This is a genomic window from Kitasatospora sp. A2-31 (genome assembly GCF_022288725.1).
Classification (GTDB): domain Bacteria; phylum Actinomycetota; class Actinomycetes; order Streptomycetales; family Streptomycetaceae; genus Kitasatospora.
In genome coordinates, this window is record NZ_JAKNTA010000002.1 from 630,922 (window position 1) to 741,748 (window position 110,827).

At 74.6% G+C, this 110,827-nt stretch carries 109 protein-coding genes (2 of these 109 running past the window's edge); 47 read left to right on the forward strand and 62 right to left on the reverse strand.

Annotated elements, in window-relative coordinates; genetic code table 11:
* From MCM47_RS07705 to MCM47_RS07720, 4 genes are all read left to right on the forward strand, one after another.
* Positions 1-154, forward strand: the 3' portion of a protein-coding gene (locus tag MCM47_RS07705) for a hypothetical protein (RefSeq protein ID WP_238859732.1). The gene continues 65 nt to the left of window position 1, outside the view; only the last 154 of its 219 coding nucleotides appear in the window; the start codon falls outside the window, past its left edge; its stop codon occupies positions 152-154.
* A gap of 85 nt (positions 155-239) precedes the next feature.
* Positions 240-563 carry an STAS domain-containing protein gene (locus MCM47_RS07710; RefSeq protein WP_238859734.1) on the forward strand — a complete coding sequence of 108 codons (324 nt, stop codon included), beginning with the start codon at positions 240-242 and terminating at the stop codon, positions 561-563.
* Entirely contained in the window at positions 556-2,997 is a 2,442-nt protein-coding gene (locus MCM47_RS07715) for a SpoIIE family protein phosphatase (protein WP_238859736.1), read from the forward strand. The genes MCM47_RS07710 and MCM47_RS07715 overlap by 8 nt, the downstream gene beginning before the upstream one ends.
* Before the next feature lie 172 nt (positions 2,998-3,169).
* Positions 3,170-4,165 (forward strand): iron-containing redox enzyme family protein, encoded by a 996-nt coding sequence (locus MCM47_RS07720; RefSeq protein ID WP_238859739.1) that lies wholly within the window; start codon positions 3,170-3,172, stop codon positions 4,163-4,165.
* Positions 4,166-4,210: 45 nt separating this feature from the next.
* On the opposite strand, the gene MCM47_RS07725 is transcribed toward MCM47_RS07720, so the two are convergent.
* Both MCM47_RS07725 and MCM47_RS07730 read right to left on the reverse strand, forming a co-directional pair.
* Entirely contained in the window at positions 4,211-4,444 is a 234-nt protein-coding gene (locus MCM47_RS07725) for a CDGSH iron-sulfur domain-containing protein (RefSeq protein WP_238859741.1), read from the reverse strand.
* Complete coding sequence (locus MCM47_RS07730) at positions 4,428-5,084, reverse strand: HemK2/MTQ2 family protein methyltransferase (RefSeq protein ID WP_238859743.1); 657 nt, start codon at positions 5,082-5,084, stop codon at positions 4,428-4,430. Before MCM47_RS07730 ends, MCM47_RS07725 begins: the two co-directional genes overlap by 17 nt.
* 347 nt (positions 5,085-5,431) lie before the next feature.
* On the opposite strand from MCM47_RS07730, the gene MCM47_RS07735 reads away from it, so the two are divergent.
* The 7 genes from MCM47_RS07735 (at position 5,432) to MCM47_RS07765 (ending at position 9,127) form a co-directional block, all read left to right on the forward strand.
* The gene (locus MCM47_RS07735; RefSeq protein ID WP_238859745.1) at positions 5,432-6,160 is read left to right on the forward strand and encodes a GAF and ANTAR domain-containing protein; all 729 of its coding nucleotides are present in this window, start codon (positions 5,432-5,434) and stop codon (positions 6,158-6,160) included.
* A gap of 59 nt (positions 6,161-6,219) precedes the next feature.
* Positions 6,220-6,945, forward strand: a complete 726-nt coding sequence (locus tag MCM47_RS07740) for a GAF and ANTAR domain-containing protein (RefSeq protein ID WP_238859747.1) — start codon at positions 6,220-6,222, stop codon at positions 6,943-6,945.
* Positions 6,946-7,072: 127 nt separating this feature from the next.
* Positions 7,073-7,297, forward strand: coding sequence for a DUF6480 family protein (locus MCM47_RS07745; protein WP_238859749.1), 225 nt, complete (start codon positions 7,073-7,075; stop codon positions 7,295-7,297).
* Between the two features lie 103 nt (positions 7,298-7,400).
* A complete protein-coding gene (locus MCM47_RS07750; RefSeq protein WP_238859750.1) occupies positions 7,401-7,637 on the forward strand; it encodes a DUF6296 family protein in 237 nt (78 codons plus the stop codon).
* 125 nt (positions 7,638-7,762) lie between these two features.
* Positions 7,763-8,221: an SRPBCC family protein gene (locus MCM47_RS07755; protein WP_238859752.1), complete on the forward strand. Its 459-nt coding sequence runs from the start codon at positions 7,763-7,765 to the stop codon at positions 8,219-8,221.
* 213 nt (positions 8,222-8,434) lie between these two features.
* Positions 8,435-8,860 (forward strand): hypothetical protein, encoded by a 426-nt coding sequence (locus tag MCM47_RS07760; protein ID WP_238859753.1) that lies wholly within the window; start codon positions 8,435-8,437, stop codon positions 8,858-8,860.
* Positions 8,861-8,914: 54 nt separating this feature from the next.
* Positions 8,915-9,127, forward strand: coding sequence for a DUF6296 family protein (locus MCM47_RS07765; RefSeq protein WP_238859754.1), 213 nt, complete (start codon positions 8,915-8,917; stop codon positions 9,125-9,127).
* A gap of 115 nt (positions 9,128-9,242) precedes the next feature.
* Here MCM47_RS07765 and MCM47_RS07770 read toward each other — a convergent pair whose 3' ends face one another.
* Entirely contained in the window at positions 9,243-9,662 is a 420-nt protein-coding gene (locus MCM47_RS07770) for a CBS domain-containing protein (RefSeq protein ID WP_238859755.1), read from the reverse strand.
* Between the two features lie 243 nt (positions 9,663-9,905).
* On the opposite strand from MCM47_RS07770, the gene MCM47_RS07775 reads away from it, so the two are divergent.
* On the forward strand, positions 9,906-10,487 hold the full coding sequence (locus tag MCM47_RS07775; protein WP_238859756.1) for a DJ-1/PfpI/YhbO family deglycase/protease: 582 nt from the start codon (positions 9,906-9,908) through the stop codon (positions 10,485-10,487).
* Positions 10,488-10,634: 147 nt separating this feature from the next.
* Here MCM47_RS07775 and MCM47_RS07780 read toward each other — a convergent pair whose 3' ends face one another.
* The 3 genes from MCM47_RS07780 to MCM47_RS07790 form a co-directional block, all read right to left on the reverse strand.
* Complete coding sequence (locus MCM47_RS07780) at positions 10,635-11,189, reverse strand: HAD-IIIA family hydrolase (protein WP_238859757.1); 555 nt, start codon at positions 11,187-11,189, stop codon at positions 10,635-10,637.
* A 227-nt stretch (positions 11,190-11,416) separates the two neighbouring features.
* Positions 11,417-11,980, reverse strand: coding sequence for a hemerythrin domain-containing protein (locus MCM47_RS07785; protein ID WP_238859759.1), 564 nt, complete (start codon positions 11,978-11,980; stop codon positions 11,417-11,419).
* A 104-nt stretch (positions 11,981-12,084) separates the two neighbouring features.
* Positions 12,085-13,545, reverse strand: coding sequence for an aminotransferase class I/II-fold pyridoxal phosphate-dependent enzyme (locus MCM47_RS07790; RefSeq protein ID WP_238859761.1), 1,461 nt, complete (start codon positions 13,543-13,545; stop codon positions 12,085-12,087).
* A 402-nt stretch (positions 13,546-13,947) separates the two neighbouring features.
* Here MCM47_RS07790 and MCM47_RS07795 point away from each other — a divergent pair, with 402 nt between their 5' ends.
* The 6 genes from MCM47_RS07795 to MCM47_RS07820 all read left to right on the forward strand — a co-directional run bounded on the left by MCM47_RS07795 (position 13,948) and on the right by MCM47_RS07820 (position 18,059).
* On the forward strand, positions 13,948-14,484 hold the full coding sequence (locus MCM47_RS07795; protein WP_238859763.1) for a hemerythrin domain-containing protein: 537 nt from the start codon (positions 13,948-13,950) through the stop codon (positions 14,482-14,484).
* A 103-nt stretch (positions 14,485-14,587) separates the two neighbouring features.
* Entirely contained in the window at positions 14,588-15,148 is a 561-nt protein-coding gene (locus tag MCM47_RS07800) for a hemerythrin domain-containing protein (protein WP_238859766.1), read from the forward strand.
* A gap of 144 nt (positions 15,149-15,292) precedes the next feature.
* On the forward strand, positions 15,293-16,141 hold the full coding sequence (locus MCM47_RS07805) for a VOC family protein (protein ID WP_238859768.1): 849 nt from the start codon (positions 15,293-15,295) through the stop codon (positions 16,139-16,141).
* 15 nt (positions 16,142-16,156) lie between these two features.
* Positions 16,157-16,450 carry a helix-turn-helix domain-containing protein gene (locus MCM47_RS07810; protein WP_238859770.1) on the forward strand — a complete coding sequence of 98 codons (294 nt, stop codon included), beginning with the start codon at positions 16,157-16,159 and terminating at the stop codon, positions 16,448-16,450.
* An 87-nt stretch (positions 16,451-16,537) separates the two neighbouring features.
* On the forward strand, positions 16,538-16,906 hold the full coding sequence (locus MCM47_RS07815) for a hypothetical protein (protein WP_238859772.1): 369 nt from the start codon (positions 16,538-16,540) through the stop codon (positions 16,904-16,906).
* A gap of 58 nt (positions 16,907-16,964) precedes the next feature.
* Complete coding sequence (locus MCM47_RS07820) at positions 16,965-18,059, forward strand: Ku protein (protein ID WP_238859774.1); 1,095 nt, start codon at positions 16,965-16,967, stop codon at positions 18,057-18,059.
* A 39-nt stretch (positions 18,060-18,098) separates the two neighbouring features.
* Here the strand turns inward: MCM47_RS07820 and MCM47_RS07825 are convergent, their stop codons facing one another.
* From MCM47_RS07825 to MCM47_RS07850, 6 genes are all read right to left on the reverse strand, one after another.
* Positions 18,099-18,431: a sulfurtransferase TusA family protein gene (locus MCM47_RS07825; protein ID WP_238859776.1), complete on the reverse strand. Its 333-nt coding sequence runs from the start codon at positions 18,429-18,431 to the stop codon at positions 18,099-18,101.
* 109 nt (positions 18,432-18,540) lie between these two features.
* Entirely contained in the window at positions 18,541-18,693 is a 153-nt protein-coding gene (locus MCM47_RS07830) for a hypothetical protein (protein WP_209413824.1), read from the reverse strand.
* 247 nt (positions 18,694-18,940) lie between these two features.
* Positions 18,941-19,513, reverse strand: coding sequence for a dihydrofolate reductase family protein (locus MCM47_RS07835; RefSeq protein WP_238859777.1), 573 nt, complete (start codon positions 19,511-19,513; stop codon positions 18,941-18,943).
* 274 nt (positions 19,514-19,787) lie between these two features.
* Complete coding sequence (locus MCM47_RS07840) at positions 19,788-21,152, reverse strand: carotenoid oxygenase family protein (protein WP_238859779.1); 1,365 nt, start codon at positions 21,150-21,152, stop codon at positions 19,788-19,790.
* A 119-nt stretch (positions 21,153-21,271) separates the two neighbouring features.
* Positions 21,272-22,807, reverse strand: a complete 1,536-nt coding sequence (locus tag MCM47_RS07845; RefSeq protein WP_238859781.1) for an MFS transporter — start codon at positions 22,805-22,807, stop codon at positions 21,272-21,274.
* 198 nt (positions 22,808-23,005) lie between these two features.
* The gene (locus MCM47_RS07850) at positions 23,006-25,006 is read right to left on the reverse strand and encodes an ATP-binding protein (protein WP_238859783.1); all 2,001 of its coding nucleotides are present in this window, start codon (positions 25,004-25,006) and stop codon (positions 23,006-23,008) included.
* 329 nt (positions 25,007-25,335) lie between these two features.
* Between MCM47_RS07850 and MCM47_RS07855 the strand changes: the two genes are divergently transcribed.
* Positions 25,336-25,587 (forward strand): hypothetical protein, encoded by a 252-nt coding sequence (locus MCM47_RS07855; RefSeq protein ID WP_238859784.1) that lies wholly within the window; start codon positions 25,336-25,338, stop codon positions 25,585-25,587.
* A gap of 36 nt (positions 25,588-25,623) precedes the next feature.
* On the opposite strand, the gene MCM47_RS07860 is transcribed toward MCM47_RS07855, so the two are convergent.
* Entirely contained in the window at positions 25,624-26,481 is an 858-nt protein-coding gene (locus MCM47_RS07860) for an alpha/beta fold hydrolase (RefSeq protein ID WP_238859785.1), read from the reverse strand.
* Between the two features lie 76 nt (positions 26,482-26,557).
* On the opposite strand from MCM47_RS07860, the gene MCM47_RS07865 reads away from it, so the two are divergent.
* Positions 26,558-27,517: a DUF5937 family protein gene (locus tag MCM47_RS07865; RefSeq protein ID WP_238860055.1), complete on the forward strand. Its 960-nt coding sequence runs from the start codon at positions 26,558-26,560 to the stop codon at positions 27,515-27,517.
* Between the two features lie 578 nt (positions 27,518-28,095).
* On the opposite strand, the gene MCM47_RS07870 is transcribed toward MCM47_RS07865, so the two are convergent.
* The 4 genes from MCM47_RS07870 to MCM47_RS07885 form a co-directional block, all read right to left on the reverse strand.
* Positions 28,096-28,611, reverse strand: a complete 516-nt coding sequence (locus tag MCM47_RS07870; protein ID WP_238859786.1) for a hypothetical protein — start codon at positions 28,609-28,611, stop codon at positions 28,096-28,098.
* Positions 28,612-28,944: 333 nt separating this feature from the next.
* Complete coding sequence (locus MCM47_RS07875) at positions 28,945-29,508, reverse strand: hemerythrin domain-containing protein (protein WP_238859787.1); 564 nt, start codon at positions 29,506-29,508, stop codon at positions 28,945-28,947.
* Positions 29,509-29,760: 252 nt separating this feature from the next.
* Positions 29,761-30,654, reverse strand: coding sequence for an SDR family oxidoreductase (locus MCM47_RS07880; protein WP_238859788.1), 894 nt, complete (start codon positions 30,652-30,654; stop codon positions 29,761-29,763).
* 136 nt (positions 30,655-30,790) lie between these two features.
* On the reverse strand, positions 30,791-31,879 hold the full coding sequence (locus tag MCM47_RS07885; protein ID WP_238859789.1) for a glutamate--cysteine ligase: 1,089 nt from the start codon (positions 31,877-31,879) through the stop codon (positions 30,791-30,793).
* A 213-nt stretch (positions 31,880-32,092) separates the two neighbouring features.
* On the opposite strand from MCM47_RS07885, the gene MCM47_RS07890 reads away from it, so the two are divergent.
* Positions 32,093-32,416, forward strand: a complete 324-nt coding sequence (locus MCM47_RS07890) for a plasmid stabilization protein (RefSeq protein WP_238859790.1) — start codon at positions 32,093-32,095, stop codon at positions 32,414-32,416.
* A 138-nt stretch (positions 32,417-32,554) separates the two neighbouring features.
* Here MCM47_RS07890 and MCM47_RS07895 read toward each other — a convergent pair whose 3' ends face one another.
* The 4 genes from MCM47_RS07895 to MCM47_RS07915 all read right to left on the reverse strand — a co-directional run bounded on the left by MCM47_RS07895 (position 32,555) and on the right by MCM47_RS07915 (position 37,709).
* Positions 32,555-32,935, reverse strand: coding sequence for a hypothetical protein (locus MCM47_RS07895; RefSeq protein WP_238859791.1), 381 nt, complete (start codon positions 32,933-32,935; stop codon positions 32,555-32,557).
* Between the two features lie 187 nt (positions 32,936-33,122).
* Positions 33,123-33,851 carry a phosphatase PAP2 family protein gene (locus MCM47_RS07900; RefSeq protein ID WP_238859793.1) on the reverse strand — a complete coding sequence of 243 codons (729 nt, stop codon included), beginning with the start codon at positions 33,849-33,851 and terminating at the stop codon, positions 33,123-33,125.
* A gap of 109 nt (positions 33,852-33,960) precedes the next feature.
* Positions 33,961-35,202, reverse strand: a complete 1,242-nt coding sequence (locus MCM47_RS07905) for a cytochrome P450 (RefSeq protein WP_238859795.1) — start codon at positions 35,200-35,202, stop codon at positions 33,961-33,963.
* Between the two features lie 104 nt (positions 35,203-35,306).
* Positions 35,307-37,709, reverse strand: coding sequence for a glycosyl hydrolase family 65 protein (locus MCM47_RS07915; RefSeq protein WP_308222298.1), 2,403 nt, complete (start codon positions 37,707-37,709; stop codon positions 35,307-35,309).
* 223 nt (positions 37,710-37,932) lie between these two features.
* Here MCM47_RS07915 and MCM47_RS07920 point away from each other — a divergent pair, with 223 nt between their 5' ends.
* From MCM47_RS07920 to MCM47_RS07950, 7 genes are all read left to right on the forward strand, one after another.
* Positions 37,933-38,319: a nuclear transport factor 2 family protein gene (locus MCM47_RS07920; RefSeq protein ID WP_238859797.1), complete on the forward strand. Its 387-nt coding sequence runs from the start codon at positions 37,933-37,935 to the stop codon at positions 38,317-38,319.
* A gap of 177 nt (positions 38,320-38,496) precedes the next feature.
* On the forward strand, positions 38,497-39,396 hold the full coding sequence (locus tag MCM47_RS07925) for a universal stress protein (protein ID WP_238859799.1): 900 nt from the start codon (positions 38,497-38,499) through the stop codon (positions 39,394-39,396).
* A 255-nt stretch (positions 39,397-39,651) separates the two neighbouring features.
* Entirely contained in the window at positions 39,652-42,309 is a 2,658-nt protein-coding gene (gene adhE, locus MCM47_RS07930; protein ID WP_238859801.1) for a bifunctional acetaldehyde-CoA/alcohol dehydrogenase, read from the forward strand.
* A 29-nt stretch (positions 42,310-42,338) separates the two neighbouring features.
* Positions 42,339-44,654, forward strand: coding sequence for a formate C-acetyltransferase (pflB, locus tag MCM47_RS07935; protein WP_238859802.1), 2,316 nt, complete (start codon positions 42,339-42,341; stop codon positions 44,652-44,654).
* A gap of 115 nt (positions 44,655-44,769) precedes the next feature.
* Positions 44,770-45,555: a pyruvate formate-lyase-activating protein gene (gene pflA, locus MCM47_RS07940; RefSeq protein ID WP_374209086.1), complete on the forward strand. Its 786-nt coding sequence runs from the start codon at positions 44,770-44,772 to the stop codon at positions 45,553-45,555.
* A 107-nt stretch (positions 45,556-45,662) separates the two neighbouring features.
* Positions 45,663-46,274, forward strand: a complete 612-nt coding sequence (locus tag MCM47_RS07945) for a GNAT family N-acetyltransferase (RefSeq protein WP_238859803.1) — start codon at positions 45,663-45,665, stop codon at positions 46,272-46,274.
* Between the two features lie 159 nt (positions 46,275-46,433).
* The gene (locus MCM47_RS07950; protein WP_238859804.1) at positions 46,434-47,438 is read left to right on the forward strand and encodes a PHP domain-containing protein; all 1,005 of its coding nucleotides are present in this window, start codon (positions 46,434-46,436) and stop codon (positions 47,436-47,438) included.
* A 76-nt stretch (positions 47,439-47,514) separates the two neighbouring features.
* Here MCM47_RS07950 and MCM47_RS07955 read toward each other — a convergent pair whose 3' ends face one another.
* Positions 47,515-47,988, reverse strand: coding sequence for a hemerythrin domain-containing protein (locus MCM47_RS07955; protein ID WP_238859805.1), 474 nt, complete (start codon positions 47,986-47,988; stop codon positions 47,515-47,517).
* Between the two features lie 192 nt (positions 47,989-48,180).
* Entirely contained in the window at positions 48,181-48,696 is a 516-nt protein-coding gene (locus tag MCM47_RS07960) for a DUF6328 family protein (RefSeq protein ID WP_238859806.1), read from the reverse strand.
* Positions 48,697-48,939: 243 nt separating this feature from the next.
* Here MCM47_RS07960 and MCM47_RS07965 point away from each other — a divergent pair, with 243 nt between their 5' ends.
* Both MCM47_RS07965 and MCM47_RS07970 read left to right on the forward strand, forming a co-directional pair.
* On the forward strand, positions 48,940-49,089 hold the full coding sequence (locus MCM47_RS07965) for a hypothetical protein (protein WP_238859807.1): 150 nt from the start codon (positions 48,940-48,942) through the stop codon (positions 49,087-49,089).
* The gene (locus tag MCM47_RS07970; RefSeq protein WP_238859808.1) at positions 49,070-49,669 is read left to right on the forward strand and encodes a hypothetical protein; all 600 of its coding nucleotides are present in this window, start codon (positions 49,070-49,072) and stop codon (positions 49,667-49,669) included. Before MCM47_RS07965 ends, MCM47_RS07970 begins: the two co-directional genes overlap by 20 nt.
* Before the next feature lie 113 nt (positions 49,670-49,782).
* Here MCM47_RS07970 and MCM47_RS07975 read toward each other — a convergent pair whose 3' ends face one another.
* The 9 genes from MCM47_RS07975 to MCM47_RS08015 form a co-directional block, all read right to left on the reverse strand.
* A complete protein-coding gene (locus MCM47_RS07975; protein ID WP_238859809.1) occupies positions 49,783-51,387 on the reverse strand; it encodes a CYTH and CHAD domain-containing protein in 1,605 nt (534 codons plus the stop codon).
* Between the two features lie 87 nt (positions 51,388-51,474).
* Entirely contained in the window at positions 51,475-52,008 is a 534-nt protein-coding gene (locus tag MCM47_RS07980; RefSeq protein ID WP_238859810.1) for a flavodoxin domain-containing protein, read from the reverse strand.
* A gap of 97 nt (positions 52,009-52,105) precedes the next feature.
* Positions 52,106-53,005 (reverse strand): universal stress protein, encoded by a 900-nt coding sequence (locus MCM47_RS07985; RefSeq protein ID WP_238859811.1) that lies wholly within the window; start codon positions 53,003-53,005, stop codon positions 52,106-52,108.
* A 54-nt stretch (positions 53,006-53,059) separates the two neighbouring features.
* Positions 53,060-53,341 (reverse strand): dsRBD fold-containing protein, encoded by a 282-nt coding sequence (locus MCM47_RS07990; RefSeq protein ID WP_238859813.1) that lies wholly within the window; start codon positions 53,339-53,341, stop codon positions 53,060-53,062.
* A gap of 277 nt (positions 53,342-53,618) precedes the next feature.
* A complete protein-coding gene (locus MCM47_RS07995) occupies positions 53,619-54,323 on the reverse strand; it encodes a pyridoxamine 5'-phosphate oxidase family protein (protein ID WP_238859815.1) in 705 nt (234 codons plus the stop codon).
* 344 nt (positions 54,324-54,667) lie between these two features.
* On the reverse strand, positions 54,668-55,288 hold the full coding sequence (locus MCM47_RS08000) for an L-threonylcarbamoyladenylate synthase (protein WP_238859816.1): 621 nt from the start codon (positions 55,286-55,288) through the stop codon (positions 54,668-54,670).
* A gap of 100 nt (positions 55,289-55,388) precedes the next feature.
* Entirely contained in the window at positions 55,389-56,342 is a 954-nt protein-coding gene (locus MCM47_RS08005) for an ROK family protein (protein WP_238859817.1), read from the reverse strand.
* Positions 56,339-58,468: a beta-galactosidase gene (locus MCM47_RS08010; RefSeq protein WP_238859818.1), complete on the reverse strand. Its 2,130-nt coding sequence runs from the start codon at positions 58,466-58,468 to the stop codon at positions 56,339-56,341. The genes MCM47_RS08005 and MCM47_RS08010 overlap by 4 nt, the downstream gene beginning before the upstream one ends.
* The gene (locus tag MCM47_RS08015) at positions 58,465-59,535 is read right to left on the reverse strand and encodes a zinc-binding dehydrogenase (RefSeq protein ID WP_238859819.1); all 1,071 of its coding nucleotides are present in this window, start codon (positions 59,533-59,535) and stop codon (positions 58,465-58,467) included. The genes MCM47_RS08010 and MCM47_RS08015 overlap by 4 nt, the downstream gene beginning before the upstream one ends.
* Before the next feature lie 50 nt (positions 59,536-59,585).
* Here MCM47_RS08015 and MCM47_RS08020 point away from each other — a divergent pair, with 50 nt between their 5' ends.
* On the forward strand, positions 59,586-60,476 hold the full coding sequence (locus MCM47_RS08020; protein WP_238859820.1) for a sugar nucleotide-binding protein: 891 nt from the start codon (positions 59,586-59,588) through the stop codon (positions 60,474-60,476).
* Here MCM47_RS08020 and MCM47_RS08025 read toward each other — a convergent pair.
* From MCM47_RS08025 to MCM47_RS08035, 3 genes are read right to left on the reverse strand one after another with little or no spacing between them, the layout of a single operon-like run.
* The gene (locus MCM47_RS08025; RefSeq protein WP_238859822.1) at positions 60,473-61,717 is read right to left on the reverse strand and encodes a hypothetical protein; all 1,245 of its coding nucleotides are present in this window, start codon (positions 61,715-61,717) and stop codon (positions 60,473-60,475) included. The genes MCM47_RS08020 and MCM47_RS08025 overlap by 4 nt on opposite strands.
* 12 nt (positions 61,718-61,729) lie before the next feature.
* Complete coding sequence (locus MCM47_RS08030) at positions 61,730-62,638, reverse strand: inositol monophosphatase family protein (RefSeq protein ID WP_238859823.1); 909 nt, start codon at positions 62,636-62,638, stop codon at positions 61,730-61,732.
* A complete protein-coding gene (locus tag MCM47_RS08035; protein ID WP_238859824.1) occupies positions 62,635-64,608 on the reverse strand; it encodes an aminotransferase class III-fold pyridoxal phosphate-dependent enzyme in 1,974 nt (657 codons plus the stop codon). Before MCM47_RS08035 ends, MCM47_RS08030 begins: the two co-directional genes overlap by 4 nt.
* A 221-nt stretch (positions 64,609-64,829) precedes the next feature.
* On the opposite strand from MCM47_RS08035, the gene MCM47_RS08040 reads away from it, so the two are divergent.
* The 5 genes from MCM47_RS08040 (at position 64,830) to MCM47_RS08060 (ending at position 69,724) form a co-directional block, all read left to right on the forward strand.
* Positions 64,830-65,720 (forward strand): PfkB family carbohydrate kinase, encoded by an 891-nt coding sequence (locus MCM47_RS08040; protein WP_238859825.1) that lies wholly within the window; start codon positions 64,830-64,832, stop codon positions 65,718-65,720.
* Positions 65,717-66,430, forward strand: coding sequence for a haloacid dehalogenase-like hydrolase (locus tag MCM47_RS08045; RefSeq protein WP_238859826.1), 714 nt, complete (start codon positions 65,717-65,719; stop codon positions 66,428-66,430). The genes MCM47_RS08040 and MCM47_RS08045 overlap by 4 nt, the downstream gene beginning before the upstream one ends.
* Positions 66,427-67,314: a glycosyltransferase family 2 protein gene (locus MCM47_RS08050; RefSeq protein ID WP_238859827.1), complete on the forward strand. Its 888-nt coding sequence runs from the start codon at positions 66,427-66,429 to the stop codon at positions 67,312-67,314. The genes MCM47_RS08045 and MCM47_RS08050 overlap by 4 nt, the downstream gene beginning before the upstream one ends.
* A 263-nt stretch (positions 67,315-67,577) precedes the next feature.
* The gene (locus MCM47_RS08055; RefSeq protein ID WP_238859828.1) at positions 67,578-67,988 is read left to right on the forward strand and encodes an SsgA family sporulation/cell division regulator; all 411 of its coding nucleotides are present in this window, start codon (positions 67,578-67,580) and stop codon (positions 67,986-67,988) included.
* Positions 67,989-68,137: 149 nt separating this feature from the next.
* Positions 68,138-69,724 carry a PP2C family protein-serine/threonine phosphatase gene (locus MCM47_RS08060; protein WP_238859829.1) on the forward strand — a complete coding sequence of 529 codons (1,587 nt, stop codon included), beginning with the start codon at positions 68,138-68,140 and terminating at the stop codon, positions 69,722-69,724.
* A 200-nt stretch (positions 69,725-69,924) separates the two neighbouring features.
* Here the strand turns inward: MCM47_RS08060 and MCM47_RS08065 are convergent, their stop codons facing one another.
* Positions 69,925-70,413, reverse strand: coding sequence for an SPW repeat protein (locus MCM47_RS08065; RefSeq protein ID WP_238859830.1), 489 nt, complete (start codon positions 70,411-70,413; stop codon positions 69,925-69,927).
* Positions 70,414-70,613: 200 nt separating this feature from the next.
* The gene (locus tag MCM47_RS08070) at positions 70,614-71,654 is read right to left on the reverse strand and encodes a YqjF family protein (protein ID WP_238859831.1); all 1,041 of its coding nucleotides are present in this window, start codon (positions 71,652-71,654) and stop codon (positions 70,614-70,616) included.
* Between MCM47_RS08070 and MCM47_RS08075 the strand changes: the two genes are divergently transcribed.
* Positions 71,653-72,600: an ATP-dependent DNA ligase gene (locus MCM47_RS08075; protein WP_238859832.1), complete on the forward strand. Its 948-nt coding sequence runs from the start codon at positions 71,653-71,655 to the stop codon at positions 72,598-72,600. The genes MCM47_RS08070 and MCM47_RS08075 overlap by 2 nt on opposite strands.
* A gap of 43 nt (positions 72,601-72,643) precedes the next feature.
* Here the strand turns inward: MCM47_RS08075 and MCM47_RS08080 are convergent, their stop codons facing one another.
* Positions 72,644-73,012 (reverse strand): STAS domain-containing protein, encoded by a 369-nt coding sequence (locus tag MCM47_RS08080; RefSeq protein WP_238859833.1) that lies wholly within the window; start codon positions 73,010-73,012, stop codon positions 72,644-72,646.
* A gap of 290 nt (positions 73,013-73,302) precedes the next feature.
* On the opposite strand from MCM47_RS08080, the gene MCM47_RS08085 reads away from it, so the two are divergent.
* Positions 73,303-73,638, forward strand: a complete 336-nt coding sequence (locus MCM47_RS08085) for an ATP-binding protein (RefSeq protein ID WP_238859834.1) — start codon at positions 73,303-73,305, stop codon at positions 73,636-73,638.
* 66 nt (positions 73,639-73,704) lie between these two features.
* Here the strand turns inward: MCM47_RS08085 and MCM47_RS08090 are convergent, their stop codons facing one another.
* The 5 genes from MCM47_RS08090 to MCM47_RS08110 form a co-directional block, all read right to left on the reverse strand.
* Positions 73,705-73,842, reverse strand: coding sequence for a hypothetical protein (locus MCM47_RS08090; protein ID WP_238859835.1), 138 nt, complete (start codon positions 73,840-73,842; stop codon positions 73,705-73,707).
* A 306-nt stretch (positions 73,843-74,148) separates the two neighbouring features.
* A complete protein-coding gene (locus MCM47_RS08095) occupies positions 74,149-74,835 on the reverse strand; it encodes a DUF3618 domain-containing protein (protein WP_238859836.1) in 687 nt (228 codons plus the stop codon).
* Positions 74,811-75,296: a phage holin family protein gene (locus MCM47_RS08100; protein WP_238859837.1), complete on the reverse strand. Its 486-nt coding sequence runs from the start codon at positions 75,294-75,296 to the stop codon at positions 74,811-74,813. The genes MCM47_RS08095 and MCM47_RS08100 overlap by 25 nt, the downstream gene beginning before the upstream one ends.
* A 3-nt stretch (positions 75,297-75,299) precedes the next feature.
* Positions 75,300-76,037, reverse strand: a complete 738-nt coding sequence (locus MCM47_RS08105; protein WP_238859839.1) for a hypothetical protein — start codon at positions 76,035-76,037, stop codon at positions 75,300-75,302.
* Positions 76,038-76,481: 444 nt separating this feature from the next.
* The gene (locus MCM47_RS08110) at positions 76,482-76,745 is read right to left on the reverse strand and encodes a hypothetical protein (RefSeq protein WP_238859841.1); all 264 of its coding nucleotides are present in this window, start codon (positions 76,743-76,745) and stop codon (positions 76,482-76,484) included.
* Positions 76,746-77,556: 811 nt separating this feature from the next.
* Here MCM47_RS08110 and MCM47_RS43205 point away from each other — a divergent pair.
* Positions 77,557-77,814 (forward strand): DUF4235 domain-containing protein, encoded by a 258-nt coding sequence (locus MCM47_RS43205; RefSeq protein WP_238859842.1) that lies wholly within the window; start codon positions 77,557-77,559, stop codon positions 77,812-77,814.
* 225 nt (positions 77,815-78,039) lie between these two features.
* Here MCM47_RS43205 and MCM47_RS08120 read toward each other — a convergent pair whose 3' ends face one another.
* Together MCM47_RS08120 and MCM47_RS08125 are read right to left on the reverse strand one after the other, a co-directional pair.
* The gene (locus MCM47_RS08120; RefSeq protein WP_238859844.1) at positions 78,040-78,396 is read right to left on the reverse strand and encodes a hypothetical protein; all 357 of its coding nucleotides are present in this window, start codon (positions 78,394-78,396) and stop codon (positions 78,040-78,042) included.
* The gene (locus MCM47_RS08125; RefSeq protein ID WP_238859846.1) at positions 78,393-78,923 is read right to left on the reverse strand and encodes a hypothetical protein; all 531 of its coding nucleotides are present in this window, start codon (positions 78,921-78,923) and stop codon (positions 78,393-78,395) included. Before MCM47_RS08125 ends, MCM47_RS08120 begins: the two co-directional genes overlap by 4 nt.
* Positions 78,924-79,234: 311 nt before the next feature.
* Between MCM47_RS08125 and MCM47_RS08130 the strand changes: the two genes are divergently transcribed.
* Together MCM47_RS08130 and MCM47_RS08135 are read left to right on the forward strand one after the other, a co-directional pair.
* Positions 79,235-81,316, forward strand: a complete 2,082-nt coding sequence (locus tag MCM47_RS08130) for a SpoIIE family protein phosphatase (RefSeq protein WP_238859849.1) — start codon at positions 79,235-79,237, stop codon at positions 81,314-81,316.
* A gap of 121 nt (positions 81,317-81,437) precedes the next feature.
* Positions 81,438-82,517: a YihY/virulence factor BrkB family protein gene (locus MCM47_RS08135; RefSeq protein ID WP_238859851.1), complete on the forward strand. Its 1,080-nt coding sequence runs from the start codon at positions 81,438-81,440 to the stop codon at positions 82,515-82,517.
* Positions 82,518-82,677: 160 nt separating this feature from the next.
* Here the strand turns inward: MCM47_RS08135 and MCM47_RS08140 are convergent, their stop codons facing one another.
* The 3 genes from MCM47_RS08140 to MCM47_RS08150 all read right to left on the reverse strand — a co-directional run bounded on the left by MCM47_RS08140 (position 82,678) and on the right by MCM47_RS08150 (position 84,847).
* The gene (locus MCM47_RS08140) at positions 82,678-83,181 is read right to left on the reverse strand and encodes a hypothetical protein (RefSeq protein WP_238859853.1); all 504 of its coding nucleotides are present in this window, start codon (positions 83,179-83,181) and stop codon (positions 82,678-82,680) included.
* A gap of 103 nt (positions 83,182-83,284) precedes the next feature.
* Entirely contained in the window at positions 83,285-83,725 is a 441-nt protein-coding gene (locus MCM47_RS08145) for a VOC family protein (RefSeq protein WP_238859854.1), read from the reverse strand.
* 120 nt (positions 83,726-83,845) lie between these two features.
* Positions 83,846-84,847 carry a LacI family DNA-binding transcriptional regulator gene (locus tag MCM47_RS08150; RefSeq protein ID WP_238859855.1) on the reverse strand — a complete coding sequence of 334 codons (1,002 nt, stop codon included), beginning with the start codon at positions 84,845-84,847 and terminating at the stop codon, positions 83,846-83,848.
* Between the two features lie 195 nt (positions 84,848-85,042).
* On the opposite strand from MCM47_RS08150, the gene MCM47_RS08155 reads away from it, so the two are divergent.
* Entirely contained in the window at positions 85,043-86,779 is a 1,737-nt protein-coding gene (locus MCM47_RS08155; protein ID WP_238859856.1) for an amidase, read from the forward strand.
* A gap of 126 nt (positions 86,780-86,905) precedes the next feature.
* Here MCM47_RS08155 and MCM47_RS08160 read toward each other — a convergent pair whose 3' ends face one another.
* The 4 genes from MCM47_RS08160 to MCM47_RS08175 all read right to left on the reverse strand — a co-directional run bounded on the left by MCM47_RS08160 (position 86,906) and on the right by MCM47_RS08175 (position 92,524).
* Positions 86,906-87,874 carry an LLM class F420-dependent oxidoreductase gene (locus MCM47_RS08160; protein WP_238859857.1) on the reverse strand — a complete coding sequence of 323 codons (969 nt, stop codon included), beginning with the start codon at positions 87,872-87,874 and terminating at the stop codon, positions 86,906-86,908.
* A 287-nt stretch (positions 87,875-88,161) separates the two neighbouring features.
* Positions 88,162-88,764 (reverse strand): CBS domain-containing protein, encoded by a 603-nt coding sequence (locus MCM47_RS08165; RefSeq protein ID WP_238859858.1) that lies wholly within the window; start codon positions 88,762-88,764, stop codon positions 88,162-88,164.
* Between the two features lie 9 nt (positions 88,765-88,773).
* Positions 88,774-89,469, reverse strand: coding sequence for a CBS domain-containing protein (locus tag MCM47_RS08170; RefSeq protein WP_238859859.1), 696 nt, complete (start codon positions 89,467-89,469; stop codon positions 88,774-88,776).
* A gap of 322 nt (positions 89,470-89,791) precedes the next feature.
* Positions 89,792-92,524 carry a GNAT family N-acetyltransferase gene (locus MCM47_RS08175; protein WP_238859861.1) on the reverse strand — a complete coding sequence of 911 codons (2,733 nt, stop codon included), beginning with the start codon at positions 92,522-92,524 and terminating at the stop codon, positions 89,792-89,794.
* 292 nt (positions 92,525-92,816) lie between these two features.
* On the opposite strand from MCM47_RS08175, the gene MCM47_RS08180 reads away from it, so the two are divergent.
* The gene (locus MCM47_RS08180; protein WP_374209087.1) at positions 92,817-93,059 is read left to right on the forward strand and encodes a DUF1918 domain-containing protein; all 243 of its coding nucleotides are present in this window, start codon (positions 92,817-92,819) and stop codon (positions 93,057-93,059) included.
* Between the two features lie 335 nt (positions 93,060-93,394).
* Entirely contained in the window at positions 93,395-94,006 is a 612-nt protein-coding gene (locus MCM47_RS08185) for a hypothetical protein (protein ID WP_238859863.1), read from the forward strand.
* A gap of 3 nt (positions 94,007-94,009) precedes the next feature.
* Here MCM47_RS08185 and MCM47_RS08190 read toward each other — a convergent pair whose 3' ends face one another.
* Positions 94,010-95,185: an NAD(P) transhydrogenase subunit alpha gene (locus MCM47_RS08190; RefSeq protein ID WP_238859865.1), complete on the reverse strand. Its 1,176-nt coding sequence runs from the start codon at positions 95,183-95,185 to the stop codon at positions 94,010-94,012.
* 103 nt (positions 95,186-95,288) lie between these two features.
* Between MCM47_RS08190 and MCM47_RS08195 the strand changes: the two genes are divergently transcribed.
* The 3 genes from MCM47_RS08195 to MCM47_RS08205 all read left to right on the forward strand — a co-directional run bounded on the left by MCM47_RS08195 (position 95,289) and on the right by MCM47_RS08205 (position 102,657).
* On the forward strand, positions 95,289-98,858 hold the full coding sequence (locus tag MCM47_RS08195; RefSeq protein WP_238859867.1) for a hydantoinase B/oxoprolinase family protein: 3,570 nt from the start codon (positions 95,289-95,291) through the stop codon (positions 98,856-98,858).
* A 316-nt stretch (positions 98,859-99,174) separates the two neighbouring features.
* Positions 99,175-101,538 carry a phosphoenolpyruvate synthase gene (gene ppsA, locus MCM47_RS08200; RefSeq protein WP_238859868.1) on the forward strand — a complete coding sequence of 788 codons (2,364 nt, stop codon included), beginning with the start codon at positions 99,175-99,177 and terminating at the stop codon, positions 101,536-101,538.
* A gap of 81 nt (positions 101,539-101,619) precedes the next feature.
* Positions 101,620-102,657, forward strand: a complete 1,038-nt coding sequence (locus MCM47_RS08205) for a zinc-dependent alcohol dehydrogenase family protein (RefSeq protein WP_238859869.1) — start codon at positions 101,620-101,622, stop codon at positions 102,655-102,657.
* A 187-nt stretch (positions 102,658-102,844) separates the two neighbouring features.
* On the opposite strand, the gene MCM47_RS08210 is transcribed toward MCM47_RS08205, so the two are convergent.
* From MCM47_RS08210 to MCM47_RS08250, 9 genes are all read right to left on the reverse strand, one after another.
* The gene (locus MCM47_RS08210; RefSeq protein WP_238859870.1) at positions 102,845-103,492 is read right to left on the reverse strand and encodes a hypothetical protein; all 648 of its coding nucleotides are present in this window, start codon (positions 103,490-103,492) and stop codon (positions 102,845-102,847) included.
* Positions 103,493-103,520: 28 nt separating this feature from the next.
* Positions 103,521-104,213, reverse strand: coding sequence for a hypothetical protein (locus tag MCM47_RS08215; protein ID WP_238859871.1), 693 nt, complete (start codon positions 104,211-104,213; stop codon positions 103,521-103,523).
* Positions 104,214-104,457: 244 nt separating this feature from the next.
* Positions 104,458-104,694, reverse strand: a complete 237-nt coding sequence (locus tag MCM47_RS08220) for an FAD:protein FMN transferase (RefSeq protein ID WP_238859872.1) — start codon at positions 104,692-104,694, stop codon at positions 104,458-104,460.
* Between the two features lie 27 nt (positions 104,695-104,721).
* A complete protein-coding gene (locus MCM47_RS08225; protein ID WP_238859873.1) occupies positions 104,722-106,035 on the reverse strand; it encodes a deoxyribodipyrimidine photo-lyase in 1,314 nt (437 codons plus the stop codon).
* The gene (locus MCM47_RS08230; protein WP_238859875.1) at positions 106,032-106,865 is read right to left on the reverse strand and encodes a DUF1295 domain-containing protein; all 834 of its coding nucleotides are present in this window, start codon (positions 106,863-106,865) and stop codon (positions 106,032-106,034) included. Before MCM47_RS08230 ends, MCM47_RS08225 begins: the two co-directional genes overlap by 4 nt.
* Before the next feature lie 171 nt (positions 106,866-107,036).
* Entirely contained in the window at positions 107,037-108,353 is a 1,317-nt protein-coding gene (locus MCM47_RS08235) for a cyclopropane-fatty-acyl-phospholipid synthase family protein (RefSeq protein WP_238859877.1), read from the reverse strand.
* Positions 108,350-109,138: a DUF1365 domain-containing protein gene (locus MCM47_RS08240; protein WP_238860057.1), complete on the reverse strand. Its 789-nt coding sequence runs from the start codon at positions 109,136-109,138 to the stop codon at positions 108,350-108,352. Before MCM47_RS08240 ends, MCM47_RS08235 begins: the two co-directional genes overlap by 4 nt.
* Positions 109,139-109,143: 5 nt before the next feature.
* On the reverse strand, positions 109,144-110,406 hold the full coding sequence (locus MCM47_RS08245; protein ID WP_238860058.1) for an FAD-dependent oxidoreductase: 1,263 nt from the start codon (positions 110,404-110,406) through the stop codon (positions 109,144-109,146).
* Positions 110,407-110,650: 244 nt separating this feature from the next.
* Positions 110,651-110,827 carry the 3' portion of a DUF6480 family protein gene (locus MCM47_RS08250; protein ID WP_238859879.1) on the reverse strand. It continues 42 nt past the right edge of the window, so the window shows 177 of its 219 coding nt (coding positions 43-219); its start codon lies off the right edge, out of view; the stop codon is at positions 110,651-110,653.

Consider the following 110,827-nt stretch of genomic DNA (forward strand, 5'->3'; position numbering starts at 1 on the left):
CCACGACGAGCAGCACGACGAGCAGCACGACGAGCACCGGGCCCCACCGGGCGGCACCGTGAAGACCGTCCGGGCCGGAACCCCGGTCGCCGAGCAGCGGGCCGAGCCCGCCGACGAGGAGCCCGCCGACCGCGACGACCCGGGCGGGGGCTGACCCGCACCCGTTGACCCGCCCACACCCCCTCCCGACGCCCTAGCCTGGAAGGGGGCCGGGTGAGGCGGTCGGCGGGAGCAACCGGATGAAGGACTTTCCCGAGGTCAACGGCTGGACGGTGGTACCGCTCAGCGGCGACCTCGACGACTTCGCGGCACGTGAGGTCACGCAACTGCTGGACGTGCTGGTGACCGGTGGCGCCGTCCGGGTGGTCGTCGATCTCGCGGCAGTCGGGTTCGTGGACTCCACCGGCCTCAACGCGCTGCTCGCCGCCGCCCGCAGCGCGCGGGCCGGGCAGGGGGACCTGCGGCTGGCCGGCGCCGCGCCGATGGTCCGGGACGTCCTGGACCTGAGCGGCGTGTCGGCGGTGCTGAGGCTCTACCCGGATGTGGCGGCGGCCTGTGCCTGAGGACCGGATCTCCGACGGGGCCGCGCGCGGCGACGAGGCGGCCGTGCTGCGGGAGGCCGTCGAGCGGCTGCGCGAGGAGGCCGTAGGGCTGCGGCGGGCGATGCGCACCCGCGGCGTCATCGAGCAGGCCAAGGGCATGCTCGCCGAGCGGCTGGGCTGCTCGCCGGACGAGGCCTTCGGCCACCTCGTCCGGCTCTCCCAGGACTCCAACCGCCGGCTCGCAGACATCGCGGCCGGTCTGGTCGGACTCGCAGCTCCGATCACGGACGCCACGGACGACGACGATGCCCCGCTCGTGGAACCCCCCGCGGAGCCGGGCCTCACCGCGGCCGGGCCGCCGGTTCCGGCCCCGCCCGGCGCAGCGCGTCTCACTCCCGTGCCGGGCCTGGCCGCGCGCTATCACCTCGCCGCCTCCGCACTGGCCGCCGCGGACACCCCGGAGGAACTGGCCCGGCTGCTGCACGAGGTCGCGCTGGCTCCGCTCGGCACCGTCGCGGTGGTGCTCGGCGTGCTGGAGCCCGACGGAGCCGTGGCCCTGATCGGCAGCCACGGGGTCGAGCAGCGCCGGGTGAGTCAGTGGCAGCGCGTCCCGCCGGAGACGGGTGTGCCGCTGGTCCAGGCCGTGCGCGGCGGCGGCGTGGTCTGGGAGACCTGGCCCGAGTGGCCCGCAGCCGGGGAACGGCGCACCCGTGGGCCGGACGGCCCTCCCGCTGCCGCCCGGCCGATCGTCCCGGGCCGGACCACCTGCGCCGTACCGCTGCGACGCGGCGACCGGATCGTCGGCGCGATGAGCCTCGGCTGGGACGTCCCCGCGGACCGGGCCCGCGCGGCCACCCGGTACCTCGAGGCGCTGGCCGGCCTGGTGGCGGGGCACCTGCTGCGGGTCACGGCCTTCGACGGCGGTGAGCCGGAGCTCGCGGTGCCGGGCGGCGAACACTGGTTCCGCGACGTGCTGGACGCCGTGTTCGAGCCGGTCCTGGTGCTCTCCGCCGTCCGGGAGGGCGGCGGAGACGGCGTGATCACCGATCTGCGGGTGAGGTACGCCAACGCTGCGGCGGGGACGGGGTCGACGGTCGGCCGACGCATCACGGAGGTCCTCCCCGGCCTGGTCACCACCGGCACCTTCGGCCGGATCCTGGACGTCGCCGCGACCGGCGCCCGTTTCGAGGGCCGGGCGGGGGACTTCACGGGTACGGGTGCCGCCGAGGTCCTGACCGTGCGGGCGGTACCGTTCCTGGACGGTGTCCTGGTCACCTGGCGCCCGCGCAACGGCCTCGCGGAGCGCGCGGCCCGGTTGGGCGAGGCGCAGCGGATGGCGGGGCTCGGCAGCTTCTCCTGGACGCCGGGCTCCGGGCTCGACCTCTCTGAGGAGGCCCTGCGGCTGCTCGGCCTCGACCCCGGTCGCACGGCCCCGATCACCCCGGTGGAGGCACTGGACTGCGTCAGCGCTGCCGACCGCCCGGCCGTCCGCCTGATCGCCAGCCGCCTCCTGGCGGGGCAGCGGACGGCGGCCCTGAACTTCGACGCCGGCCTCGCGGGCGCCACCCGCGCCCTGCGGGCCACCGCGGAGGTGGTCGGCGATCCCGCCGGGGAGGGGATGCGAGCCGTTCACGGTGTGCTCCAGGACGTCACCCGGTGGCGGCGGACCGAGGAGGTCCTCTCCGGAGTCCGGGCCAGGCTCGCCGAGCAGCGGCGCCGGGGCGCCGCCGAGCACCGGACGACGCGGGCGCTGCAGGACGCGCTGATGGCCGCACCCCGCCAGCCCGACCTGCCCACCCCGGGCCTCGACCACGCCGCGCGGTACCTGCCCGCCGGGGAGCACGCCCGGGTCGGCGGCGACTGGTACGACATCGTTCGACTGCCCGACGGCCGGGTCCTGCTGGCCGTCGGCGACGTCAGCGGCCACGGACTGGCCGCGGCCGTGGGCATGGCCGAACTCCGGCACGCCCTGCGCGGCCTCTCCTACACCGAGGAGGCCCCGGCCGCGCTGCTCGGCCTGCTCAACAGGATGCTCTGGCACCAGGGCAGCCGCCGGATCGCCAGCGTGCTGTGCGGCCTGCTCGACCTGGAGGCCCGCACGCTCACCTGGAGCGCCGCCGGCCATCCCCAGCCCGCCGTCCTCCGCGACGCCACCGCCGCCCTGGCCGACGGGCCGACCGGAATCGTCCTCGGTGCGGTGGCCGAGCCCGACTACCGCGACACCGTGTCGCCGCTGCGGTCCGGCGACACGGTGCTGCTGTGGACGGACGGCCTGTTCAACCGGCGTGACGGAGCCGGCGGGCGTCCCGACCGCCTGCTGCGCGCGGCCGAGGCGTGCGGCACGGCCGCCCTGGAGGACTGCCTGGACCACATCGCCGCCAGTCTCGGCGGCCCCAACCCGGCGGACGACAGCTGTCTGCTCGCGGTGCGCCTGGCCTCCGAACCGGTGCGTTAGGCCGCACGCCGGCGGGGCACCCGCTACCGCGGACCGCGACGTGCGAGGAGGAGGACACGATGGACCGGGAGTCGCAGGAACGGCACGGCACCGGACGGCGGCGGGGCCGCGGCGGCGCGATCGCCGTGGCACCACGCCGCCGAGCCGTCGCCGAGTGCCGGGGGAGCGGGCGGTGAGCGGCCTGTTCGGCCCGCGCGGGCCTTTGTCGGAGGCGGTCCTGGGCCTCGTGACGGCCGGGCCGCCCGGCGCCGGGCGGCTGCTCGCACCGCCCGGCCCGTTCACCGACCCCTGGGGCGAGGACCACCAGCTGGCGCTGCACCTCTGCTACGAACTCCACGACCGCGGCCTGCCGGGCATCCACCCCGGCTGGGAATGGGAGCCCGAGCTCCTGCTGCTGCGGCGGGCTCTGGAGCGCTCCTTCCTCGCCGCGGTGCGCTCCGCGGCGGAGCCCGTCCGGCCGCTGTCCGAGGTTCTGGACGCGATGCTGGTCGAGCCGGCCGAGGGCACCGGCCCCTCGCACTTCCTGCTGGCCGAGGGCGAGCGCCGGCACGTCCGCGAGTACCTGGTGCACCGGTCCGTCTACCACCTGAAGGAGGCGGACCCGCAACTGTGGGTGCTTCCGCGGATCCACGGGCCGGCCCAGGCGGCGCTGATGGCGATCGCCTACGACGAGTACGGTGCCGGCCGGCCGGACCGGGCCCACTCGGTGCTGTTCGCGCGGATGATGGCCGCCTTCGGCCTTGAGCCGCGCTACGGGCACTACCTGGACCTGGTGCCCGCGCCGGCCCTGGCGGTGGTCAACCTGATGACGCTCTTCGGCCTGAACCGGGCGCTGCGCGGCGCGGCCGTCGGGCAGTTCGCCGCGATCGAGATCACCTCCTCGCCCGGCTCCGCCCGGCTGGCCGCCGCGCTCGAGCGCCTGGGCGGCGGACCGGACGGCACCCTCTTCTACCGTGAGCACATCGAGGCGGACGCGGTGCACGAGCAGCTGGTGCGCCGGGGGGTCATCGAGGAACTGGTCGCGGCCGAGCCGGAGCTGGAACCGGACATCGCGTTCGGCCTGACGGCTGCCGAGGTGCTGGACGACCGCTTCGCGGACCACCTGCTGGGCTGCTGGCGGGCCGGTCTGACGTCCCTCCGCGCGCCGCTGCCGGACCCCTGGGACTGAGCTGAGCGGGGGTTCCGGGCCGGAACCCCCGCTCCCGCCCGTGCCTCACTCGCGCCGGGGCCGGCTGCGCCGCCGGTGGCTGGTGTCGCAGAAGGGGTAGCGGCGGCTCCGCCGGCACGCGCACAGCGCCACCACCGGCCGCTCGGACGTCCGGACCGTGCCGTCCGGCAGGACCACCTCCACCGGCCCCTCGACGAGCAGCGGCCCGCCGGGCACGACGACCACCCGGGTCGCGGGCCGCTCGGTGCCCGTCGGTACCCGCTCAGTGCTCCCGGACACCGCGCACCACCACCAGCTCTTCCTCGCGCTCACCCGGGGCGATCAGCCCCAGCCGCTCGAACAGCCCGGCCCGTGCCGTCATCACCGGCCCGAACGGCTGCCGTCGCCGGGCCGCCACGGCCGTGCGCAGCCCGGCCCGGCGCAGGGCCGCCAGTGTCGCCGGGACGTCCGCCAGCGAGGACTGCACCACCAGCAGCACGCCGCCGCGGGCCAGCCGGCCCGGCGCCGCGCCGCAGAGCCGGTCCAGGACCAGCCGCCCGTCCGGCCCGGCGTCCCACGCCAGGGCGGCGCCCCGGGCCGTCGTGCCGGTCCCCGCCCGGGTCGGGACGTACGGGGGGTTGGCGGTGATCAGGTCGAAGAGCTGTCCGGCGACGGGCGCCAGCAGGTCGCCCCGGCGGAGCCTGACGCGGCGCCGGTGCAGCCGGGTGTTGAGCCAGGCGGCGAGGACGGCGCGGACGGACAGGTCCACCGCCGTGACGCTGGCCCCGTCCCTGGCCGCCGCGAGGGCGACGGCCCCCGTCCCGGTGCAGAGGTCGAGCACCCGGCTGGAGCCGTCCAGACGCTCGCGGTGCACGCAGGAGGCCAGCAGTTCCGTGTCGCCCTGGGGCGGATAGACGCCCGGCGGTCTGATCAGCAGCATGCCGGGCGGCTGCCCGGCTCGGCGCCGCGCAATCCCCGCCGGGCCGGCCAACGGGGCCGGCGTCAGGTCCGGGGCCGGCCGGGCCGGCTGCGCGCCGGCCGGGGCTCCCCGGTGGCTTCCCGGCCGATTGGGTGACCGGCCTGCCCCGGATGCCGAGCGTGTACGGCGTCGCGCGCCGGGTAGGCGCGCACCGGAGGACAGGGCGCGGCTGCGACGCGTGGCCGGGTCGCTGCCCGCAGCCCCCCTATACGTCGATGATCACGCCGCGGCGCGAGGCGGCATGACCACCCAGACGGCGGCCGCCGCCCGCGGGCGGCGGGGCGACGACCGAAGAACGAGGCACGGAGATGGCCGATCTGACGCGGATCGCGCAGATCATGGCCGAGGCCGTTAACGGCCCGGGCCGGAGCGCGCTGGCGGAACGGCTCTGCGCGGCCTGCGTCGAGGCCCTGACCGTGGAGGCGGCGGCGATCGTGCTGATGGCCGACACGGGCCACCGCGCCGGTATGTGGGCCAGCGACCCGCGCGCCCGCCGGCTGGAGGAACGGCAGTTCAGCCTCGGCGAGGGCCCGGGGGTGACCGCGTTCCGCGGCCGGCGCCCGGTGGCGGTGGCCGATCTCCTGTCGACCGACGAGGTGCGCTGGCCGGTGCTGATGGCCGACCTCGCGGCGGCCGGGCCCGACGCCGGGCGGCTGCGCAGCGTGTACGCCTCTCCGCTCCACCTCGGCTCCGCCGGCATCGGCGTCCTCAGCCTCTACCGCTCCCGGCCGGGCATGCCCGGCCCCGAGGAGATCGCCCACTTCCAGGTGGCCGCGACCAGCGTGACCCTCGCGATCGTCGGCTCCTTCCTGGGGCCGACCGGCGACGACACCGCCCGGTCGTGGCTGGACGAGCCGCCGCTGAACGGCGTGGAGGTCGACCAGGCGGTCGGCATGGTCATGGTGCAGCTGAAGGTCCCCGCGGGCGAAGCCCTTGACCGCCTGCGCGCCCACGCGTTCACCCGCGGTCGGGAGGTCGAGGCGGTCGCGCACGACGTGGTGCAGCGGCGGCTGCGGTTCACGGAGGAGGACCGGTGACGGATGACCAGTGGTGGGGCACGGGCGTAACCTTGCCCCGAGGGGAGATGGAGGCGGTCATGACGCGCGAGGCCCGCGTGAACGAGGCGTTCGCCGGGCTCACCGGGACACTCGTCGGCCGCGGCTACGACACCGTCGAGTTCCTCCACCGGCTCACCGAGGTGTGCACGGCGCTCAGCGGCACGGCCGGCGTCGGCCTCGTCGTCGCGGACCGCCACGGCGCGCTGCGGGACATCGCCTACTCCAGCGACCGGGTCCGTCGGCTGGAGGCGCTGCAGATCGCGGAGGGCGAGGGGCCCTGCCTGGACTGCCACCGCACCGGGGAGCCGGTGGTCGAACGGGACCTCTCCCGGGACCGGACGCGGTGGCCCCGGTTCGCGCCGCAGGCGCTGGCGCTCGGCTTCCGCTCGGTGCGCGCGGTGCCCCTGCGGCTGGACGGCCGGTCCGTGGGCGCCCTCAACGTGTTCGACGTCCGCCCCGGGGTCGAGCCAGGCCAGGACGGCCCGGACATCGTCCAGCCGCTCGCCGACCTGGCCGTGATCGCGCTGCTCCAACGCCGGCACGGGCGGGAGCAGACCGCGGCCGAGGAGATCGGCAACGCGCTGGTGGACCGCACCGCCGTGGAGCGGGCCAAGGGCGTGCTCGCCGAGACGGGAGGGCTGGACACGGACACCGCGTTCGAGGTGCTCCGCTCCCACGCCCGCCGCAGCGGCACCGGGGTGGCCGACGTGGCCCGCGCACTGGTGGACGGCCCCCTGGACCCGGCCACGGTGCTGGCGGGCTGACCGTCGGCCGGCCCGCCCGGAGAAGCCTCCGGCTCCGCCCGTGGCGATTCCCCCACCGCGGCCGTTTCCCGTCCCCGGGCCCGGGAAGCCGCCGGGTGTCGGAGCCGAATCCACCTGGGGTGCCACCATGACCACACCCGATCCCGATCCCGACCGTACGCCGGCGCTGGACGAGCACGGCACGCTGCCCGCCGGAGAGACCCCTCCGGCCGAAGGGGGGATCTCCGGAATCTCCCACCCCGAGCCGGTGGAGGTGCGCAAGGCCTGGGGCGCCTGGCCGGCCTTCCTGATCATCCTGATGGCCCTCGCGGCGTCCGCCATGCTGATCGGCATGATGGTCGCCCTGGCCTGACCGCTCCCGCGGCGGCCCGTCCGGGCGCGGGGCCTTCCGGCCCGTCCCGCTGCCCGGCCGGGAGGGACAATCGGTGCAGAGGGTGGGAGTGAGGAGGCGGATCATGAGGAGCCTCAACCGCCGCTACGCGGTGACCCTGCCCGGGCCGGTCGGCGGCCACGCCCCGCCGGCCGTCGTGGTCGTCCACGCGACCGACGCCGTGGGGCCCGGTGGCGGACTGATCTGGGAGGACGCCGGCGGACGCCTCCGGGTGGAGATCGCCGGCGAGGTGGCCACCGTCCTCGAAGCCCCCGCAGGCTGCGGCCGGCACACCTGCCTGCAGGCCGTGCCGCTGCCGTGACGTGTACGTCACGGACCGGGGCGCGGGGGCCGCGCCGCGGCCGCGGGGTTACACCGGCGCCGAGCGGGCAGACGCGCGGGCGGGTGGCCGGGACAGGCCCGGCCGCAATCCGCGAGGAGGCCCAGATGAGCATGGTCAAGGAGTCGGTCGACGTCGACGTGCCGCTGCACACGGCCTACAACCAGTGGACGCAGTTCGAGGAGTTCCCTCGCTTCATGGAGGGCGTCGAGTCGGTGACCCAGCTGGACGAGCGCCACAACCACTGGCGGACCAGCATCGGCGGCGTCACCCGCGAGTTCGACACCGAGATCGTCGACCAGCTGCCCGACGAGCGGATCGCCTGGCGGACCATGGACGGCGACGTGCAGCAGCACGGCGTGGTGACCTTCCAGCGCCTCGACGACCGGCACACCCGCATCAACATGGCCATCGACTTCCGCCCCCAGGGGATGGCCGAGAAGGCCGGCGACATGATGGGCATGGTCGACCGGAGGGTGAAGGGCGACCTGCGGCGCTTCAAGAGCTTCATCGAGGAGCGCGGCCGGGAGGAGGGTGGCTGGCGCGGCCGCATCAGTCCCGGCTGATCCCGCGCCGACCGCAGTGCGGCCCCGGTCCTGCGACCGGGGCCGCGTCGTGCCACCCGCGGCCGCGTCGTGCCGCTCCGCCGGCTGGGCGCCGCAGCGGTGCACCGCCCTCCGCGCCCGCCCCGGTGTGTGCTCCTCGGCCGACGTGCCCTGGCGGCGGCGGCCCCTCACACCGGCCGGGTTGGCCCCGCACCCGCGGGGTAGGCGCGGGCCATGGAAGACTTCGGGATCCCGGAGGACGAACCCTTCGGTGACGAGGCGGACGTGTTCGACCTGTGCGACCACTGCGGCCGCGTCCTCGCGGACGAGGACGTGCTGGGAGCGCTCGTGCCGGACTCCTCCGCGTTCCACGCCACCGACCCGGGCCTGGACGGCAAGCGGGTGCTGACGGCCTGCTCCGTCGACCACCTGGCCGTTCTGGTCGAGGAGTACCGGCAACGCCCGTTCGTCGACGAGGAGCAATGGGCCGGCAAGGTGTGCCGGGCGCTCACCGACTCCGACGAACCCGTTCCGCTGAGCGTGGTCGCCGAGCTGAGCGGCCTTTCGGTGCGGCAGGCCGAGCAGGGAGTCGAGTGGCACAACGCCAGGGCCCAGGAGTGGCGGGCGCGCTACGGCGATGGCGACGGCGACGGCGAATAGGAGCGACCGACGGGGGCGGAGCGCCGAGACCGGGACCGGCCGGAAGGACCAGGGATGAAGAGAGCCAAGCACTACCGTCTGGTCGTGGACGACCCGTACGGCGAGGTGGTGCTCACCGCCTCCGGTGCCATGGGCGACGACGGCACCGAGGTCTACGTGGACGACACCGGCCAGGTGCGCGTCGACATCGACCACGACGGCATCGTCCGGACGATGACCACCACGCTGCCCCTCGGACACCCGCTCCGGGCCGAGCCGCTGGACTGACGACGCACCGACCACCGACCGTGCGGTGGCCTCGACGCGCCGGGCTCTCGGACCGACGGGCGGCCGGGCCCGGGCGCTCCTCCGCCCGGGCCCGGCCTTCGTCGTCCGGTGTGCGTCAGCCGTTGGGCTCGGCCGCGCTGATGTCCGCGAGGGCCGACGACGGGTCGCGGTCCACGGCGAGGTCGCCCAGCGAGACGACACCCACCGGCCGGCCGTCGTCCACCACCGGCAGGCGGCGCAGCGCGTGACGTCGCATCAGGTCGACGGCGCGCCCGATGTCGTCGTCCGGGCCGACGCTGATCACCTCGTTGCTGCAGATCTCCCCGACCGTCGTCTGCGCGGGGTCCCTGCCGTCGGCCAGTGCCCGCACCACCAGGTCGCGGTCGGTGACCATTCCGCAGAGCCGGCCGTCGTCCATCACCAGCACGTCGCCGATGTCGGCGTCACGGATCCGGCGGGCGGCGTCGTGGACCGAGGTGTCCTGGGCGAGTGCGATCGGACTCTCGGTCATGACGTCCTTGATCGTCTGGGGCATGATGTCGCCTCCAAGGGGGGGCGGACTGGGCATGTGCCTGGCGGGTCGCGTCTGCCCGCCGGCCCCTGTGCGAGACGGCGGGCCTGCCCCGACGGAGCCGCGGTTCCGGCGGCGGGTGGCTCGGTGGGCCCCATCCGGCATGGCGGCCGGAATACCGGGCACCCGCCGAAGTCCGGGGCGCGGGCGGCGTACGCACGGGCCCGACCACGACCACGCGCCTCCAGGACGCACTGAGGAGGAGACATGACACGCGAAGCACCCGACACCAAGGTCCTGGCGATCGTGACCAACTACGGCGTCGAGCAGGACGAGCTCCTCGTCCCGGTCCGGCACCTGCGGGAGAACGGCGTCCAGGTCGACATCGCCGCCCCCGACCGGGACGACATCCACACACTGGTCCGGGACAAGGACCCGGGCGAGACGGTGCGTCCGACCCTCACCCTCGACGAGGTGGACGCCTCCGGCTACGACCTGCTGATCATCCCGGGCGGCACGATCAACGCGGACACCCTGCGGCTGCGGCAGAAGGCGGTCGACATCGTGCTGGCCTTCACCACGGCCGGCCGGCCGATCGCCTCGATCTGCCACGGGCCGTGGCTGCTGGCCGAGGCCGGGGTGGCGTTCGGCAAGCAGCTCACCTCGTTCCCGTCCCTGCGCACCGACCTCGGCAACGCCGGCGCGAGCTGGACGAACGAACCGATGGTCACGGACGACGCCAACGGCTGGCGGCTGGTGACCTCCCGCAACCCCGACGACCTGGAGCACTTCCTCCGCGGCATCGACACCGCCCTGCGCCTGCGCTCCACCACCGCCGGCGTGCCCTGAGCGGCCGGACCCGGCCTGCAACGGCTCCGCCCGACCGGTTGAAACCGGCCGGGCGGGTTCGATGCGCGTCTCGTGCCGTCTCTCCTGACGGCCGGGACCGCGGGGCAGGACGACCGCGGGGCAGGACGTGGCGGGGCGGCGGTCGGGTCAGCGCCGCAGCAGGAGATCGGCGGCCTGCTCCGGGCCGTCCGCGGCGCGGCAGGTCGTCAGCGTGCAGGGGGGCTGGCACGGGCCGGTCGCCGGCCGGTCCGCCTCGGGGACGCGGATCGCGTGCGCACCCGCCGCCAGGGCGGCGGCGATCACGGAGTCGCTGCAGCCGATCACCGTGACCCGGGCGGGGGGCAGGCCGAGCGCCGCGCAGGCGGCCGTCACCAGGGCGGGCGCCGGCATGTGGCAGGCGCAGTGGTCGTGCGATCCGTGCGGGCAGACCGCCCAGACGTCGATCGGACCCAGCAGCGCCTCGGCGCGGGCCTGGACGGCGTCGACCTGCTGACGCCCGATCAGGCCGCGCGCCACGCCGGGCTGGTTGCTCAGCACGCCGATCGCGAAGCCGGAAGCGCGCAGGACCGCCAGGGCGGCCCGGACGCCCGCCATCGGGTGCACCATGGCGGGGTCGCCGTTGCAGGCGACGTCCTGGAGCAGCGTGCCGTCGCGGCCGAACAGGACGGCGCCGACCGCGGTGCCGCCGGTCCGGGCGGACACCCACGGTCCGGACCGCTCCGTGCCGCCGCCGGAGGGGCGGGGCTGCGGAATGGTCGGTACGGGTGTTCCGAGGTACGCCATACTCCTGCGGGTTGCCACCGGACGAGGTGTCAAACGCCGTCGGCCGAGACGTCTCCGGCGTGGTTTCCGGCGCGGGTTCGCGGACAGCGGCTGAGGGCTCGGCGGTCGACGGCCCGGCACGGCCGGCGCACCGGTCGAGCGCGGGTTCAGGGCGAGTGCCGGTGCCGCGCGCTGTCGTGACCGGTGAGGCCGTCGCGGACGGCGGCGATCGCACCGGTGCCGGGCGGAAGCCCCCAGACCGGCGCGTCGGGCGACCCGGCCGGCCGGGCCTCGTGCAGCCGGCGAGCGCACCGGCGCAGCTCCTCGGGCGAGACCCGGGCGCGCAGCGCGGGGAACAGCCGCTCCTCCTCGCCCCGCAGGTGGGCGCGGAGCACCACCGTCAGCGCGGCCGTCGCGCGACCGCGCTCGGGCGCGGAGTGCCGCTCGTCCACCGCGCGGTCCAGCAGTTCGCGGATGGTCGCGTGGGTGTGGGCGGCGGCATCGGCGAGCGCGCCGCCGGCCGGGAGGCGGCGCCGGACCAGTGGATACAGGTACGCCTCCTCGGCGGCGAGATGGGGGGCGAGAAGCAGGCGCAAGGCGTGCAGCAGTCGCAGGTCCTCGTCCGCGGCGGACCTGCCCCGGGCGCGTTCGCCGTCGAGCCGCCGCAGCAGCGCCTCGACGGCCCGGTGCTCGGCACACAGTTCGCTCGGGAACCCTTCCGCGCCGTGCATGGCGGTCTCCGTCCGGCTGGGATGTGAGGGGGCGGTGAACGGGGCGCTTGCCCGGTTCACCCCGTCCCAACCACGCGGCGGCCCGTGCACCGTCCGCCGGGGGCTCAGACGACGACGCGCAGGGTGTCGAGCGTCCCGTCCGCGGCGTCCGGGACGACCATCCCGGCCGCGACGCCCGTGCGCAGGTACTCGACCACCTCGCGGCTCAGCCGCTCACCGGGCAGTGCGGCCGGGACCCCGGGCGGGTACGGGGTCAGCACCTCGGCGGCGATCCGGCCGGCCGCCCGGGTGACGGGGATCGCCTCGGCGGCGCCGAAGAACGCCTCGCGGGGGGTCAGCGCCTGCTCCAGCCGGAGGTCGGCCGGGTCGGGGACGTCGATCTCGGCCGCGGGCCGTAGCTCGCCGACGTGGTCGACGAGGTCACGCAGCGCGTCCACCAGGGCGCTGACGGTGTGGCGGTCGTCGGCGAGGCTGAGCTGGGCGCTGATCCGGCGGTGGTCCGCCAGATGCAGGTCCATCCGGTGGTGGGCCCGCAGCCAGTCGGCGGCCTGGTAGCCGTCCGTCCGCAGACCGGCCAGGTCCACCACCAGCTGCAGCGGATCGAAGTCCGCCGCCCGGTGCAGCGCGCAGTACTCGGAGCGGCCGTAGAGCCTCAGGCCGGGGATCAGGCCGATCCGCTGCCGGGTGGTGGCGGCCAGCCGCAGGGCGTGATCGAACAGCTCCCGGCCGTGCTCGACCATCTGCCGCCGCCAGCCGTCCAGGGCCGCGTACACGAGCACGGACGGGCTCGTGGTGCCGACCAGGTCGGCGCGCGCCCGCAGCTTCACGGGATCGACCAGGTCGCCCTGCACGTGGTAGACGGAACCCTGCTCCAGCCCGGCGCCCGTCTTGTGCACCGAGGTGACGCACAGGTCCGCTCCCGCGTCCATCGCCCAGGCGGGCAGCCGCGGGTGGAACGGCAGGTGGGCGCCCCAGGCCTCGTCGACGATCAGCGGCCGGCCGCGCTCGTGGCAGGCCTGGACGGCCCCGGCCAGGTCCGCGCAGCCGCCGTAGGGGGTCGGGCTGGTGACGAGGGCGCCGGCCGCCTCCGGGTGCTCGGCGAAGGCCTTGGCGTAGGCCCGCGCCGACGGCGGGTGGGCGAAGTGCAGGCTCCGGTCCCACTCCGGGTCGACCCACACCGGGTGGACGCCGGAGAGGATCAGCCCGGCCGCGACCGACTTGTGCACGTCGCGGCCGATCAGCAACCGTTCCCCGGGCCCGGCTACGGCGAGCATGGCGGCCTTGACGGAGAGCGAGCTGCCGCAGGTGGAGAAGTAGGCGAGGTCCGCGTGGACGGCGTCGGCCATCAGTTCCTCGGCCTGCAGGAGCACCTCCCCGGTGGAGCGACGGTCGTCGAGGCCCGCGGTGGCGAGCACGTCGGCCCGGAACAGGGCGTCGCCGAGGGCGGCCCGGACCCGGGGATCGGCGCCGCGGCCCTGCTTGTGGCCGGGCGGGGTGAACGCCAGCCGGCCCTCTTCGTGGTAGGCGCCGAGGGCTTCGAGGACGGGTGCGCGTGAGTGGTCCATGGCCGGGCGGCTGCCCGGGTGCGGCGGGTGGAAACTCGGCCGGCGCCGGCCGCAGGGCGGGGCCGGCCGCAGGGCGGGGCCTCGCCCGTACCGAGCGGCCGCCCCGGGGGTGGTAACCGGAGCCGGGACGTACCGGGCGGATGCCCCGCACCGAGCCCGGCAATCCTGGCGGTGGCGGTGGCGGTGGCGGTGGCGGTGGCGGTGGCGGTGGCGGTGGCGGTGGTGCTTGTGCTTGTGCCTGCGCCTGCGCCCGTGTCTGTCCCTGGGCCGGGCGCGGCCCGTCCTGGGTCCGGGCGGAGCCCGGCGTTTGGCCGTCGACCGGTCGGGGACACGCCCGGTCGGGCGGGAGGCCGTCGGCGGGGGAACCGTCCGCGGGGGGAGCCGTCGAGGAGGAGACGAGCGATGTCGAACGATGCCATCGTCCTGCTGCGGGAGGACCACAAGGAAGTGCGCCGGCTATTCCGCGAGTACCGGGGGCTCGCCGACGGCGACGGCCCGGGCGACGACCAGGGCCACCAGGGCGGCCACGACCAGGCACGGCGCGAGGCGGTCGAACGGATCGTCGAGGCCCTGACCATCCACACCTACCTGGAGGAGGAACTGGTCTACCCCAGGATCCGCCGGGAGGTGCCCGACCTCGCCGAGGAGATGGACCGCGCGAAGGAGGAGCACCACGTCGCGGACGTGCTCTGCGAGGAGCTCAGCCGGATGACGCCGGAGGACCAGGGCTACGACGCCAAGACCGCCGTCCTGATCGAGGCGGTCGAGCGGCACATCGAGCAGGAGGAGGGCGCCTGGTTCCCCAGGATCAGGGCCGCGCTCGGCCGCAAGGAACTCCAGGAGATCGGCCAGCGGATGCAGGCCGTGCGCGAGACGGCGCCGCGCCACCCGGCCCACGGCGGCATGCTGCACCGCATCGCGAACGCGCTCGAAGGCTGACCACCGGAGGGCCGACCACCAGAGGCCCGAAGGTCCCGCCACGGCACGGAGCCGCGACCCGCCCCGGGAAGGGCGGCCAGCGGACCGGAGAGGAAGACCGACCGTGTACCCCGACGAAGACCTGCTCGACCAGCTCACCGCCGACCACCAGGCTGTGCTGGTCCACTTCAGCGAACTCACCGGCCTGCCCAGCGGCGACCCGCAGCGCAAGCAGCTGGTCGACCTGCTGACCGACCGGCTGGTCCGCCACACCCGCGCCGAGGAGGAGCTGCTCTACCCGCCCGCCCGCGAGCGGCTCGCCGACGGCGCCGAGGTGGTCGACGGCGAACTCGCCGACCACCACGCGGTCGAGACGCTGCTCGAAGAGCTCCGCCGCACCGAGGCCGGATCGCCCCACTTCGACCGCCTGGTCGCCCGCCTGGACGAGGAGGTCACCCGGCACGCCGGCGACGAGGAGGCGCGGCTCTTCCCGGCCCTGCGCGCCGTCACCACCGAGAGCGAGCGGCGCGTCCTGGCCGCCCGTGCGCACGAGACCAAGGATCTCTCCTCCGGCCGCCCCCGCCACCATCCCCCCAGCGCACGCCCGGCCGATCATCTGCCGCCGCCGGAGCGCCCCCTCACCGCGCGGCTGCGTGACTTCCTGGCCCCGGGCGGGCCGCACTGACCGGGCCGGCCCGGAGCTCCGGCACCGCGCCCACCGACCGAGAGGAATGACCGCCGTGCGTGAGGAAGTCGCCGCCCCGACCGGACGGCCCCCGGGCCCCGGCCGCTCGGTCCCCCTCGGCCGCCCCGGCACAGGGAGCCGGCCATGACACCGGAATCCTCGCCGAACCCGTGCTGCGTCCCCGCCGCCCCCTGCTGGGTGAGCCTGCTCAGCCGGGACGCCCTCGCTGCGAAGACGTTCTACGGCCCGCTGCTGGGCTGGACCTTCCGACAGGTGCCGAGCCCCTGGGGCCCGTACCTGCACGGCCTCGTCGACGGCGCGGTCGTCGCCGGCATCGCGGAGGTCGCCCGTCAATGGGAGTTCCCGGTCACCTGGACCACCTACTTCGGAACGGAGGACGCCGACGCCACCGCCGAGCGGGTGCGGTCCGGCGGAGGCACGGTCGCGGTCGGACCGCTGACCCTGGACGGCGGCCGCATCGTCCTCGCCGCGGACAACCAGAACGCCGCCTTCGGCATCTGGCAGGCGCAGCAACGACCGCCCCGCCGCCTGTGCGGGCCGGGCGCTCCGGTCTGGACCGAGCTGCGCACCGGCGACGCCTTCGCCGCCGCGTTGTTCTACGGCCGTGTCTTCGGCTGGGACGAGCGGGATCCGAACCGGTACGAGGTGCGCTACGAGCACGACCGGGTCGTCCTGCGGATCGACGGCCGGGAGGCGGCCGCCCTGCGCGGCGGCGGAGTCGAGGCCACGCCGGAGCCGGTGCTGCGCACCCGCTGGCACGTGTACTTCGAGGCGGAGGACGTGGACCGGTCGGCGCAGGACGCCGTCCGCCTGGGCGGACGGATCGCCGCACCCCCGGCGGACTCCTCCTACGGCCGGGTGGCCGCGCTCCACGACCCGGAGGGCGGGCTGTTCCATCTCGTCTCCGGTCCGCCCGGTGCGCGGGCGCAGGCCGGCAGCCGCGCTCTCGTCGCCGGCGATCAGCGGCCCTAGCCCGGAGGCGTGGACATGGGCGCACCGACCGGTCCGGTACGGCAGTGGACCTTCCTGACCAGCCACGCCCGTGTCCTCGTCCAGATCGCGCGCGACCCCGGCATCCGGGTCCGCGAGATCGCCGCCCGCTGCCTGCTCACCGAGCGCGCGGTGCAGCGGATCATCGTCGACCTGGAGGAGGCCGGCTACCTCAGCCACGAGCGGCAGGGGCGCGTGAACCAGTACCACGTCATCGCCGGCAAGCAGCTGCGTCATCCGGCCGACAGCGGGCCCACCATCGCGGAGCTGCTCGCCGTCCTGCTCCGCTGAGCCGACCGCTCGCTCCGGCCGTCCCGCCGGGCGCCACGGGTTTGACCGCGGCGAACGCTGCCGAGACGCGGAACAGGTGGTGATGGCATGAAACTCACCCATCCGGCCGACACCGGCGGCGACCGGCGCAGTCGTTTCGCCAGCCTCGCCGAGGCCGGGTCCAACTTCACCGGCTCGCTGCTCTTCTCCAGCGTGTGCGTGCTGCTGGTCACGGCGTTCGTGCTGCTGTACGCCGTGGACGCCCCGGTCGGCGTGCAGTTCTTCGTCGGAGACCTGATGTCGGCGGTGACCCTGCTGTTGCTGGCCCTGCTGAAGAACTCCGAGCGCCGGGCCGATCGGGCCGTCCAGCGCAAGCTCGACGCGATCGCCGCCGCGCTCCTGGAGGAGCAGGAGGGGCGCCCGGGCGAAGCCCAGCAGGACCTCCGCGACGCGATCCGGATGGAGGAACAGATCTGACCGGCGGCGGACGAGGCGGCCGGGGGAACCACGACGAAGGGGGGACGAGGAGGCGCAGATGGCCAGACCCGTGTGGAGCGGCGTGCTCACGTTCGGCCTGGTGACCGTGCCGGTGGCCCTGTACACGGCGACGGAGGACCGCTCGGTCCGCTTCCACCAGCTCCAGCGCGGGACTTCCGACCGGGTCCGCAACAAGCGGGTGAACGAGCGCACCGGCAAGGAGGTCCCCTACGCGGACATCGTGAAGGGCTACGAGCTCACCGAGGGCGAGTACGTCGTCGTCGAGCCGGAGGAGCTGGAGCAGATCTCCCCGGGCCGCTCGAAGACGATCGACATCTCCGGCTTCGTCGACCTGGACGAGATCGACCCGATCTACTTCGACCGCACGTACTACCTCGGGCCCCGCTCGAAGGAGTACGCCAAGATCTACGCCCTTCTGACGCAGTCCCTCGAACGGTCGCACCGCGCCGGGCTGGCCATGTTCGCCATGCGCGGCAAGGAGTACCTGACCGCCGTCCGCGCGGAGCACGGCCTGCTCGAACTGCACACCATGCACTTCGCCGACGAGGTCCGCGACCCACGGCGCGAGGTGGACGGCCTCCCCGGCGAGGAGGTGAAGCCCAGCACCAGGGAGCTGGACACCGCGGAGCAGCTGATCGGCATGCTGGAGGTCGACTGGGATCCGCAGGAGTACCACGACACCTACGCGGAGCAGGTGCGCAAGCTGGTCGAGGACAAGGCCGCCGGCCGGGAGATCGCCGTCTCCGAGGGGCCGCCGGCCGAGGCCACCAACGTGGTCGATCTGATGGACGTGCTGCGCCGCAGCCTGGAGGGTGCCCGGGGCGGGAAGGCGCCGTCCGCCGCGGTGGGGTCCGCGGACGAGGCGCCCGCCGCCGGGAAGGCGGCTGCGAAGAAGTCGGCTGCGAGGACGGCCACTGCGAAGAAGTCCGCTGCGACAACGGCCGCTGCGCGGAAGGCCACGGGCGGTCGTGCGGCGGCGAACCAGAGGGAGGATCTCGGCCGGCTCACCAAGGCCGAGCTGTACCAGCGCGCGACCGACCTCGACATCCCGCACCGCTCCACCATGAACCGGGACGAGTTGCTGGACGCCGTCCGGAAGGCCGGTCGGAAGCGCCTGCGCGCCGCGTCCTGAGCCGGCCTGCGCGGAGGCCGGCCCTGCGCGACCCGCAGGTCAACGGCCTGCCGGGGGTGCCTGTTGCACCGTCGTCGTGCGCCAGGGAGCGGCGGGGTGGGTCGGCACCGGGTCATCGGCCAGGCGCAGGGCGTGGACGTCCCGGCCTCGGCCGGTCTCGTCGCGGACGGGGCCGAGGTAGGCGTGGCCGGTGAGGTGACACCAGGCGGGCAGGTCGAGAGGGGCCGCCGGGTCGGTGGTGACGACGTGGACGATCGTGCCGCCGGGAGCGCCGGCGATGAGCCTGCGCAGGTGGAGCAGCAGGGTGACGCAGAGCATTCCGCTGCCGTCGACCAGGAGCGGGGTGCTCACGCCGCCGGTGGTGCGGGTCATGCGGTGGCCCCGACGGGAACGGCCGACAGGCGCCCTGCGAGTAGGGCGCCTGTCGGCCGGTCGGCGGTCCCGCCGTCACGCCGTGGGTGACGGCCCGCCGCGGTGGTGCTCATCCGCCGAGGCGGGCGAGGAGCAGGCGCGCCCGCCGGGTCTTGGCCTCGGCGCGGTTCTTCAGGTACAGCGCGTGGGCGAGGCGGTGCTGCTCGGCCTCACGCATCCGCTCGTCGATGATCGCGCGCGCGGTGTCGAGGTGGTAGTTCATGACGGTCGTTCCCCCTGCCGGCGGGTGGCCTGCCGATGGCTTCGGCATCGGCTCCGAAGGCCTCCCTGCGCCTATGATTCTACACCAATTCTTGGAGAGGGGTCGCCATTTCGGAGCCGAGTTGGGGAGTTGTCCTACTGTTTGAAGGTCTGTCGGTTGGTGAGCAGAGGGTGTGCCGGATGTGGCCGCCTGCTGGCCGATGGCGGTCCGGGCGGGTGGCCGGGACGGCGCCGGCCGGCGGGTCGCGTCAGTGGACGACGTCGAAGACGTTCAGCTGCAGGCCGTTGTCGTAGGCCCGGTGCTCGACCAGCCGGAGCTTCTGGGCGTCCTTGTCCGTGGTGCTGAAGAGGCGCTTGCCCGCACCCAGCAGGAGCGGGAAGACGAGCAGGTGGTAGCGGTCGATCAGCCCGGCGTCCGAGAGGCTCTGGTTCAGCGAGGCGCTGCCGTGGACGATGATGGGGCCGCCCTCGGTCCGCTTCAGCGCGGCGACCTCGTCGAGCGAGCGCAGGATCGTCGTCTCGCCCCAGTTCGACACCAGGTCGTCCTCGGTGAGGGTGGTGGAGACGACGTACTTCGGAATCACCTTGTACTCGGCGAAGTCCGCCATGTCCGGCCACACCGGGCTGAACGCCTCGTAGCTGATGCGGCCCATCAGCATCGCGGTGGCCTCGCTCTGCTCCCGGCCCTTGATCTCGAACGCCTCGGGCAGGAAGTCGGTGTGCTTGAAGGTCCACCCGGAGTTCCGGTAGCCGGGCTCGCCGCCCGGGGCCTCGACGACGCCGTCGAGCGAGATGAAGGCAGTGCTGATCAGGGTGCGCATGTCCGGGTGTTCCTTCGCGTTCGGTTGCCACGTCTCGACCGGCCCTTCGACGACACCGCCACGACCACACCTGCAGCGCGCCGTCCGGACCGGTCATGGGTTCTGACTGTGGATCATGGACGAACTCATCGGTCGCCGTCCAGCATCGTCGCCGACGGGACCCAGGCGTCCTCGCCCCGGGCCCGCCCTCGCGGGTGCCACGTCGAAGGCCCCGCTCCACCGGCCTTAGGGTCCGGTGGAGCGGGGCCTTCGCTTCGCGCGCGGGTGCGGGGCGTCAGCCGCGGGCGGCGTCCTGGCCGGTGTCGGGGATCCAGGAGCCGTGGAGTCCGGCGCTGACGCGGTGGGGCAGGTGAACGGTGGCGAGGCGGTCGAGGCCGGTGGCGTCGAGGACCAGCAGCTGCGAGGCGTCCTGCTTGAGGTCGGTCACGACGGTGAGCAGGTAGCCCTCGTCCTCGCCGGTGGCTCCGGCGGCCGGGACGAAGAGGGCCTCACTGGGCATCCGGGCGTCGCCGACCGGGCGGATGCGGCGCGCCCCGGTGATGCGGTCGTACTTGACGACGCCGTAGCCGCCGAAGCCCTCCTCGTCGGGGAAGGAGACCGCGTACCGGTAGCGGTTCTCGGCGCCCAGGTACTCCTCGTTGAGGGTCGGGAACTCCACCGGCAGGTCGTCGATGATCTGCTCGTCGACGGTGCCGGCCATGAGGTCGACCACCCAGCGTCGCGTGTAGGAGCGGCTGACGGGCTCGCTGCCGCGCCCGGGGGCGCCGGTCCACCAGTTCCAGGAGAGCCGGAACCCTTCCCGGTCCACGGTGGGGCCCTCCAGGACGATGCGGCCCAGGCCGTCCTCGTAGGCGTTGGCGACGTGCAGCATGTTGCCCGGCTCGATGGAGAACCAGCGGACGCGCCCGGCGCCGTGGCCGCCGCGCGGCATCACGCCGATGCGGGCGGGCTGCTCGTCGCTCCAGCCGTAGGGGATGCCCGAGTGATCGGTGGGGTCGAAGGTCACGGTGCCCTCGACGAAGACCACGTGGCGGCGGGTGATGGCGAAGTCGTGCTTGAGCGAGGCGGTCGCGCCCGGGACCTCGGCGCTGTGGACGATCCCGCCCTTGGCGTCGGCGACGTAGTACGTCAGGAACGGCGGGAAGGGTGAGGACGCGAAGAAGTGGAGCTCGCCCGTCACCGGGTCCTCCTTGGGATGCGCGGTCATCGCGGTGCGCAGCCTTCCGTCGAAGTCGTACGCCCCGACCGTGTCCAGCTCCCGGGTGAGCTCGAACGGCAGGTTCGCCTCGCAGAGGGCGAGCAGCCGGCCGCCGTGCTCGATGACGTGGGTGCCGGCGGCGCTGGCGGTCAGGTCGGGGCCGTGCTCGGTCAGGTAGGGGGCGCCGTCGAGGGCGGGGGTGCGCACCCAGCGGTTGCGGTACCACTCGGCGCGGCCCTCGCGGAGCCGGATGCCGTACACCATGCCGCTGCCCTTGAACCAGTGGGTGGGGGTGATGCCGGGCTTGGGGTTGTGGCTGTTGCGGACCAGCCGGCCGGTCAGCTCGGGCGGCAGGGTGCCCTCGACGGTCAGCCCGGTGGCGGTGAGCTCGTCGGCGACCGGGGTGTAGTGACCGGTCAGGTACGGCTTGGGGGCGTTCATGGCGTGGATCCTTTCGGTGTGCGGTGTGCGGTGTGCGGTGTGCGGTGTGCGGTGTGCGGAGTCGGGTGGTCCGGGGGTCGTGACCGGGATCGTCGGAGGGACCGGCCCGGTCGGTCGGTTCAGGCGGCTTGCGGGTCGGGCGCCGGCCGCGCGGAGGCGGTCACGGACTTCCGTCGGCCGGTGCACCGGGTGAGCAGGAGCGCGAGCAGGGCGGTGACGGTCAGGATCGCGGCCGAGACGGCGAAGGCAGCCCGGTAGCCGGCGGTGAGGGCTTCCAGGTGCGGCTGCCGGGCGGCCGCGTGGGTGGTGACGGAGCCGGCGAGGGTGGTCAGGGCGGCGAGGCCGATCGCGCCGCCGACCTGGCGGGTGGTGTTGACCAGTCCGCCGGCCAGCCCGGCGTCCCGGGGCGGGACGCCGTCCACCGCGAGGGCGGTGAGCTGGACGAAGGCGATGCTCAGACCCAGACCGATCAGGACGCTCGGTCCGAGGACGTCGGCGAGGTAGCTTCCGTCGGCGCTGATCCGTGACAGCCAGAGCAGACCGGCGGCCTCGGTGAGCAGGGCGGCGACCACGGTCGTGGCGGGGCCGAGCCGCCGGGAGACCCGCGGTGCCGCGGCGGCGCCGAGCATGTTGGCCGCGGCGAGCGGGAGTTGGCCCGCGCCGGTGGCCAGCGGCCCCGAGCCGAGGACCTGCTGTTGGTAGAGCGGCAGGAAGAAGAACAGGGCGATCCACACCGACCCCAGCAGGGCCATCAGCAGATTGCCGGTGGCCACGCGGCCGGTGGCGAGCAGCCGCGGCGGTATCAGCGCGTTCGGCCGGCGGCGCTCGATGACCGCGAAGGCCGCGAGCAGGACGGCGGCGGCGCCCAGGGACCCGACCACCCCGCCGTCGCTCCAGCCGGCTCCGCGGGCGGTGGTCAGGCCCCAGACCAGACAGGTCAGGGCGAGGGTGACGGTGGCGGTGCCCAGCAGGTCGAACCGGCCGGACGCCCGCCCGGCCTTCGTCCCGGACACGCGCTCGTCCACCGGTGCGGCCACGCGTCCGGCCCCGTGCGCGACCGGCGGTGGCACGAGGGCGACCACGGCGGCCAGGACCAGCGCCGACCCGAGCGCGACCGAGTGGAAGATCCACGGCCAGCCCCATGCCTGGGTCAGCACTCCGCCCAGCAGCACGCCGGCCGCTCCTCCCGCGCCGGAGACCGCCCCCCACACCCCGAGCGCCATGCCGCGCCCGGAGCCGGTGGGGAACTGCTCCATCGCCAGGGCGAGCGCGGCCGGGGCGATGGCCGCCGCGGCGAGGCCCTGGACGGCCCGGGCGGTGATCAGCACACCCCCGGCGGCGGCCAGTCCGGCCAGCAGCGAGGCCGTCGCGAACAGTGCGAGTCCGGCGACCAGCACCCGGCGGCGGCCGAGCAGGTCGGCCGCCCGACCGCCGGCCAGCAGCAGTGCCCCGAACGCCAGGCCGTAGGCGTTGACCACCCAGGTGGTCGAGCCGTCCGAGAGGCCGGCCCCGGCCCGGATCTGAGGCAGCGCCACGTTCACGATCGAGGTGGCGAGCATGACGGTGAACTGGGCCGCGGCGAGTGCCGCGAGCGCCGCTCCCGGTCGGTGGGCCCGGGCTGCTGCCGGGTCCGTCTGCGTGCGTGCAACGTTCATGGCGCACAGACTCGTTCGGGACGCTGTCCACTTGCCAGGCCCGGCGGCGGCGAGGACTGTCCACCCCTGTCCGCAGCTGTCCACCCGCAGCTGTGCACCCGCGGCTGTGTACCCGCGGCGGGCCGCGCCCCCGCGCGGCCCGCGCCGCGCCCCGCCGGAGAGCAGGCGGGCGCGTCCTTGTCGCGGGCGTGCGCGTCCTCAGGGGGTGCCGTGCAGCTCCTGCTCCCACAGTGCCTCGCAGAGCAGGTCCAGCCCCTGCCGCAGGTGGCGCCGGTAGGTGCCGTACGGGAGGTTCAGACGGCGGGCCGCGGCTTCCTGGGTGGGTGCACCGGAGAAGTAGCCTGCCGTCACGGCGTCGCGGGCGCGGACACCGCGGGGATCGCGGCCGAGCTCGTCCACGGCCCGGCGCAGCAGGCCGCGCAACTCCTCGGCGGGCTCTTCGAAGTCGGCTGCCAGGCGGGCGCGCAGGAGGGAGCAGGCGGCGAAGGCGCCCGGGTCGCGCCAGTGCGCCAGGGCTTCCCGCACGGCCTGCTCGAACGCAGCCCGTGAGACGCCCGACGGCCCGGCCTGGACGGGCACGGCGGCGGCCGCGATGAAGTGGCGCAGCCACGTCTCGACGGGCACCTGCCGCCAGTCGACGCCGAACACGCCGTACGTGTGGTCGCCGACCCGGGGGCGGGCGCCGGTGTCGGCGAGGCTGCCCTCGACGCGCGCGGCCCACGTCTCGGCGTCCCGCCAGACGGCGAAGCCGAAGGCGCGGCCACGGGCGCGGGCGGACTCCGCCTGGGCGCGGGAGCTGCTCAGGTCGATCACGCGCGAGGGTATCTGGTAGCGCTCGGGGTAGACCGTGAAGCGGCTGACGCCGATGTGCTCGCCGGGCCGTACCGGCGCGGTGGCGTCGGTGTACGCCCAGGCGGCCGCCACCACCGGATCGGTGGCCAGGTCCTCCGGGTCGGCGGGGGCGGGCAGCGCGAGGCGGGCGGTGAACGCCACGATCCGGCCGGTGCTCACGAGCCGGTAGACGCTGAAGGCCTGCGGCTGACGCTCCGCCCAGTAGCGGACCAGTTCCGCGGACTCCGGGCCCTCGGTCTCCGTGGCCATGCGCAGCACGACGTCGAGGTCGTCCGGGGTGAGGGGCCGGTCGTGCACCTCGTCCTCGCGGGACCAGGTGCGCAGGCGCGCCACGATCTCCCCCTCGCGGAAGAGGTAGAAGAGCTCGTCGGTGACGGTCCAGACCCGTTCCTCGGGTGCCTCGCGCAGCAGCCGCAGGTACTCCTCGGTCAGCCGGTGGCGCATCGTCAGGAAGGCGTTGGGCGCCCGCCAGCGCAGGTCGGCGGCCAGCGTCTCGCGCGCGGCGTCGTGCGGGTGGAGGCCGCGGTGGGTGGACTCCATGAAGGGCAGGTCCCGGAGCCAGGCGAAGAGCGGGTGGGCGTCCTCGTCGGGCAGGACGGCGGCGAGCAACTCCTCCGAGGTCGAGTAGGCCTGGGCCGCCACCTCCAGGGCGCGGCGATGGGCCGCGGTCGGCACCTCGCCGATCAGACCCGACAGGAGGGTGCGCAGGACGTCGGCCGAGGGGGCCCAGACGTCCTCCCGGTGCCAGTCGGCCGTCCTCGCGGCGGCCGCGAGGGAGAGGGCCAGCGGGTTGCCGCCGGCGAAGCGCAGCACCCGCTGCCGGAGCTGGGGGACGACCTGTGCCGTGGTCAGCAGGCTCCGGGCCTGATCCTCGGTGAACGGCTGCAGTTCGCGGACGGCCAGCAGCCCGGCCCAGGCGGGGTCGGCGGTCCACTGGGGCTGCGGGGCGAGGCGGCCGGCCAGGACCACCAGGGTGTCGTCGGCGGCGCGGGGCAGGAACCGCTGCCACAGCCAGCTCTCCAGCCACTGGCAGTGCTCGAAGGAGTCGACGAGCAGGACCGTCCCGGGCACGTCCAGGAGCGGGGCGGCGGTCCGCTCGAAGTCGGCCGGGTCCCGGCTCACGAAGCGGCCGTCCAGTTCGAGGGGCAGCCGTCCCGCCGCCCGGGCGTCGTCCGCTAGGCGGCGCAGCAGCGTCGACTTGCCGATGCCGCCCGGCCCGAACACGTAGAACGCGAACGGCGCCTGCGGATCCCCGGCCAGGGCCTGCGCGAACTGCCCGAGCTCGGCGTCCCGGCCGATGAAGGCCTGGACGCGTGCGCTGCTCAGTCTCTCCCGGACGGACGCCACGACGGTTCCTCTCCCCGTCCCCCGGTACCGGACCGGCCCTGCCGTCCGGAGGTCTCTGCGAGGGAACGGGCCCACCGGGGCGGCGGGGTGACAGGAGCTTCGGTCCCGGGCCTCCCGCGGACGTTGTCGTGGGCACTATAACCGAAGCCCCGTCGACACCGGGCTCGGCGGATCGGGCCCCGGACGGTTCGCCCTCGCCCGGGTCGCTCCGGCCTTCGCCCGGTGGTTGAGGGGCTGCAAGGAGGGCACCCGCAGGGGGGAGGGCCGCAGGCGGCCGCGCCGTCCGCCCCGATCGGACCCGCGGGACGAGAGCTTTCAGGAGGCGAACCATGAGAGAGCGGGGAAAGGACCTGCCGGCCGCCGACACGCGACCCCGCCGGGTCGTCAAGCCCCTGGACGAGGCGGCGGGGGACCGCTCCTACGGTGATCGTGCGGCCGGTGCCGAGCCCGACCCGGCCTCCAGCCGCAACCGGCCGCCGGACGGCACCGCGGTACGCGAGAGCTACGACGCGACCGCCGAGGCAGCGCGCGCCGTCCCCGGACGCGAGGACGGCTCCGAGGCACCGGACACCGAGGAGTGAGGCCGGTCCCCGGTTCCTGTGCCGGGTCGCCCCCGGTCACTCCCGGTCCCGTCGGAGGAAGCCCGCCACCGTCGCCGTGAACGCCTGCGGGTCGTCCAGCCACGGGTAGTGGCCGGCGTCCGGCTGGACGGCGAGCGCCACCCCGGGCAGGAGCGACGCGGCGCCGGCCGCGGACTGCGCGGTGGGCCACAGGTCGAACTCGCCCACGAGGAGCAGCACCGGGCAGGACAGGGCGCCCAGGCGGCGCCGGAGCCCCTCGGAGTCGGGCGTGTAGCCCTGGTAGTAGTGCTCGCTGACCGGCAGCGCCCGCTGCGCGGGATCGGCGGCGGCGTGGGCACGGGCGGTGTCGTCCCAGCGGCCGTACATCAGCGGCTCGAAGGCGAACCGGTACGGTGCGGCCTCCGCGAAGGTGTTCGCGGCCTTCACGTGCCGGTACGCCGTCGCGGCCTCGGCGTGCCAGGGCTCGGCAGCACGGGCGGCGATCACCTCCTCCGCGCCGGTGTCGGAGGGCAGCCCGACGGCGGCGAACGAAGGGGCGACCAGGGTCAGGCTGTCCAGCCGGTCGGGGTGGGCGGCGGCGTAGAGCATGGCCAGGCTGCCGCCGGCGGAGCGGCCGAGCAGGTCCACGCGGTCGAGGCCGAGGTGGCGGCGGAGTGCCTCGACGTCGGCGACCAGGCGGTCGACCCGGTACGTGGCGGCGGCGGCGGGCGTCCCGGAGGCGCCGGTGCCGCGGGTGTCGGGCAGGATCAGGGTGCGGTGCGCGGAGAGGCCGCCGAGGTCGCCCAGGTACTCCGCGGCGCGGCCGGGACCGCCGGGGAGGCAGAGCAGCGGCGGGCCGTCGCCGAGCGTGCGAAAGGCGAGCCTGGTTCCGTCGTACGAGGTGATGAACTCCATGGCGGACAGCCTGGGGGCGGTGGTCCTTCCCGGCTATCGTTCAGGCAGGGCTAAACGATCAGGGGGCGCCTTGGCGGTGGAGATCCGGCTGTCGGCGGTCGACGTGGCCCGGGTGCGGCTCGCGGCGTCGCCGCTGGCCGAGACGGTGTTCGGGGTGCGGGCGGCGCTGGGCGTCGGTGGGCACGAGGTGCACCGGCCGTGGGTGCGCGAGGCGCAGCCGGTGCTGGCGGGGGATCCGGACCTGCCGTTGCTGCAGACGCTGCTCGCAGGGTGCCTGCCGTCGTTCCTGTTCCCGGTGCCGGTGGAACGCCTGCCGACGTTCGACACCGAGCTGGCGGGCCTGCGGACGACGGACCCGGCGTACGTCGCGGCGGAGTGCGCTGCCGCAATGCCTGCCCGGGCCGGCACGCTGCCGGCCCCGGCGGAGCTGCTGGAACGGGTCGCCGATGCGTTGGCGCGCTGCTACGCCCAGCTGGTGGCTCCGCACTGGGGGCGGATGCGGGCGGTGCTGGAGGCGGACCTGGACCGGCGGGCGATGACGCTCGTGGACGGCGGCCTCGAGGGACTCTTCGCGGAGCTGCATGGCGACGTGCTCTGGCGGGAGGGCGAGTTGGTGGTGCACGGGCGCCGCCGACGGGGCTCCGTGTGGACGGTCGAGGCGGGCGGCCACGGGTTGGTGCTGATGCCGTCCGTCTTCGGGTGGCCGGACGTGGTCGTCGACTACTCCCCGCGCGCCGCCGCCTCGCTCCGCTACCCGGTGTCCGGCGTCGGACTGCTCCGGGAGCAGCCCCGCCCGACGTCCGCCGGCCTCGGCGCCGTCCTCGGCCGCACCCGCGCCGCCGTACTCGCCGAGCTCGGCGAACCGCTCAGCACTCCCGAACTCGCCGCCCGGGTGGGGGTCACCGCCGGCGCCGTCTCCCAGCACCTCGGCGCCCTGCGCGGTGCGGGGCTGGTGACGACCCGCCGCACGGGCAGGACGGCCGTGCACCTGCGCACCCGGACGGGCACGGCGCTCGCGGCCGAGCCGTCGGACTGACCTCGCCGGCGTCGCCCGGCCCGCTCACGAGGATGCGCCCGGTCGCGGGCTCGGCGCTCACGGAGCGGCGCGGTCCGCGGCCGGCGGCTCGGGTTCCGTGCCGTCCTCCCGGTCCCGGCCGGCGGCCGGGGCGTCGGCGGTGGAGGGGCCGCCTTCCGGAGGCGTTGCCGCGTCACCGTCCCCGGTACGGCTGCGACCGGTCCGTTGATCCAGGTGTTCGGCGGGTTCGTGCGAACGGCCGCGCATCGCCACGGCCCAGGACCGTCGTCTGGTGCTCACAGCTGCCTCCCGGGGGAAGGCGGACGCGGGCCGTCCGCCGGTGCGACGCGACTACCCTCCCGGGCCCCGGTCACACCCGCCGGGTACAGCCGGGCCTGCCGGGGACCGACGCCGGTCGGGGGTCCACCGGTACGTGCGGATCGGGCGGTTCCCGTGGCAGCAGGCGGCGAGCGCCGCGTTCCGGGCGTGTCTCCGGTCCGTCCCGGCGGATCATCCGGTGGAGTCGCGGCCCGCGGCGTAGCGCTCGCGATAGCGGCGTTCGGCCCGGGCCAGGACCTCGGGGCCGAGCCGTGCCGTGCCTACCGAACGGCGGTGTTCTCGCCCTCCAGGTGTTCGAGGAGCTGCGACCGGTGCAGGGCGGCGACCGGTTCGAGGAGATCGGGGTGCCTGAGGAGGGGCGCCGCCTGCAACTCGTGCTCCCCGGGGCGGGCGAGGCGGCCCACGTCGCCGGCCGGGTCGCTGCCCGCTGCGGTCACGGCGCCGTGGGCGCGTCGGGCGAGAGCGGGGTCGGCCAGCAGGCAGGCCGCCCAGCTGACCACCGTCTCCTCCACCCAGGTGCGCCACGCGCCGTCGCCGTCGAGGTCGTCGTGTCCGATGCCGGTGAGCCAGTCCAGCCGGTCGCTGCCGCCGGGGCCGAGAAGGTGCAGCAGCCGGGAGTCGAGCTCCGACGGGTAGCGCAGGGCGCAGGCCAGGGTGACCGCCTGCCTGGCCTGCGCCTCGCCCAGGGCGCGGCTGAGCGCACCGGGGGCAGGAGGGTAGGCGGCCAGCAGCCAGCGGGTGCCGGCGGCTATGACGGGGGAGAGATCGGTGGACACGGCGGTGGCTCCTCGACGGGCGTGCTCGCCGCCCGTCAGGGCCCCGCGAGCTGCGGTTGTGGAGCTCCGCTGCTCCGCTTGTGGCGGACCAGTGTAGGCGGGGTGGGTCGGACTGCGGCATGACGCGCGTCACCCTCACCCGGTGGGTCGCTCGGTCGGTGGGTCATGCCTTGGTCGGTCGGCGGGTCGTCGGGTCGGCGGGTCGTCGGGTCGGCGGGTCGGCGGGTCGGCGGGTCGGCGGGTCGTCGGTCGGCCGGGCGGACCCGGACCCCGGGCCGATGCGGACCCGGGCGCGGTGCCGCAGGGCCGCCGCGCCCGGGGTACCGGGGTGGATCAGGAGTTCTTGCCGCGGCCGGTCACGAAGTCGCGGGCCCGGTCGACCAGCCCGGCGCCGGGTGCCAGCAGCTTGCTGGCCATCGGGGTGTCCGGTGCGGCGGGATGCGGCCGGGTGGGGGCCATGGACTTGGCGCGGCGGATCTTGTCGCCGAGGTCGTTCAGCGTCTCGGGCGTACAGGCCTGCCGGAGCCTCGGGAAGAGGTTGGCCTCCTCGTCCTGGACGTGGGCGGCGACCTCGTCCATCAGTTGCTGCACCAGCAGGTTCATCTGCGGGTCGTCGGTCTTGCTCTTCTCCAGCTGCTTGAGGAGCTTCTCCACGCGGCCGTGGTCCTCGAGTTCCTTGTCCGCGAGCCGGTCCCCGCCCTCGACGTGCTCGCGGACCGCCGGGTAGAGGTACTGCTCCTCGGCCACCGAGTGCCGGACCAGCTCGATCGTGACCTCGTCCACGAGGTCGCGCAGCTGTTGGCCGCCGCCGGTCATCGCCTGCATCCGGGCGAACATCTCCTCCACCTCCCGGTGGTCGGCCATCAGCTCGTCGATCACGTTCCCGCCGTGCCCCATCTCGCCTCCAGTTCCCTTCGGGCGGGCTCGTCCCGCCCGGCCGGGAAGGGTTCCCCGAACCGCCTGCGGTCACCGGCCGCACGGGTACGGCTCACCCGATCGGACGCGGGTTTCGAGCCGAACGCGGCGCCGCTCGGGCCCGGCGCCGGGTCGCGGGACGGCTCGGGCTGATCCTCGTCTGGCCCCGGGCCCGGCAGAGCCGGGTTCCCGCCCGCCGAGGTCGTGCCATGGCGACGGGGTCGGGCACTCCGATCAGGGGAGCGGGGTGCCGCCGGTGGCGTTGACGATCTCGGCGGTGATGTACGAGGACTCCTGGGAGGCGAGGAAGACGTAGGCGGGTGCCATTTCGGCGGGTTGGGCGGCACGGCCGAGGGGTGACTGTTCGCCGAAGTGGGCGACCTTCTCCTCGTCCATGGTGGCGGGGATCAGCGGAGTCCACACCGGACCGGGGGCCACGGCGTTGACACGGATGCCGGCCGGGGCGAGCTGGAGTGCCAGTCCCTGGGTGAAGGCGACGATGGCGGCCTTCGTCATCGCGTAGTCGAGCAGGTGGGGGCTGGGCTTGTACGCCTGGACGGAGGCGGTGTTGATGATGGACGCGCCCGGGCGGAGGTGGGGGAGCGCGGCGCGGGTGGTCCAGAACATGCCGTACAGGTTGGTCTTCATGACCCGGTCGAACTGTTCGGTGCTGATCGCGGACAGGCCGTCGGGCTGGGACATCTGGTACGCCGCGTTGTTCACCAGGATGTCGAGGCGACCGAACCCCTCCGTGCAGCGCGTCACCAGGTCGGTGCAGAACCGCTGGTCCCGCAGGTCGCCGGGTACGGCGAGGGAGCGCCGTCCGGCGTCGACGACCAGGCGGCTGGTCTCCTCGGCGTCGGCCTGTTCCTCGGGGAGGTGACAGAAGGCCACGTCCGCGCCCTCCCGGGCGAAGGCGAGGGCGACGGCGCGTCCGATACCGGAGTCGCCGCCGGTGATCAGGGCGACGCGCCCGGTCAGGCGTCCGCTGCCGCGGTAGCCGGCTTCACCGTGGTCGGGGCTCGGCCGCATCGCCTCGCCGCTGCCCGGATGGGGCTGGGACTGCTCGGGGAACGGGGGCTGCGGGTACTGGCCGGCGGGGTCCTGCGGGGTGTGCTGGTCGCTCATCACGGCGGCTGCTTGCTCCTCAACCATTGCGGGGCCACGCCGGGAGGGGCGGCGGCGGGGGTACTCGGGCCGAGTCTCGCGGGCGGGCGCCGGGCCCGCGCGGCGGATTGCGCCATGCGGGTGACGGGTACCGGCCTCATCCGGTCCCCACGGTCTCGCTCGCGATCATGTCGATCAGTCCGGTCCGGCCGCCGCGTTGCAGCTCGCGCCGCTGGCGGGCGGCTCCGTTCCCGTCCCGGTGGAGCTGGTCCAGCAGCCGGACGGCGCGTTGCTGGTCGCCGGTCTCGTGCAGCGGCCCCTTGAGCAGGGTCATCAGCCCGTCGGTGACCTCGCGGGCGCTGCGGATGCGGTCCGCGAGCGGGTCGTACAGCAGCCCGGTCGCCCCGCGGCGGGCGGCGTGCCAGGCGATGGCGCGCAGGTACTCGGGCGGGTCGGGTTCACCGGGCGGGTGGGCGAGCGCGTGCTCGGCGAGTGCCCGGACCAGGCCGGTGAGCAGGACGGCTTCGTCGACCCGGAGTTGGACGTCCATGGCCCGGATCTCGACGGTCGGGTAGCGCTCGGACAGGCGGGCGTGCCAGTACAGCTGGCCGGTGTCGTCGACGAGGCCGGTGTCGACGAGGCGGCGTATGCGCCGGTCGTAGTCCTCCGCGTCGGCGAAGTACGGTGGCGGTCCGGCCACCGGCCAGCGGTTGAAGACGACGGTGCGCCAGCTGGCGAAGCCGGTGTCCCGCCCGCGCCACAGGGGTGAGTTGGCGGCCAGCGCGGTGAGGACGGGGAGCCAGGGGCGCAGGGCGTCGAGGACCGTGATGCCCGCGTCACGGTCGGGGACGCCGACGTGGACGTGCATGCCGTTGGTCAGCTGTTCGTCGGCGAGGGCGCCGGCCTGTCGACGCATCCGCCGGTAACGCGGAGTGGGCGTGAGGGGGATGGTCAGCCGGTCGGTGAAGGGCGCGGAGCCGGTGGCCGCCAGCCGGGTGCCGCAGGACTCGGCGGCCTGGGCCAGGGTGTGGCGCAGGCGCAGCAGGTGGCCACCGACTTCGTCCAGGGTGTGGCAGACCGGTGTGGCGACTTCGAGCTGGGCCTGACTGAGCTCGCGCTGGACCTCGTCGCCGGCGAGTGCGGGCTGGAGGCCCGCGGCGGCCTGGACGCGGGCGGCGCGGGTGACGGGCACGCCGGTGACCGGGTCGATGAGGAGGTACTCCTCCTCCACGCCGATGGTGAGCACACCGGGCGGGTACCCGCCGAACGGACGAGCGAACGCGTCGGTACCGGTCGGGGTTCTCCGCGGGCTGGTCGGCCCGACGCCCCGCCGCGCCCGTCGCCGGGCGCGGCGGGGGAGTCGCCGATCCGGGCGCGGACGCGTCGGGATCCGGGTTCGGGGTAGGCGCTGCGCAGCGATCCCGACCGGGTGAGGATCCCGACTGGTTGAGGAGGAGCCATGCCTGCCGGTTCGAACAAGAAGCGTGAACGCCAGTACGAGCACATCAAGGAGAGCGCGAAGGACCGCGGTGAGAGCGAGAAGCGCGCGAAGGAGATCGCGGCGCGGACCGTGAACAAGGAGCGCGCCCGGCACGGTGAGTCGAAGACCGCCAGCCGCTCCTCGACCGAGGACATGTCGTCGTCGCGGCGCGGTGGTCTGCGTTCGCATTCGGGCTCGCAGGGGCCGACGTACGACCAGCTGTACAACGAGGCGAAGCAGCGCAACATCGACGGCCGTTCGAAGATGAACAAGAAGCAGCTGGCCGACGCCCTGGGGCGCTGAACCGCGGATGTGCGCGGGGCGCGGGCGCGCCCCCGCCGGGCCCAGCGGTTGAGGGGCTCAGCGGTTGAGGTCCGGCCGAGCCGGCCGCAGGACGACTGCGGCCGGCTCCCGACGCTGCACGGCCGGCGCGTGGGCGGATCAGTCGTCGGTCCCTGTCTGGTCCGGCTCCTGGGGGTCGACTCCGGTCCGGGCCTTCTGCGTGTATCCGCCCGCCGGGCGCCCGGAGGGGCCCTGCGGTCCGTGGTCGCGCCGGTGGGGGGAAGGCCCCTGTTCCTCTCCGCGGCTGCCGTGGCTGTGCACGGTGTCCCCGGGCACCTCGCGGTTCTCCTCCGCGGCGGGTTCACGGCCCGGGCCGGGCTCCGGGGCGTAGGTCTCGGGGTGGAACGAGCGGTGGGCGCTGTCGTTCGGCTCCTGGTGCTCGGCGTCGATGTCGCCCGACCAGCCGTGGTGACGGCCGTGATGGCGGCTGGCCTGGCCTTCGTCCATGGACGGGTGGGTTCCTGGCTTCTTGGAGTTCATGGTTGCCGTCCTCGCCTTCGGGGAGTTCTCGCCCGGCGCCTGTCCAGTTCGGCCGGTGCCACACCTGGAGGTTGCCGTGGCCGGGCGTCGTGGCCGGCCGCTGCGGACGGTCCGGTCCTTCCACCACGGCCGGGGCCCGGGTGGCGGTGGCGCGAGCGCGTCGGGACGACCGGTGCGATATGCCCGGTCAGCTCCCGCCGTCCTGCGAATCCCCCCGCAGTCGGCCGGGGCGGGGGGCCAGCTCGTCGTGCCGGGGCACCGGAGCCGGACGCAGGGCCGCCCTGCCGATCGCCAGCCAGCCGGCGGCGAGGAGCCAGGACCCGAGGACGTCCAAGGGCCAGTGCACCCCGAGGTAGACGCGGCTGAGGCCGATCGCGACCGCGAAGAGGGCGGCGCCGGCGGCCGCGGCCCTGGCCGCGGTGGGACGGGCCCGGGCCACGGCCATGGCCAGGAGGCCCGCGCTCACCGCGGAGGTGAACGCGTGCCCGGAGGGGAAGGAGAACCCGCCGGCGGTCGTGGCCCAGTCCAGCCGCGGCGGGCGGGGCCGGTCGAAGACCTCCATGAGGATGCGGCGCAGGAACTCGCCGGCCAGCAGCCAGAGCAGCGGTGCCACCAGCAGCAGCACGGTCCTGCGCGGCGGGCGCGGGGCGGGGGCGGCCCTGACCAGGACGACGCCGGCCGTCAGGGCCAACAGGAGGGGCACCACCCCGGTGCCGAGCGCCGTGAGGGCGACCACGGCGGAGCGGGCCGCCGGGGGCCGGTCCGTCGCACTCCAGTGGACCGCGGCCCGCTCGAACGGGAAGGGCACCCAGGTGCGGGTGGCCAGCAGCGCGGCGAGCGCGGCGAAGAGCAGCCACGCCGTCCCCAGGACGACCAGCCACTCCCGTCCGCGTCCGGTCCTGCGCCGCCCGACCACTTCTCCAGTGCACCCCCTCGGGCGCGTTCCACCAAGCCCCGGCCCCGGCCGACCGCTCGGCCCGGCCCGAAGCCCGCCGACGGGTGAGCCGACGAGCCGGTGGTCGGGACTACGGCACCCGTCGGACGGGGACCGTGCGGGGACCTCGCACCAGGAGGCCCGGACGGTAGGGGAGCGCGCCGGGGTCGGCGGCCAGGCGCAGGTCCGGCAGGGCGTCGAAGAGCCGGGGCAGCGCGACCTCGGCCTCGAGCCGGGCCAGCCGGGCGCCGAGGCACACGTGCGGGCCGTGCCCGAACGCGAGGTGCGGGAGCGCTCGCCCGCTGCCCGGTGCGTAGCGGCCGGGGCGGAAGGCGTCCGGGTCGGTGAAGACGTCCGGATCGCGGTTGGCGGCCGCCAGCACGACCAGGACCGAGGCGCCCGCGGGGACGACCGTGCCGCCCCCGAGGTCCACCTCCTCGCTCGCGCGCCGCCAGGTGGTCCCCTCCAGGGGGCTCGCGTGCCGGAGCGTCTCCTCGATGACCGCAGCCCAGCCGGAGCCGGCGTCCTGCCGTGCGGCGCGCAGCTCGTCGGGGTGGTCGAGCAGCAGCAGGGCGGCGGAGGCCAGGAGGTTCATCGTCGTCTCGTAGCCGGCGAAGAGCAGGAGGAAGGCCATCGCCAGCAGCTCCCCGTCGTCCAGGGCCGCCTCGTCCTCGTCGCGGGCCAGCAGGCTGAACAGGTCCTCACCCGGCCGGCGGCGCTTCTCCGCGATGAGTTGGGCGAAGTACCGGTGGAGGCTCTGCCAGGCCTGGTCGAGCTCGCCCGGGGCGAGGGCGCCGGCGGGGGAGCCCACGCGGTAGGTCCAGGTGCGCAGGTCCAGGCGGTCCTGCTCCGGGACGCCCAGGATCTCGCTGATCACCAGGACCGGCAGCGGGAAGGCGAAGCCGTCGACGAGGTCGACGACCGCACCGCTCCCGGCCCGTGCCGTGAGCTCCGCGAGCACGGAGTCGGTGAGAGCGGCGATCCGCCCGGTGAGGGCGTCCACCCGGCGGGGTGTGAAGGCGACCGACGCCAGGCGGCGCAGCCTCCGGTGCTCGGCGCCGTCGGTGTTCAGCATGTGCTGCTCCAGCACGGACCGCGCGCCGGCCGTCGCTCCCTCGGCCTTGCGGGGGCCGGCCTTAGGTGCGGGTACGTTGGAGAACCTCGGGTCGGCCAGGACCGTCCGGGCCTGTCGGTAGCCGGTCACCAACCACGCGGACGTCCCGTTGGACAGGGCCACCGGCGCCGCCGGGCGGCCCTGCTCGCGCAAGGCGGCGTAGAACGGGTACGGGTCGCGGGCGAACGCGGCATCGGCGGGGTCCAGAGCAGTCGTCACCCGGTCATTCTCGTCCGGGGGCATCGGAGGGGATGATGCACCCCCCGCTCCGGCGGCCCGCGCAGCCCCGCCGACCGCCCGGCCCGCCGGCGCCGGGCCCGGGGTCAGAGCGGGAAGCGGCGGACCTCCCCGGGCCGCACGACGGTCGGGCTGCCGCGGAAGCGGACCACCACCGGGTCCTGCCGGTCCTCGTGCAGGCTCACGGTGGCCGCAGCGCGGTCGACGGCGACCACCAGGCCCCAGTGGCCCCGGTAGCGCAGTTCGAGTTCCAGCCGGCCGAGGGCGGAGGGCAGACGGGGGTCCAGCCAGAGGGCGTCCTCCCGGATCTCCAGGCCGGTGTAGCAGCGCTGCAGCAGGTCGACCGCGCCCGCCATGGCGCCGAGGTGGACGCCCTCGGCGGTGGTTCCCCGCTGGCTGTCCCGGAGGTCGGCCACCAGGGCGTCGCGGAAGTACCGCCAGGAGGCGCGGCGGTCGGAGCGGGTGAGCACCCAGGCGTGCACCACGGAGCTGAGCGTCGAGCCGTGCACGGTGCGCCGGAGGTAGTAGTCGGTGGTGCGGCGGAGCAGTTCGTGGCCGGCGGGGTAGCCGAGGTGCCGCAGCAGGTCGCGGACCTCGCGGGCGGAGAACAGGTACCAGAGCATGAGCACGTCGGCCTGCTTGGACGCCTTGTAGCGGTTGACCGTGTCGCCCTCGGCCTCCAGGATCCGGTCCAGCCGGCGGAGGTCGGTGTACCGGCTCCGGTAGGCGGTCCAGTCGAGTTCGGCGAGCCGCTCGTACCCGTCGAACTGGCTGAGGACGCCCGCGTGGAACGGGACGTGCAGGCGCCGGCCGACCTCCTGCCAGCGCTCCAGTTCGAGCGCGTCGAGGGCGAGGCGTTCGCGCAGCTCGTCGCGGCGGTAGCCGGGCAGGGCGTCCAGGGCGTCCCGCGCGCGGGCCAGCACCCAGGAGGCCAGCACGTTGGTGTAGGCGTTGTCGTCCAGGCCGGGACCGCGGGCCCAGGGGTAGGCGTCGTGGTACTCGTCCGGCCCCAGTACGCCGCGGATCGACCACCGGCCGTCGCCCCGGTCGTAGCCGGCGGCGGAGGACCAGAACCGGGCGATCTCCAGCAGCATCTCCGCGCCGGCCGTGGCGAGGAAGTCCCGGTCGCCGGTGGCCTGGTAGTACTGCCAGATGTTGTAGGCCACCGCCGAGCCCACGTGCCGCTGCAGATGGCTGTGGTCGGGCAGCCAGCGGCCGGAGAGCGGGTTGAGGTGGAGCCGCTGCGACTCCTCGCGTCCGTCGCTCGCGCTCTGCCACGGGTACATCGCGCCGCGCCGGCCGGCCTCGCGGGCCTGCCGGCGGGCGGCGTCGAGGCGGCGGTGGCGGTAGCGGAGGACGGCGCGGGTGAGTTCGGGGAAGCGCAGGTTCAGCAGCCGCAGCACGAACAGGTCGTCCCAGAAGACATGGCCGCGGTACGCCTCGCCGTGGAGCCCGCGGGCAGGGATGCCGGCGTCCAGGTCGACGGAGTGCTCGGAGTACGTCTGGAGCAGGTGGAACAGGCTCAGGTGCAGCGGTCCGGCGCCGTCGAAGGCCGCCTCGATCCGGCAGCGGCGCCACAACTCGGCCCAGCGCAGGGCGTGTTCGGCGAGCAGCTGGCCGAAGCCCGGCGCCTCGGCGGCGAGCAGGGCCGAGGCGCGCCGCGGTGCGCCGATCGCCGGGTCGCGGGAGGTGTGCAGGGCGACCGTCTTCTCGACCGTGACGGGCCGGCCGCGCTCGGCGTCGACGGTGAGGAGGTGGGCCGCCCACCCGGTGCGGCACTCGGTCGCCACCTCCGCTCCCCGGTCCGCCTCGACGAGCGTCCGGGCACACAGGGCGATCCGCAGCGGTGAACCGGCCGCCCCGACCTCCAGCCAGAGCCGTCCGGCCGCGTCCACTCCCTGGCCTGCCGGGACGAGGTGCCGTTCGGCCAGCCCCCGGTAGCGGGCGACGCCGGTGTTGGCGACGTTCCCGTCCAGGCCCGAGCGGACCTCCAGCGGGCCGGACCAGTTCTCCGGCGTGAACGTGCTCTCCAGCGCGAGCAGGTGCGGCCGGGCCTGGCTGGCGAGGCGCCGCTGGACGAGCCGGGTCCGCCGCCCCCGGTCGTCGACGACGAGGGCGGTGCGGGTCAGCAGGCCCCGGCGCAGGTCCAGTTCCAGTTCCTGTTCGTCGGGTGGACCGGTGAACCACGAGCCGTCCGCCGGGCGGAAGGTCAGCGGCAGCCAGTTGGGGCAGTTGACGAGGTCCTCATTGGCGACCACCCGCCCGGCGACCGTCGACTCCGCCCGGTCGTAGCAGCCCGCCAGGTACGTCCCCGGGTAGTGGACGCCGTCGGCCACCGACTCCGGCGCGGCACCCCGGGTGACCGCGTAGCCGTTGCCGACCGCGCACAGCGCCTCCCGAAGCCCCTCCTCCACGGGGTCGAAGCCCCCGAAGTGCAGGATCCACGGGTCCGGCATGAGGGGGTGGCCCGCCGCTGAGTCCGCTGCCACGTCGCGACCTCCGTGCCGACCGGTCTGACTCCAGTGTGCGCACAGCACCGCCCGCTTGCTCGTCGCCGGAGCCGGTGGCCGTCGGGCACCCCCACCGGAACGGCCGCGGGCCCGGAACAAGGGGTCGCGGGGCGACAAGGCGACCCGTGGTCCGATCGCGGTCACGGCGAGTAGCCTCCTCCCCAGGACCGTCATGCCGCTCCACTCGCCGGGAGGACCAGCCATGCCCGACTCTCCGCAGGTCGCCGTCGTCCGGCGCTACTACGGCGCCAAGGGGGACCTGGACGTCATCCGGTCCGTGGTGGCCGAGGACGCCCGGTGGGACGTGGCCGACGGCTTCCCCCGCGGGGGCGTGTACGACGGCCTGGACCGCATCGTCGGGGACTTCTTCCCGTTCCTGGCGGACTTCCGCGAGTTCGAGTGCGTCGGCGACGCGTACTTCGAGGACGGTGACCACGTCATCGTGCTCGGCCGCTACCTCGCCGTCACCGCCGCCGGCCACCCGGTGACCTCGCGTTTCGCCCACTTCTTCACCCTGCGGGACGGCCGGATCACCCAGCTGCGGCAGACCTCCGACACCCTGCCCATCGCCCGCGCGCTGGAGACCTGAAGCCGTCCCGGCCGACCCGCGGCCGGGACCTTCGGCGCCCGGCCCGGTGTCTCTCGACCCCTGGGGCCGCCCGTGGGCGGGGCGGGAGGCTGGTCACCGGTCGGGACCGTGCGCACCGGCGCCGCGGTCGGCCGGGGACCAGGGCGTGTCCGACACGCCCTCAGGGAGGTCGCAGTCATGTCGTACGGCGTGGTGGTGGGGATCGACGGTTCGGCGCGGAGCGCGACGGCGGCCGCGTGGGCGGCGCGGGAGGCGCTCCGCCGGGGGATCGGACTGAGGATGGTCCACGTCGCCGGGACGGAGGTCGACGCCCTGGAGCGCGACCTCGGTGGCGGGAGTGGGGTACCGGAGCCCGTGGCGGTGATCCGCGACCGCATCGCGGCCGCCTCGCCCGGCCTGGACGTCTCCTGCGAGATCCGCCCCGGAAGCCCGGCCGACGACCTCGCCGCGGTCGGCCGGCGGGCCGAGCTGCTGGTGCTGGGGTCGCGAGGCCTCGGCGGGTTCGCCGGCCTGCTGGTCGGATCGGTCGGGCTGCGCACCGCGGCCCGGGCCGGTTGCCCGGTGGTGCTGGTCCCCGCCGGGGCGGCCGGCCTGGGCGGGGCGGAGGGTTCGGGGGCAGCGGAGGGTTCGGGCGGAGCGCCCGGGGAGGTCGTCGTGGGCGTGGAGGGCGACCGGCCGTGCGACGCCGTCCTCGACTTCGCCTTCCGGCACGCCGCCGACACCGGCGCCGTCCTGCGCGCGGTGGAGTGCCGTCACCCCTCCCACGGCGGCCCGTACACCACCGAGGCCCCCGTCGGCCAACGGGACATCGGGGACTCGCTGGCGGCGGCCGAGCAGCTGAGGCTGCAGGATGCGCTGGACCGCTGGCGCGGGAAGTACCCGCAGGTCCGCACGGAGGCGGAGCTGCACGCCGGGAGCCCGGCCGGTGCGCTGGTGGCGGCCTCCCGCAGCGCCTCCCTGCTGGTGCTCGGACGCCGCACCCCCAAGCACACGCTGGGCGCACCCCGGCTCGGGGCGGTGACCCAGTCCGTGCTCCACCACGCCCACGGCCCGGTCGCGATCGTGCCCCACGACTGAGCGGGCGCACGGGCACGCCTGGTCGGACACCCGGGGACGCCCGAGCGGGCACGCGGCCCGGCGTGCCGACCGGGGCCGCGCCGGTCCGGGGCCCCCGCCCGGGACCAACCGCACCCCGTGACAGGGACCTTCGGGCCGCGGCCCGGTCCCGTTGGGCGGATCCCCCGGAGCCCCGCCCAAGGAAGCCTTGAACCGAAGGCGCTCGCGGCCGTCGCCGCGCCAGAACCCGGACGATGACCGAAAAGGTGGTCCACCATGTCCCCTCGCCCGCAGCCCGGGGTGAACCCGGCTCCCGCGAGCAGCACCAGCCCTCCCGCCCCGCCGACCGGCGTCGAGCAACTCGTCGCAGCCGCCCTGACGTCCCTCCGGGAGTACGGGTCCTTCACCCAGGAGCAGGTCGACCACATCGTCCGGAAGGCCTCGCTGGCCGCGCTGGCCCGGCACACCGCGCTGGCGGTGCTGGCGGTCGAGGAGACCGGGCGCGGGGTCTTCGAGGACAAGGCGGTGAAGAACGTCTTCGCCTGCGAGAACGTCACCCACGTGATGGCCCGGACGAGGACGGTCGGGGTCGTCCACCGGGACGAGATCGACGGCATCGTGGAGATCGCCGAGCCGGTCGGTGTGGTCGCCGGCATCACCCCGGTGACCAACCCCACCTCGACGGTGATCTTCAAGTGCCTGCTGGCGCTCAAGACCCGCAACCCGATCGTGTTCGCCTTCCACCCCTCGGCCCAGCGGTGCTCCGCCGAGGCGGCCCGGACGGTGCGGGACGCGGCGGTGGCGGCGGGGGCCCCGGCGCACTGCATCCAGTGGATCGAGGAGCCGTCGATGACGGCCACCGGGGAGTTGATGAACCATCCGGACGTCGCGACGATCCTGGCCACGGGCGGCAACGCGATGGTCCGGGCGGCGTACTCCTGCGGCAAGCCGGCGCTGGGCGTCGGCGCGGGGAACGTCCCCGCGTACGTGGAGCGGAGCGCGGACGTCCGCCGGGCGGTCAACGACATCGTGCTCTCCAAGACCTTCGACAACGGCATGATCTGCGCCTCCGAGCAGGCCGTCGTGCTGGACGCGGCGATCCGCGACGATGCGCTCGCCGAGTTCGGGCGGCTCAAGGCGCACCACGCGAGCGCCGAGGAGAAGGCGCTGCTGGAGCGCTACCTGTTCGGGACGGCGGCCGACGGCGTGTCCTGCGCGGGCGGCCGGCTGAACGCCGCCGCGGTGGGCCGCTCGGCCGCCCAGGTCGCCGAGGCGGCGGGCTTCGAGGTTCCGGCCGACACCTCGGTGATCCTGGTCGACTGCGACCGGGTCGGTCCCGCCGAGCCGCTGACCCGCGAGAAGCTCTGCCCCGTGCTCGCCGTGCTGACCGCCGGTTCCCGCCGGGAGGGCGTCGAACTGGCGGCCGCGATGGTGGAGTTCGACGGGCTCGGGCACTCGGCTGCGGTGCACACCGAGGACGCGGCGTTCGTCGAGGAGTTCGGGCACGCGGTGAAGGCCTGCCGGATCATCTGGAACGCGCCCAGCTCGCAGGGCGGCATCGGCGACGTCTACAACGCCTTCACGCCCTCCCTGACCCTCGGCTGCGGCAGCTACGGGCACAACTCCGTGGCCGGGAACGTCTCGGCGCTGAACCTCGTCAACATCAAGCGGATCGGGCGGCGCAACACGAACATGCAGTGGTTCAAGGTGCCGCCGAAGATCTACTTCGAGCGCAACTCCGTCAAGTACCTCGCGAGCATGCCGAACGCGCACCGGGTCGTCGTCGTGACCGACCACACCATGGTGAGGATCGGCCACCTGGAGCGGATCCGGAACGTGCTCGACCGCCGCCGGGAGCCGGTCGAGGTCCGGGTGGTCGACTACGTCGAGCCCAACCCGAGCATCGACACGGTGCGCAAGGGCGCCGACCTGATGCGGGAGTTCGAGCCGGACACCATCATCGCGCTCGGCGGCGGCTCGCCGATGGACGCGGCCAAGGTGATGTGGCTGATGTACGAGCACCCGGAGGTCGAGTTCGCCGACCTGAAGGAGAAGTTCTTCGACATCCGCAAGCGCGCCTTCACCTTCCCCGACCTGGGGGAGAAGGCCAGGCTGGTCTGCATCCCGACCACCTCGGGAACCGGCAGCGAGGTCACCCCGTTCGCGGTGATCACCGACACGGCCACCGGGCAGAAGTACCCGCTCGCGGACTACGCGCTCACCCCGAGCGTGGCCATCGTGGACCCGGCCCTCACCACCCGCCTGCCGAGCCACGTCACCGCCGACACCGGCTTCGACGCCCTGACCCACTGCATCGAGACCTACGTCTCCGTCTACGCCAACGACTTCACCGACGGCCTCGCCCTGCAGGGCGTCCGGCTCATCTTCGAGAACCTGGAGCGGGCCGTCACCGGCGGCGCGGACGACCCCGAGGCCCGGGAACGGATGCACAACGCGGGGACGATCGCCGGGATGGCCTTCGGCTCGGCCTTCCTGGGCGCGGTGCACGCCATGGCCCACACCCTGGGCGCCACCTTCCACGTGGCCCACGGCCGCACCAACGCGTTGCTGCTGCCCCACGTGATCCGCTGGAACGGCGCCGCCCCGAGCAAGGTCACCGGCTGGCCCAAGTACCGCAACTACGTGGCCCCGGAGCGCTACCAGGCCATCGCCCGGACGCTCGGTCTGCCGGCTGAGACCCCGGAGCAGGGCGTCGAGTCGCTCGCGGCGGCGGTCGAGGAACTGCGCGACCGGGTGGGCATCCCGCGCTCCTTCAAGGCCGCCGGCGTGGACGAGGAGGCCTTCCTGGCCGCGCTGCCGCAGCAGGCCATGAACGCCTACGAGGACCAGTGCGCCCCCGCCAACCCCCGGATGCCGATGCTCGCGGACATGCAGCGGCTGATGCGCCAGGCCTACTACGGCGACCGGGCCTGATCGACCGGGCCTGAAGAAGGGACACCGAGATGACCACCTCGCAGCACACCCGCCCGGGCGCCGGGGACGGCCCCGCCACCGCGGACGGCCCCTCCGCCGGGGTCGGCCCCTCCGCGTGGGACGGCTTCCACGGCGGAGCCTGGCGGGACGCGATCGACGTCCGTGACTTCATCCAGCACAACTACACCCCGTACGAGGGCGATGCGTCCTTCCTCTCCGGCCCCACCGAGCGGACCGCCGAGGTGTGGCGGCAGCTCACCGACCGATTCCCCGAGGAACGCGCCAAGGGGGTGTACGACGTCGCGTACGACATCCCGTCCACCATCACCGCGCACGCCCCCGGCTGGATCGACCGGGAGCGGGAGCTCATCGTCGGCCTGCAGACCGACGCTCCGCTCAAGCGCGCGATCATGCCGAACGGCGGCTGGCGGATGGTCGCTGGAGCCCTGAAGACCTACGGCTACCCGGTCGATCCCCAGCTGGAGACGATCTTCACCCGGTACCGCAAGACCCACAACGCCGGGGTGTTCGACGCCTACACCCCCGAGATCCGGGCCGCCCGCAGGGCCGGCGTCATCACCGGCCTGCCCGATGCCTACGGACGCGGCCGGATCATCGGCGACTACCGACGGGTCGCCCTCTACGGAGTGGACCGCCTGGTCGAGGCGAAGCTCGCGGAGAAGGCGGAGCTCGACGCCGCTCCCACCGACCCGGCGCGGCTGGAGGAGACGATCCGCGAGCGCGAGGAGCTCGCGGAGCAGATCCGGGCGCTGGGCGAACTGAAGGAGATGGCCACGGCCTACGGGTACGACCTCTCCGGGCCGGCCCGCACCGGCCGGGAGGCGATCCAGTGGCTCTACTTCGCCTACCTGGCAGCGGTCAAGGAGCAGAACGGCGCGGCCATGTCGCTCGGACGCACCTCGACCTTCCTCGACGTCTACCTCCAGCGCGACCTCATATCGGGAGTGCTGACCGAGCGTCAGGCGCAGGAACTGGTGGACGACTTCATCATCAAGCTGCGGATCGTCCGCTTCCTGCGCACCCCGGAGTACGACGAGCTGTTCTCCGGCGACCCGACCTGGGTGACCGAGTCGATCGGCGGCATGGGCGTGGACGGCCGTACCCTCGTCACCCGGACCTCCTTCCGCTACCTGCAGACCCTCTACAACCTGGGCCCGGCCCCCGAGCCCAACATGACCGTGCTCTGGTCGCCGCACTTGCCCCGCGGCTTCAAGGAGTTCTGCGCCCGGGTGTCGATCGACACCTCCTCCGTGCAGTACGAGTCGGACGAGCTGATGCGCCCGCGCTTCGGCGACGACACCGCGATCGCCTGCTGCGTCTCCGCGATGGAGGTCGGGAAGCAGATGCAGTTCTTCGGGGCCCGGGTCAACCTCGCCAAGACGCTGCTCTACGCCGTCAACGGCGGGCGGGACGAGAAGTCCGGCGAGCAGGTCGGCCCGGCCACCGCCCCGGTCGGCGGGGACGTCCTCGACTACGACGAGGTGCTGGCCCGCTTCGACGAGCAGCTGGAGTGGCTCGCCGCCACGTACGTCCACGCGCTCGACGTCATCCACTACATGCACGACCGGTACGCCTACGAGCGGCTGGAGATGGCCCTGCACGACCGCGACGTCCGGCGCACGATGGCCTGCGGCATCGCGGGGCTCGCGGTGGCCGCCGACTCGCTCGCCGCGATCAAGTACGCCAAGGTCACCCCGGTGCGGGACGCGACCGGGCTCGCCACCGACTACCGGATCGAGGGCGACTACCCGGCGTACGGGAACAACGACGACCGCGTGGACGCGATCGCGGTCCGGCTGGTCGAGGAGTTCATGCACAAGGTCCGCAAGCACCCCACCTACCGGGGCGCCGAGCACACCCAGTCCGTCCTGACCATCACGTCCAACGTGGTCTACGGGAAGAAGACCGGCAACACGCCGGACGGCCGCCGGGCCGGCGAGCCGTTTTCCCCGGGCGCCAATCCGATGAACGGCCGCGACCGCCACGGCTACGTGGCCAGCGCGCTGTCCGTCGCCAAACTGCCGTACGAGGACGCCGAGGACGGCATCTCGCTCACCAACACCGTCGCCCCGGACGCCCTCGGCCGCACCGACGGGGAACGGATCGCCAACCTGGTCGGCGTGCTCGACGGCTACGTCGCCTGCCACGGCTTCCACATGAACGTCAACGTGCTCAACCGGGAGACCCTCCTGGACGCCATGGCCCACCCCGAGAAGTACCCGCAGCTGACCATCCGGGTCAGCGGCTACGCGGTCAACTTCGTCCGGCTGACCCGTGAGCAGCAGCTCGACGTGGTCAACCGCACCTTCCACGACGTCCTGTAGCCCGCCCCGCTCGTGGTGCCGACGCCCCCGCCGGCGTCGGCACCCCGCCCGGGAGCGCCAGGGAGCGCCCGGGAGCACCGAGCAGCACCCACAGCACCCAGGAGAAGGAGCCCCCGTGGCCCAGACCGATCCGACCGCCCCCGCCGTGGCCGGCGGCACCGCCCGGCCTCCGGTGACCGGCAGGCTCCACTCCTGGGACCTGTCCACCGGCGTCGACGGCCCCGGTACCCGCTTCGTCGCGTTCCTGTCCGGCTGCCCGCTGCGCTGCGCGTACTGCCACAACCCCGACACCCGCCACCTGCGCGACGGTCACCCCTGCTTGGCCGAGGAGATCGTCCGGGAGGCCGCCAAGTACACCGGCTTCATCCGCGCCTCGGGCGGCGGCGCCACCGTCAGCGGGGGCGAACCGCTCCTCCAACCCGCGCTCACCGGCGAACTGCTGCACCGCTTCAAGCACGAACTCGGCCTGCACACGGCCCTGGACACCTCCGGCGTCCTCGGCGCCCGCGCCACCGACGCGTTGCTCGCCGACACCGACCTCGTCCTGCTCGACATCAAGTCCTGGGACCGCGCGCTCCACCGGCGCCTGACCGGAGTGGAACTCGCCCCCACCCTCGCCTTCGCCCGCCGCCTGGCCGGGCTCGGCACGGAGGTCTGGGTCCGCTTCGTCCTCGTCCCGCACCTGACGGACCCGGCCGCCAACATCGAGGGCGTGGCCGCCTTCGCCGCCGCCCTCGGCAACGTCACCCGGGTCGACGTGCTGCCCTTCCACAAGCTCGGCGCGGCCAAGTGGAGCGCTCTCGGTCTCGACTTCCCCCTCGCCGGCACCCCGGTGCCCACCGCCGAGCAGGTCGCCGCAGCCCGAGCCGTCTTCACCGGGCACGGCCTGTACGCGGTCTGACGCCCGTTCTCCCGCTGCCCGGCGGATGCCGGCGGAATCAACGCCCCGTGCGCCTCGTTGCACAGGAGACGCAGTGACACCACAGGGGAGAGAAGGAGATGAGGCCGATGGCGGGAACGCCGCCGGTGCCGAACGTCCGCCGGGTGGACCGGGTGGCGCTGCTCGGCCTCGCGGCCGACGTCCGCGACGTGTACGCGCACGCCTTCGGCCGGCCGCCGTGGAACGAACCCGGGGCCATGGCCGACGACTACGTGAGCCGTCTGCACCGGGACGTCGACCGACCTGGATTCACCGCGGCCGCCGCCTGCCGCCCGGACGGCCGGCTCGTCGGCTTCGCCACGGCCTGGACCACGCCGGACCCGTTCCCCTCCGAAGGTTCCTACCGCCACGCCGGCGACGGCCTCGGGGAGCACGGCGTCCGCGAGCTGCTGGGAGGGGCCCTGAAGATCGACGAACTGGCCGTCCACCCCGACCACGCCCGCCGGGGCCTCGGCCTCGCCCTGCTGAACGCGGTGTCCGCGGCGGCCCCCGGCGGCCGGAGCTGGTTGTTCACCGTGGCTGCTGCGGACGGGCCGCTGGACTTCTACCTGCGGCACGGCTGGAGCCCGGTCACCAGCCCGGCGCCGGACGCCGGCGGCGTGGTCGTCATGCTGGGCCCCCACCACCCGGGAGCACCGGCGCCGGCCCACCGCGAAGCACCGGCCGCAGCCGGACACTGACGTCCTCCGCGCTCGCGGTCCCCCGCGCTCGTGGTCTCCAGCCTCCCGCCTCCCGTGCTCGGCGATCAGCGCGGCGGACCCGCCGCCGCGTTTCACCGGCGATGCGGACGGGAAGGCGCGCTCGCGCAACGACGCCCGCGAGCTGAGGCGGTACCGGCTGTGGACCCCGTGGAAGCACTTCGGCGGATCGCCTTCCTCCTGGAGTGGAACGGAGCCTCGCCCTACCGGGTCCGGGCCTTCCACACGGCCGCCGACGCCGCCCGCGGCCTCCCGCCCGGCCCGGTGCCCGCCGCCCGGGCGCAGCAGCTCCGCGGGGTCGGACCGGTCACCGCCGCCGTGATCGCCGAAGCCTCTGCCGGCCGGACGCCGGCCTACCTCGCCGACCTGGCGACGGCGGCCGGACCGGCCGGGCAGGCCGGCTGGGATCTCGCCGCCGCGGCGCAGGGCGACTGCCACCTGCACTCCGACTGGTCCGACGGCGGCCACCCCATCGAGGAGATGGCCGAGGCCGCCCGCGAGCTCGGCCACCGCTGGGCCGTACTCACCGACCACTCGCCCCGGCTGACCATCGCCCACGGGCTGAGTCCCGACCGCCTGCGGCTCCAGCTGGACACGGTCGCGGCGTACAACGCGGTGGCCGACGGCGGATTCCGCCTGCTCACCGGGATCGAGTGCGACATCCTGGAGGACGGCTCCCTGGACCAGGAGCCGGAGCTGCTCGACCGGCTCGACGTGGTGGTGGTCTCGGTCCACTCGAAGCTGCGCTCCGACCCGGAGCCGATGACCGACCGGATGCTGTCGGCCGTGCGCAATCCCCGGGCGGACGTCCTCGGACACTGCACCGGCCGGATCGTGACCGGCCGCGGCCGGCCACAGTCGCGCTTCGACGCCGCGGCCGTCTTCGCCGCCTGCGCCGACGCCGGAACGGCGGTGGAGATCAACTGCCGGCCCGAGCGCCGCGACCCGCCCGACGACCTGCTGTGCCTGGCGGCCGAGGCGGGCTGCGTGTTCGCCGTCGACACCGACGCCCATGCCCCGGACCAGTTGCAGTGGCACGCCTCGGGCTACGCGCGGGCCGCGCGGATCGGTCTCGGGCCGGACCGGCTGGTGACCACCTGGCCGCGCGAACGGCTCCTGGCCTGGACACGACGGGCCTCCGGGTGATCACACGGCCGGTGCGGACGGGGCAGGCGGTGAAGACAGAGCAGCCGGCGCAGACGCGGCAGTGGCGACACGGCCGCTACTCGGAGGCGCTGGGCACGTCGAGGGGCTCGCGGGTGGCCGTGCTCTTGGCCTCTTCGAGCCGGTCGCCGATCTCCCGCAGGCGGTTGCGGCCCATGGCCTTGCGGACCTCGGGGAACCAGTCGTTCTCCTCCTCCTCGACGTGGTGGCGCACGTTCTCCATCAGGACGGTCATCTTGGCGTCGAAGCGCTCGTCCTCGGCGTCCAGGTCCGCCAGCTCCGAGAGCATCCACACCACGGCATGGTGCTCCTCGACGCTCTCCAGAACGTGGTCCTTCGTGTCGGGCGCGGCCTCGCGGGCGGCGGGGTAGAAGATCTCCTCCTCGATGATCGCGTGTGCCGTCAGCTCCTCGATCACCTGGTCGACGATCCGGCGCTTCTCCGCGAAGTCCCTGTCGTCGGCCTTCTCGAAGGCCTTGAACAGCTTCTCCACGCTCTTGTGGTCCTCCCGCAGCAGCACTATCCCGTCCATGGTCGTCCTCCGTCTCGTGGGCGGTCCTCGGTCGATCGCGCGGCTACCCGGTGGGCGGGCGCCGTACACAGGTGGCAGCGCCGCGGGGCACGGCGCTGCACGGAGGCCTCCCTGCCCGCGTCCGCTCGGGAGCGGCCGGGTAACCGCGCCTTCGCCCGGTACACGCCCGCAATCCGGGCGCCCGGCGGCCGCTCAGCGTGACGAGCGAGGCCGGCGGCCGTTCGGCCGGCGGCGGAGCACCACCTGGGGAAGCACGAGCCAGCACACGCAGAACCAGACGGCGGCCGCGCCGGTGAGCACCCAGGCGGCGGGGGAGAGGCCGGTGGCCGTGCGCAGCAGGAGCAGCAGGGCCGCGGTGATGGTGAGCGCGAGCAGGACCAGCCCGAGGGAGATGAGCCGGCCGGCGACGCGGATGAGCTCCGGCTTCATCCCGTGACCGGCCAGGAAGCGGTGGAAGGCCACCGGGGCGATGAGGGTCCCGGTGGCGAGGGCGCCGAGGAAGACGGTGGCCACGTAGAGGTGCCGGTCGAACTCGGGCAGGGAGGGGAACCGGGGTGTGAAGACGACGCTGAGCAGGAAGCCGAAGAGGATCTGGGCGCCGGTCTGGCAGACGCGGACCTCCTGCAGCATCTCGTTCCAGAGGCGGTCCGCCCGTTGCTCGGGCGTTTCGTCCCGGCCCGGGCCGCCGGAGTTCTCGTCGTCGGTCATGTGCGGCTCCTACGGCGGGACGCCGTGCCCGGGGGCGGCGTGCCGGCGTGGTGCGCGCGGCGCGGGTTCGAACGGCGTCGGCGGTGCTCAGCCCAGTCTGCGTGCGGCGTGCCGAGGACGCCACCGAGGAGCGCGAACGGGGCGCAGGGGCGGTGCAGGAAGGGCGGCCCCGGCCGTTTCCGGCCGGTCGCAGCGGGCAGCCGCGACCTTCGGGGCACGAGAACGGCCGAAAGGGTGGTCCGGGTGAGGGCAATCGTGTTCAGGGCGCCGTCCGAGGTGTCGGTCGAGGAACTGCCCGACCCGCGGATCGAGGCACCGGGGACCGCGATCATGCGCATCACCACCGGGCACCGCACCGCGGAGGAGGGACACCATGACGGACACCGAGCGTGACAGGACGACGGGCACCGACGGCCCGACGGGCGCCGATGGGGAACGGCTGCTCGCGATCTACCTCAACGACCACCTGGCCGGCTCCTACGGCGGCGCGGCACTCGCGCGCCGGATCGCCCGGGAGCACGCGGGGGGCCCGGACGAGGCCGAGCTCCGAACCATGGCCCGGGAGATCACCGAGGACCGTGACGAACTCGTGGACCTGATGCGGGCACTGGGCATCCGACCCCGCTGGCACCGGCGGCTGCTCGGAGCGGCCGCCGAGAAGGCGGGCCGGCTCAAGCTCAACGGGCGGCTGGTGCAGCGGTCGCCGCTGAGCGACCTGCTGGAGGCGGAGGCCATGCGATCGGGGGTCCAGGGCAAGATCGCGCTCTGGCGGGCGCTGCGGACGGCGGGCTTCGAGGACCTGCTCGGCGCCAGGCTGGAACGCCTGGAGGCCCGGGCCGACCGCCAGGCCGACATCCTCGACGCCCGGCAGGCGAAGGCCGCCGCTCAGGTGCTGCACCACGCCCTCGACCGGCACTGGCCGGTGACGAGGCACCAGGAGCGTCCGCGCCGCACGACGATGCGCCACGCGTGACGGTACGGCCCCGCCGACGACCTCGGGGTTCGTCGGCGGGGCCGTCCGTCCGATCCCGTCCGATCCCGTCCGATCCGTTCAGGAGGGGCCGGGCCGCACGCGAGCCGGGCCGCTCACGAGAGCCGGGTCGGCTTGCGCCGGGCAGCGCGGCTGCGGAGCTCCGGAAGGCGCCGGACGGCCGCGTCGGCCCGCTCCCGCTCCCGCTCGTGCAGCACGCCGTAGGCGAACGCGTGCGGTGCCGTGGTGGGGTCCTCGCCGGCGAGCCGGCTCAGTTCCCGGCGTTCCACGACGCTGTCCTGGTAGGCGCCCAGCACCTTGTGGAGCTTCTTCATCCGCTTGCCGAAGGTACGGGTGCGTTTGCGGGCCCGCTTCGGCAGGGAGGGCCGTCGGCCGCCCTCGGCCGTGTACCGCGCGCGCTTCGCGGCCTTGCGCGCCCGGTGCAGGGCCTCGTCGCGCTGCGGACCGGGCTCCGTGTGCAGGGCCCGGTCGAGCCGCTTGACGGTCCGTCGCTGCTCCTGCCGCAGCACGTCGGAGAGGTGGTCGGAGGCGTCGCGGTCGGCCCGGGCGTGCAGCGGGGGGTCGGTCGCGAAGGCTTCGAGGTCGGCCAGCAGGGTGAAGTAGCGCGGGCCGTCCATGGCGCTGACGGCCCGTGCCCAGGCCCGCCGGTAGCCGCGGTCGTACCGCGCGGTGACCAGCCCGCGCAGCGTGCGCAGGGCGCTGCGGCGTCCCTGGGCGGGCACCGCGCCCAGACCGCTCAGCACCTGTTCGCCGAGCACCTCCTGGTCGCGGGCGTCGCCGAGGAGGTGACCCAGCCAGCGCAGCTCGTCGGCCAGGTGGTCGGCGCGGTCCCGGTCGAACAGCCTGCGGTGGCCCCTGAGCAGGCTGCGCAGTCGCCGCGTGGTGATGCGCAGCTGGTGCACCGAGTCCTCCTCCGCGCGGCGGACCGCGGCGTCGAGGGCCGGGAGGCGCGCGAGGTGTTCGCGGAAGCCGGCCATCACGAGGGCGCCGGCCGTGCCGGTCGGCAGGGCGGTCGGTTCGGCGGTTCGCGAGCGGTCCGGGCCGAGGGCCCGGGCGAGCTTGGCGGGCCAGGGTGAGCGGACCAGCCCCGCGTCGGCGAGCGCGGCGTCGACCCGGTCCAGCAGGTCGGGCGTGCCGGCCTCCAGCTCGACCTCGACCTCCGTCCACCCGCTCACCTCGGTCGAGCTGCCGCCGTCGGTCGCGGGTCCGGGACGTGCCGCGCCCCCCTCGTCCCCGGGGGCGGTCAGCCGCTCGGCGGCGAGCACCTGGGCCGTGACCCGGTCCTCGACGACCTGGGCGAGCACGGCGCCCTCCTCGTCCTTCAGCGCCACCCCCGTACGACGGGTCCGCAGGTGCACCACCGGGACGAGCGCGGCGCCCCGCGTGAAGGCCTTCACCCGGACGGCGAAGTCCGGTGGCGTCCCGTCCCCGCCCGCGGCGTCCAGCGGCAGCCGGAGCTCCTGCCGGGAGTCCCCGTCGAGGGGCAGTTTGAGGTGCCAGCCCGGATCCGTGCCGCCGCTGCGCCGGCGCAGCGTGACGCGCCGGCGGAGCAGCCGCAGGTCCACGGTGTCGTAGTAGACGGCGTCGAGGTCCTGGGGCTCGACCGGCTCGGTGGCCGCCACGCCGCGCAGCTCGCCCAGCCCGCGCGGCAGCGGACCTCCCTCGTACTTGCGTTCGGTCTCCGTGTGGTTCGTGCCCATGCCCGCGCAGGTACCCACGAGGTCGAGGGTCATGCTGCGCGGCCGTTGCCCGTGGGCGCAACGGCGCTGCCGGCGTCGCCCGGGTGGTCAGAGCAGCCCGGCACCCCAGGCGCGCGCCCGCTCGATCTCGCCCTGCCGCAGCGGGCCGTCGCCCTCCTCGACGATGAACCCCTCCGGTTCGGCGACGACGTCGTAGTGGTGACGGGTGAGCCGTTTGGCGATGCCGTTCGCGGCTCCGCCGCTCCTGCGCATGTCGGCGCGGGTGTCGAAGGCCGCCGCGTGCGTGCCGTGCCCGGTCTTCGGGAGCGAGTGGAACCAGGAACGCAGGCCCGGGCCCTCGGCGGTCTCGTACGCCTCGCGGGCGGCCTCCTGGTGGCCCTCCTTCTTCGCCTCGGCCATGGCCGCCATCCGGCGGCTGGCACCGGAGGACATGCCGTGCATGTGGGTCGGTCCGCCGACGACCAGCAGGTCTGCCGTACGGGTCGTCTCCGTGTCCGCCCGGGCCACGGGCAGGCAGTCGACGGACGCCTCCGGATCGGCCTGGTGGACGCCCTCGGCGATGGCCTCGGCGATCTCGCGGGTGTTGCCGTACATGCTCTCGTACACGATGACGGTGTGCATCGATCCCACCTCCTGGCACCAGTCTGGGACCGTGGGACGGGCGCGGACCCGGGCCGTTCGTCCCGGGTGGGGGAGCCGACCGGCCTTCGCCGGGGCGTCAGCCGTACGAGACGATCGCGACGGGGCACCGGACGTGGTGGATCACTGCGTGGGCCACCGGCCCGAGGTGCGCCCCTACGGGTGCGTGCCGGACACGGCGGCCGACCACCACGAGGCCGGTGCCGTCGGCGGCGGCGTCGACGACGGCGGCCGCCGCGTGGCCGCGAACGAGCTCGGCCTCCACGGCCGCCCGGGGGTGGCGCTCCCGCCACGGGGAGAGCGCGGCCTCGAACTGACGCTGCTCGGCGGCCGAGAGCTCCGCGTCCATGCCGCCGATCGCGGCGAACGCCATGTACTCGCTGCCCGTGGGCGGCATCCAGGCGTGCACCACCCGGAGCGGCACCGAGCGCAGCCGGGCGGCCTCGAAGGCGAAGGCGATGACCTCGGCGCTGTCGTGCCGGAGGTCGAGCCCGAGCAGGACGGCGCCCTCCGCCGCGGCGTCCGCCGCCGGACCGCCGAAGACCGGACCCTCGGGGGCCGTGGGGCCTTCCTCCGCGCGGACCAGCACCACCGGGCAGGCGGCCCGGCGCAACACCTCCTGGCTGACCGATCCGACCAGGAAGCCGCGGAGCGCGCCGAGCCCGCGCGAGCCGAGCACCAGCATGGCGGCGTGCCGGCCGGCTGCCTCCAGCGCCTCGGCCGGGTCCTCCGGGACGTGGGTCGACGTGACCTCGGCGCCCGCGGCGAGCACCGACCGGAGCTCCGCCTCCTTCTCGGCCAGCCGCTGCCGGCTCCAGGCGATCGCGTCGCCGGTGCCGGGGACGTCGGCCTTCGGCCACGGCCAGGCCTCGACGAGTTCGAGTGAGAGGCCGCGGAGCAGCGCCTCGCGGGCCGCCCATCCGGTGGCGGCGACGCTCTCGGGCGAGCCGTCGAAGCCCACCACGATCGGTCCGCTCATGCTGTCCTCCGTGTGGTGTCCGTCGATGTCGGGGCCGGGCCGCGACCGCCGGGGTCAGGCGGGGCCGGACCTGTCGTTCGCGGTCGCATCGGCCATCCCGGACCGGAGCAGCAGGTGCCCGAGCTCGACCAGAGCGCGCCCGGCCGCGTACTCGTCGCCGATCTCCGGTACGGGCGGGTCGTGCGGGTTGCGGTGGGCCTCGGTGCGGCTCTCCAGGGTCTTGTCGCCGGTCTCCAGCACGGCGTGGACCTTGGTGACGTCCCCCTCCTCGAAGAGGTCCAGTCGCAGAGCCCAGCGCTTGGTACGCACGGAGCCGGCAGCGGCGCTCTCGGTCATGGGCGGTTCTCCTCACCTGCAACACTCTCCGGCCGACCGGCCGGCCGTTCCGCGGGAGCCTCCCGCTCCTCCATGGTGGGCCGAACGGGCCGCACCGGCACGGGGAGGGCCGCGGCGGCACTACGGGCCCGCACGGCGGGCACGGGCCGCGCCCGCCGCGCGGGACCTTCGGACCGGGGTCGGTCCGCTCTCTGCCCTCGCCCGGGGGCGGCGTCCCACCGCCCGGCGTCCCACCGGGATGGGTGGCGTGCGCGGAGGAGCCGGTCGGGGGCGATGGCTATCCACGGTCGACGGGTGGAGCTCCCGTGGGCCGCTCGACGGTCCGGCCGCTGACCCGGGCGGGCCGGATGCGCACCCAGGTGTCGCGCTCGCCGGCGGCCCACGGTTCGGGATCGGCGTGCTCCTCGAACCGGTGCAGCGCGTCCTCGTCGAAGACGACCGAGGCGGTACCGCTGACCAGGACGCTCCAGCCGGTGCCGAACACTTCGTCGAGACGGTCGACCTCGAAGGCGACCTGCTGGTCGGCGACATCGGCCGGCAGGCCCCCGGCAGCGGTGCGGTAGAGGATCGTGGCGTCGAGCACCCGGTAGTTGACCGGCAGGGCGACGGGGCCGTTCGGCGTCGTCAGCACCACTCGGCCGATGCCGCCCGGGGAGATTCTCGCCCAGCACGCCGCCGGGTCCAGCTCGTGCGGCGTCGTCCCGGCGTTCGCCCGGGACCGCCCGGGCGGCTCGTCGTGTCCCCGGCCGAGCAGGTCGTCGATCGTCGTGCCCAGCGCGTCCGCGAGTCGGGTGAGCAGACCGGCGCCGAGCGGCGACGTGGTGGTTTCCACGAATTCCACGAATCCCGGTTCCATGCCGCTTCTGGCCGCCACATCCGCCCGGGTGAGGCCGAGTTCCCGGCGGCGGTACGCGATCCGTCGGCCGAGGTCGCCGGAGTCGGGCGGGCGGGCGCGCGCACGGCTGTTCCGCGTCTCCTTCATCGGTACCTCCGTGTGTCGGTCGGGCCGTAGGCGCCGGGCGTGGTTCGGGACGGTCACCGCGGGACGTGCAACGGGCCGGCGGGTGCCGTGACCGGTTCGTGCGGGGACCGGGCAACCCCATCGTCGGCCGCCGCGCCACCGGCGGAGGAGGGCCGGACGGGCCCGGTCGGTCGGGCCGACCGGCCCGGCCGACCGGCGCCGCCGGACTCCTCCCGCCGGCCTTCCGGGTCACCTACGCGCCGGGGGGCTGCTCCGGGCGCTCCGGGGTCGGCCGACGTGGGTCGGCGGCGACCCCCCGGGCCGCTCCCGGTGCAGGCCGGGGCGGGGGCCGCGGGCCCGGTCCGTCACTCGAAGCGTGAGGGATCGCCGGCCCCTCGCCGGACGACCTCCGGCTCGCCGCCGGAGAAGTCGACGACCGTCGTCGGTTCCGTGCCGCAGTCGCCCGAGTCCACGACGGCGTCCAGCACGTGGTCGAGGCGCTCCTTGATCTCCCACCCCTGGGTCATCGGCTCGTCCTCGCCCGGGAGGATCAGGGTGCTGGAGACCAGGGGCTCGCCGAGCTCGGCGAGCAGGGCCCTGGCCACGCTGTGGTCGGGGATCCTGACTCCCACCGTCTTCTTCTTCGGGTGCATCAGGCGCCGCGGAACCTCCTTGGTGGCGGGGAGGATGAAGGTGTAGCTGCCCGGCGTCGCGGCCTTGACGGCACGGAAGACGTTGTTGTCGAGCTGGACGAACTGCCCCAGCTGCGCGAAGTCCTCGCACATCAGGGTGAAGTGGTGGCGCTCGTCGAGGCGCCGGATCGACCGGATCCGTTCGAGCCCCTCGCGGTTGTCCAGCCGACAGCCCAGGGCGAAACAGGAGTCGGTCGGGTACGCGATGAGGGTCCCGGAGCGGAGACCGGCGGCCACGGTGCCGATGGTGCGCGGCTGCGGGGACTCTGGGTGCACGTCGAAGTACTTCGCCATTGGCCGACCCTACGGCATCCCGGCACCCGTTCGGTGCAGCAGCGGCCCCCGCCGCCCCGGCCTGCCCGCGAGGTCCGAGGACATCGCCGGCCGGTGAGCGTCACGGCGAACGGTCGATCGCCAGTAGCGCTGCGCCGATCGCGCCGGCGTCGTTGGCGAAGCGGGCCGTCAGCACGGGCACGGGCGGGCGGTCGCCGGGCGCGTACAGCCGGCGGGTGAACGAGGCGCGTGCCGGTGCGAGGAGCAGCTCCCCCGCGGAGACGGGGCCCCCTCCGACGATCACCACGGCGGGGTCGAACAGGTTGGCCAGGGCGGCCAGCCCGACGCCCGTGAGCGTTCCGATCCGGTCCAGGATCTCCAGAGCCTGGGCGTCGCCGCTACGGGCGGCCTCGGTGACGGCCTCTCCGGCGTCCGGCGCGCCCCGGCCGACCAGACGGGCCAGTGGCCCGTCCGGGCGGGCCGCCGTGGCCTGCCGGCCGAGCCGTGCGATGGCGGCGCCGGACGCGGCAACGCCCCAGCACCCGCGGTTGCCGCACTCGCACAGCGGGCCCCCGGGTTCGACGGTCAGGTGGCTGGCCTCTGCGGCGAATCCGTGGGAGCCGTGCAGCAGGCGGTCGGCGACGACCACACCGCAACCCAGGCCCGTGCCGAGCGTCACCAGCACCAGGTGGTCGTGTCCGTGACCCGCACCGATCCGGTACTCGGCCCACGCGGCGGCGTTCGCATCGTTGTCCGTCACCACCGGCAGCCCCACGGAGTCCGCGATCAGCTCCCGCAACGGGGCGCGCGCGAACTCCAGGCCGGGCGCGAAGGCCAGCGCCCCGGTACCGGCGTCGACCATCCCGGGCAGCCCGACGCCGACCACGGTGACCAGCTCGCCCCGCACCCGTGCCACCAGACCGGCGACGGCATCCACCAGCTCGTCCACCGTACGGCGCGGCGTGGCGCAGCGGGCCCGGGCCAGCACCGCGCCGTCGGCCGTCAGCCGCACCGCCGCGATCTTGGTGCCGCCGACATCGACGCCGACCGCCTCGGCCGGGGACGACGACGTCATGACTCCTCCGGCAGAACCGTTCGGGCCTCACCCCGGGCCGCGGCGGTGCGGACGTCGAATCCGCCCGTTCCGCGGACCGCGGAAAGGTCGCACGGCCGGTCGGTGTGCAGCAGGTCGCGCCCGACCCGAACCCGGACCGGCAGCTGCGCACCGGTCTGCTCGTTCAGGCCCTTCACGTAGCAGGCCGCGAGCCGCCCCTGCGACACGTGGACGACGGCACACCCGCCCCCGACCAGGTCGGTCGTGACGAGGTTCGCCCCGCACGCGGTGCGGGCCCGCAGCGGTCGGGCCGAGCGGTTGAAGAGGAAGACGAGGACGTCCTGCGCGTCGGTGGTGGTCCTGCGCAGTTCGAGCCACGGCCCCGGTCTGGCCCGCGCGGGCGCGCCGCGACTCTCCAGCCACTCCTCGACGGCTGCTCCGACGGGCTCACCGCGGAGGGGGACGATGCGCGTCCCGCACCGCGCCGTCGCGTCGGCGAGTTCGGTACAGGGGTTCGAGTGCTCGTCCAGCACGGGGACCTCCCCGACCAGGAGCAGCGGCCCGCCGCGCTCAGCGAACTCCGTGAGGCGCCGCTGCAGGGCCTGTTCCATGAAGCGGCCCGACACGGCGGTCAGCGGGCCCGTCGCCGGATCGAGTGCCCGCCCGCCGGCGAGTTCCGTCAGCCGGAAGGGCAGGTTGCGCCGCAGGCAGTGGGCGACGAAGGGCACCAGGGTGCGATCGGCCGAGGGCGCCGGCCGGCTCCCGTTCCCCGCCCAGTCCCATGCGCCGACCGCCGCGTACGGCGGATGGACGCCCCACCACACGCCCGGCTCCGGGTGGGAAGCGGTCAGCGCGTCCTGCCGCCCGGCCAGGAAGTGGGTCAGCACCTGCAACGCGGCGAACGCCGGTCCGGGCTCGGCGTCGAGCCCGATCGGGGCGGCGTCCCCGTACGGCGGATCGAACTGGGCGTGGTCACCGGCCGGCTCCGCCTGCCAGGTGCGGTCCACCACGAGGTGCCGGCCCCAGCCCGCGGTGGCGCAGGCCGGATAGACACTGATGCCGGTGGCCCCGCAGGCCACGCCGAGCAGGTTGTGACGGATCGGCACCACCGGGAAGGCACAGCTCGCATCCGCCCAGCGGAGCCCCCAGTTCTCCTCGATGTTGGGGCCCCGCCCGCTCTTGGCGGCCAGGACGTAGTTGACCAGCGCCTCCTCACCCGAGAGCACGTCTCCCGTCCAACCGGTGTAGGCACGCGGCAGCACGGTGGCCGCGCCGACCCGGTTCCTGACCAGCCAGGCGTCGTAGCGTCCGGCCACCCGGCCGGGGACGCGGTCGGCCCTGGCCGGCGGCGAGCAGGTGGTGAAGACGGGCAGGTCCGGCCCGAGGGCATCGGCCAGCTTCGCCAATCCGGCGACGAGCACGTGGGCCGACCAGCGCCCCCAACAGATCTGGGAGCGTTGCCGTTCGGCGCGACTCCGGGTCTCGGTCCGCAGGGGCGCGTCCAGGCCGGGTGCGAAGCGGGCGAAGCCGCCGGCGCCCGGTGGCGAGTAGTCGAGTGCGTCCATCGGAAGGGCGGTCTCCCCGTAGTGCCCCTCGTTCCCGATCTGGACGGCGACGACCGGCCCCCGCGGGTACGTGTACGGCCGCAGGAAGAGGCCGACGAGGCGGAGCCACTCCGTCGCGTCCGCGATGAACAGCGGGTCCAGCAGCGAGGGCAGCGTGAACCGCTGGTACGACAGCGGCCGGCCGTCGGCGGACCGGGCGGCGTGCCGGTCCCGGTCGAGCGCGGGGTCGACCCGGTCGGGGAGGCCGCCGAAGGGCAGTTCGGCGTGCACGAAGGGGCCCGGCTTCAGCACGGCGACCAGTCCGGTCGATGCGACCAACTCCAGGAACCCGGCCAGGTCGCGGTTGCCGGCGCCGTCGAAGCGAACCTCGCCAGGGGCGATCTCGTGGTGCCGCCAGGGGACGTAGCTGGTCACCACGGTGAGGCCGGCGTCGCGCAGGGCGCCCAGTTTGGCTGCCCAGCGCGCGCGATCGTCCCGGTAGTAGGGGTACTCGCCGGCGATGAGGAACCGGGGACGCCCGTCCAGCCACAGCGCCCCGTCCACGAAACGGGGCCGCGCGCCGTCCTGGCTGCCGTGACTCACAGGGCGGGGCCTTCGTCCGTGGTGAGCAGCACCTTCATGGCGCTGTACCCCGTCGCCGCGTCCGAGCGTCCTGCGCCCGAGCGTCCTGCGCCCGACCGGCCGGGGCCGGCCGGTGCGACGGCCAGCATCGCCAGGGCCTCGGCGTACCGTTCGAGCGGCAGCACGTGCGTCACCAGCCCTTCGAGCGGCAGGTCCTGTGCGAGGTCCACCGCCAGCTCGAAGTCGGCCGGCCGGTACGGTCCCGCCCCCACCAGCCGGATCCCCCTGGTCACCAGAGCCCTCAGCGGCAGGGTCGCGACGCCCGCCTCCTTCTCGCCCATCACCACGACGGTGCCGCCGCGCGCCACCGCACCGAGGACATCGCCCGGAAGCGACCCGGTGGTGTCGATGACGGCATCGGGCACGCCGGCCCCGGCCGCCTCCTCCGCGGCCGACACCCGGACCGTTCCGGGCAGCAGCAACCGGGCGAGCGCGATCCGGCCCTGATCACGCTCGGCCAGGGTGACCCTGGCGCCGCGCCCGGCCAGGACGAGCGCGCACAGCGCCCCGATGGGACCGGCGCCGAGCACGAGCACCTGGTCGTCCCACCGCAGCCGCGCCGCCGCGAGATTGTTCAGCACGCAGGCGAGCGGTTCCACCAGGGCGCCCCGGCGGTAGGAGACCGAGGCCGGCAGCCGGTGGACGAAGCGCTCGGGCACGACGGCGAACTCGGCCATCGTCCCGTCCCGGTCGACGCCGATCTCCCGACCCGCCTTGGCCCCGCAGTGGGCCGGCATCCCGCGGCGGCAGGGCCGGCACCGGTCGCAGTGGTACGTCGGGTTGATCACCACCCGGTCGCCGGGCACCACCGAACGGGTACCGGCTCCGACGGCGGTCACCGCACCGACCGCCTCGTGGCCCAGGACCACACCGCGCCGTGCGGGGAACTCGCCGAGCAGGATCGCCCGGTCCGTGCCGCAGATCCCGGTGGCCGCCACCTTGACCAGGACCTCGCCGGCACCGAAGGAAGGGACCGCCCGGTCGTGGATGCCGGGCAGGCCCACGTCCTCGAACACGACGGCTTTCATCGGAGCCTCCCAACGGATCGTCCACCAACAGTGTCATAGAATGCGCCGGTATGAGCCCGAACTGGCAACCGGCTGATGGGGAAGAGCGCGCGGACTCCCGTCTGAGGATCCTGCTGCTCGGCGCGTCGGGGTTCGTGGGCGGCGGCCTGTGGACCTACCTGGCACCCCGTCACGAGGTCGTCGGCACCTTCGCCAGCCGGCCGGTTCCCGGACTGGTCCGACTGGACCTGCGGGACGAGCGCCGGCTGGCGGCGCTCGCGGCCGACGGCTTCGACCTCGTCGTCCACGCCGCCGGGTTGGTCCCCCTGGAGGCGGCGGAAGCCGACCCCGCCTTGGCCCACCGGCTGAACGTCCGCCCCGTCGAGGTCCTGCTGGACGCCGTGCGCGGCTCGGGGGCGAAACTGGTGCTCCTCTCCAGCGACAACGTCTTCGACGGCACCCGCGACCACTACGAGGAAGCCGATCCCCGGTCCCCGGTCAACGTCTACGGGCGGACCAAGGTGGCGGCCGAGGATCTGCTGCTCGCCGAGGGCGGACACCTGGTCGTGCGGATCCCCCTCGTATTCGGGCGCGGTCCCTGGGCCAACACCTTCCTGGCGCGCCTGGCCGGGCCGACGACCGTCGCCCGCACGGACCTGGTCTGCGCCCCCGTCTACCTTCCCAGCCTCGGCCCGGCCCTCGCCCGGCTCTGGCACCGCACGGGTGTGGTGCACTACGGCGGCACCGACGTGGTGACGCGGTTCGAGCTGATGCGCAGGGTCCGGCAGGCCCTGGACCTGCCGACCCGGGTGGTGGCCGCCCAGGGGGAGGGGGGACGGCCGCCGGGGGCCGGCCCCGCCTGCCGGCGCCCGGCGCGGCTGGTGCTGCGCAGCACCCGCCACCGTCTGCTGGGCCCCGACCTGGACTCCGCTCTGGCCCACCTCGCAGGCCCGAACGCCTAGGAACCGCCGCCGGGGAGGTGGTCGGTCACCAGCGCCAGGTGGCCGGCGGCGTCCACGTGCCCGACACGGTCGAGGCGGTCGACGAGGTCGTTGATCAGCAGGGTGCCGAGCAGGTAGTGGCCGAGCGCGAGCGCCTCGGGCGTGGACTCCCTCCCCTGGAGGTCGGGTTTGGGCTTGCGGTCCGAAAGTCGGCACGGTGCCTCCGCCAGGACGTGCAGGGCGTGGGTGAGCAGCAGCCGGTCCAGCCAGCCCGGATCGTCACGGAACAGGAACGACAGGCCTTCGTGGGTCGCCAGGTGGGGCAGGAACCGGTGGACCGCCGCGCGGTAGCCGGGGAACACCGGCTGCCGGAACCCCACCTCGTACCCGTGCTTCGACCCGTGCACCGAGAATCCCGTCCGGAGGGCGGGGTCCCACACACTGAGGCTGAAGAGCGTCTTCGCCAGGTCGTAGACCGGATCCCACGGCTCGACGGAGCCGCGCGGATCGATGAGCCGGAACTCCTCCGCCGCCTCCGGGCGGGTGCACCACAGCACGTTGCGCGTGTTGGCGTCGCCGTGGGCCGGGGCCATCAACCGGGCGGGCGCCAGCGGGGCCAGTCGGCCCGTCAGACGCCCCAGGGCCAGGTGCGGGGCCTCGCACGGCACGCCGTTGACCGTGATGCGCGGGGCCGTCGTCAGGTCCTCCGGCAACGCCCGCCGCAGGACGGGCAGCCGTCGCAGGAACCGGCCGACGACGACCTCCTCCAGGTGGCCGACCGGGGTCGGGTGCGAGCACACGGCGTACCCGTCCAGGACCAGGGCCCGGACGAGTGTCGCGTGCCGCCGGAAGAACTCCCCGGTGCGCGGCGGGGACTCCCGCAGGGGCGCCGCCAGGTCCGCGGAGTCGTAGAACGGCGTCGTGCAGGCCGACCAGCCGTCACCGTCGAGGAAGTGCACGACCGGCAGGTAGTGCGCCGCCAGCCGCGGTGCCAGCGTGCGCAGCCGCTCGATCTGGTGCAGCTTGTGGCGGAAGGACGCCAGGTCGTGGCCGTCCACGGCGCCCGGTGCGGGGACCAGGACCTTGAGCACCAGGTCGTCCCCGGTCGCGGCGGTGGTCCGGTAGACCCGGGCGGGGGAGCCGCCGTCCAGGATCTCGTCCGCGACCGTGAGGCCGAGGGTGTCGGCGGAGGTCGCCAGGGCCGCCTCCTCGTTCCAACCCCCGGCCGTCCGGGTGGGCGTGACGTGTCGACGGTCGGTCACAACGGCCGCCTCCTACCATCGGATCGAATCGATCAGCGCCGCGTGCAGCTGCGGCGTGCAGGCGGCGATGCAGGAGCGCTGGTTCATCGGGCCGATGTCCAGCAGCAGGGTGTCGTGCAGCGGCTTGCCGTAAGCGTCGGTGACGGTGACGCCCGCGCGTTCCGCCAGGTACACCGAGGCGGCGATGTCGTACGGGAAGAGGTGCAGGATGCTGCCGTGGCCGACCCGGCGGAAGTCCGGCTCGGTGTCGGGGCGGTCGCGCAGCAGCCGGTTCCCGATGTCGACGTAGGCGTCCGTCTGCCCGGTGATGATCCGTGAGATGGAGAAGGAGGCGCTGTTGAACACGTACACGCCGCCGGTGTTGGCCGAGGCGTCGATCAGGTGGCCGTAGGCCCCGATCATCAACGCCGCCGGGTGGCCGTTGAACTCCAGCGACCAGAACATCCGCTCGGGATCGGTGGTGGGGGAGAGGCGGGGCACCGGCGCGGGGAAGCCGGCGGCTTCGATCCCGGTCCCGTCGGCGTCGGCGTAGAGCCAGTTGCCGGTCTTGACCTCCTGGAGCATCGCGTACCGGATGTCGCCGATGGTGGGCGCCTCGCCGAAGGGGGCCGCGGCGATCGAGACGCAGGCCATCTCCAGATCGGCGGCGGCGCCGCGGGTGCCGTCGATGGGGTCGATGATCAGTACGTGCTCGGGGGCGCGGCCGATCGTGCGCAGGCCCTCGCTCTCGGTGTAGACGGCCACGGGCTCGCCCCGCTCCCGCAGGAAGTCCCAGGCCGCCCGTTCCGCGAGGACGTCGACGGGGAACTCCGCGTCGCCCCCCTTCGCCGTCCCCGCCACGTAGCGGCTGCCGACCTCCTGCAGCCCGTCGCGCACGGCCGCCCGGATCCGCCCGGACAGCTCCTGGACGAGGCCCCTCATGAGACCGAGAGGAAGAGTCGTTCCAGCAGGTCGCACATCTCGTCCGCCTCCTGACGGGTGATGATCAGTGCCGGGCGGACCTTCAGCACGTTGCCGTGCCCGTACAGCGACGTCCGCAGCAGCAGCCCGTGGTCCATCCCGCGTTCCGCGAGGTGATTGGTGAGCCGCGGGTCCGGGCGGCCGTCGCGGTCCACGATGTCGATGCCGATCATCAGCCCGACACCGCGGACCTCCCGGACGAAGTCCACCTTCGTGGCCAGGTCGCGCAGCCGGTCGAGGACGTGCGCGCCGACGGTCCGCACGTTCTCCAGGAAGCCCGGCCGGCCGATGACCTCCAGGGTCTTCAGGGCGGCCGCGGCGGCCAGCACGTTGCCGCCGAAGGTCGAGTTGATGTGGTGGCCCTCCACGCCGGTCAGCCGTTCCTCGGTCAGGATGCCGGCGACGGGCATCCCCGCGCCGCCGAGGCCCTTGCCGAAGGTCATCATGTGCGGGCTGACGCCGAAGTGGTCGGCGGCGAACATCCGGCCGGTGCGCCCGAAGCCGGTCTGGATCTCGTCGAAGACCAGCACGATGCCGCGCTCCTCGCACAGCTCCTTGAGCGCCTGCAGGTAGCCGTCGGGCGGGACGACGTTGCCGCCGTTGCCGCTGATCGGCTCCAGCACCACACAGGCCACCCGGCCGGTGCTCGCGTAGTCGATGAAGTCGTTGATCCGCTCGACGCACAGCAGTCCGCAGGTGGCCCGCTCCTGCCGGTAGAAGCAGCGCAGGCAGTGCGGGTCGGGGACGTGCACGACGCCGGGCAGGTGGGAGGGGAAGGGAGTGCGCCGGAAGGCGGCGCCGGAGGCACCGATCATGCCGAGCGTCTGGCCGAGGTGCCCGCGGAAGAGCGTGACCACGTCGGACTTCCCGGTGTGCACCTGGGCGATCTTGACCGCACTCTCGTTGGCGTCGGAGCCGCTCGCCGACTTCAGGTGCACCCGGGTGAGGTTCGGCGGTGAGACCTCGGCCAGCTTCGCCACCAGCGCGTTCAGCGGCTCGGTCTGGAACTTGGAAGTGACGTGGATGAGTCGGCCGGCCTGTTCGCGGACCACCTCCACGATCTCGGGATGGGCGTAGCCGAGGCTCAGGTTGAACGTCCCAGAGGAGCAGTCGAGATAGCGCCGGCCGTCGTCGGAATAGAGGTACAGGCCCTCACCCCTGACCACTCGGAGCTGGTCCGGCAGGTAGTAGTAGTGCTGCAGCGTGGATCCGACGTCCGCTCCGGTCGGGGGCTTCGGTGCCGCTGCGGATATCGCGGAACTGGTCTGTTTCATCGACTTCCCTCCGATGATTCCGAACAGGTCGACCTGCTCGAAGGATTCGAAACACAGATCCGCCTCCTGGAGATCGAGCGAGGCGGTCATCGAATTCGGAACGGCGACGCAGCGGATACCGGCCCGTTTCGCGGCGCGCACGCCGCTGGGCGAATCCTCGAACGCCACCGCCCGATCGGCCGGAATTCCCAAGGAGTCCAGCGCCGCGACGTACAGGTTCGGCTCCGGTTTGGCGCTGGCCGGGTCCCCGTCGGCGCACTGCACCGTGCTCCACCCCTCGGCGAGGCCGCACTGCCGCGCATATCGGGTGACCCATTCCCGCGTCGAGTTGCTGACGATCCCCCGGGAGATCCCCAGGGCGTCGACCGCCCCCAGGACGCGGTGAACACCGGGCCTGCCGCACAGCCCCCCGAGCAGTTCCCGTTGCCGGCGGCGGACCCGCTCCTGCAGTGCCGCACGGTCCACCGTGCACCCGGTGACCCGCTCGAGCTGCGTCCACAGGTCGCACCCGATGGTGCCGACGAGCGACGACCAGGCATCGACCGGCAGCTCGTGACCGAATTCCCGGAAGACGTCCGCGTGGGCGCGGAATATCTCGGCCTCCGGATCCCACAGCGTCCCGTCGAAATCGAAGAAGATCGCATCCACGTCCTTCATGTGCACCTCCGTCGAGCGGCGAACGGCCGCGCGGCCAGGGTTCGTGCATGAAGCGAGGGCGCCGAGGCGCCAAGCGTCCATCATCGCGGAGCCGGCCCCGTCCCGCCATTCATGGTTCGTCAACGCACACACGGCGTGCGCGCGCGACAGTGCGTGCACGAGCAGGCTGTGGTCGACTTGGAACGGAGTCGACGACGGGTCGACGCGAGAGGCGGGGAGCGATGGGCGACGACACCCGCCTCGCCGGTGCGGGGGCTCCCTCGGGCCGCCCACGGGTGGCCGTGGTGGGCCACGTCGAATGGACGACGATCGCGGGCCTCGACGAGGTACCCGCTGCCGGCGAGGTGATCCATGCGGACCGGCTCTGGCAGGGCCCGGCCGGCGGCGGCGCGGTCGCGGCCGTCCGGCTGGCTGAACTGGCCGGCGGCTGCACCTTCTTCACCGCCCTCGGTGACGACCACGCAGGGCACCGTTCACGTGCCGAGCTGGAGGACCGCGGTGTGCGGGTGCTGGCCGCGCCCCGCCCCGGTCCCACGCGCACCGCGGTGAGCCTGGTCGACCGTCAGGGTGAACGCACCACCGTCACCCTGGGTGAGCGCCTGCAACCCGCCGCGGCCGATCCCTTCGACTGGGCGGAACTGGCCTCCTTCGACGCGGTGTTCTTCACCGCGGGGGACGCGGCCCTGCTGCACGCGGCCCGGCGTGCCGGAACGCTCGTCGTGACGGCGCGTGAGTTCGCCACCGTGCTGGAGTCCGGGGTCCGGGTCGACGCGCTCGTCGGCAGCGGCTGCGACCCGGCCGAACACTGCAACCCGGCGCTGCTGCGGAGGCCGCCCGGCCTGGTGGTCAGCACCCGGGGCCGGCACGGCGGTGTGTTCACCGCGTGTGGCGATGCCCCTCGGCGCTACCGTCCTGCCCGTGCCCCCGGCCCACTGGTGGACACCTACGGGGTCGGGGACAACTTCGCGGCCGTACTCACCTACGCGCTCGCCGCCGGATCGACCACGGCCGAGGCGCTGGACCTCGCCGCACAGCACGGCGCGGCCTGCACCGCGCGGCGGGGACCGTTCCCGGGCCGGCCCGCTCCCGTGCGACGGGCGGCCCGGGTGTGAAGCGGCTCCTCCTCCTATGGGACGTCGACGGCACGCTCATCGACGACGGCCACGTCGGCGAGACGGTGTACCCACTCGCCTTCGAACGTCTCACCGGCCGGTCGGCCCGCCACCGCGTGACCACGGCGGGCCGTACCGAACCGGAGATCATGGACGAGTTGTTCCACCGGCACGGCGTCGGCCGCATCGAAGAGAGCCGGGTCGCAGCCGAGTTGACGGCGCAGCTGCAGCGGCGGGCCGCTGCGCTCCGCACGGCCGGACGGACCCTGCCCGGCGCCGTCGCAGCCCTGCGGGCGATGAGGGCGCAGCGCCACGTCGCCCAGTCCGTGCTGACGGGGAACCTGCGGGCCAACGCCCTCCTGAAGCTACGGCTGTTCGGACTGGCGGAGTACCTGGACCTCACGATCGGCGCGTACGGCGGTGACGCACGCGCGCGGGCCGAACTGGTGCCGGTGGCCCAGCGCCGCGCAGCGGCCGCGTACGGACGCGAATTCGACGCCGACAGCACCGTGCTGATCGGCGACACGCCGCTGGACGTGCGCGCAGGACTCGTCGGGGGAGCGCGGGTGATCGCGGTGGCCTCCGGGGCGAGCAGCGCCGCCGCGCTGCGGGAGGCGGGGGCGGACACGGTGCTGGCGACGCTGCGCGACACCGGTGCGGTGATCCATGCCGTCCAGGCCCCGGGGCCGACCGCGCGGAGTCCCCGATGAGCGGGAACACCCGCCCGGTGGGGTTGGTCTCGGTCGTCATGCCCGCGCGGAACGCCGAAACGACGATCGCCGCGCAGTTGGAGGCCCTGAGCCGGCAGACCTATCCGGATCCGTGGGAGGTCGTCGTCGTCCTCGACGGATCGAACGACGGCACCCGCGAGCTCCTGCGGCACTGGCAACGGCGCATGCCGCAGCTGAGGGTCGTGGAGTCCGCCGGGGCCCGCGGCGTCAACCGTGCGCGCAACACCGGTTGCCGGCACGCGCGCGGCGAATTCGTGCTCGTCTGCGACGCGGACGACGTGGTGGCCCCCGGATGGATGGAGGGCCTGGTGGAAGCCCTGCGGACCAGCCCAGCGGCCGGGGGCGCGCTTGAACGCCGCCTGCTCAACGGGCCGGTGGCGCTCGCGGCGCGTCCGCCGAAGAAGGCCGACGCGCTGCTCGACACCTTCGGCTTCCTGCCCTACCCGGCGGGCGCCAACTGCGGATTCCACCGCGAGCTCTGGAACCACCTGGGCGGGTTCGACGAGAGCTACCGCTACGGCGGCGACGACACCGAGTTCTTCTGGCGCGCCCAGCTGGCCGGGCACCGACTGGCCTTCGCGCCCCACGCCGTCGTGCACTACCGGCTACGCGCCGAAGTGCCGGCCATCGCGCGCCAGTTCTACAGCTACGGGCGCTCGCACCCCAAGCTCTACCGTGACTTCGCCGGCCGCGGCATGCCCTCCTCGCGGTTGGGCGACGCGGCCCGGGCCTGGTGGACGCTCCTCGTCCACGCGCCCCACCTGGCCGGCCCCGCGGACCGGCGCGCCCCGTTCGTCGCCCAACTCGCCCTGCGCGCCGGGCGCCTTGTCAGCAGCGCCCGACACCGCAGGTGCTACCTGTAGACGCGCGGGCCCACGGCGCGGCGGCGCGGTGGGGTCGGGCCACGAGTGTCGCGCCGGGCCGGGAGCGATCCGCACACTCGGCGCCGGCGGCGCCGGGCCCTCGGTGCAGGAGTGGTAGGGGGTTCGGTCACGGGGTGGATTCCGCGCGGGGATCGCGTGGAGGTTTCCACCGTGCCGACTCGCGTGCCCGGTCCTGGGTAGCGGCGTGCGTACGCGGCCGCCCCCGGGGCGGTTCGACCGCCACGGAAGGTGCTTCGATGCCGATGTCCGCCGTTCGTCCGCTGTCCGTCACGTTCCCGGACAGCCCGTTGCCCGACGTTCCGGTCCCCGCGGAACTCCGCTTCGACACCAGCCGCCCGTTCGCGGCGTGCCTGTCGTTCCCGGTGGCCGGGCGCGTGGACGACGAGACGCCGAGGTGCTGGTACTTCAGTCGTGACGTACTCAACGAGGGCCGGCACGTTCCCGCCGGCAGCGGTGACGTGCGGGTCGGCCCCGGCGCCGAGGGGGAGGTCCGCATCACCCTGTCGGGCGCGGGCGGGTCGGCGGTGGTCAGCGCCCCGACGGAGGTGGTCGCGGCCTTCCTCGCCGAGAGCTTCCAGCTCGTGCCCCTCGGCACGGAGGGCGACCACCTGGACATCGACGCGCTCGTGGCGCGCATCCTCGACGCCGGCTGACCCGGACCTCGCGCAGGAGGCGGACGTCGACCTCCGGGAACCGGCGGCGTCTGGTCCGGAGGGACGGGAAGTCGTGACATGCTCGTGCAATGAAAGATCACGGGCAGTCGGAGGTACCGGGACAGGCAGGCGCGGGAGGTGACGACTCGGTGTTCACCTCCAGTCGCTACCTGTCCCGCCGGCCGCCCCGGGAGGGCGACGGCGAGGCGGGCGGCCTCCCGGTGCCGGCGGTCCAGGAGGTGCTGGACGCCCTGCCGGGCTCGGTGATCTTCCTCCTGCCGGTCCGAACGGCAGGGGGCGAGGTGGCGGACTTCCGGATCGCGGCCGCGTCGCCCGACGCGGTCGACATCGGCGGACGCAGGGGCCGCCACCTGATCGGCGTGAGCGTCCTGGAGACCTACCCGACCGTCGCGGGCAGCGAGTTGTGGCACGGCTACCTGAAGGCCCTCACGACCGGCGACCGCTACGAGGGGGAGTCGTTCGAGTACGAGGAGGTCCTCGCCGGCATTCCCCGCCTGTCCCGATTCGCCGTCCGCGCCGCCCCCTGCCAGCAAGGCCTGATCGTGTCCTGGGTCCGCCTGGACAGCGGCGAGCGCGAGCGGCGCCGGCTGACCGTGATGCAGCGTCTGGGGAACATGGGCTGGGCGGACTGGGACCTGGTCCACGACGTGATCACGTGGTCGGACCAGGTGTACGCCGTCTTCGGCCGGGACCGCTCCCTCGGCCCGATGACGCTGGAGGAGCTGCCCACCCACGTCCTCGCCGAGGACCTGCCCGCACTGGGCGAGACCGTGCAGCACCTCCTGGCCGACGGCGAGCCCGTCGACCACACCTTCCGGATCACGTCCCCCGACGGCGGGGTGCGGCACGTCCGGATCGTCGCCGAGGCCGAGACCGACGCGCGCGGACAGCCGGTGGAAGTCCACGGCTTCTTCCAGGACCTGACCGCCGCCAAGAGCGCCGAACAACGGCTGCTCGAACGGGAACGCACCGTCCTCGCCCAGCGGACGCTGCTCGCTTCCGAACGCCGCCTCGCCGCCCGGCTCCAGCACGCCCTCCTGCCGCTGTCCCAGCAGTCCCTGCGCCTGGCCGATCTCACGGTGGACGTGGCCTACCGGCCGCAGCAGGAAGGTCTGGAGGTGGGCGGCGACTGGTACAGCGCCGTCGAACTGCCCGACGGCAGCGTGCTGCTCGTCATCGGTGACGTCGCCGGCCACGGCCTGGACGCGGTCGCCACCATGGCCCAGCTGCGCTTCAGTGCCAAAGGCATGGCCATCACCGCCGGCATCCCGCCGGAGACGATCCTGGCCCAGCTCAACACCCTGCTCCTGCACACGACCCAGCGGGTCCTCACCACCGCCACCATGATCGTGGCTCGTTACGACCCCGCCACCTCGGAACTGACGTGGGCACGAGCAGGCCACCCCGCGCCCCTGCTCCTGCGCGGGGGCCGTGCCCGCTACCTGCCGCTCCCCCCAGGCATCCTGCTGGGCGCGACCGACGCTCCGCGGTACGAGTCCGCCAGCCTCCGCCTGTTGCCCGGCGACCACCTGCTGCTCTATACGGACGGCCTGATCGAGGAACGCGGCCGGACGATCGACCACGGCCTCGCCCGGCTGGCCGCCGCCGCGGAGGCCCGTGCCGACGACGCCCGCATCCTGGACGGCATCCTCGACACCCTCGTCGGGTCCGGAGGCCGCCACGACGACATCTGCGTCCTGCACGTCCGCCGGTGACCGCTTACCGCTGTGACCGCTCACCGCTGTGACCGTCTACCACCGGCCGCGCCCTCCCGGCGCGGGCGGCGGGCGGCGGTCGTGGCGGATGCGGTCCTCCGCCACGACGGATCGGCCGGTGCGGCACCGGGCGCCCCCGTTCCGGCCGAGCCGCGAGGGCCCGGCGGGGTGACGTCCGGAGCCGTACCGGCCCGGGTGGGTCAGATGCCTTCGTTCGGTGGGGTGTGGGGGTTGCGTCGCGCAGCGGATGCGGTCGGGACGTGCGTCCGCTTGTCGCGGGCGCCGGTGGCGGCGACGCAGGCGAGGACGAGGGCGAGGGCCCCGGCGATGATGTTGCTGGTGATGGACCGGGTGTGGGCGACGTCGCCCGCGACCACCCAGGGGGCGACGATCGTCCAGAGGCCGATGCCGGCCCCCGCCCACGCCATGGAGTGGGTGCGTTCGTAGGAGTTGCCGAGTCCTCCGAGCAGGAGCATGTAGGTGATGCCGGCCAGCAGGTCGGTCACGGCGAGGGTGGTGAGGTTGTTGAACCCGCAGATCCAGGGCGAGGCGGCGAGGTAGAGGCCGGTCAGCAGGGCGAGGGCTTCGACGCCCTGGCTGCGGGGAGTCATGGCGACGCGGTCGTGCCGGTCGCGCAGTTCGACCAGGTCGGGGTGTTCCTCGATGGGCGGGCGGTGCACGTAGGTCATGTCGTCCTCCGACGGATCAGTCTTCGAAGCCGGTCCGTGACCGAGAAGGGGTCGCGTCCCGGGCGTGCAGTAATCCGATCGGCTGCCCGGATTCCGGCGTCCCACACCAGCCGTCGGGTCACCGTCGGAACCTGCCCCGGGCCGCCCGAGAGGTCCGGTCCGGGCGGCGTTGTCGCGGGGCGCACCGGCGGTGGTTCCCGTCACCCGGCGGGCCGCGTCACTCCCAGGCGCACCCGCCGTACGCCGTCCGAGAAGTGGACGAGCGGTGGGTTCGCCGGCTGGTGGAGGCCCGCCGCCGCGGTCACGTCCTGGACGACCCTCACGTCGGTGGTGCTCCGGAGCGGCCACGGCTCGTGTTCCACCGGCGTCTCCCAGAGCAGGCCGAGGTGGCGGGTGTAGGCGCGCCAGCGGGAGGTCAGCCAGATCTCCAGGTCGGAGGGGACCAGCGCCGGTCCCGGCCGGAGGGCGAGCCGGTAGGTGGCCCGTCCGCCCGCTCGCCGGCCGCGGTAGACCATCCGTCCGCCGGCCGGGCCGGTCCCGTCACGGGCCTCGGTCTCGGCGGCCTCCAGCCGGGCGGGGCGGTAGGGCGCGCCCAGGAGGGCGTTGGCGGCGACGGTGAGCAGGAGGTGGGTGGTGTCGAGGGAGAAGAACCAGAGGCCGTCGCGCCCGCGCGGGCCGCGGACGTAGGTGCGCAGGTTCGTCTCGGGGAAGGTCTCGCCGGGGAACGGGAGACGACCGGCCGTCCGGACCTTCGCCATGGTGAACGGGGTGAGCCCGACCCAGGCGCGCTCCGCGTACCGGTCGACGGTGAGTCCCGGGGGAGCAGCCGCTGGATGGCGTCCGGTGGGTAGGCCCAGTGGACGAACGCCATGTCCAGCCACTGCATGCTCAGGGCGGGGAAGGCGATCCGCTGGGCGGGGGAGCGCGTCGTCATGCCGTCGCGTCTGCCCGCGCCGGCCGCCCCCACGCGCCGTCGCGCCACCTTCGGACCGACGGGGCGTCGCCGCCCCGGTCGGAGACGATGCGGCGACGCCTGGGGGGCGTCTGGGCAGCAGCCGCCGACCCAAACCCGGCCGCCGCCCGAACCCGCGCTCGGCGCCTCCGGGCGCCGCAGGCTGCGGCCGGCCCGGCCCTCGGCGGAGTGCCAACGCTGCGCCCTTACGCGGAGCGGGGCCGCTCCGTCGCTCGGCCGGTCGTATGCGGCGCCGGCGACGGCCGCGGTGGCCGCACCCTGGAGACATGGGTGCGCGAGGGCCGGCCCGGGTGAGGCTGCCGCACGTCGAGCCGATGCTGGCGACGGCCGGCCCGTTGCCGTCCGGGACCGGGTGGGTGGGGGAGGTGAAGTGGGACGGGGCGCGGTGTGTGGCGTACGTGCCCGAGGCCGCCCCGGTACGGCTGGTCGGCCGCAGGGGTGGCGACTTCACCGGCCGCTTCCCAGAGGTGGCCGACGCCTTCACGGAGGTCCGCGGGCCCCTGATCCTGGACGGGGAACTGGTGGTGGTGCGCGACGGTACGCCGTCGTTCGCGGCCCTGCGGGACCGCATCCACCGCACCCGCCCGGCGGCCCTGGGCAGGGCGGCCGGCGAGCCCGCGGTGTTCATCGCGTTCGACCTGCTGCACACCGGAGGGCGGCCGCTGCTGGCCGAGCCGTACGCGCGGCGACGCGCGGCGCTCGACGGCCTGCAGCTGGAGCGGCCGCACCTGCGCGTCTCCCCGGTCTGGAACGACATCGCCGAGGCCTACGGCTGGACGCGCGAGCACCGGCTCAAGGGCGTGATCGCCAAGCGCAACGATTCCCGCTACGCCCCGGGCGCCCGCTCCCGGGACTGGGTCAAGGTCGAACACCTGCGGGTGGCGGACGTCGTGATCGGCGGCTGGTTGCCCGGCGGCCCCGGCGAGGCTTCGGTGCGCGCCGTCCTGGTCGGCGTCCCGGCAGAGCGCGACGGCCCGCTCCGGTTCGTCGGCACCGTCGGTACCGGCTTCGCCGCACCGGAGCGGCGCGCCCTGGCCGCCGTCCTGCGCCGCATCGCCTGCCCGGTCTCCCCGTTCAGCGCCGGTGCCGGGCTGGGGCTGCCGCGGGGCACGGTGGTTCGGTTCACCCGGCCGGAACTCCGCGCCGAGGTGGAGTTCCTGGAGCACACCGACGCCGGCCGGCTGCGGCAGCCGGTGTGGCGCGGCCTGCGCTGAGCCGGCGACGAGGTCGTCGTCGCCCGCGGATCCCGCCCGGGGGTCAGAACAGGGGGTCCGGGTCGCGAACGGCCGGGCTGGGTGCGATCGGAGCGATGTCGAAGACGGTGTCGGTCTCGGTGACGCGCAGCAGGCGGGTGACCTGGGGGCTGGGCGCGGCGAGCCCGAAGGCGGTGCCGGCGGCGATGGCCGCGCGGCGGGCCTTGAGGAGTTCGTTGAGGCCGGAGGAGGAGCAGAAGACCAGGTCGTGGCAGTCGATGACGAGGGTGTCCGGCGCAGGGGGTGCGGTGAGCGCGTCCTGGAGCGCCTCGGCGAGGGCGGGAGCGGTGTCCAGGTCGGCGTGACCGCTCAGGGCGAGGACACGCGTGGCCGGCGGCGCCGGGCGGCGTCTGGTGCTCAGGCCCGTTTCCATGATCGGCCTCGTTCCGGAGTTCGGGGTGCTGTCGAGGGTGGCTCACCCGGCGTCTGCCCGGTGCCATGAGAGCGAACCAGCCGCCCGCGCGGCCTGAGGAAACACGGGCAGCGGCCGATTGGGCGCAGTCACGGTGGCTACACGCCCCAGTGTCGGTCGCCGGGCCGGACCGGCGCACCGCCTCCGGTCCGGTCCTCCGGCAGGCATGGGAGGTGGAGCCCGTGGACGGCACTGCGGAACACTGGTGTTTCCCACTCGGGTACGACTCGGGCAGTGTGCTGGAGCCGGCCATGACCCACGTGCGCGGGGTGCTGGGCGCTCTCCCGCCGGCCGGTGGGGCCACGGCGGAGCGCAGACGGGACGCCGTGCTCATGGTGGTCTGTGAACTGCTCACCAACGCCTGCCGGTACGCCCGCGGTCCCACCCGCCTGGACATCGACCTCCGCGGCGGCGTTCTGGTCGTCGCGGTGACCGACACGGCCACCGCCCCACCGGTCGTGCGGCCTTGGCGGCCGGCGCAGCCGAACGGGCACGGCATGCACGTCGTGGTCCGGCTCACGGCCGACTGGGGCGTGTCACCGGCCCCGGGCGGCAAGACCGTGTGGGCCGTCCTGCCCGTGCCCTGACCCCGATGGGCCGAGGCCGGGTCCGGCTGCGTCCGGTCGCCGGCGCCGACCCGGTCGACGCAGCCCCTAGTGCCAGTAGCTGGGCTGGTCCCCGCCGGGCTGGTTCCAGGCCCAGACGAGGAAGACGACGAAGGCGATGAAGGCGAGGGCGAAGACCAGGCAGCCGAGAGCGCCTCGCCAGTTCCCGCCCTTGATGTCGTCCACAGGACCCCCCGGATTTCGAGACCGACGTCGGTCCGAGCGTGGCCGCCCGAAAGCCGGAGGGCAAGAGTGCAGCCGGCCCGGACCGTGCGAGCACGTGCACGACCGGCCCGCCACGGCGCCCCACGCCACCGCCGGGGGTCGAGGCCTGCCCGACCGGCGAGCCCCGGCCGCCCGTCGGCTGCCGCTGCTTGCCGTTCCCGGCCACCGGTGGGCGGCGGCCGGACGGTACGGCTGACCTTCCGTCGGACCCGAACAGCGCCGGGCGCCCGGGGTACGGGCGTCCGGCGCTCCCCGCCCGGGGCGGCGTCAGGGCCGGCGGACGTCCTGAACCGCCTCCTGGCCGGTGTCCTTGAGATCGCGAGCGGTCTGCCGGCCCGCGTCCTGGGCGGCCTCCTTGCCCGCTTGGGCGGCGTCCTGGGCGGTGGACTTCACGGCGTCCAGGGCTTGGGCCGCAGGTTCCCGCAGCTCGTCCCGCATGTCCTGGGCGGCGCTCACGGCGGTCTGCTTGGCGGATTCGAGGACTTCGTCGGCATGCTCACGCAGGGTGGTGCCGGCCTGCGCCTCGACCCTGCTCGACGGCAGGAGCGCTGCGGCGAGCAGCCCAGCGCCGAAGGCGATGATGCCGGCGGCCAGGGGACTGCCCTGGGTCTGCCGACGGATCTGGGCGGGCGCCTGCTGGACGGTGTCGCCGATGTCCGTGGCGGTGTCCTTGGCGGTGGACCCGACGCGCGTGGCGGTGTCCTTGGCGGTGTCGACCAGTTGCGCGGCCGTGTCGGTGACGCTGCCGGCGACGCCGCGGGTGGTGTCGGCGGTGTCGTGTGCGGTCCCCATCACTCGCTCCTTCATTCCGGTCAGCCTCCGCTGGGCGGCGTCGACCTTGCGGTGTGCCACCTTGCTGGGAGTGATCCTGTCGGCCAGCCGGTCGACGTTGTGCGCGAGGTGCGCGCGTCGGGTTTCGATCTGTTCTCTCAGCTGGTCGGGTGTCGAGCCCATGCGGCGTCCTCCTTGAGGGTTTCCAGCGTCTGTTCCGGAGCGAGCCGGACTTCCTTGAGACGCCTGCGGCCCGCGGTGTAGAGCAGCGCCCCGACGATGGCCCACACGGCGGTGACCAGGAGCGCGGCCCAGGCGAGGTTCATGACGTTGCCGAGTGCGAAGACCAGGGTCAGGCTGCCCAGGAGGAGCACCAGGTGACCGGCGTAGCCCGCGCCGGCGAGCATGCCGGACGCCTTCCCGGCCTTGCCGGCCTCCTGTTTGAGCTCGGCCTTGGCCAGCTCGATCTCGCTGCGCACGAGCCGGCCGACGTCATCCGTGATGTCGCTGATCAGGTCACCGAGCGACTCGGCGGTCGGTTCCCCGGGCCCGCCGGCCGTGGGGACGGGTGGGGGGTTCGGGGGCGGGCCGGCCGGCCCGGGGCCGGCTGCGGCGACGGTGCGGTCGGAGTAGGAGAGTGCCATCGCTCAGCTCCCCGTGATCGGCGGCCGCTGTCGCTGGGTCCCGGTGTCCTCGCCGTACGTCGGGGTCAGGTGCGGGGGTTGGGACTCCCCGTAGGCCTGGTACGGGCCGGGGGCCGTACCCATCGGCGAGGACCCGCCACCGCCGCGCGACGGCGACACCGGCGCGGGCCGCCGTTGTCCGTCGTCGGTGCCGCGCGGCTCCGACGCGGGGGGCCCGGCCGGTGAGCCGGCGGCGACGCCCTTGCCGGTGCGGCCGAGGGCGAAGCCCGCGAGCGCTGCTCCGGTCAGGAACAGCCCCGGGCGGCGGCGCGCGAAGTCCCGCACGTCCTCCAGCAGCCCCTCGGGCCCGCGCGTCTCCAGGTGATCGGCGACCCGGTGGCCGCGGTCCGCGATCTGCCCCACCGCTGCCGTCGCGGTGGAGTCCGGCGTACCGTGGCCGGCCATCTCCTCGAGCTCCTGCGCCAGGCGCCGCACGTTCTGCGCCAGCCTGCGGGTCTGTGCCTTCGCCTGCTCCCTTCCCTGCTCCCGGGCTTCACCGAGGAGGTCCCTGGCCTGCGCGGCGGCCTCGCCGACCACCTGCCCGGCCTGCTCCTTGACGGTCGAGGCCACCTCGGCCGCGTTGTCCGCCACGATCTCCGCGCCCTCGCCGGCCTTCGCCTGCACGGTCTGGGCCGCCGCGCTCACTGCGCCGCCGGTGCTGCTCTCCTGGCCCGGTACGGCCGGGCCTGTGTCGACGTTCAAGACTCCTCCTGAGAATGACCGGATCGTCCTTCGCGGCGGCGCCTGCCCCGCACGGCGGCCCTCACACGGAACGCCGTCCCCGGTGTCGTGCCGCGTCGTCCCGCCGTGCTGGGCGGGTGGCGAGGGACGGGCACCGGACTCCGACTCGGTTGCCGGCGCGGACCGACGGCAGATAGGCCCTCCCGCTGCCCGATGGCGGCGGCCGGGCGATCGGTCACGCCGCGGGGCGGTGCCCTTCAGCGGCGGAGGTGGTCTGCTCGGCGGTGCTGGGCGCGGTTGCCGCGGTGGGGCGCGACCTCTCCTCGCGGGAGTCCCGCGGGTGTCGGGCCGGGTGTCGGGCCGGTGTCGGACCGGGTGTCGAGCCGGGTGGCGCCGGTCCGCCGGCCGGGTGACGGCGACGTCTGCGCGGGCGGGAACCCAGGCGGCCGCACGGGACGGCGCGTGTCAGCCGGTGGCGCCGGCCGGGTCGGCGTCCCGCCTGGCGGCCGGCCGGCGCAGCGTATCCGTGCGGCGGGCGACCGGTCCGGCGGGGTGCCGGGACCGCTCGTGCCGGGACCGCTCGTGGCGGGACAGGTCGTGCAGGGCGAGCGTCAGCCGGCGGATGTCCTCGGCCATCAGTTCCAGCTGGGCGACCGCGGCCCGCCCCGGTCGGTCCCCCCGGTCTTGGCCGCGACGGCTCGGCTGGTCCGCGCCGGTCCGGTGGTTCATCGTTGCTCCTGACGCCGTGGGGGTCGGCCGGGCCGGCGTCTACCCGGAAGCGCACGGGACACGCGCGAACCACCTGCGGCCGGTTCCGGGCAGGGGCGCCCGCCCGCCGGGTACGGGCGTGAGAGGTCGCGGACGTCCGACCGGAGCCGCCCCCCTCGGCCACGCCGTCACCGGGTCCGCCCCGTCGTGCGGGCACGCCGCAGGATCGACGGTGCGGCGGGGACGAGGCCGGCGTGATCCGCCTCGCGGCCGACGTCGTCGCGGCGAGTCGGGCGTCCCTCCGGTGCGCGACACGGGCTGTCCGTCAGGTTCGGGATAGGGCTGTCCGGACCTGCCTGCGCCTACGGCCGACCCTGGTCGGCAGGGCCTCGCAGCCCGGGGGAGGCGGCAGGTCGGGCAGGAGGGGTGTCGGCCGGTGGGCCGGTCGCTCCGGGAGGGGCGGCGCCGGCGGCAGCGGCGCGGGCGCCGTGGAAACGGTGGTCATGATCTCTGCTCTCCTCTGCTCGACCCCGCCCGCAACGACGGCTACCCCGATCCGGCGCCGCAACGCCCGGGTTCCCGCGGTCGGGGCCCTCATCCGGAGCGGCAACCGAAGGGCGCGGTCAACGGCCGGCCGCCCCTCCGCCGATCGACCGGCCACCGGCGGTGTGCGCGGCGCGGGGCTGGACAGACGCGCCGGTACGGACCCGGCCCCCTCGGGGAGGTCCGACACTCCCGCGTCCGGCCTCCGGAACGCCCGCCACCGAGGCGGATCCCGCCCCCGCAGGCGGAGGGCGCGCGCGGGTTCCGCCGCACTGCGGAAGGAGGAGCGGTGAACATCGTCACGCTCACACGCAGGCCCGCCGGTCTCCTCGTCGGAGCGATGGGCGGCGGCCCCGCCGTCGTCGTGGCCCGACGAGTCTGGAGGATCCTCGGGTCCGGGGACGACCGCCCCGCCAAGAAGCACCGCACCCGGCGCAGGGCCCTGCTCGCCGCCGCCTTCCAGTGCGCCGTCTTCGCTGTGCTGAAAGCGGCACTCAGCCGGAGCCCGCGCCGGCGGCGGCGGGATCCCTCCCGCCGCCACCGCTGAGTCGGAGCCCCCGGCGGTCCCCGCCCCGGCGACGCTGCCGCCCGAGCGCGGGGGTGCCGCCTTCGCCGAGCTTCGCGGCCCGGGCGGAACACGGTCCTCCGGGGGCCGTGGGTCACGCTGCTCCGGGGGCTCCGGGGGCTCCGGGGGCTCCGGGGGCTCCGGGGCCGCGGGTCACCCTGCTCCCCGGGCCGTGGGTCACCCTGCTCCGACCGGTGGTCGCCCGCCCTACTCGTAGGCGGGGGTCTCCGGCGGGTGCTGGCGGTGGCCGCACACCCAGGCGAGGGCCTCGTAGACGCCGCGGGCGTAGTCCAGTTGGACGGAGCGGCCGTGGTGACCGAGGAGTTCGGCGCGGGCGGCGTCCGCCTCGGCCTGTAGGCGCGCGGGTCCGGGAACGCCCGGGAGAGACATCTCGGTGATGGGTGCGGCCACCTGGTGGCCCAGGGCCCAGCGCAGTCCGGCGAGGACTCCGCGTCCGTAGCGGCCGGTGCAGAACGGTGGAGTGTCGACCCGGGCGAGCACGCCTTCGAGATCCGTCGGGGTCCGGGAGGCGTCTGCCGGGCGAGCGGGCCGTCGGGCGGTCATGGGCCGACGCTGCCCTTCCCGCTGGACGGCCGGCCCGGGTCCGCCCGCAGGGCGAGCACGGTGAGCGGTACGCGCAGGTAGAGGTGCTCCCACAGGCGGCGGAGCGCGCCCGCGACCGGCTCGCCCGCGAACCGCAGGCTGAGGCGTTGGAGTTGCGCCACCGCGTCGGCCACCAGGTCGGTGTCCACGGGCACCCGTTCGCCGACGGGACGCCCGGCGGCGAACAGGTCGCCGATGTGGACGGCGAGCCGGTCCCGGCCGGGACGGTCCCCGGCCACTGCGGGAAGCAGCGGCTGTCCCTGAGCGGAGGGCGGGCCCGCGGTCCTCGCGGCCGCACGGAGATCCCCCGCCACGACGCGGACGTTCGGTCCGGGGGCATCGGCGAGCGGGTCCGCGAGGCGGTCGAGCACCGCGGCCACCGTGGTCAGCACGGCGGACTCCATCCGGACCGCCGCCCGCCGGGGACTACCGGCGGTCACGGTCACGGTCGCGGGGACGGGCGCGGTGAGCTGGCTGGTGTCGTCCATGGGTGTCAGCCTGTCCCCGCCCGGGGACGGAGTGCGAGCGGAGACCGCCGCCCAGGTGAATCCCGGGCCGCCGACACCCCAGGGGTGCTGTCCGGGCCGTCCCCCCGCCCGGTGCTCACGAGAGGCGGCGGCGCTCGAGCCGGACCACGGCCGCCGTACTGGGCCGGCGGAGCGCCGCAGGTCTCGGAGCGTGGCGCCGGCGGCGGCCCTCGGGCTTCCTCCGCGCCCTGGGGCGGCCGGGCCGGCGGCAGAATGGGAGGGAGCAGCGCTTCGCTCGACCTGGCCCACCGGCGGTGTGAGGAGGTGGCGGCATGCCGGATCGACTGGGACCGTCGGATGCGGCCCTGGCCGCGGGCGGGCTGCTGGACGTCCTCGGCGTGGCCGCCGTCGTGGTCGACGAGAAGGGCCGGATCGCGCTGTGGAGCCCGCCGGCGGAGGACCTGTTCGGCTACACCGGTGAGGAGGCGCTGGGGCGCGGGGCCGCGGACCTGCTCGTCGGGACGGACCGCCGGGAAGCGGTGCTGGAGGCGTTCGACCGGGTGATGGCCGGCGAGGGGACGTGGGCCGGGGCGTTCCCCGCCCGCCACAAGGACGGCCACACGGTCCTGGTGGAGATGCGCAACATGCGCCTGCAGGCCTCGTCCGGTACCTGGTACGCGCTCGGGATCGCCTCCTCCCGTGAGACCCTCCAGCGGGTGGAGCGGGACGTGGCGCTGTCGGCGCGGATGGTCGACCAGGCCCCGATCGGCCTCGCCGTCCTCGATCAGGACCTGCGCTACGTCCTGGTCAACCCCGCCCTGGAACGGATCAACGGCGTACCGGCGGCCGGACACCTCGGCCGCACCCCCGGCGAGGTGCTGCCGCACCTGGACGTCGCCGCCATCGAGGACCGGATGCGGAAGGTCCTGGCCACCGGCCGGCCGGTGCTGGAGGAGTTCACCACCGGGCACATGCCGCACGACGGCGGCGAGCACGCCTGGACGTCCTCGTTCTACCGGCTGGAGGACCAGGCCGACCGGGTGCTGGGGCTGGCGATCTCGGTCATCGACGTCACCGAGCAGTACCGGCAGTCCCTCGCCGCCGCCCGGGCCCGCCGCCGCCTCGCCCTGATCGCCGATGCGTCGATCCGGGTCGGCACCACCCTGGACCTCGCCGCCACCGCCCGGGAGCTGACCGAGGTGATCGTGCCCGAGGTCGCCGACGTCGCGGCCGTCGACCTCCTGGACGCCCTGCTTCCCGGCGCGGCCGGCAACCCGAACGACGAGGGCCCGCCGGCGTTCCGCGCGATGGCCCTCAAGACCGCCCACCCCACGCCGGCCACCGCCGCCGCCGACCCGGTCGGCGAGGTGACGCACTACCACGCGCACCGGCTCGTGACCCAGGCCGCCGTCGGGGGCCACCCCGTCCTCGTGCCCCGCGTGAGCCCCCGCGACCTGGCGCGGATCGCCCGCAACGATCACGCGGCCCGCCTCCTCGAGGAAGCCGGCGTCCACTCCTACCTGGCGGTGCCGCTGATCGCCCGCGGCCAGGTCCTCGGCGTCCTCGACCTCAAACGCACCCGCAACCCGGCCCCGTTCGACCATGACGACTCCCTGCTCGTCGCCGAACTCGCCGCCCGCGCCGCCGTCGCCATCGACAACGCCCGCTGGTACCAGCACCAGCGCCACACCACCCTCGCGCTGCAGCGCCACCTGCTGCCGCCGCGGCGCGCCCCCCACCCGCCCGGCCTCGAGATCGCCCACCGCTACCAGCCCGCCAGCGCGACCGACGACACCGGCGGCGACTGGTTCGACACCATTCCCCTCCCCGGTGACCGCACCGCGCTCGTCGTCGGCGACGTCATGGGCTCCGGCATCAACGCCGCCGCCACCATGGGACAGCTCCGCACCACGACCCGCGCCCTGGCCCGGCTCGGCCTCGACCCCGGCGACCTCCTCACCCACCTCGACACCACGACCCGCGACCTCGGCGACGCCATGGCGACCTGCCTCATCGCCCTCTACGACCCCGCCACCGGCCGCTGCCGCCTGGCCGACGCCGGCCACCCGCCCCCCGTCCTCACCCGGCCCGGCCACGCCCCTCGCCCCGTCCCGCTGGACCCCGGCCCGCCCCTGGGCGTGGGCGGTCTGCCCTTCCCCGCCCATGACCTCGTCCTGCGGCCCGGGGACGATCTCGTCCTGTACACCGATGGCCTCATCGAGGTCCGTGACCAGGACATCGACCAGCGCCTGCACGCCCTCACCGACCTGCTCGCCGGCTCCCGGCGCTCCCTCGACGACACCTGCGACCTCCTCCTGGCCGCCCTGCGCCGCCCCGACACCCACGACGACGTCGCCCTCCTCATCGCCCGCGTCCTCGCGGCCCCCGGCAACTCCCCGGATCCACCGCGGTAGACCCCGTGGCGGACACGAGGCGGGCCCCTCCCCGGCCCCGGCCGCCCGGGCCAACCGGCTCCCGCGGCTTCCGCCCGAGCGACGCGGGTGTGACGGGCCGAGGACGGGCACACGCCCGGGCATGGCATCCGATTCCAAGACTCCACCCACGCGCGGCCCGGGCGGTGCGGGCCCGGCCGCCGGCGGCGGCCCCGCCGGACCGACCGACATCCCCGGACACGGCTGGATCGCGGTCCTGAAACGCACCTGCCGCGAGTTCCTCGCCGACGAACTGCCCGACCGGGCCGCGGCGCTCACCTACTACGGCGTGCTGGCGATCTTCCCTGCGCTGCTGGTCCTGGTCTCCGTCCTCGGCCTGGTCGGCACCGACGCCTCCGACACGGTGTTGAACAACGTGCAGGCGTTGGCGCCCGGCGCGGTGCGGGACATCCTGCGCTCGGCGATCACCCAACTGCAGGCGAGCCGGGCCACCGGCGGGATCGTCGCGGTCCTGGGCCTGGCCGGTGCGCTGTGGTCCGCCTCCGGCTACATCGGCGCGTTCATCCGCGCCGGGAACGCCGTGTACGACATCCGGGAGGGGCGGCCGGTGTGGAAGACCACCCCGCTGCGGATCGCGCTGACCCTGCTGACCATGCTGCTGCTGGTCGTCTGCGCGGTCATCGTCGTGTTCACCGGACAGGTCGCGCAGAAGGCGGGCGACGTGCTCGGCATCGGCCACACCGCCCTCACCGTGTGGGGCATCGCGAAATGGCCGGCCCTCGTCGGGCTCGTCATCCTGATGATCGCGCTGCTGTACTGGGCGGCACCGAACGTCCGTGGACGCGGACTGCGGTGGATCACCCCGGGCAGCGTCCTCGCGGTCCTGCTGTGGCTCGCCCTGTCCGCCGGGTTCGCCGCGTACGTGGCCAACTTCGGCTCCTACAACAAGACCTACGGCACGCTTGCCGGCATCGTCGTCTTCCTGGTGTGGCTCTGGCTCACCAACCTCGCCATCCTGCTCGGGCTGGAGCTCGACGCCGAACTCGCGCGCGAACAGGCCGTCCGCTCCGGCATGCCGCCCGCGGAGGAGCCGTACGTCGAGCCCCGCGACACCCGCACCTGGCCCGACGATGCCGAGGGCACCGACGACACCGACACCCGGGACACCGGCGCCAGGGACACCGGCGGACCCGGTGGCGGTACGAGCCCTCGCGGCACGTGACACAGGCGAGGGCCGCCGGCCGTTCGTGTGTCCGAACCCCTGGCGGGTCGCGGGCGGCGGTCCTCCCGTCAACCCGGCGGCCCCTTCCCCCGTCGGTGGGCCTCCCGCGGCTGCGGGGGCGCCGGGGCGGTCGGTTCCCGCGGGGACGGGCGCCGGGAGCTCAGCCGACCCGTTGCTGCCACCAGGAACGGGGCCGGTCGGGCGTACGCCTGGCCGTCACCGCGGTCGCTCCGGCGGCGTGGCCTCCGGGGCCGGGAGAGGGCGGCGCCGTGGTGCCGTCGGTGTCGCCGGCCTGCGCGGTGGTCGCTGGCCGCAGCGTCGGTGCGGGTGCGGGTGCGGGTGCGGGTGCGGGTGCCGGTGCGGCCGGTGCGGGCGCCGGTGCGGCCGGTGCCGGGGCGGGGGTGGCGGCGGCGAGGCGGGCGGCCTTGAGCTCGATCGAGCGGTGGTGGACGCGGACGGCGCCGCGCCAGGCCATGGCGACTCCCACGAGGAAGATCAGCATGAGGGCGGCGCCTGCGAGGAAGGCCTGGGGCACCGTGTAGACGCCGATGTCGGAGCCGAGGACGCTGACCTGCTCCGTCGAGCCGTTGTCGAGGTTGTCGGCGATCAGCAGGCCGGCGAAGGTGCCGCTGACGATGAGAAGGACCAGACCGAGGAGGAGCATGGCGGCCTCCCGACCGACGGGGATCGTCCGCCGGTGCGCATACCCGGCCGCACGGTGTCGACACCCCGGACGGGAGTCCCCCTGTTCGGCACAGCTGTTCGGTTCAGCACAGCTGTTCGGCCAGTCCGACGATGATGCCCTCGGGGCCGCGGATGTAGCAGAGCAGATAGCTGTCCTCGAACCGGGCGATCTCGCCGAGGAGTTCGGCACCGTGGGGGCGCAGACGGGCCACGGTGTCCTCGATGTCGTCGACCGCGAACATGACGCGGTGCGTGCCCAGGACGTTGTGCGGCCGGTTGCGCGGCCCGGCGACGATCGCCGCGGGGTTGCGGTACTTCGCCAGCTCCAGCCGGCCGTGACCGTCCGGGGTCCGGACCATCGCGATGTCGCACCGGACGCCGTCGAGTCCGGTGCACTGGTCGGCGAAGAGGCCCTCCACCTCCGCCCTGCCCTCCAGCTCCATCCCGAGTTCCACGAAGAACGCGATGGCGGCCTCCATGTCCTCGACGACGATGCCGACGTTGTCCAACCGCTGAATCGCCATGCGGGCTTCTCCTTCGGTGATCGAACAGATGCTACGCCGGTGACGCCGGCGGACGGCCCCGACGACGCCCGCATCCGTGCGGGTCGCGGGCACGTCGCCGGGCGACCGGCGGATCCGGTGTCAGGTCCGCCCGGCGGTGGACTCCCGTACCTTCAGGGCCCACTCGTGCCGCCGCACGGCTCCGGGCTCGGCCGATCCCGCCAGCAGATCGCTGAGCAGGGCCGCGCACGCGCGCCCGTACTCCGACGGGCGCAGGTCGACCGCGGTGACCCGGGTGCCGGAGCCGCGTGTCGCCGCTCCGTCGACGCAGGCGGCCACCAGCAGGTCCGCCCCGACCCGGAGGCCTGCCCGTGCTGCGGCCGCCAGCACGCCCGGAACGGCGCCGTCGGGGGCGCACACCACCGCGTCCGCGCCGGAGGCGCCGCCGATCAGGTCGGCGGTGGCCGCCTCGGCCTCGGCCGGCGTCGTCGCGAACGGCACCGTCCGCACGGTCACCTCGATGCCCTCGCGCCGGCTCCAGGCATCGGCGGCCGTCCGGAGCGCGGCGGCCCAGTCGGAGCCGGGACCGGGTGCGAGCAGCGCCGGGCGCCGGGCGCCGCGCTCCGCCAGGTGGTCCAGCAGGGCGACCAGGGAGGCGGCGTTGTCGCACACCACGGCACCGCTCGGCGCGACGCCCCCGCCCAGGTAGCGCTCACCGGTGACCACCGGGACGCCCGCGCCCAGCAAATCGGGCACCGCCGGGTCGTCGACCTCGGGATCGATCACCAGGAGGCCGTCCACTCGCGCTGCGAGCCCTGCGCCGGCCGCCGTGCCGGGTGCGAGCAGGACGAGGTCCAGCCCGTCCTCCCTGGCCCGCTCGACCGCCCCGAACGCCAGGTTCATGTAGTAGTCGAGGCGGGTGGCGGTGCGCGGCAGGTGCAGGCCGATGGCGCCGGTGCTGGCGCGGCGCAGGCTCCGGGCCGCGGTGTTCGGCCGGTAGCCGAGTTCCCGGGCCACGTTCCGGATGTGCTCGCGGGTGGTCTCGGACACCCGGCCGGAGCCGCCGAGCGCGTTGGAGGCGGTGCTCTTGGACACCCCGGCCGCCCGGGCGACGTCGATCAGGGTCACGGAGCGGCTGGTCACAGCCCGGAAGTCTAGACCCAGTCCCGGCCCGGTCCCCGCTCCGAGGTGCCCCCCGTTGCTGGAACGTTCCAGCACTGCCTAGGATGCGCGGTGCTGGAACGTTCCAGCAGCACCGGCCGGCGCCCGGCCGGCGCGTCCGGAGGCGTGACCGCCGTGTACGCCCCTGCCCCACCCGAACACCCAGGAGGCACCCGCATGACGCGCGGATTCGACGTTGTGGAGACCGGCATCGCCGACCTCCGAGCGGCACTGGAGAAGGGCGAGACCACTGCGGTCGAGCTGCTCGACGCCTACCTCGCGCGGATCGAGGCCTACGACCGTCCCGGCACCGCCACCGCGCTCAACGCGATGGTCGTGATGAACCCGGACGCCCGCGCCGAGGCCGAGGCCTCCGACGCCCGCCGCGCACGCGGCGAGACGCTCGGCCCGCTGGACGGGATCCCGTACACCGCGAAGGACAGCTACCTCGCCAAGGGGCTCACCGCTGCCGCCGGTTCGCCGGCCTTCGAGCACCTGGTCGCCCAGCGCGACGCCTTCGCCATCGAGCGGCTGCGCGCGGGAGGGGCCGTCCTCATCGGCCTGACCAACATGCCGCCGATGGCAAACGGCGGCATGCAGCGCGGGGTGTACGGCCGCGCGGAGAGCCCGTACAGCGCCGACTGGCTCACCAGCGCCTACGGCTCGGGCTCGTCCAACGGTTCGGGCACCGCGACCGCGGCGTCGTTCGGCGCGTTCGGCCTCGGCGAGGAGACCTGGTCCTCGGGCCGGGCGCCCGCGTCGTACAACGCACTGTGCGCCTACACGCCCAGCCGGGGCGTGATCTCGGTGCGCGGCAACTGGCCGCTCGTCCCGACCATGGACGTCGTCGTCCCGCACACCCGCACCATGGCCGACCTGCTCGAACTGCTCGACGTCATCGTGGCCGACGACCCGGAGACCCGCGGCGACCTGTGGCGCGCCCAGCCGTGGGTGCCGCTGCCCGCGCCGTCGCAGGTGCGCCCCGCGTCGTACCCGGCACTCGCGCCCGCCGACGCCCCGGCGGCACGCGCCGCGCTCGCCGGCAAGCGCGTCGGCGTGCCCAGGATGTACATCAACGCCGACCCCGACGCCGGCACCAACCCCGACGGCGGCATCGGCGGCCAGACCGGGCAGCGGATCGACACCCGCCCCTCGGTGATCGCTCTGTGGGATGCCGCGCGCCGTGACCTGGAGGCCGCCGGCGCCGAGGTGGTCGAGGTCGACTTCCCCGTCGTGTCGAACTACGAGTCCGACCGGCCCGGCGCGCCCTCGCTGCTCACCCGCGGTCTGGTCGGCCGGGACTTCCTCACCGTCGAGATCGAGGATCTGTCCGCCTGGGCGTGGGACGACTTCCTGCGCGCCAACGGGGACCCGGAACTGGCCTCCCTGGCCGAGGTCGACGGCGACCGCATCTGGCCCAAGCAGCAGGGTGAACTCCCCGACCGGTACGCCGGGTTCGACGACACGATCGCCGACTACCCGCGCTTCGTGCGCGAGCGCCCGTACGCGTCCTTCACTGACATGCCGCACCTGGAGCAGGGGCTCCGCGGGCTGGAGGAGACGCGCCGGGTCGACCTGGAGGAGTGGATGGACGGCCTGGGCCTGGACGCCGTGGTGTTCCCTGCGGTCGCCGACGTGGGTCCGGCGGACATGGACGTCCACGAGGCGTCCGCCGACCTCGGCTGGCGCAACGGCGTCTGGGTCGCGAACGGCAACCTGGTGCCCCGGCACCTCGGCATCCCGACGGTGACCGTGCCGATGGGCACCATGGCGGACATCGGCATGCCCGTCGGTCTGACCTTCGCGGGCCGTGCCTACGACGACAACGCACTGCTGGCCCTGGCCGCGGCCTTCGAGGCGACGGGCGACCGCCGGACCGAGCCGTCCCGCACCCCGCGGCTCGCGGCGGAGTGACGACGTGGCCCGTCCGCCGTCGTCCTGGTACCGGCCTCAGGACGACGGCGGACGAGCCCGTCGAACCGCAGCCACCCCACCGTCCGACGACGTGACGCCGGAGGCGAACCGCCGCCGGGGTCGGGGTCAGAACGCCGCGCGCAGCGCCGGCAGCAGGGTGGCCTCGGCCCAGTCGAGGAACGCGGGCTGACTGGCGCCGCCGACCTGCACGAGGGCGACCTCCCCGAAACCGGCGTCGACGAACGGCCGTACCGCCTCGACGAAGTCCTCGACCCGGTCGCCGCACGGGATCGCTCCGGCGACGTCGTCGGGGCGGACGAACCGGCTCGCGGCGGCGAAGCCCGCCGTCCCGGGCAGTTCGGCGTTGACCTTCCAGCCGCCGCCGAACCAGCGGAACTGCTCGTGGGCCCGTCGAACGGCGCTCTCCCGGTCCGCGTCCCAGCACACCGGCAGCTGGCCCACCGCCGGCTTCCCCGACCCGCCGTGCTCCGCGAAGCCGTTGATCAGCGACGGGTCGGGCTCGACGGCGATCACCAGGTCGGCCAGCCGGCCGGCCAGTTCGCAGGAGTCGGGCCCCGAGACCGCGACCCCGATCGGGGGTGCCTGCTCCGGAAGGTCCCACAGGCGGGCGGCCTCGACGTCGAAGTGCCGGCCGTGACGCGTGACGTATCCGCCGTCGAAGAGCGCCCGGATGATCTGCACCGCCTCGTCGAGCATCGACAGCCGCACCGGCGCCGCGGGCCAGCCACGACCGACCACGTGCTCGTTGAGGTTCTCGCCGCTGCCCAGACCGAGCCGGAAGCGGCCCTCCGACAGCAACTGCACCGTCGCGGCCTTCTGCGCCACCACCACGGGGTGGTAGCGGAACGTCGGGCAGGTCACGTAGGTCATGAGCGGGATCCGGGAGGTGGCCTGCGCGGCGGCACCGAGCACCGCCCACGCGTACGGGGCGTGGCCCTGTTCGTCCAGCCACGGGAAGGAGTGGTCCGAGATCACCGAGAAGTCGAAGCCGACCTGCTCGGCGCGTACCACGTCCGCGACCAGATCACGGGGGCCGCGCTGCTCGGTCATCATCGTGTATCCGATTCTCACCATGACCCGCGCCTGCCCCGATCACGGCAGGCGTCACGCCGGGCGGCACATCCTGGACCGTCCCGGCACGCCACGGAAGGCGCCCCGACGAGAGTGCCGCCGCTGTCTCCGGCCGCCCGGGCGGGAGACACGCCGGGCGGCAGCCCTCCCGGAGCGGAGCCGGATCGGAGCGCCCCCGGCCGCCGCCCTCCGCCGCGGCCACACCGCACCGCCGCCCCGCTCCGACCGGCGTTCCGCACTCCGGTCCCGTGGCGGGCTCGTCGGCGCCGACTGCCGGGCCGACCTCCCGGTCAGACCGGCGCGGCGAGTCGCAGCTCGACGCCGACCACGCCCGGCACGGAGCGCACCAGGCGTTCCAGGAGGGGCGCGGAGACGGGGTCCGTCAGCTCGCCCGTCAGGGTGATCCGGCCGTTCTCGGAGCGGACGTCGGTGTCCGCCACGGCGATCGGCCCGAGGGTGGCGACCAGTTCGAAGCGGACCCGGTCGGCGAGCTCCCGGTCGTCGCCAAGGTAGACCTTCAGCAGGTCTCCCCGGCTGACGATGCCGACCAGGTAGTCCTCCTCGTCGACCACCGGGAGCCGCTTGAAGTGGCCGCGGGCCATCGTCCGGGCGGCCTCGTTCAGGGGGCTGCCGGGGTGCACGGTGACCGCGGGGACGGACATCATCCGCCCGGCGGTCAGCGCGTCGGCGCGCTCGGCGTCGCGGTCGCGCGCGGTGAGCAGGTCGGCCTCGGAGACCACGCCGATCACCCGGCCGTCGCCGGTCAGCACGGGGACGGCGCTGACCTGCCAGCGCTGCAGGGTCTCGGCGACCTCGCGGAAGTCGGCGTCGCGGCCGACGGCGACCACGGCGTGGGTCATGACGTCGGCGACGACGCTCGGTGTGCTGGTCATCGTGGCCTCCTACGACGCCGCGCGGTAGGCGCGGGGGTGTTCCAGGGCCTGCTCGGTGTCGTCATCGAGCCAGTCGAGGGTGGGGTGGACGGCGACCACGCCGTCCACGGCGCGGCAGAGCTGCTCGGCGATCGGGATCAGGCTGCGGCGCGGCAGCCGACCCTGAAGGGTGACCACGCCGTCCTGCACCGTCACGCGGACGTCGCCGGGAGCGACCCACAGCGTCCGGCCGAGCACGTCGTGGATGATCTCGTCGCGGATGGCCGCGTCGTGGCGCAGGAAGACCTCCAGGAGGTCGCGGCGGCTGACGATGCCCACCAGGCGCCCGATCTCGTCGACCACGGGCAGCCGCTTGACCTTGTGCTTGTCCATGGCGCGGGCGGCCTCGGGGACCGACCAGCCGGGGCGGGCGGTGACGGCCGGGCTGGTCATCAGCCCGCCGGCCGTCTCGGCTTCGGCGCGGGCGCGGTCCTTGGCGTCCAGCCAGCGGCCGGGGTGGCGGCCCTCCGGGTCGGGCAGGACGGCCTCCTTGCGGATCAGGTCGGCCTCGGACACCATGCCGAGCGGTCGGCCCTGGTCGTCGACGACCGGGATCGCCGTGATGTCGTTGCGGTGGAACAGCGCGGCGATCTCCTTGAACGGCGTTTCGGGCCTGGCGGTGACGACCTCATGGGTCATCACGTCGTTGACGCTGCGGTGCTGCATCGTCCTCACTCCTCCTCCGGTGGTCCCGCTCTCACTGTGCGCCCGTCGCCGAGGGGCGCACAGGGCCGGACGGTCCACGCCGCAGGGTCGCTTCGGCCCAGGACACCGTCGCCCGGGCGGGGACGACGGGAGAACCCGCACCCCGGAGGCGGCCAGGAACCCGCACCCCGGAGGCTGCCAGGAACCCGGACGGTGGGAGCGGCGGATGACGGCCGCTCCCGGCCTGCTCGTGCGGCGGCGGACCCGGGTCCGTCCTGGAGACGGTGCCGGGTCGCACGAGGGGAAGCCGCCGGCGGCCCCGGTGTCGCGGGGATGCCGCGCATCACGTCGTCCCCGTCCCCTCGGCGGCCGCGGGGCGCCGGAGCCGCCGCAGGTAGGGGTCGAAGGACGCACGGCGTTCGAGGCGTACCCGTGCGTCCACGCACACGGCACCGTCCGGGCGGACGATGACGGGGTTGAGGTCGGCTTCGACCAGCTCCGGGAAGTCCTCGGCGAGCAGGGACAGCCGGGTGAGGACGGACCGCAGCGCGGCGAGGTCGACCGCCGTGCCACCGTGCTGTCCCAACAGCAGCGGAGCGCTGCGGAGTTCGGTCACCATGGTGGTCAGGTCGCGCTCGCTGAGCGGGGCGAGCCGGGCCACCCGGTCGTCCAGCACCTCGGTGGCGGTGCCGCCGAGGCCGAGCACGATCAGCGGGCCGAAGACCTGGTCCTGGACCACGCCCGCGAGCAGTTCCACTCCGGGGGCGGCCATCGGCTGGACCACCGCTCCGGCCAGCTCGTCGCCGAAGCGCCGCGTGAACTCCCGGTAGGCGGAGCGAACTTCGGCGTCGTCGGTCAGGCCGGTGCGGACAGCGCCGGCAGCGCTCTTGTGGACCTGCCCGGGCCAGTACGCCTTCAGGGCCACCTTCCCCTCGTGCCCGAGCCTGCGCAGGGCGGTGGCGGCGGCGGAGGCCGTCGGCTCGTCGCGGGCCCACACCGTGGTGGTCAGCGGCAGCCCGTAGGACTCCAGCAGGTCGGCGGTGGACAGCGGGTCCAGCCACCCACCCCCGGGGTGGGCGGTCAGGTGACCGTCGACCAGGCTGCGGACGGTGCGCCGGTCGCAGTCCGGGGCCTGGACGGGTGCGGAGGGCGGTTCGGCCAGCCATCGGGCGCGGTCCCGGGCGTGTGCCAGGGCGCGGGCGGCTGCCACCGGGTCCGAGTAGGCCGGCAGGGCGCCGCCGTCGGCGCAGATGCGGTACTGGACGGGCACCTGCTGGTCGAGGAGCACGGCGACGAGCGGGACGCGGCGGTGAGCCGGGCCCTCCACCAAGGCGTACACCGGGTCCTGGCCGGTGGAGGCTCCCAGCGCGGTCGGCACCAGGCACACCAGGATGGCGTCGATGGCCGGTTCGTTCTCCAGCGCTCGGAGGAGGTGGGTGAGTTCGAGCGGGTTCACCGCGGCAGTGGTGTCCACCGGGTTCCGGACGGAGGCGCCGGGCGGCAGCACCTTGCCGAGTTCTGCCGGGAGTTCCGGCAGTTCCAGTCCCGCTTCGGCGCAGGCGTCGGCGGCCAGGATGCCGATGCCGCCCGCGTTGGACACCACGGCCACCGCCCCGCGGGGCGCCGGCGGCGGCTGGGCGTGCAGCAGGGCGGCGGCCTCGACGAGTTCGTCGACGCTGCGGGTCGCGGTGATGCCGGCCTGCCGGAACAGCGCCTCCCTGGTGACGGTGGGGGTGGCCGCGGCCGCGGTGTGCGAGGCCGCGCCCCGTCGACCGGCCGTGGAGCGGCCGGCGTCGACGGTGAGCACCGGGATGGTGCGGGTGACGCGCCGGGCGGTGCGGGCGAAGGCGCGGGGGCTGCCGAAGGATTCCAGGTGCAGCAAAGCGAGGTCGGTGCGGCCGTCCGACTCCCACCACTGGAGCAGGTCGTTGCCGCTCACGTCGTACTTGTCGCCGAGCGAGACGAAGCTGGACACCCCTACGCCCAGCCAGGCCAGCCGCTGCAGCAGGGCGATCCCCACGCCGCCGCTCTGCACGGCCACGCCGGCGGTGCCGGGCCGGGGGAAGGCGCCGCCGAACTCGGCGTCCAGGCGGACGGCGGGATCTGTCTGCGCCATGCCCAGGCTGTTCGGGCCGACCAGGCGCATGCTGTGGCGGCGACAGGCCAGCACCAGCCCTCGGGCCTCCTGGGCACCGAGGCCCGAGGTGAGCACCACCAGTGCCCGGACCCCGGCGGCGCCGCACTCCTCGGCGACACCGGGGACGGCGCCGGCGGGCACGGCCAGCACGGCGAGGTCCGGTACTTCGGGCAGCGCCCGGACCGACGGGTAGGCGGGCTCGCCGTCGAGCTCACCGGCGTGCGGGTTGACCGCCCGGACCGGGCCCGCGAAGCCGCCCTGCCGGATCTTGTGGAGGACGGTCCGACCGACCGAACCGGGCCGCCGGGACGCCCCGACGACGGCGACCGAGGCCGGGCGCAGCAGGGCGGTCAGGCTCGCGACGTCGGCTCGGCGGCCGCGCTCGTCCACGGCGGAGCGGTAGCGCTCGTCGCGCTCGTCCAGGGGTACCCGGACCCTGACCTCGCCCTGCCGGTACCGGCGCTCGACGGGCAGCCCGAGGTGGGCGAAGACCCGGTGGACGGCCCGGTTGCCGGAGAGCGTGTCGGCCTCGAAGAAGCGGACGCCGGCGGCGCGGGCGGCGTGCACCAGGTGTTCCAGCAGCAGGGTGGCCACACCCCGGTGGTGCCAGCGGTCGGCCACCGCGAGGGCCAGCTCCGCGGTCTCCGGCTGCTCGTCGAGCGGCTCGCAGTCCGCCTCGCCGATCAGCTCACCGCCCGCCCAGGCGCCGAGAGCCAGCAGGCCGGTGCGCGGCGGCCCGCACAGCCGGTCGGCCGCCTGCTTCGGCGCGTTGCGGCTGACCCCGAAGAACCGCATCCGGAGACTGTCCTCCGACATCCCTTCGGCGTGCAGCTCCAGCACCGCTCCGTGATCGTCCGGGCCGAGCGGCCGGATCCCGACGGTGGTGCCGTCGGCCAGCAGGGCCTCGGCGGTGGTCCGCGGCGGGTGGACGGTGGACATGGGCACACCTCCTGTCTCCGTATCCAGCCTGGGCGCCCGCCTCGCCCCCTCGAAAGGGCCGACCGGCCCCGTAGGTCGTCAGGATGCCCGTCGCGGGCCGCCGCGCGTGCCATGGCAGCAGCGCGGGCTCCGGGGCTCCGCACGGCTCCCCGAGCGTGTTCGTCCGATGGGCCGGGCGGGCCGGGTACCGGGACCGATCGGCCCCAGCGGGAGCCGGTGCTCCGGTGGTGCCATGGAGGGTGGGCGGACGGCCGGGCTGCGGCCGGCCCCGTGCGGACCGAGGGAGGACGGCATGAGAGCCGCCGTGGGAGACCGCATCATCGTCCAGGGCACCCGGCCGGGCGCGACCCGCAGGGACGGCGAGATCGTCGGCCTGCACCACCCGGACGGCAGCCCGCCGTACGACGTGCGCTGGTCGGACGACGGCCGGGTGACGGAGTACTTCCCCGGGCCGGACACCCGGCTCCATCACTTCGAACACCCTCCGGGGAACGCCGCGGCCGTGGCGCCCCGGCCGCACCGCCACGCCGACTGACATGTCCCACGCCGGGAGCGTCGCCACCCACGCCCTCGCCCGGGGCCTCGGCCCCGCGCCGGACGGGGAAGCCGCGGACGGGGCCGCGGGACCGGGATGACGGGGCGGGTCGGTCCGCGCAGCGGGTTCCGGCCGTGCCCCGCGCGGGACCGGGCCCGCCGGCTCGGTCCCGCGCGGCCTGCTGCACGGCGTCCACCGCCCGGTCGTGACGGTGCCGGCCTCGTCCGACCGAGACGGGCGCGCACGGCCGGAGAGACACTGGCCGGAGACCCTGGCCGGAGACCCTGGCCGGAGGCCGAGGATGGAGCGAACGGATCCGAGGACGGAGTGAACGGATGTCCGACGGAGGAGACGGCACGTACCGTGCGCTGATCGCAGAGCTCGCCGGTCTGGTCCGGCTGGCGCACGAGGCACTGCGCGGCGCGACGGCTGCACTGGCGGACCCGGTGGGCCCCGGCGCCGCGGTCCCGGTGGCCGAGAAGGCCCTGGCCGAGCTGCGCTCCCGCATCGAGGAGGACGCCGCCGGGGCTCTCGGCGGGCGGGCCGGGGTCGTCGCCGCCGTCCACGTGGGCACCGAGGTGGAGGCCCTCGGGCAGCTCGCCCAGCGGCTGCTGGAGGCGGGCTGGGCCCGCCGGGAACGGGAACCGGTCGGAGAACACCTGCGGCGCCCGCTGTGCGGCATCGCCGACGCGGCCCTGGAGACGGTCGCGAGGGCGGCCGACGTCCTGGAGTCGGCAGCGCCCGAGAGCGTCGCGGACGTGCTGACGGAGCTGCACGAGGTCGGGCAGCGGCAGCGGCTGCTCTATGAGCTGCTGCTCCGCGAGGAAGGGACGGACCTCGTCGACGTGGCCGACCTCGTGCTGTTGTCCTGCTGCTACCAGCAGTGCGCCGACCGGGCCGGGGCGATCGTCCGCCACTCCGTGCTGTTCTCGCACGCCGGCGTCTGAGGCCTACGGGAGGCCCGCGACGGCGGTCGCCTCCCTCAGCAACCGGCTGGTCGGTCCGTGCCGTACGGCGCCCCGGTCGGTCACCAGCATCGGGCCGAGGACCGGGTCTCCCGCGAGCGGCCCGCCGCGCGCGAGCCGTTCGAGGAGCGCCAGGACGTTGTGGGCGTAGGCGCGGGAGGCGGTTCCGGGCGCCTGGGCGGCGAGTTCCCCGGCACCGATCACGGTGACCCCGTCGCCCACCAGTGTGATGGTGTCCGGCAGGGCGCCTTCGACGCTGCCGCCGTCCGGACCGGTCGCCAGGTCCACCACGACCGACCCGGGACGGAGCCGTGCGACGGTCTCCGTGCGGAGCAGGACGGGCGTGAAGCCCGGCCGGGACAGGGTGGACACCACGACGTCGTACCGGACGGCGGCCCCGGCGAGCCCGGGCACCCACGCCGGAAGCTCGCGGTCGAGGGCCGCCCACAGCTCCCGGTCGTCCGCCACCGGACGCAACCCGGGCAGCTCCAGCAGGACCGCCCCGACGGCGCCGGCCGCCGCCCGCTCGGGGTCGCGCAACTCGACCGCGTCGACCTTCGCACCCAGGCGGCGGGCGGTGTCGATCGCCTGGAGCCCCGCGTGTCCGGCCCCGATTACCAGGACCCGGACCGGGGCGAACCAACCGTCCGCCGTGCCCCAGGGCGGCAGGCAGCGGTCCAGCCGGACGGCGGCGAGCAGCACGGCTCGGTAGCCGGCCACCCTGGCCTGGGAGGCCTCGGCGTCCACGGGGTACGCGGCGGACAGGCAGGGCGCCAGGTCGAGGCCGATCGCCGTCACGCCTCGTTCCGCCCACTTCCGCACCAGGTACGGAATCCGCTGCGGTCGCAGCAGTGCGGCCAGCACCTGTCCGGGCCGCAGGTCGCGGTCCGGGTCGACGTTGGGCGGGTGGACGCCGAGCAGCACGTCCGAGCGGCCCAGTAGCTCGGCGCGCCGGGCCACGACGGCCCCCGCAGCGCGGTAGTCGGCGTCGTGGTGGCCGGCCAGGGCACCGGCGCCGGGTTCGACCAGCACCGTCGCGCCGAGGCGGGCCACGGCGGGAACCAGGTCCGGTACGAGGGCCACCCTGCGCTCGCCGGGTGACGTCTCCCGCAGAACCCCCACTGTCGTGGCCGTCATCGCCACCTCCAGGTCACCCTCCATGCCCAGTATGTTCCGTTTGCCCGGGTGGTTCGCCCGGTCGGATACTCGTGCGCAGGGCCACTCGCGCGCGGGACGCCAAGCGGCACGGCGGAGGGAGCCGGTCATGGCATCCAGGGGCTGGCAGTTCTGGGTGGACCGGGGCGGGACCTTCACCGACGTCGTGGCCCTGGCGCCGGACGGCCGGCTGACCACGCACAAGCTGCTCTCGCACGATCCGGCCCGCTACCACGATCCCGCCGTGGCGGGCATCCGGGCGCTGCTGCCGCCCGACGCGGATGTCGGAACGGACGTCGAAGCGGTCCGGATGGGCACCACGGTGGCGACGAACGCCCTGCTGGAGCGCACGGGCGAGCCGACCGTCCTCTGCATCACCCGCGGGTTCGCGGACGCGCTGCGGATCGGCTACCAGAACCGGCCGCAGATCTTCGCCCGCGAGATCGTGCTGCCCGAGCCCCTGTACACCCGGGTGGTCGAGGTGGACGAGCGGGTCACCGCCGACGGCGAGGTGCTGCGCCCGCCAGACCTGGACCGGCTCGCCGAGGACCTGCGCGACTGTCTGCGCGACGGCGTCCGCTCCGTCGCCGTGGTGTGCCTGCACAGCTATCTCCACCCGGCGCACGAGCAGGAGATCGGACACCTCGCCGAGCGGCTCGGCTTCGAACAGGTGTCGTTGTCCAGCGAGGTGAGCCCTCTGATGAAGGTGGTGCCGCGGGGGGACACGGCTGTGGTCGACGCCTACCTGAATCCCGGTCTGCGCCGTTACGTGCGACAGGTGGCTGACGAGCTCGCCGGGGTCCGGCTGATGTTCATGCAGTCCAACGGCGGCCTGGCCGAGGCCGGCCACTTCCGGGGCAAGGACGCGATCCTCTCCGGTCCGGCCGGCGGCATCGTGGGCATGGTGCGGATGTCGGGGCTGGCCGGGTACGACAGGGTGATCGGCTTCGACATGGGCGGCACGTCCACGGACGTGTCGCACTTCGCCGGTGAGTACGAGCGGGTGGTGACCACCCAGGTCGCCGGCGTGCGACTGCGGGCGCCGATGCTCGCCATCCACACCGTGGCGGCGGGCGGCGGCTCCGTTCTGCGCTTCGACGGCGAGCGCCTGCGGGTCGGCCCGGACTCGGCCGGCGCGGATCCCGGCCCGACGTCCTACCGGAACGGCGGGCCGCTGACCGTCACCGACGCCAACCTGCTGCTCGGCCGGATCCAGGCCGAACACTTCCCGCACGTCTTCGGGCCGGCGGGCGACCAGCCGCTCGACCGGGAGCTGACCGAGCGCCGGTTCTCCGAACTGTCCGACCGCATCGGCGGCATGTCGGCCGAGGAGGTCGCCGAAGGGTTCCTGCGGATCGCCGTCGGCAACATCGCCAACGCGGTCAAACGCATCTCCGTGCAGCAGGGTCACGACGTCACCCGCTACGCACTGACCACCTTCGGGGGTGCGGGCGGGCAGCTCGCCTGCCCGGTGGCCGAGGCGCTGGGGATCCGCACCGTACTCGTCCCGCCGATGGCCGGGGTGCTGTCCGCGCTCGGCATCGGCCTGGCCGACACCACCGTGCTGCGCGAGCACGCGGTCGAACGGCCGCTGTCGGACTCGGAGATGGGCGACGTACGGGCCAGGGCGGACGAACTGGCCGCAGCCGCAACCCACGAGCTGCTCGACCAGGGTGTCCCTGAGGACCGGATCCGGCTGACCCGGCGGGCGCGGCTGCGTTACCAGGGCACCGACACCACGATCGGCGTCGCGCTGGGCGACCCTGCGGACATGCGGGAGGAGTTCGAGAGGCGGCACCGGGCCACGTACTCCTTCCTGATGGACCGCCCGCTCGTGATCGAGGCCCTCGCCGTCGAGGGAACCGGGCTCACCGAGCAGCCCGGACTCGACGCCCTCTTCCCGGAGGCCGGGCGACCCGCGCGGCCTGCCACGGTGTCCCTCCGCACCGGCGGCGAGTGGCGCCGGGTCCCGCTGCTGGAACGCGAGTCGATGCGGGCGGAGGCCACCGTCACCGGCCCTGCCGTGATCGCCGAGGCCAACGCCACCACCGTCGTGGACGACGGCTGGCAGGCGACGGTCACCTCCGCCGGGCACCTCCTCGTCGAACGGCTCCGGGCCCCGGTCGAGGAGGCGGTCCCCACCGCCGCCGACCCCGTTCTCCTGGAGGTCTTCAACAACCTCTTCACCGCCATCGCCCAACAGATGGGCGCCCGGTTGGAGTCCACCGCCCAGTCGGTCAACATCAAGGAGCGGTTGGACTTCTCCTGCGCCCTCTTCGACCCGGACGGAAACCTCGTCGCCAACGCCCCGCACATCCCGGTGCACCTGGGATCGATGGGCACCACCGTCAAGGAGGTGATCCGCCGCCGCGGCCCGAAGCTGCGCCCCGGCGACACCTACGCGGTCAACGACCCCTACCACGGCGGCACGCACCTGCCCGACATCACCGTGGTGACGCCGGTCTTCGACCCAGACGGGCGGGACGTCCTCTTCTTCGTCGCCTCCCGCGGCCACCACGCCGAGATCGGCGGCATCACCCCCGGTTCGATGCCCGCCGGCAGCCGGACCATCCACGAGGAGGGCGTGCTCCTCGACGACTGGCCCCTGGTGGTGGACGGGCGACTTCGGGAGGCGGAGACCCTACGACTGCTCACCGGGGCGCCGTACCCCTCCCGCGACCCGGACACCAACCTCGCCGACCTGCGCGCCCAGATCGCCGCCAACCGCAAGGGCGTCGACGAGGTGAACGCGATGATCGACCACTTCGGCCTCGACGTCGTCCAGGCCTACATGCGCCACGTCCAGGACAACGCCGAGCAGGCCGTCCGGCGGGCCATCGACGGCCTCACCGGCGGCGCCTACCGCTACGAGACCGACTCCGGCGCCGTGATCGCCGTCGAGGTCCGGGTCGACCGCGGACAGCGCACCGCCACCGTCGACTTCACCGGCACCTCACCCCAGCTCGACAGCAACCTCAACGCCCCCTCCGCCGTCGTCACCGCCGCCGTGCTGTACGTCTTCCGCACCCTCGTCGCCGAGGACATCCCGCTCAACGACGGCTGCCTGCGCCCACTGCGGATCGTCGTGCCGCCCGGCTCGATGCTCGACCCGGCCTACCCGGCCGCCGTCGCCGCCGGCAACGTCGAGACCTCCCAGGCCATCACCGGCGCCCTCTACGCCGCGCTCGGCGTCCAGGCCGAGGGGTCGGGCACGATGAACAACCTCAGCTTCGGCAACGAGCACCACCAGTACTACGAGACCATCGCCTCGGGCTCCGGCGCAGGGCCGGGCTTCCATGGAGCCGACGTCGTGCAGACCCACATGACCAACTCCCGCCTGACCGATCCCGAGGTCCTGGAGTGGCGCCTGCCCGTGCTCGTCGAGGAGTTCGCCGTCCGCCCGGGCAGTGGCGGCCACGGCCACCGGCACGGCGGCGACGGTGCGCTGCGCCGGCTGCGCTTCCGCGAGCCGATGACCGTCAGCATCCTGTCCGGCCACCGCCGCGTCCCCCCGTACGGCCTGGCCGGCGGCTCACCGGGAGCGCTCGGGGGCAACCGCGTCCTGCGCCGCGACGGCACCACCGAGGCCCTGCCCGGCTGCGGCAGCGCCGATCTCGAGGCCGGCGACGTCCTCGAGATCCGCACCCCCGGAGGCGGCGGCTACGGGAGCCCGTCGTGACCCCGTCCGGTCCCACATGCGGACCGCGAGGTCCGGCCCGATCCGGGTGAGCGGCAGGCCGCTCCGCTCCTGAGGACGCCGGCGCCGGTCCGTCGTCGTGGACGGCTCTCCGCCGGCTCCACCGGCGGCCCGGAAGACGGGTTCCTCGCTCCCGGCCGGGGCCGAACGGCCCAGGACGCGGTGACCGACAGGGCCGGTACCCCGGGGGCGAACGCCCCCGCGCGCGACCGCCCGTCCGGAGGGACAGTGGCATGGACGGAGTCCTCGGCGTGTCCGGCGCCGCGAGGGCACCCTGCGAGCGCGCCCGGAGGCAGCCATGCGCCGCGTCATCCGTTTCCGCGACCTCGGCCGGGAGGACGTCGGCCTGGTCGGAGGCAAGAACGCCTCGCTGGGCGAGCTGATCACCGCGCTGGGCCCCGCCGGGATCCGCGTGCCGGACGGCTTCGCCACCACCGCCGACGCCTACCGCGAGCTGCTCGACACCGGAGGCCTGCGCGAGCGGATCGCCGAACACGTCGGCCGGCTTCACGAGGGCGCCCCGCTGCCCGGGGTCGGCGCGGCGATCCGGTCCGCCGTGCTGGCCACTCCGCTGCCCGCCGCCCTCGAACGAGACGTCCTGGAGGCGTACGGCCACCTCGCACGCGGGGCCGGGCGGACGGACCCGGACGTGGCGGTGCGCAGCAGTGCCACCGCCGAGGACCTGCCGGAGGCGAGCTTCGCGGGGCAGCAGGAGACGTTCCTGAACGTCCGGGGGCCCGCCGCCCTGCTGGACGCATGTCGGCGCTGCTTCGCCTCGCTGTTCACCGACCGGGCGATCGACTACCGCGAGCGGATGGGCTTCGACCACCTCTCCCTCGCGCTGTCGGTCGGCGTCCAGCTGATGGTGCGCTCGGACCTCGCGGGCGCGGGGGTGGTGTTCACCCTGGACACCGAGACCGGGTTCCCCGGCGTGGTGGTCGTCAGTGCCGCGTGGGGGCTCGGCGAGACCGTGGTGAGCGGCCAGGTGGACCCGGACGAGTACACGGTGTTCAAACCGGTGCTCAAGGACCACCGCCTCGACCCCGTGGTCCAGGTGCAGCTCGGCGCGAAGCGCCGCAAGGCCGTGTACGGCGAGGACGGCTCGACCACGACCGTCGACACCGACGCCGACGAGCGGGCCCGTCCGGTGCTCGGGCAGGGCGACATCCGCACGCTGGCCGAGTGGGCGGTGGCCGTCGAGGAGCACTACGGCTGCCCGATGGACCTGGAGTGGGCCAAGGACGGCATCACCGGAGGGCTCTTCCTCGTCCAGGCCAGACCGGAGACGGTGCAGTCCCGCCGGCATGGCGAGGTGCTGCGGCGCTTCCAGCTGACCGGCACGGGCGAGCGGCTGGTGGACGGGATCGCCGTCGGCGAGGCGATCGGGGCCGGACCGGTGTGCGCGCTGGCCGAGCCGGTGGGTCTCGAACGCTTCCCGCAGGGCGCCGTCCTGGTCACCGGCATCACCGACCCCGACTGGGAGCCGCTGATGAAGCGGGCCTCCGCGATCGTCACCGACCACGGCGGCCGTACCTCGCACGCGGCGATCGTCAGTCGCGAGCTGGGCGTGCCGGCGCTGGTCGGCACCGGTACGGCGACCGAGGTGCTCACCGACGGGCAGGAGGTCACGGTCTCCTGCGCCGAGGGTGCGGAGGGGCACGTCTACCGGGGTCCCGTCGCCTACGAGGCCACCGAGACCGACCTCGGCTCGCTGCCGACCACCCGCACCAAGGTGATGCTCAACCTGGCCGACCCCGGCGCCGCGTTCCGCTGGTGGCGCCTGCCGGCGGACGGCGTCGGCCTGGCCCGCACCGAGTTCGTGGTCGCCCACCAGGTGCGCGTCCACCCGATGGCCCTGCTCCACCCCGAGCGGCTGTCCGCAGGGGACCGGCGGCTCGTCGAGGAACTGACCTACGGTTACCCGGACCGGGCCGACTACTTCGTCGACCGCTTCGCCCACGGCGTCGCCCGGATCGCCGCCTCCCGCTGGCCGGACCCGGTCGTGGTGCGCACCAGCGACTTCAAGACCAACGAGTACGCCAGGCTCGTCGGCGGCGCACCCTTCGAGCCGGTGGAGGCCAACCCGATGATCGGCTGGCGCGGGGCCAGCCGCTACTACGACCCCGGCTACCGTGAGGGCTTCGCCCTCGAATGCCGGGCACTGCGCCGGGCGCGGGACGAGCTCGGGCTGACCAACGTGGTCGTGATGATCCCCTTCTGCCGCACCCCGGAGGAGGCCGACCGGGTCCTCGCGGTGATGGCCGACAACGGGCTGACGCGCGGTGCGAACGGCCTGCGGGTCTACGTGATGGCGGAGATCCCGTCGAACGTCCTGCTCGCCGACCGGTTCGCCGAGCGCTTCGACGGGTTCTCGATCGGCAGCAACGACCTCACCCAGCTCACCCTCGGCATCGACCGCGACTCCGGCCTGCTCGCCCACGTCTTCGACGAGCGGAACCCGGCCGTCACGAAGAGCATCGAGTCCCTGATCGCCGCCGCCCACGCGGCCGGCCGCCGCGTCGGCCTGTGCGGTCAGCGCCCGAGCAACGACCCCGACTTCACCCGCTTCCTGGTCCGGGCCGGGATCGACTCGATCTCCGTCACCCCCGACAGCTTCCCCGCCGTCAAGTGTGCCGTGGCGGAAGCCGAGCGGGAAGGGTGACCACCGGCCGTACGAAGGTCGCCGGCAGTGCCACTTTGACCCGGCCGGCTCGACGGACGGGGGGACGATCAGGAGGCAGCGATGAACACGGCGGGACCCGTACCGGAGGCGACCGAGGGCTGGGTGGTGGACCACCCCGGGCCGATCGGGGCGCACCCGGCACCGCTGGCGTGGGAACGGCGTCCACTGGTCGAACCCGGGCCGCACGAGATCCTGTTGGAGGTGGAGGCCTGCGGCGTCTGCCGCACCGACCTCCACCTCGCGGAGGGGGACCTCCGCCCCCGGCTCACCCGGTGCACGCCCGGACACGAAGTGGTCGGGCGCGTACGGGCGGCAGGCACGGCGGTCGAAGGGTTCACCGTCGGGGACCGGGCCGGGGTGGCCTGGCTGGCCGGTACCTGCGGCCGCTGCGCCTACTGCCGGAGCGGGCGGGAGAACCTCTGCCCCGATTCGCGGTACACCGGCTGGGACCGGCACGGCGGTTACGCCGGGCACGTGACGGCCGACGCCCGCTTCGCCTACCCGCTGCCCGAAGGCCTGCCTGCCGAGGAACTCGCCCCGCTGCTCTGTGCCGGGATCATCGGCTACCGGGCCCTGGAGCGGGCCGACCTGCCGGTGGGCGGGCTCCTGGGCATCTACGGATTCGGCGCGTCCGCCCACCTGACCGCCCAGATCGCCCTCGCCCGGGGCGCCCGCGTGCACGTGTTCACCCGCGGTGCGAACGCACGGCACCTGGCACTGGAGCTCGGCGCCGGTTTCGCCGGTGACTCGTTCGACCCGCCCCCGGCACCGCTGGACGCCGCCGTCCTCTTCGCCCCGGTCGGCGAACTGGTGCCCGTGGCCCTTGCCGCCCTGGACCGCGGCGGCACGCTCGCCGTCGCCGGCATCCACCTCAGCGACATCCCGGCGCTGAACTACCAGCAGCACCTGTTCCAGGAGCGCACGCTGCGCAGCGTCACCGCCAACACCCGGGCCGACGGTCTGGCGTTCCTCGCGGAGGCGGCCCGCACCCGCCCGCTGGTCCACGTGACCCGCTACCCCCTGCGAGATGCGGACCAGGCCCTCGCGGACCTCGCCGCCGACCGCGTGACGGGAGTCGCGGTGCTCGTCCCGGAGTAGCGCAGTAGCGCAGTAACGGCATAGCGGGCCGGCGGAGCCGTGGAACTCCGCCGCCGCGGGGCAACGACCGCGCCACCCGGGGGACGAAGGAGCGGCAGTGTTCTGGCCCCTCGACCCCGGAGGAGCTCTCCGGTGCGGTCCTTCCCGGGCCCGGGCGTGTGGCGCTCGCGAGCCCGCGCCTTCCGCCCTACGTCGAGGCCATGACGCCTGGCCGGGCAAGCTGTTCCGCGGCGGTCCTGACGGCGTGGAGCGTGCCACGCAGGACGACGCCGACGCCGGGGGAGACGAGCGCCCAGTAGCGGCCGAAGCGGGTGTCGGACACGGGGTCGGTGCAGGCGGTCCGGGCCTCGTAGGTGAGCAGGGAGCGGTGGGTGCCGTAGGGGTGGACGACGAGAGCGGCCGCCATCTTCGCCCAGTCGGGCTCGTCGAAGCGCGTGAACTCCTGCGATCCGACCCGCCGCCACTCGATCGAGGCCTGCCAGGGCCTCCCGACCGCCCCGAAGACGAGCTCGCGGCCCGGATTCTCGCCGAGGGCCACCCAGGGCTGGTCGCCCCAGGGTTCCCCGGGGGTGTCGAAGAGGTCGGCCACCCGCAGCGTCGGCGGGGTCGGTTCGGCTCGGCCACGGAGCCGGTCCGGCAGTCCGCGTGCCCACATGGCCGCGTTGAGGAGCGGCGAGTGGACGGTGAGCAGGTCCAGGCTCCGGGCGGCCTCGTAGGTGACGGGCGGTGGGGCGGCGATCGCCACGCTCTCCAGACGGGAGTACCCGAACTCGGGCAGCACCCCGTCCAGGAGCAGCTGCGCACCAGGGGGATCGGCGGTCGAGTCGGCGCACATGGCGGCCTCCGGGGTTGTGCGGGCGTGGTCAGGCGGGCGTGCGGTCACGGGCGGGGTCGAGCCGCGTTCGCAGGTTGTGGAACTGGCGGACCTGCATGATGAGATGCGCGGGTTCGCCGAACAGCAGGGAGAGCAGCCAGGTCAACCGTCGCGGTCTGCTCGAGCCGCGGGTGCGGACCACCAGGCGGGTCCTGTCACCTGGGGCCGGCCGGAGGTGGAAGCCCCAGACGCCGTCCAGGTAGGCCCGGGGCGGTTGAGCGGACCCGACATCGAAGGAGTGCCCGGAGGGCAGCTCCAGGCTCGACCTCAGCACCAGCGTCCGCTCGGGTTCCACGAGTGCCACGGTGAACCAGGACCGGCCGTCCGGCGACGCGATCAGCCGCTGCCCCTCCTCCAGGCTCTGCCACTCGGGCACGATGGCGGTGGCGCTCGGTTCACCCATGCGATCCAGCCGGTCCCAGCTGTACCAGCCGGCCCGGTCGCCTCCCATCTGCACCAGCCAGGGCCAGACCTGCTCCGGTGGCGCCGGCAGGGTCGTGGCCATCGTCGAGGAACTCTCGGCATCGGGGACGAGATCATCGCCGGGATAGCCGCGGGCGACCTCGTCGGGGGTCGCGCCCCAGGTCAGCATCCTCGGTCGCAGGATCAGGCCGTGCAGGGCCAGGGCGACCACGGCGGATGTGACGGCGGCCGTCCCCAGGGCGATCCGGTGTCCGCTCATACGTCGAGCGTTGCTCTCCCGACCCGGTGACGCCACCGGACGGCGGAACGTCCGTGCCGGGCGCGGTCCGGGCGCGGCACGTGCCGGCCGTCCCGCGCGAGGCGTCCGCCGGTCGGAGGCGTTCGGCGTGGCCGGTCCCTGCGGGGGATCCGAGCGGGCGTTCCGCGACCTCGCGGCCCACAGGGTTCCGCGCCGGGGACCGCGCCACCGTGGGCGAAGCCTGGCCGGCCGGTCGCCGGGCAGCTCAGCGCCAGTCGGCCGGACCGCCCGGCGGGAGGTGCCGCGGCAGGCCGTCGGTCCAGTGCTTGGTGCCGTCGGGCAGGCCGGCGAGGGCCTCGACGCCGGGCTGCCCGGTGACCCAGGAGAGGGCACGGGCCGGGCCCATGGCGAAGGCCGCGGTGGTCCAGGCGTCGGTACGGGCGACGCCGATGCCCGGGTCGGTGACCAGGGTCAACGAGGCGAGACCGGTGCGGCCGGCCACTGAGCCGGCCGGGGGCCCACACCGCCTTCAGGGCCGCCCGATGCGGAAGCGGGTGGTCAGGGCGTCGGGGTCGATGATCGGTGCGGGGTAGCCGTGGGCGAACAGCCCCGGGCGGTGGACGGCGGGGCCCGGCAGATGGGCGAGTTCGGGGATCCAGCGGCGCACGTAGGCGCCATCCGGGTCGTAACGGTCGGCCTGGCGCAGCGGGTTGAGGATCCGGTTGGGCCGGGTGTCGGTGCCCGTGCCGGCCACCCACTGCCAGTTGAGCTGGTTGTTGGCCACGTCACCGTCGACCAGCAGGGAGAGGAAGTGGGCGGCGCCGATCCGCCAGTCCTGGTAGAGGCACTTGGCGAAGAAGCCCGCGGTGATCAGCCGGGCCCGGTTGGGCATCCAGCCCTCGTAGGCGAGCTGGCGCATGCCGGCGTCGACGATCGGGTAGCCGGTGCGGCCCTGCCGCCAGGCCTCGGTCTCCTCCTCGTCGTGGTGCCAGTGGTCGTCGTGGTCGCGGTAGTCCCGCCGGGCGGCGTCGGGGCGGGCGGCGAGGACCTGGTGGTGGAAGTCGCGCCAGGCGAGCTGACGGACGAAGGCCCGGGCGCCCTCGCCGTCGTGCCGCAGGGCGTGGGCGACGAGCTCCGTGGGGGAGAGACAGCCGAAGTGCAGGTACGGGGAGAGCCGGGAGGTGTCGTCCGCCGCGAGGTCGTCGTGGACGTCGGCGTAGGCGTCGACGTCCCAGGTCCGCCACCGGGCCCGCCCCGCGCTCTCGCCCCCTGGCGGCAACCCCGGGGAGGTGGTGCCACTCACCAGCAGGGTGTCGCTGTCGATGCCGCCCGGCGTGCGCAGCGCTCCGGGCACCGCCAGCACGGTGCGGCGCGGTGCCTCCTGCCAGGCCCGGTGGTACGGGGTGAAGACCGCGTAGTGGTCGCGGCCGACCGGGGTGATCCGGCCGGGCGGGACCACGGTCACGGAGGCCTCGTGGACGTGCAGCCGCTCGCCGAGGGCCTTGCGCAGCCGGACCTCCCGGCGGTGGGCGAAACCGGTCACGCCGGCGGCGACGTGCACCGTGGTGGCCCCGGTCTCGGCGGCCAACCTGGCGGTCTGTTCGGCGGCCTCGCCCCGGCGCACGGTCAGCCGGGAGCCGATGCCGCGCAGCGAGGCGTCCAGGTCGGCGAGGCAGTCCGCGAGGAACGCCTGCCGGTTGGGGGCGGCGAAGCCGGCGGCCTCGACCGCCGGATCGGACACGAACAGGGGGACGACCTGGTCGGCCGAGGTGTGCGCGGCGTGCAGCACGGGGTTGTCGTGCAGGCGCAGGTCCTGGGTGAACAGGGCGATCGAGACGGTCATGGAACGGACCTCGAGGACGACGGGACTTTCGGGCTTCGGCGGGGTGGCAGGGGCAGGAAGCCGCTGGTGCGGGCCGCGTAGTCGGCCCAGCCGGGCCGCTGGGCGCCCAGCCGGCGCTCCAGCATCGGCTTGCCGCTGCCGAACGCCAGCAGGTAGGTCATCAGTAGGGGGCTGAGCACGAAGGCCCAGCCGATCGGAGTGTCGGCGGCGAGCAGGAAGAGGCCCCACCAGACGCACGCGTCGCCGAAGTAGTTGGGGTGGCGGGTGTAGCGCCACAGGCCGCGGTCCATGATCCGGCCGCGGTTGGCGGGGTCGGCCTTGAAACGGGCGAGCTGCCAGTCCCCCACCGCCTCGAAGAACAGGCCGAGCGCCCACAGGGCGGTACCCGCCGCGGCGAGTGCGCCCGGGGGACGGGGGATGTACTGGGCCGCCTGGACGGGCAGCGAGACGAACCAGACGAGGGCCGCCTGCAGCAGGTAGACGATCCGCAGCGCGTACCGGGTGCGGGCCGCGCCCTCGGGGGCGCGGGCGAGCATTGCGGCGTAGCGCGGATCCTCCGGTGCGCCCCGGGAGCGCCACCAGATGTGTGCGGACAGGCGCAGACCCCAGACCACGACGAGCACGGTCGCGAGCAGTCGCCGCCCGGGGTCGCCGTGGCCGGCCGAGAGAAGGTAGCCACCGAGTGCGACCGCGGTGAACGCCAGGCCCCAGGCCACGTCCACACCGCGGTGACGGCCACGGCGCACCCCGACCGCGAAGGCCACGAGGAAGACGGCCAGGGACGCACCGGCGCTGACGGCCACGTTGAGGGCGAAGGCGTTGCCGTTCACGTCAGACCTCCGTTCCCGGCCCGGCGGACCGGGGATGCGTTCCCGCCACGGCGGGCGACCGCGACGGCACCTCCGCGGCACGGGGCGCTGAGCCGAACCGGGCTTCCGGGGGCTCCGGCGGCGCTCCGTCGAGCACGTCGCCCGGCCCCCCGGCGATCACCGCGGCGGTGCTCATGCCGTCACCTCCTCCCTGGTCAGGAGCAGCTGGTGGACGTCGAGGTAGCCGGTGCGGAAGCCGGCCTCGCAGTAGGCCAGGTAGAACTCCCACGTCCGCCGGAACACCTCGTCGAACCCGAGGCCGCCGAGTTGCGCGGACTGCTCGGCGAACCGCTCGCGCCACAGGCGCAGCGTCTCGGCGTAGTGGGGCCCGAACGCGTCGGTACGGGTGACCCGCAGCCGGGTGTGGCGCGCCGCGGTCTCCCGGATCGCGCGGACGGACGGGATCCGGCCGCCGGGGAAGATGTACTTGAGGATCCAGGTCTGGGTCCGGCTGCCGGCGAGCATCCGGTCGTGCGGCATCGAGATCGATTGCAGGGCGACCCGGCCGCCGGGGGCGAGGACCCGGTCGAGGGTGGCGAAGTAGTCCGGCCAGAACGGCCGGCCGACGGCCTCGATCATCTCCACGCTGACCACGGCGTCGTACACGCCCTCGGCGGCACGGTAGTCGCAGAGCCGGACCTCGGCGCGGTCGTCGAGCCCGGCACGGGCGATCCGGCGGCGGGCGAGGTCGAGCTGTTCCTCGGAGAGGGTGAGGCTGACCACGCGTGCGCCACGGGTGGCGGCACGCATGGCGAGTTCGCCCCAGCCGGTGCCGATCTCCAGCAGCCTGGTCCCGGGACCGACGCGGGCGAGATCGAGCAGGCGGTCGATCTTGCGGTGCTGGGCGGCGGGCAGCGCGTCCCAGCTCGCCTCCGGTGCGCCGCCGGGTGCCGTCGGGAAGATCGCCGATGAGTAGGTCATCGTCGGGTCGAGGAAGAGGGCGAACAGCTCGTTGGACAGGTCGTAGTGGCGGTGGATGTTGCGCCGGGCGTTCGCGATGGTGGGGAGGTCCGCCGCGGGCGGGCGCTGCACGTGGAACCGGCGCAGCCACTGCGTGCCGCGCGGCACCAGGGTCTGCGGTGCGGTGGCGAGTTCGGTGAGGAGGGCGACGAGGTCGGGGCTGTCCCAGTCGCCGGCCTGGTAGCCCTCGCCGAACCCGATCAGTCCGCCTTCGCCGAGCCGGTGCAGGAAGTCCCCGGGGCGGTGCACGCGCAGGACCGGAGTGCCGGGCGGGGCCGGTCGCCGGCGCCGGACGTCGGGGCGTTCGACGTGCAGGCCGCGGCGGGCCGCGATCCGCTGGAGCAGGCGGGCGGCGACGGCTGCGCGCAGCGGCACGTGCGGTACCCGGGCGACGTCCGGCCAGCGGGCGGGGTCGAGGACGGGTGTCGGCGTCGCGGTCGTCGGGACAGTGGTCGTCGGGGCAGTGGTCGTCGGGGCAGTGGTCGTCATCGTGCGGGGACCTCTTCCGGGGGCCGGGAGTTCTCGGTGGGGCGGGACGGGCGGGTCTTCGGGCGGGGGTGGACGGGCAGGCCGCTGAGCCACAGGCGGATCCCCCGGTAGCGGATGTGCAGGCTGACGGCCCAGGTGGCGAACGGATGGGTGAGGGCCGCGCGCAGCAGGGCCGCGGGGCCGGCCGGCCGGCCGGTGCCGCGGACGGTGGCGGTGAAGGCCCGGGAGGCCTCGCGTTCGAGGTGGACCGTCAGCCGCAGCCGCTCGCCCGGCTCGGGCAGCACCATCCGGTAGTGGCCGTCGACGGGGAAGAACGGCGAGACGTAGAAGTCCTTCGGAGTCCCGCCGTGGCCCGCGGGGTCGGGCGGAAGCAGGTAGCGGTGGCGGCCGCCGTAGGTGTTGTGGACCTCGGCGACCGTGCACAGTGGCCGGCCGGCCTCGTCGCGGCACCAGTACACGGTGAGCGGGTTGAACACGTGCCCGAGCGAGCGGGCCTGGGTGAGCATCAGGACCCGTCCGCCACCGAGCCGGACACCGTGGTCGGCGAGGTAGACCTCCAGGTCCTGCCGGACGGTCCGTTCGCCGTCGCTCGCCTCCCCCGCGTCCAGGGCGTGGTCCGCGGGCCGGAACCGGGCCAGCGGCCGCAGCGGCCACGGCACGGGCGGGAGGCGGTCGAGGTCGACCAGCCACAGGTAGCCGCGGTGCCGGAAGGCGGGCCGGCGGGGCGCGGTGCGCACGTGGGTGGTGCGGACGTCGTAGATCACCGCACCCCACGGCCCGGGCAGGACGGTCACGGCGCGGCCACCCCCAGCAGGGCGCCGGCGGCGTCGAGGCCGGACCGGCAGCCGTCCTCGTGGAAGCCCCAGCCGTGGTAGGCGCCGGCGAACGCCGTCCGGGCGGTGGTGAGTTCGGGGAGCCGGCGCTGCGCGGCGACGGTGCGCGCGGTGTAGATCGGGTGCTCGTAGACGGTGCGCGAGACCACCAGGTGCTCCGGGACGGGGGCGTCCCGGTCCTCGTTGAGGGTGACCAGGTAGTCGTCGGCGGCGTCCAGGCGCAGCAGCCGGTTGAGGTGGTAGCTGACCCGCACCCGGTCCGACGGTGCCTCGCAGTGGGGCATCCGGTAGTTCCACGATCCGCGTGCCGGGCGGGCCGTGGGCAGGACGGAGGCGTCACGGTGGAGCACGGTCGGGTTGCGCGAGTAGGTGAAGGCGCCGAGGACCTCGCGTTCGGTGTCGGTCGGGTCGGCGAGCAGTTGCAGTGCCTGGTCGGCGTGGGTGGCGATCACCACGGCGTCGGCCGCGGTGGAGCGTCCGTCCTGCGTGGCGACGGTGACGCCGTCGGGGTGGCGGCGCACGGCCCGGACCGGGGCGGAGCAGTGGACCGCGGTGAGCCGTTCGGCGATCCTCCGGACGTAGGTGCGGGAGCCGCCGACGACGGTGCGCCAGGTCGGTGAGCCCGTCACGCTCAGCATGCCGTGGTTGTCGAGGAAGGCGAACAGGTAGCGCGCGGGGTAGTCGCCCGCGAGGTCGGGGGCGCAGGACCACACGGCGGAGACCACCGGGGTCATGAAGTGACTGACGAAGTACGGCGAGAAGCCCTCGGCGGCGAGGAAGGCGGACAGGCTGGGGTCGCCGGCCGCCGGGTCGGCGAGCAACCGCCGTGCCCGCCGGTGGAAGCGGGGCACCTCGGCGAGCACCCGGAGGTACCGGCCGCGCACCAGTGCGTCGCGCTTGGCGAACAGGCCGGCAGGCCCCCGTGCACCGGCGTACTCCAGGCCGCAGCCGTCGCAGCGCACCGACATGCTCATCTCGGTCTCCCGGGTGTGGACGCCGAGTTCGGCGAACAGCCGCACCAGGTGCGGGTAGGTCCGCTCGTTGTGCACCAGGAACCCGGTGTCGAGGGCGAGCTCTCGCCCGCCCGGGTCGGTCACCCGCTGGGTGTGGGCGTGGCCGCCGAGCCGGGAGTCGGCCTCGAACAGTTCGACCTCCACCCCGGACCGGGACAGCTCGTACGCCGCGGTGAGGCCTGCCACGCCGGATCCGACGACCGCCACCCGGCGCGGACGGCCGGTGCCGGGCGCGGTGACGGTCGGGGGGGTGGAGCTGGTGTCGAACACGGTCACGAGAAGCCCTCCCGGCGGGGCCCGTGGTGGCCCCCGTAGTCGTTTCACGCAACCTTCGGAACCGGGCCGCTCGCGGATTGGCGCGAGTTTCCGGCGGGGGATCCCGGCTGCCGCTCCCGGGGGCCGTCGTCCCGCGCCCGCGCCCGCGCTCGGGTAGCGCGGTCGGCCGACGGGGTCACCACCCCGCGATCCTCCCCACCGCGAAGCCGACGCAGCACACGACCAGGACGGTGATGACCAGCAGGGGAATCCAGCCGGGCCATGCCGTGTGCAGCTCGACCGACTCCGGAGTGGAGATTCCCGCACAGGTGGAGGCCTCGCACTCGGGCGTCTCCGTCGGCGGACGTACCGG

Coding starts and splice junctions, on each gene's coding strand:
- MCM47_RS07710 (WP_238859734.1), top strand. CDS start 240: ATGAAGGACTTTCCCGAGGTCAACGGCTGGACGGTGGTACCGCTCAGC.
- MCM47_RS07730 (WP_238859743.1), bottom strand. CDS start 5,084: ATGCTGCTGATCAGACCGCCGGGCGTCTATCCGCCCCAGGGCGACACG.
- MCM47_RS07735 (WP_238859745.1), top strand. CDS start 5,432: ATGGCCGATCTGACGCGGATCGCGCAGATCATGGCCGAGGCCGTTAAC.
- MCM47_RS07740 (WP_238859747.1), top strand. CDS start 6,220: ATGACGCGCGAGGCCCGCGTGAACGAGGCGTTCGCCGGGCTCACCGGG.
- MCM47_RS07745 (WP_238859749.1), top strand. CDS start 7,073: ATGACCACACCCGATCCCGATCCCGACCGTACGCCGGCGCTGGACGAG.
- MCM47_RS07750 (WP_238859750.1), top strand. CDS start 7,401: ATGAGGAGCCTCAACCGCCGCTACGCGGTGACCCTGCCCGGGCCGGTC.
- MCM47_RS07755 (WP_238859752.1), top strand. CDS start 7,763: ATGAGCATGGTCAAGGAGTCGGTCGACGTCGACGTGCCGCTGCACACG.
- MCM47_RS07760 (WP_238859753.1), top strand. CDS start 8,435: ATGGAAGACTTCGGGATCCCGGAGGACGAACCCTTCGGTGACGAGGCG.
- MCM47_RS07765 (WP_238859754.1), top strand. CDS start 8,915: ATGAAGAGAGCCAAGCACTACCGTCTGGTCGTGGACGACCCGTACGGC.
- MCM47_RS07770 (WP_238859755.1), bottom strand. CDS start 9,662: ATGCCCCAGACGATCAAGGACGTCATGACCGAGAGTCCGATCGCACTC.
- MCM47_RS07775 (WP_238859756.1), top strand. CDS start 9,906: ATGACACGCGAAGCACCCGACACCAAGGTCCTGGCGATCGTGACCAAC.
- MCM47_RS07785 (WP_238859759.1), bottom strand. CDS start 11,980: ATGCACGGCGCGGAAGGGTTCCCGAGCGAACTGTGTGCCGAGCACCGG.
- MCM47_RS07790 (WP_238859761.1), bottom strand. CDS start 13,545: ATGGACCACTCACGCGCACCCGTCCTCGAAGCCCTCGGCGCCTACCAC.
- MCM47_RS07795 (WP_238859763.1), top strand. CDS start 13,948: ATGTCGAACGATGCCATCGTCCTGCTGCGGGAGGACCACAAGGAAGTG.
- MCM47_RS07805 (WP_238859768.1), top strand. CDS start 15,293: ATGACACCGGAATCCTCGCCGAACCCGTGCTGCGTCCCCGCCGCCCCC.
- MCM47_RS07810 (WP_238859770.1), top strand. CDS start 16,157: ATGGGCGCACCGACCGGTCCGGTACGGCAGTGGACCTTCCTGACCAGC.
- MCM47_RS07815 (WP_238859772.1), top strand. CDS start 16,538: ATGAAACTCACCCATCCGGCCGACACCGGCGGCGACCGGCGCAGTCGT.
- MCM47_RS07820 (WP_238859774.1), top strand. CDS start 16,965: ATGGCCAGACCCGTGTGGAGCGGCGTGCTCACGTTCGGCCTGGTGACC.
- MCM47_RS07825 (WP_238859776.1), bottom strand. CDS start 18,431: ATGACCCGCACCACCGGCGGCGTGAGCACCCCGCTCCTGGTCGACGGC.
- MCM47_RS07830 (WP_209413824.1), bottom strand. CDS start 18,693: ATGAACTACCACCTCGACACCGCGCGCGCGATCATCGACGAGCGGATG.
- MCM47_RS07835 (WP_238859777.1), bottom strand. CDS start 19,513: ATGCGCACCCTGATCAGCACTGCCTTCATCTCGCTCGACGGCGTCGTC.
- MCM47_RS07840 (WP_238859779.1), bottom strand. CDS start 21,152: ATGAACGCCCCCAAGCCGTACCTGACCGGTCACTACACCCCGGTCGCC.
- MCM47_RS07845 (WP_238859781.1), bottom strand. CDS start 22,807: ATGAACGTTGCACGCACGCAGACGGACCCGGCAGCAGCCCGGGCCCAC.
- MCM47_RS07855 (WP_238859784.1), top strand. CDS start 25,336: ATGAGAGAGCGGGGAAAGGACCTGCCGGCCGCCGACACGCGACCCCGC.
- MCM47_RS07860 (WP_238859785.1), bottom strand. CDS start 26,481: ATGGAGTTCATCACCTCGTACGACGGAACCAGGCTCGCCTTTCGCACG.
- MCM47_RS07875 (WP_238859787.1), bottom strand. CDS start 29,508: ATGGGGCACGGCGGGAACGTGATCGACGAGCTGATGGCCGACCACCGG.
- MCM47_RS07880 (WP_238859788.1), bottom strand. CDS start 30,654: ATGAGCGACCAGCACACCCCGCAGGACCCCGCCGGCCAGTACCCGCAG.
- MCM47_RS07890 (WP_238859790.1), top strand. CDS start 32,093: ATGCCTGCCGGTTCGAACAAGAAGCGTGAACGCCAGTACGAGCACATC.
- MCM47_RS07895 (WP_238859791.1), bottom strand. CDS start 32,935: ATGAACTCCAAGAAGCCAGGAACCCACCCGTCCATGGACGAAGGCCAG.
- MCM47_RS07920 (WP_238859797.1), top strand. CDS start 37,933: ATGCCCGACTCTCCGCAGGTCGCCGTCGTCCGGCGCTACTACGGCGCC.
- MCM47_RS07925 (WP_238859799.1), top strand. CDS start 38,497: ATGTCGTACGGCGTGGTGGTGGGGATCGACGGTTCGGCGCGGAGCGCG.
- adhE (WP_238859801.1), top strand. CDS start 39,652: ATGTCCCCTCGCCCGCAGCCCGGGGTGAACCCGGCTCCCGCGAGCAGC.
- pflB (WP_238859802.1), top strand. CDS start 42,339: ATGACCACCTCGCAGCACACCCGCCCGGGCGCCGGGGACGGCCCCGCC.
- MCM47_RS07945 (WP_238859803.1), top strand. CDS start 45,663: ATGGCGGGAACGCCGCCGGTGCCGAACGTCCGCCGGGTGGACCGGGTG.
- MCM47_RS07955 (WP_238859805.1), bottom strand. CDS start 47,988: ATGGACGGGATAGTGCTGCTGCGGGAGGACCACAAGAGCGTGGAGAAG.
- MCM47_RS07960 (WP_238859806.1), bottom strand. CDS start 48,696: ATGACCGACGACGAGAACTCCGGCGGCCCGGGCCGGGACGAAACGCCC.
- MCM47_RS07970 (WP_238859808.1), top strand. CDS start 49,070: ATGACGGACACCGAGCGTGACAGGACGACGGGCACCGACGGCCCGACG.
- MCM47_RS07975 (WP_238859809.1), bottom strand. CDS start 51,387: ATGGGCACGAACCACACGGAGACCGAACGCAAGTACGAGGGAGGTCCG.
- MCM47_RS07980 (WP_238859810.1), bottom strand. CDS start 52,008: ATGCACACCGTCATCGTGTACGAGAGCATGTACGGCAACACCCGCGAG.
- MCM47_RS07985 (WP_238859811.1), bottom strand. CDS start 53,005: ATGAGCGGACCGATCGTGGTGGGCTTCGACGGCTCGCCCGAGAGCGTC.
- MCM47_RS07990 (WP_238859813.1), bottom strand. CDS start 53,341: ATGACCGAGAGCGCCGCTGCCGGCTCCGTGCGTACCAAGCGCTGGGCT.
- MCM47_RS07995 (WP_238859815.1), bottom strand. CDS start 54,323: ATGAAGGAGACGCGGAACAGCCGTGCGCGCGCCCGCCCGCCCGACTCC.
- MCM47_RS08000 (WP_238859816.1), bottom strand. CDS start 55,288: ATGGCGAAGTACTTCGACGTGCACCCAGAGTCCCCGCAGCCGCGCACC.
- MCM47_RS08005 (WP_238859817.1), bottom strand. CDS start 56,342: ATGACGTCGTCGTCCCCGGCCGAGGCGGTCGGCGTCGATGTCGGCGGC.
- MCM47_RS08015 (WP_238859819.1), bottom strand. CDS start 59,535: ATGAAAGCCGTCGTGTTCGAGGACGTGGGCCTGCCCGGCATCCACGAC.
- MCM47_RS08020 (WP_238859820.1), top strand. CDS start 59,586: ATGAGCCCGAACTGGCAACCGGCTGATGGGGAAGAGCGCGCGGACTCC.
- MCM47_RS08030 (WP_238859823.1), bottom strand. CDS start 62,638: ATGAGGGGCCTCGTCCAGGAGCTGTCCGGGCGGATCCGGGCGGCCGTG.
- MCM47_RS08035 (WP_238859824.1), bottom strand. CDS start 64,608: ATGAAGGACGTGGATGCGATCTTCTTCGATTTCGACGGGACGCTGTGG.
- MCM47_RS08040 (WP_238859825.1), top strand. CDS start 64,830: ATGGGCGACGACACCCGCCTCGCCGGTGCGGGGGCTCCCTCGGGCCGC.
- MCM47_RS08050 (WP_238859827.1), top strand. CDS start 66,427: ATGAGCGGGAACACCCGCCCGGTGGGGTTGGTCTCGGTCGTCATGCCC.
- MCM47_RS08055 (WP_238859828.1), top strand. CDS start 67,578: ATGTCCGCCGTTCGTCCGCTGTCCGTCACGTTCCCGGACAGCCCGTTG.
- MCM47_RS08065 (WP_238859830.1), bottom strand. CDS start 70,413: ATGACCTACGTGCACCGCCCGCCCATCGAGGAACACCCCGACCTGGTC.
- MCM47_RS08075 (WP_238859832.1), top strand. CDS start 71,653: ATGGGTGCGCGAGGGCCGGCCCGGGTGAGGCTGCCGCACGTCGAGCCG.
- MCM47_RS08070 (WP_238859831.1), bottom strand. CDS start 71,654: ATGTCTCCAGGGTGCGGCCACCGCGGCCGTCGCCGGCGCCGCATACGA.
- MCM47_RS08080 (WP_238859833.1), bottom strand. CDS start 73,012: ATGGAAACGGGCCTGAGCACCAGACGCCGCCCGGCGCCGCCGGCCACG.
- MCM47_RS08085 (WP_238859834.1), top strand. CDS start 73,303: ATGACCCACGTGCGCGGGGTGCTGGGCGCTCTCCCGCCGGCCGGTGGG.
- MCM47_RS08095 (WP_238859836.1), bottom strand. CDS start 74,835: ATGGGCTCGACACCCGACCAGCTGAGAGAACAGATCGAAACCCGACGC.
- MCM47_RS08100 (WP_238859837.1), bottom strand. CDS start 75,296: ATGGCACTCTCCTACTCCGACCGCACCGTCGCCGCAGCCGGCCCCGGG.
- MCM47_RS08110 (WP_238859841.1), bottom strand. CDS start 76,745: ATGAACCACCGGACCGGCGCGGACCAGCCGAGCCGTCGCGGCCAAGAC.
- MCM47_RS08120 (WP_238859844.1), bottom strand. CDS start 78,396: ATGACCGCCCGACGGCCCGCTCGCCCGGCAGACGCCTCCCGGACCCCG.
- MCM47_RS08125 (WP_238859846.1), bottom strand. CDS start 78,923: ATGGACGACACCAGCCAGCTCACCGCGCCCGTCCCCGCGACCGTGACC.
- MCM47_RS08130 (WP_238859849.1), top strand. CDS start 79,235: ATGCCGGATCGACTGGGACCGTCGGATGCGGCCCTGGCCGCGGGCGGG.
- MCM47_RS08135 (WP_238859851.1), top strand. CDS start 81,438: ATGGCATCCGATTCCAAGACTCCACCCACGCGCGGCCCGGGCGGTGCG.
- MCM47_RS08140 (WP_238859853.1), bottom strand. CDS start 83,181: ATGCTCCTCCTCGGTCTGGTCCTTCTCATCGTCAGCGGCACCTTCGCC.
- MCM47_RS08145 (WP_238859854.1), bottom strand. CDS start 83,725: ATGGCGATTCAGCGGTTGGACAACGTCGGCATCGTCGTCGAGGACATG.
- MCM47_RS08155 (WP_238859856.1), top strand. CDS start 85,043: ATGACGCGCGGATTCGACGTTGTGGAGACCGGCATCGCCGACCTCCGA.
- MCM47_RS08160 (WP_238859857.1), bottom strand. CDS start 87,874: ATGGTGAGAATCGGATACACGATGATGACCGAGCAGCGCGGCCCCCGT.
- MCM47_RS08165 (WP_238859858.1), bottom strand. CDS start 88,764: ATGACCAGCACACCGAGCGTCGTCGCCGACGTCATGACCCACGCCGTG.
- MCM47_RS08170 (WP_238859859.1), bottom strand. CDS start 89,469: ATGCAGCACCGCAGCGTCAACGACGTGATGACCCATGAGGTCGTCACC.
- MCM47_RS08175 (WP_238859861.1), bottom strand. CDS start 92,524: ATGTCCACCGTCCACCCGCCGCGGACCACCGCCGAGGCCCTGCTGGCC.
- MCM47_RS08180 (WP_374209087.1), top strand. CDS start 92,817: ATGAGAGCCGCCGTGGGAGACCGCATCATCGTCCAGGGCACCCGGCCG.
- MCM47_RS08185 (WP_238859863.1), top strand. CDS start 93,395: ATGTCCGACGGAGGAGACGGCACGTACCGTGCGCTGATCGCAGAGCTC.
- MCM47_RS08190 (WP_238859865.1), bottom strand. CDS start 95,185: ATGGAGGGTGACCTGGAGGTGGCGATGACGGCCACGACAGTGGGGGTT.
- MCM47_RS08195 (WP_238859867.1), top strand. CDS start 95,289: ATGGCATCCAGGGGCTGGCAGTTCTGGGTGGACCGGGGCGGGACCTTC.
- ppsA (WP_238859868.1), top strand. CDS start 99,175: ATGCGCCGCGTCATCCGTTTCCGCGACCTCGGCCGGGAGGACGTCGGC.
- MCM47_RS08205 (WP_238859869.1), top strand. CDS start 101,620: ATGAACACGGCGGGACCCGTACCGGAGGCGACCGAGGGCTGGGTGGTG.
- MCM47_RS08210 (WP_238859870.1), bottom strand. CDS start 103,492: ATGTGCGCCGACTCGACCGCCGATCCCCCTGGTGCGCAGCTGCTCCTG.
- MCM47_RS08215 (WP_238859871.1), bottom strand. CDS start 104,213: ATGAGCGGACACCGGATCGCCCTGGGGACGGCCGCCGTCACATCCGCC.
- MCM47_RS08225 (WP_238859873.1), bottom strand. CDS start 106,035: ATGACCGTCTCGATCGCCCTGTTCACCCAGGACCTGCGCCTGCACGAC.
- MCM47_RS08235 (WP_238859877.1), bottom strand. CDS start 108,353: ATGACGACCACTGCCCCGACGACCACTGCCCCGACGACCACTGTCCCG.